The 111,735-nt window shown below is 62.4% G+C and carries 111 protein-coding genes, 3 tRNA genes and 1 pseudogene (1 of these 115 only partly in view); 67 read left to right on the forward strand and 48 right to left on the reverse strand.

Annotation, left to right across the window (positions count from 1 at the left end; translation table 11 throughout):
* Positions 1-269 precede the first annotated feature (269 nt).
* The gene (locus NKI25_RS21415) at positions 270-1,691 is read right to left on the reverse strand and encodes an MFS transporter (protein ID WP_352590483.1); all 1,422 of its coding nucleotides are present in this window, start codon (positions 1,689-1,691) and stop codon (positions 270-272) included.
* Between the two features lie 293 nt (positions 1,692-1,984).
* Here NKI25_RS21415 and guaB point away from each other — a divergent pair, with 293 nt between their 5' ends.
* The 3 genes from guaB to NKI25_RS21430 are packed head-to-tail and all read left to right on the forward strand — an operon-like array spanning position 1,985 to position 4,507.
* The gene (guaB, locus tag NKI25_RS21420; protein WP_352458563.1) at positions 1,985-3,487 is read left to right on the forward strand and encodes an IMP dehydrogenase; all 1,503 of its coding nucleotides are present in this window, start codon (positions 1,985-1,987) and stop codon (positions 3,485-3,487) included.
* Positions 3,488-3,518: 31 nt separating this feature from the next.
* On the forward strand, positions 3,519-4,058 hold the full coding sequence (locus NKI25_RS21425) for a hypothetical protein (RefSeq protein ID WP_352571507.1): 540 nt from the start codon (positions 3,519-3,521) through the stop codon (positions 4,056-4,058).
* A gap of 29 nt (positions 4,059-4,087) precedes the next feature.
* Positions 4,088-4,507 carry an MAPEG family protein gene (locus tag NKI25_RS21430; protein WP_352590486.1) on the forward strand — a complete coding sequence of 140 codons (420 nt, stop codon included), beginning with the start codon at positions 4,088-4,090 and terminating at the stop codon, positions 4,505-4,507.
* A gap of 12 nt (positions 4,508-4,519) precedes the next feature.
* On the opposite strand, the gene rnd is transcribed toward NKI25_RS21430, so the two are convergent.
* Complete coding sequence (rnd, locus tag NKI25_RS21435) at positions 4,520-5,671, reverse strand: ribonuclease D (protein ID WP_352590489.1); 1,152 nt, start codon at positions 5,669-5,671, stop codon at positions 4,520-4,522.
* A 73-nt stretch (positions 5,672-5,744) separates the two neighbouring features.
* Entirely contained in the window at positions 5,745-6,992 is a 1,248-nt protein-coding gene (locus tag NKI25_RS21440) for an MFS transporter (RefSeq protein ID WP_023674455.1), read from the reverse strand.
* Between the two features lie 391 nt (positions 6,993-7,383).
* On the opposite strand from NKI25_RS21440, the gene NKI25_RS21445 reads away from it, so the two are divergent.
* From NKI25_RS21445 to aspS, 4 genes are all read left to right on the forward strand, one after another.
* On the forward strand, positions 7,384-8,652 hold the full coding sequence (locus NKI25_RS21445; RefSeq protein ID WP_352590492.1) for an ABC transporter substrate-binding protein: 1,269 nt from the start codon (positions 7,384-7,386) through the stop codon (positions 8,650-8,652).
* Between the two features lie 68 nt (positions 8,653-8,720).
* Positions 8,721-9,593, forward strand: coding sequence for a carbohydrate ABC transporter permease (locus NKI25_RS21450; RefSeq protein ID WP_352590748.1), 873 nt, complete (start codon positions 8,721-8,723; stop codon positions 9,591-9,593).
* Positions 9,594-9,612: 19 nt separating this feature from the next.
* The gene (locus tag NKI25_RS21455; RefSeq protein ID WP_352590495.1) at positions 9,613-10,437 is read left to right on the forward strand and encodes a carbohydrate ABC transporter permease; all 825 of its coding nucleotides are present in this window, start codon (positions 9,613-9,615) and stop codon (positions 10,435-10,437) included.
* Between the two features lie 214 nt (positions 10,438-10,651).
* Positions 10,652-12,442, forward strand: a complete 1,791-nt coding sequence (gene aspS / locus NKI25_RS21460) for an aspartate--tRNA ligase (RefSeq protein WP_352999352.1) — start codon at positions 10,652-10,654, stop codon at positions 12,440-12,442.
* Positions 12,443-12,522: 80 nt separating this feature from the next.
* Here the strand turns inward: aspS and NKI25_RS21465 are convergent, their stop codons facing one another.
* Positions 12,523-13,716 carry an aq_1923 C-terminal domain gene (locus NKI25_RS21465; RefSeq protein WP_352590498.1) on the reverse strand — a complete coding sequence of 398 codons (1,194 nt, stop codon included), beginning with the start codon at positions 13,714-13,716 and terminating at the stop codon, positions 12,523-12,525.
* 371 nt (positions 13,717-14,087) lie between these two features.
* On the opposite strand from NKI25_RS21465, the gene parC reads away from it, so the two are divergent.
* Positions 14,088-16,340 (forward strand): DNA topoisomerase IV subunit A, encoded by a 2,253-nt coding sequence (parC, locus tag NKI25_RS21470; RefSeq protein WP_352590501.1) that lies wholly within the window; start codon positions 14,088-14,090, stop codon positions 16,338-16,340.
* A gap of 248 nt (positions 16,341-16,588) precedes the next feature.
* Positions 16,589-17,809 carry an AI-2E family transporter gene (locus NKI25_RS21475; RefSeq protein ID WP_352571482.1) on the forward strand — a complete coding sequence of 407 codons (1,221 nt, stop codon included), beginning with the start codon at positions 16,589-16,591 and terminating at the stop codon, positions 17,807-17,809.
* Here NKI25_RS21475 and NKI25_RS21480 read toward each other — a convergent pair.
* The 3 genes from NKI25_RS21480 to NKI25_RS21490 all read right to left on the reverse strand — a co-directional run bounded on the left by NKI25_RS21480 (position 17,797) and on the right by NKI25_RS21490 (position 20,188).
* Positions 17,797-18,693 carry a DMT family transporter gene (locus tag NKI25_RS21480; protein ID WP_352999308.1) on the reverse strand — a complete coding sequence of 299 codons (897 nt, stop codon included), beginning with the start codon at positions 18,691-18,693 and terminating at the stop codon, positions 17,797-17,799. The two genes, NKI25_RS21475 and NKI25_RS21480, sit on opposite strands and share 13 nt — an antisense overlap.
* Before the next feature lie 121 nt (positions 18,694-18,814).
* Entirely contained in the window at positions 18,815-19,579 is a 765-nt protein-coding gene (locus NKI25_RS21485) for an arginyltransferase (RefSeq protein WP_352456566.1), read from the reverse strand.
* Between the two features lie 138 nt (positions 19,580-19,717).
* On the reverse strand, positions 19,718-20,188 hold the full coding sequence (locus NKI25_RS21490) for an RDD family protein (RefSeq protein WP_023674465.1): 471 nt from the start codon (positions 20,186-20,188) through the stop codon (positions 19,718-19,720).
* Positions 20,189-20,400: 212 nt separating this feature from the next.
* Here NKI25_RS21490 and sthA point away from each other — a divergent pair, with 212 nt between their 5' ends.
* From sthA to NKI25_RS21505, 3 genes are all read left to right on the forward strand, one after another.
* A complete protein-coding gene (sthA, locus tag NKI25_RS21495) occupies positions 20,401-21,789 on the forward strand; it encodes a Si-specific NAD(P)(+) transhydrogenase (protein ID WP_352571479.1) in 1,389 nt (462 codons plus the stop codon).
* A 149-nt stretch (positions 21,790-21,938) separates the two neighbouring features.
* Complete coding sequence (locus tag NKI25_RS21500) at positions 21,939-23,147, forward strand: MFS transporter (RefSeq protein ID WP_352571478.1); 1,209 nt, start codon at positions 21,939-21,941, stop codon at positions 23,145-23,147.
* Positions 23,148-23,219: 72 nt separating this feature from the next.
* The gene (locus tag NKI25_RS21505) at positions 23,220-23,597 is read left to right on the forward strand and encodes a VOC family protein (protein ID WP_352571477.1); all 378 of its coding nucleotides are present in this window, start codon (positions 23,220-23,222) and stop codon (positions 23,595-23,597) included.
* A gap of 46 nt (positions 23,598-23,643) precedes the next feature.
* Here NKI25_RS21505 and NKI25_RS21510 read toward each other — a convergent pair whose 3' ends face one another.
* Positions 23,644-24,486, reverse strand: coding sequence for an alpha/beta hydrolase (locus tag NKI25_RS21510; RefSeq protein ID WP_352571504.1), 843 nt, complete (start codon positions 24,484-24,486; stop codon positions 23,644-23,646).
* Positions 24,487-24,514: 28 nt separating this feature from the next.
* Here NKI25_RS21510 and NKI25_RS21515 point away from each other — a divergent pair, with 28 nt between their 5' ends.
* The gene (locus tag NKI25_RS21515; RefSeq protein WP_023674470.1) at positions 24,515-25,690 is read left to right on the forward strand and encodes an OpgC family protein; all 1,176 of its coding nucleotides are present in this window, start codon (positions 24,515-24,517) and stop codon (positions 25,688-25,690) included.
* Positions 25,691-25,712: 22 nt separating this feature from the next.
* Here NKI25_RS21515 and NKI25_RS21520 read toward each other — a convergent pair whose 3' ends face one another.
* On the reverse strand, positions 25,713-26,792 hold the full coding sequence (locus NKI25_RS21520) for a LacI family DNA-binding transcriptional regulator (protein WP_352571476.1): 1,080 nt from the start codon (positions 26,790-26,792) through the stop codon (positions 25,713-25,715).
* Positions 26,793-27,163: 371 nt separating this feature from the next.
* On the opposite strand from NKI25_RS21520, the gene NKI25_RS21525 reads away from it, so the two are divergent.
* Entirely contained in the window at positions 27,164-27,307 is a 144-nt protein-coding gene (locus tag NKI25_RS21525) for a hypothetical protein (RefSeq protein WP_023674473.1), read from the forward strand.
* A 69-nt stretch (positions 27,308-27,376) separates the two neighbouring features.
* Here NKI25_RS21525 and NKI25_RS21530 read toward each other — a convergent pair whose 3' ends face one another.
* A complete protein-coding gene (locus NKI25_RS21530) occupies positions 27,377-27,748 on the reverse strand; it encodes a DUF423 domain-containing protein (RefSeq protein WP_023674474.1) in 372 nt (123 codons plus the stop codon).
* A gap of 53 nt (positions 27,749-27,801) precedes the next feature.
* Positions 27,802-29,061, reverse strand: coding sequence for a multidrug efflux MFS transporter (locus tag NKI25_RS21535; RefSeq protein WP_352571475.1), 1,260 nt, complete (start codon positions 29,059-29,061; stop codon positions 27,802-27,804).
* Between the two features lie 197 nt (positions 29,062-29,258).
* Between NKI25_RS21535 and NKI25_RS21540 the strand changes: the two genes are divergently transcribed.
* Positions 29,259-29,921, forward strand: coding sequence for a GntR family transcriptional regulator (locus NKI25_RS21540; protein WP_352999311.1), 663 nt, complete (start codon positions 29,259-29,261; stop codon positions 29,919-29,921).
* 96 nt (positions 29,922-30,017) lie between these two features.
* The gene (locus NKI25_RS21545) at positions 30,018-30,269 is read left to right on the forward strand and encodes a DUF982 domain-containing protein (RefSeq protein WP_352999313.1); all 252 of its coding nucleotides are present in this window, start codon (positions 30,018-30,020) and stop codon (positions 30,267-30,269) included.
* A 51-nt stretch (positions 30,270-30,320) separates the two neighbouring features.
* On the opposite strand, the gene NKI25_RS21550 is transcribed toward NKI25_RS21545, so the two are convergent.
* Positions 30,321-30,479, reverse strand: a complete 159-nt coding sequence (locus NKI25_RS21550) for a hypothetical protein (RefSeq protein WP_352449291.1) — start codon at positions 30,477-30,479, stop codon at positions 30,321-30,323.
* Positions 30,480-30,592: 113 nt separating this feature from the next.
* A complete protein-coding gene (locus tag NKI25_RS21555) occupies positions 30,593-31,636 on the reverse strand; it encodes an aldo/keto reductase (protein ID WP_352449292.1) in 1,044 nt (347 codons plus the stop codon).
* Between the two features lie 280 nt (positions 31,637-31,916).
* Between NKI25_RS21555 and ppk2 the strand changes: the two genes are divergently transcribed.
* Entirely contained in the window at positions 31,917-32,837 is a 921-nt protein-coding gene (ppk2, locus tag NKI25_RS21560) for a polyphosphate kinase 2 (RefSeq protein ID WP_352575879.1), read from the forward strand.
* A 49-nt stretch (positions 32,838-32,886) separates the two neighbouring features.
* On the opposite strand, the gene NKI25_RS21565 is transcribed toward ppk2, so the two are convergent.
* The 3 genes from NKI25_RS21565 to NKI25_RS21575 form a co-directional block, all read right to left on the reverse strand.
* Complete coding sequence (locus tag NKI25_RS21565) at positions 32,887-33,534, reverse strand: dihydrofolate reductase family protein (protein WP_352571472.1); 648 nt, start codon at positions 33,532-33,534, stop codon at positions 32,887-32,889.
* A gap of 400 nt (positions 33,535-33,934) precedes the next feature.
* Positions 33,935-34,966 carry a porphobilinogen synthase gene (gene hemB / locus NKI25_RS21570; protein ID WP_352571471.1) on the reverse strand — a complete coding sequence of 344 codons (1,032 nt, stop codon included), beginning with the start codon at positions 34,964-34,966 and terminating at the stop codon, positions 33,935-33,937.
* An 87-nt stretch (positions 34,967-35,053) separates the two neighbouring features.
* On the reverse strand, positions 35,054-35,878 hold the full coding sequence (locus NKI25_RS21575; protein WP_352590529.1) for a DUF8605 domain-containing protein: 825 nt from the start codon (positions 35,876-35,878) through the stop codon (positions 35,054-35,056).
* A 145-nt stretch (positions 35,879-36,023) separates the two neighbouring features.
* Here NKI25_RS21575 and NKI25_RS21580 point away from each other — a divergent pair, with 145 nt between their 5' ends.
* The 17 genes from NKI25_RS21580 (at position 36,024) to NKI25_RS21660 (ending at position 52,381) form a co-directional block, all read left to right on the forward strand.
* Positions 36,024-37,067, forward strand: coding sequence for an enoyl-CoA hydratase/isomerase family protein (locus NKI25_RS21580; protein ID WP_023674484.1), 1,044 nt, complete (start codon positions 36,024-36,026; stop codon positions 37,065-37,067).
* Positions 37,064-37,486: a DUF6163 family protein gene (locus NKI25_RS21585; RefSeq protein ID WP_023674485.1), complete on the forward strand. Its 423-nt coding sequence runs from the start codon at positions 37,064-37,066 to the stop codon at positions 37,484-37,486. The genes NKI25_RS21580 and NKI25_RS21585 overlap by 4 nt, the downstream gene beginning before the upstream one ends.
* 202 nt (positions 37,487-37,688) lie before the next feature.
* Complete coding sequence (gene ldtR / locus NKI25_RS21590; RefSeq protein WP_023674486.1) at positions 37,689-38,204, forward strand: transcriptional regulator LdtR; 516 nt, start codon at positions 37,689-37,691, stop codon at positions 38,202-38,204.
* Positions 38,205-38,533: 329 nt separating this feature from the next.
* Positions 38,534-39,787: a L,D-transpeptidase family protein gene (locus tag NKI25_RS21595; protein WP_023674488.1), complete on the forward strand. Its 1,254-nt coding sequence runs from the start codon at positions 38,534-38,536 to the stop codon at positions 39,785-39,787.
* A 125-nt stretch (positions 39,788-39,912) separates the two neighbouring features.
* Positions 39,913-41,559: a Na+/H+ antiporter gene (locus NKI25_RS21600; RefSeq protein ID WP_352999316.1), complete on the forward strand. Its 1,647-nt coding sequence runs from the start codon at positions 39,913-39,915 to the stop codon at positions 41,557-41,559.
* Positions 41,560-41,675: 116 nt separating this feature from the next.
* A complete protein-coding gene (glyA, locus tag NKI25_RS21605) occupies positions 41,676-42,989 on the forward strand; it encodes a serine hydroxymethyltransferase (RefSeq protein ID WP_352449301.1) in 1,314 nt (437 codons plus the stop codon).
* A 63-nt stretch (positions 42,990-43,052) separates the two neighbouring features.
* Complete coding sequence (locus NKI25_RS21610) at positions 43,053-43,631, forward strand: invasion associated locus B family protein (protein ID WP_036238056.1); 579 nt, start codon at positions 43,053-43,055, stop codon at positions 43,629-43,631.
* A gap of 152 nt (positions 43,632-43,783) precedes the next feature.
* A complete protein-coding gene (nrdR, locus tag NKI25_RS21615) occupies positions 43,784-44,293 on the forward strand; it encodes a transcriptional regulator NrdR (RefSeq protein ID WP_023674492.1) in 510 nt (169 codons plus the stop codon).
* A gap of 2 nt (positions 44,294-44,295) precedes the next feature.
* The gene (ribD, locus tag NKI25_RS21620; RefSeq protein ID WP_352590535.1) at positions 44,296-45,426 is read left to right on the forward strand and encodes a bifunctional diaminohydroxyphosphoribosylaminopyrimidine deaminase/5-amino-6-(5-phosphoribosylamino)uracil reductase RibD; all 1,131 of its coding nucleotides are present in this window, start codon (positions 44,296-44,298) and stop codon (positions 45,424-45,426) included.
* Positions 45,427-45,456: 30 nt separating this feature from the next.
* Positions 45,457-46,074, forward strand: a complete 618-nt coding sequence (locus NKI25_RS21625; RefSeq protein WP_352590538.1) for a riboflavin synthase — start codon at positions 45,457-45,459, stop codon at positions 46,072-46,074.
* Positions 46,075-46,204: 130 nt separating this feature from the next.
* Positions 46,205-46,699, forward strand: coding sequence for a 6,7-dimethyl-8-ribityllumazine synthase (gene ribH, locus NKI25_RS21630; RefSeq protein ID WP_352449305.1), 495 nt, complete (start codon positions 46,205-46,207; stop codon positions 46,697-46,699).
* On the forward strand, positions 46,696-47,196 hold the full coding sequence (gene nusB, locus NKI25_RS21635; RefSeq protein ID WP_352449306.1) for a transcription antitermination factor NusB: 501 nt from the start codon (positions 46,696-46,698) through the stop codon (positions 47,194-47,196). The genes ribH and nusB overlap by 4 nt, the downstream gene beginning before the upstream one ends.
* Positions 47,193-48,410: an MFS transporter gene (locus NKI25_RS21640; protein ID WP_352590543.1), complete on the forward strand. Its 1,218-nt coding sequence runs from the start codon at positions 47,193-47,195 to the stop codon at positions 48,408-48,410. Before nusB ends, NKI25_RS21640 begins: the two co-directional genes overlap by 4 nt.
* Before the next feature lie 159 nt (positions 48,411-48,569).
* Complete coding sequence (osmF, locus tag NKI25_RS21645; protein WP_352590546.1) at positions 48,570-49,481, forward strand: glycine betaine ABC transporter substrate-binding protein OsmF; 912 nt, start codon at positions 48,570-48,572, stop codon at positions 49,479-49,481.
* Positions 49,482-49,524: 43 nt separating this feature from the next.
* A complete protein-coding gene (locus NKI25_RS21650) occupies positions 49,525-50,700 on the forward strand; it encodes an ABC transporter permease (protein WP_352999318.1) in 1,176 nt (391 codons plus the stop codon).
* A complete protein-coding gene (locus NKI25_RS21655; protein WP_023674500.1) occupies positions 50,697-51,635 on the forward strand; it encodes an ABC transporter ATP-binding protein in 939 nt (312 codons plus the stop codon). Before NKI25_RS21650 ends, NKI25_RS21655 begins: the two co-directional genes overlap by 4 nt.
* Positions 51,632-52,381 carry an ABC transporter permease gene (locus NKI25_RS21660; protein WP_352746346.1) on the forward strand — a complete coding sequence of 250 codons (750 nt, stop codon included), beginning with the start codon at positions 51,632-51,634 and terminating at the stop codon, positions 52,379-52,381. Before NKI25_RS21655 ends, NKI25_RS21660 begins: the two co-directional genes overlap by 4 nt.
* Positions 52,382-52,408: 27 nt before the next feature.
* Here the strand turns inward: NKI25_RS21660 and NKI25_RS21665 are convergent, their stop codons facing one another.
* The gene (locus NKI25_RS21665) at positions 52,409-52,642 is read right to left on the reverse strand and encodes a hypothetical protein (RefSeq protein WP_023674502.1); all 234 of its coding nucleotides are present in this window, start codon (positions 52,640-52,642) and stop codon (positions 52,409-52,411) included.
* Positions 52,643-52,748: 106 nt separating this feature from the next.
* Here NKI25_RS21665 and NKI25_RS21670 point away from each other — a divergent pair.
* Both NKI25_RS21670 and NKI25_RS21675 read left to right on the forward strand, forming a co-directional pair.
* A pseudogene (locus NKI25_RS21670) lies at positions 52,749-53,214 on the forward strand (DUF2165 family protein).
* A gap of 255 nt (positions 53,215-53,469) precedes the next feature.
* On the forward strand, positions 53,470-55,611 hold the full coding sequence (locus tag NKI25_RS21675; protein WP_352590555.1) for a sodium-translocating pyrophosphatase: 2,142 nt from the start codon (positions 53,470-53,472) through the stop codon (positions 55,609-55,611).
* A gap of 124 nt (positions 55,612-55,735) precedes the next feature.
* Here NKI25_RS21675 and NKI25_RS21680 read toward each other — a convergent pair whose 3' ends face one another.
* Positions 55,736-56,269 carry an outer membrane protein assembly factor BamE gene (locus tag NKI25_RS21680; protein WP_352590558.1) on the reverse strand — a complete coding sequence of 178 codons (534 nt, stop codon included), beginning with the start codon at positions 56,267-56,269 and terminating at the stop codon, positions 55,736-55,738.
* 114 nt (positions 56,270-56,383) lie between these two features.
* On the opposite strand from NKI25_RS21680, the gene NKI25_RS21685 reads away from it, so the two are divergent.
* From NKI25_RS21685 to NKI25_RS21715, 7 genes are all read left to right on the forward strand, one after another.
* A complete protein-coding gene (locus NKI25_RS21685) occupies positions 56,384-56,923 on the forward strand; it encodes a ubiquinol-cytochrome C chaperone family protein (protein WP_352999320.1) in 540 nt (179 codons plus the stop codon).
* 40 nt (positions 56,924-56,963) lie between these two features.
* Complete coding sequence (locus NKI25_RS21690; protein WP_352999321.1) at positions 56,964-57,512, forward strand: YceD family protein; 549 nt, start codon at positions 56,964-56,966, stop codon at positions 57,510-57,512.
* Positions 57,513-57,635: 123 nt separating this feature from the next.
* Positions 57,636-58,706, forward strand: a complete 1,071-nt coding sequence (plsX, locus tag NKI25_RS21695) for a phosphate acyltransferase PlsX (protein WP_352999323.1) — start codon at positions 57,636-57,638, stop codon at positions 58,704-58,706.
* Positions 58,707-58,715: 9 nt separating this feature from the next.
* Entirely contained in the window at positions 58,716-59,687 is a 972-nt protein-coding gene (locus NKI25_RS21700; RefSeq protein ID WP_352575912.1) for a beta-ketoacyl-ACP synthase III, read from the forward strand.
* A gap of 104 nt (positions 59,688-59,791) precedes the next feature.
* Positions 59,792-60,115, forward strand: coding sequence for an integration host factor subunit alpha (locus NKI25_RS21705; RefSeq protein ID WP_023717292.1), 324 nt, complete (start codon positions 59,792-59,794; stop codon positions 60,113-60,115).
* 245 nt (positions 60,116-60,360) lie between these two features.
* A complete protein-coding gene (locus NKI25_RS21710; RefSeq protein WP_352575914.1) occupies positions 60,361-60,903 on the forward strand; it encodes a MerR family transcriptional regulator in 543 nt (180 codons plus the stop codon).
* Between the two features lie 74 nt (positions 60,904-60,977).
* A complete protein-coding gene (locus tag NKI25_RS21715) occupies positions 60,978-61,319 on the forward strand; it encodes a hypothetical protein (protein WP_023674512.1) in 342 nt (113 codons plus the stop codon).
* Positions 61,320-61,445: 126 nt separating this feature from the next.
* Here the strand turns inward: NKI25_RS21715 and NKI25_RS21720 are convergent, their stop codons facing one another.
* Complete coding sequence (locus tag NKI25_RS21720) at positions 61,446-61,637, reverse strand: hypothetical protein (RefSeq protein WP_023674514.1); 192 nt, start codon at positions 61,635-61,637, stop codon at positions 61,446-61,448.
* 317 nt (positions 61,638-61,954) lie between these two features.
* Between NKI25_RS21720 and NKI25_RS21725 the strand changes: the two genes are divergently transcribed.
* Together NKI25_RS21725 and NKI25_RS21730 are read left to right on the forward strand one after the other, a co-directional pair.
* Entirely contained in the window at positions 61,955-62,233 is a 279-nt protein-coding gene (locus NKI25_RS21725; RefSeq protein WP_023674515.1) for a helix-turn-helix domain-containing protein, read from the forward strand.
* A gap of 120 nt (positions 62,234-62,353) precedes the next feature.
* Entirely contained in the window at positions 62,354-62,812 is a 459-nt protein-coding gene (locus tag NKI25_RS21730) for a YbaK/EbsC family protein (RefSeq protein WP_352449319.1), read from the forward strand.
* Positions 62,813-62,850: 38 nt separating this feature from the next.
* On the opposite strand, the gene NKI25_RS21735 is transcribed toward NKI25_RS21730, so the two are convergent.
* From NKI25_RS21735 to NKI25_RS21765, 7 genes are all read right to left on the reverse strand, one after another.
* Entirely contained in the window at positions 62,851-63,045 is a 195-nt protein-coding gene (locus NKI25_RS21735) for a hypothetical protein (protein WP_023674517.1), read from the reverse strand.
* A 147-nt stretch (positions 63,046-63,192) separates the two neighbouring features.
* Positions 63,193-63,426: a hypothetical protein gene (locus NKI25_RS21740; protein WP_023674518.1), complete on the reverse strand. Its 234-nt coding sequence runs from the start codon at positions 63,424-63,426 to the stop codon at positions 63,193-63,195.
* 790 nt (positions 63,427-64,216) lie between these two features.
* Positions 64,217-64,293, reverse strand: a tRNA-Pro gene (locus NKI25_RS21745).
* A gap of 36 nt (positions 64,294-64,329) precedes the next feature.
* On the reverse strand, positions 64,330-65,619 hold the full coding sequence (locus NKI25_RS21750; RefSeq protein ID WP_023674622.1) for an O-antigen ligase family protein: 1,290 nt from the start codon (positions 65,617-65,619) through the stop codon (positions 64,330-64,332).
* Positions 65,616-67,151, reverse strand: a complete 1,536-nt coding sequence (locus tag NKI25_RS21755; RefSeq protein ID WP_352571457.1) for an undecaprenyl-phosphate glucose phosphotransferase — start codon at positions 67,149-67,151, stop codon at positions 65,616-65,618. Before NKI25_RS21755 ends, NKI25_RS21750 begins: the two co-directional genes overlap by 4 nt.
* A gap of 117 nt (positions 67,152-67,268) precedes the next feature.
* A complete protein-coding gene (locus NKI25_RS21760; protein WP_352999326.1) occupies positions 67,269-68,393 on the reverse strand; it encodes a glycosyltransferase family 4 protein in 1,125 nt (374 codons plus the stop codon).
* A 12-nt stretch (positions 68,394-68,405) separates the two neighbouring features.
* The gene (locus NKI25_RS21765; protein ID WP_023674625.1) at positions 68,406-68,969 is read right to left on the reverse strand and encodes a polysaccharide biosynthesis/export family protein; all 564 of its coding nucleotides are present in this window, start codon (positions 68,967-68,969) and stop codon (positions 68,406-68,408) included.
* Positions 68,970-69,224: 255 nt separating this feature from the next.
* Between NKI25_RS21765 and NKI25_RS21770 the strand changes: the two genes are divergently transcribed.
* Positions 69,225-71,474, forward strand: a complete 2,250-nt coding sequence (locus NKI25_RS21770; protein WP_352999328.1) for a GumC family protein — start codon at positions 69,225-69,227, stop codon at positions 71,472-71,474.
* Positions 71,475-71,496: 22 nt separating this feature from the next.
* Here NKI25_RS21770 and NKI25_RS21775 read toward each other — a convergent pair whose 3' ends face one another.
* Entirely contained in the window at positions 71,497-72,726 is a 1,230-nt protein-coding gene (locus NKI25_RS21775) for a GNAT family N-acetyltransferase (protein WP_352636865.1), read from the reverse strand.
* A gap of 89 nt (positions 72,727-72,815) precedes the next feature.
* Between NKI25_RS21775 and NKI25_RS21780 the strand changes: the two genes are divergently transcribed.
* Complete coding sequence (locus NKI25_RS21780) at positions 72,816-73,874, forward strand: polysaccharide deacetylase family protein (protein ID WP_352636866.1); 1,059 nt, start codon at positions 72,816-72,818, stop codon at positions 73,872-73,874.
* Here the strand turns inward: NKI25_RS21780 and NKI25_RS21785 are convergent.
* Positions 73,871-74,098 carry a DUF2842 domain-containing protein gene (locus tag NKI25_RS21785; RefSeq protein ID WP_023674629.1) on the reverse strand — a complete coding sequence of 76 codons (228 nt, stop codon included), beginning with the start codon at positions 74,096-74,098 and terminating at the stop codon, positions 73,871-73,873. The genes NKI25_RS21780 and NKI25_RS21785 overlap by 4 nt on opposite strands.
* Positions 74,099-74,249: 151 nt before the next feature.
* Here NKI25_RS21785 and NKI25_RS21790 point away from each other — a divergent pair, with 151 nt between their 5' ends.
* Complete coding sequence (locus NKI25_RS21790; protein ID WP_352636867.1) at positions 74,250-75,344, forward strand: COX15/CtaA family protein; 1,095 nt, start codon at positions 74,250-74,252, stop codon at positions 75,342-75,344.
* Here the strand turns inward: NKI25_RS21790 and NKI25_RS21795 are convergent.
* The 3 genes from NKI25_RS21795 to speB are packed head-to-tail and all read right to left on the reverse strand — an operon-like array spanning position 75,334 to position 78,137.
* Positions 75,334-76,173 carry an aminoglycoside phosphotransferase family protein gene (locus NKI25_RS21795; RefSeq protein WP_352636868.1) on the reverse strand — a complete coding sequence of 280 codons (840 nt, stop codon included), beginning with the start codon at positions 76,171-76,173 and terminating at the stop codon, positions 75,334-75,336. The two genes, NKI25_RS21790 and NKI25_RS21795, sit on opposite strands and share 11 nt — an antisense overlap.
* Positions 76,174-77,100: an N-acetyl-gamma-glutamyl-phosphate reductase gene (gene argC / locus NKI25_RS21800; protein WP_352449330.1), complete on the reverse strand. Its 927-nt coding sequence runs from the start codon at positions 77,098-77,100 to the stop codon at positions 76,174-76,176.
* A 29-nt stretch (positions 77,101-77,129) separates the two neighbouring features.
* On the reverse strand, positions 77,130-78,137 hold the full coding sequence (speB, locus tag NKI25_RS21805; protein WP_352449331.1) for an agmatinase: 1,008 nt from the start codon (positions 78,135-78,137) through the stop codon (positions 77,130-77,132).
* 305 nt (positions 78,138-78,442) lie between these two features.
* Here speB and NKI25_RS21810 point away from each other — a divergent pair, with 305 nt between their 5' ends.
* Positions 78,443-79,501, forward strand: a complete 1,059-nt coding sequence (locus NKI25_RS21810; protein WP_352590582.1) for a glycerophosphodiester phosphodiesterase family protein — start codon at positions 78,443-78,445, stop codon at positions 79,499-79,501.
* Between the two features lie 356 nt (positions 79,502-79,857).
* On the opposite strand, the gene NKI25_RS21815 is transcribed toward NKI25_RS21810, so the two are convergent.
* Positions 79,858-80,736 (reverse strand): aldo/keto reductase family oxidoreductase, encoded by an 879-nt coding sequence (locus tag NKI25_RS21815; RefSeq protein WP_352590585.1) that lies wholly within the window; start codon positions 80,734-80,736, stop codon positions 79,858-79,860.
* Positions 80,737-80,830: 94 nt separating this feature from the next.
* On the opposite strand from NKI25_RS21815, the gene NKI25_RS21820 reads away from it, so the two are divergent.
* Entirely contained in the window at positions 80,831-81,724 is an 894-nt protein-coding gene (locus NKI25_RS21820) for a LysR family transcriptional regulator (RefSeq protein WP_352590588.1), read from the forward strand.
* A 108-nt stretch (positions 81,725-81,832) separates the two neighbouring features.
* Here the strand turns inward: NKI25_RS21820 and rpsI are convergent, their stop codons facing one another.
* The 3 genes from rpsI to NKI25_RS21835 all read right to left on the reverse strand — a co-directional run bounded on the left by rpsI (position 81,833) and on the right by NKI25_RS21835 (position 83,460).
* Positions 81,833-82,315: a 30S ribosomal protein S9 gene (gene rpsI, locus NKI25_RS21825; protein ID WP_023674644.1), complete on the reverse strand. Its 483-nt coding sequence runs from the start codon at positions 82,313-82,315 to the stop codon at positions 81,833-81,835.
* 1 nt (position 82,316) lies between these two features.
* Positions 82,317-82,781, reverse strand: coding sequence for a 50S ribosomal protein L13 (gene rplM / locus NKI25_RS21830; protein WP_023674645.1), 465 nt, complete (start codon positions 82,779-82,781; stop codon positions 82,317-82,319).
* A 214-nt stretch (positions 82,782-82,995) separates the two neighbouring features.
* Positions 82,996-83,460, reverse strand: a complete 465-nt coding sequence (locus tag NKI25_RS21835; protein WP_023674646.1) for a PaaI family thioesterase — start codon at positions 83,458-83,460, stop codon at positions 82,996-82,998.
* A 151-nt stretch (positions 83,461-83,611) separates the two neighbouring features.
* On the opposite strand from NKI25_RS21835, the gene NKI25_RS21840 reads away from it, so the two are divergent.
* From NKI25_RS21840 to NKI25_RS21860, 5 genes are all read left to right on the forward strand, one after another.
* Entirely contained in the window at positions 83,612-84,433 is an 822-nt protein-coding gene (locus NKI25_RS21840) for an enoyl-CoA hydratase (RefSeq protein WP_023674647.1), read from the forward strand.
* Between the two features lie 9 nt (positions 84,434-84,442).
* Positions 84,443-84,865 carry a VOC family protein gene (locus NKI25_RS21845; RefSeq protein WP_023674648.1) on the forward strand — a complete coding sequence of 141 codons (423 nt, stop codon included), beginning with the start codon at positions 84,443-84,445 and terminating at the stop codon, positions 84,863-84,865.
* A gap of 74 nt (positions 84,866-84,939) precedes the next feature.
* Entirely contained in the window at positions 84,940-85,461 is a 522-nt protein-coding gene (locus NKI25_RS21850; RefSeq protein WP_023674649.1) for a CoA-binding protein, read from the forward strand.
* Between the two features lie 179 nt (positions 85,462-85,640).
* On the forward strand, positions 85,641-86,921 hold the full coding sequence (locus NKI25_RS21855) for an O-acetylhomoserine aminocarboxypropyltransferase (protein ID WP_023674650.1): 1,281 nt from the start codon (positions 85,641-85,643) through the stop codon (positions 86,919-86,921).
* Positions 86,922-86,926: 5 nt separating this feature from the next.
* Positions 86,927-87,277, forward strand: coding sequence for a cupin domain-containing protein (locus tag NKI25_RS21860; protein WP_352590591.1), 351 nt, complete (start codon positions 86,927-86,929; stop codon positions 87,275-87,277).
* A 25-nt stretch (positions 87,278-87,302) separates the two neighbouring features.
* On the opposite strand, the gene NKI25_RS21865 is transcribed toward NKI25_RS21860, so the two are convergent.
* Positions 87,303-88,550 (reverse strand): cytochrome P450, encoded by a 1,248-nt coding sequence (locus NKI25_RS21865; protein ID WP_352590594.1) that lies wholly within the window; start codon positions 88,548-88,550, stop codon positions 87,303-87,305.
* A 97-nt stretch (positions 88,551-88,647) separates the two neighbouring features.
* Here NKI25_RS21865 and NKI25_RS21870 point away from each other — a divergent pair, with 97 nt between their 5' ends.
* Entirely contained in the window at positions 88,648-89,751 is a 1,104-nt protein-coding gene (locus tag NKI25_RS21870; RefSeq protein ID WP_352999332.1) for an NAD(P)/FAD-dependent oxidoreductase, read from the forward strand.
* A gap of 3 nt (positions 89,752-89,754) precedes the next feature.
* On the opposite strand, the gene NKI25_RS21875 is transcribed toward NKI25_RS21870, so the two are convergent.
* A complete protein-coding gene (locus NKI25_RS21875; protein ID WP_352590600.1) occupies positions 89,755-90,345 on the reverse strand; it encodes a hypothetical protein in 591 nt (196 codons plus the stop codon).
* Between the two features lie 347 nt (positions 90,346-90,692).
* Here NKI25_RS21875 and NKI25_RS21880 point away from each other — a divergent pair, with 347 nt between their 5' ends.
* The 4 genes from NKI25_RS21880 (at position 90,693) to NKI25_RS21895 (ending at position 96,065) form a co-directional block, all read left to right on the forward strand.
* Positions 90,693-91,322, forward strand: a complete 630-nt coding sequence (locus NKI25_RS21880) for an ATP-dependent Clp protease proteolytic subunit (protein ID WP_023674655.1) — start codon at positions 90,693-90,695, stop codon at positions 91,320-91,322.
* A 304-nt stretch (positions 91,323-91,626) separates the two neighbouring features.
* Complete coding sequence (clpX, locus tag NKI25_RS21885) at positions 91,627-92,901, forward strand: ATP-dependent Clp protease ATP-binding subunit ClpX (protein WP_006332719.1); 1,275 nt, start codon at positions 91,627-91,629, stop codon at positions 92,899-92,901.
* Positions 92,902-93,184: 283 nt separating this feature from the next.
* Positions 93,185-95,596, forward strand: a complete 2,412-nt coding sequence (gene lon / locus NKI25_RS21890; RefSeq protein WP_023674656.1) for an endopeptidase La — start codon at positions 93,185-93,187, stop codon at positions 95,594-95,596.
* Between the two features lie 196 nt (positions 95,597-95,792).
* Positions 95,793-96,065 carry an HU family DNA-binding protein gene (locus tag NKI25_RS21895; protein ID WP_023674657.1) on the forward strand — a complete coding sequence of 91 codons (273 nt, stop codon included), beginning with the start codon at positions 95,793-95,795 and terminating at the stop codon, positions 96,063-96,065.
* Between the two features lie 88 nt (positions 96,066-96,153).
* Here the strand turns inward: NKI25_RS21895 and NKI25_RS21900 are convergent, their stop codons facing one another.
* On the reverse strand, positions 96,154-97,176 hold the full coding sequence (locus tag NKI25_RS21900) for an aldo/keto reductase (protein WP_352465572.1): 1,023 nt from the start codon (positions 97,174-97,176) through the stop codon (positions 96,154-96,156).
* A 183-nt stretch (positions 97,177-97,359) separates the two neighbouring features.
* Between NKI25_RS21900 and NKI25_RS21905 the strand changes: the two genes are divergently transcribed.
* Together NKI25_RS21905 and NKI25_RS21910 are read left to right on the forward strand one after the other, a co-directional pair.
* On the forward strand, positions 97,360-97,926 hold the full coding sequence (locus tag NKI25_RS21905) for an SIS domain-containing protein (protein ID WP_352465573.1): 567 nt from the start codon (positions 97,360-97,362) through the stop codon (positions 97,924-97,926).
* 5 nt (positions 97,927-97,931) lie between these two features.
* Positions 97,932-98,675, forward strand: a complete 744-nt coding sequence (locus NKI25_RS21910) for a creatininase family protein (RefSeq protein ID WP_352999334.1) — start codon at positions 97,932-97,934, stop codon at positions 98,673-98,675.
* A gap of 50 nt (positions 98,676-98,725) precedes the next feature.
* Here NKI25_RS21910 and NKI25_RS21915 read toward each other — a convergent pair whose 3' ends face one another.
* The 3 genes from NKI25_RS21915 to NKI25_RS21925 all read right to left on the reverse strand — a co-directional run bounded on the left by NKI25_RS21915 (position 98,726) and on the right by NKI25_RS21925 (position 102,571).
* Positions 98,726-99,643, reverse strand: coding sequence for a carbohydrate ABC transporter permease (locus tag NKI25_RS21915; protein WP_352571443.1), 918 nt, complete (start codon positions 99,641-99,643; stop codon positions 98,726-98,728).
* Positions 99,644-99,656: 13 nt separating this feature from the next.
* Positions 99,657-100,778 carry a carbohydrate ABC transporter permease gene (locus NKI25_RS21920; protein ID WP_031211226.1) on the reverse strand — a complete coding sequence of 374 codons (1,122 nt, stop codon included), beginning with the start codon at positions 100,776-100,778 and terminating at the stop codon, positions 99,657-99,659.
* Between the two features lie 128 nt (positions 100,779-100,906).
* On the reverse strand, positions 100,907-102,571 hold the full coding sequence (locus tag NKI25_RS21925) for an ABC transporter substrate-binding protein (protein WP_023674663.1): 1,665 nt from the start codon (positions 102,569-102,571) through the stop codon (positions 100,907-100,909).
* 293 nt (positions 102,572-102,864) lie between these two features.
* Between NKI25_RS21925 and NKI25_RS21930 the strand changes: the two genes are divergently transcribed.
* Genes NKI25_RS21930 through rbsK form a run of 3 tightly spaced genes read left to right on the forward strand, consistent with a single transcriptional unit; the run spans position 102,865 to position 105,353 of the window.
* A complete protein-coding gene (locus tag NKI25_RS21930) occupies positions 102,865-103,923 on the forward strand; it encodes an ABC transporter ATP-binding protein (protein ID WP_352456634.1) in 1,059 nt (352 codons plus the stop codon).
* A gap of 31 nt (positions 103,924-103,954) precedes the next feature.
* Positions 103,955-104,407: an RbsD/FucU family protein gene (locus NKI25_RS21935; protein ID WP_352999336.1), complete on the forward strand. Its 453-nt coding sequence runs from the start codon at positions 103,955-103,957 to the stop codon at positions 104,405-104,407.
* Between the two features lie 4 nt (positions 104,408-104,411).
* Positions 104,412-105,353, forward strand: a complete 942-nt coding sequence (rbsK, locus tag NKI25_RS21940; RefSeq protein ID WP_031211227.1) for a ribokinase — start codon at positions 104,412-104,414, stop codon at positions 105,351-105,353.
* A 92-nt stretch (positions 105,354-105,445) separates the two neighbouring features.
* Here the strand turns inward: rbsK and NKI25_RS21945 are convergent.
* Positions 105,446-105,522: transfer RNA gene (locus tag NKI25_RS21945), tRNA-Asp, on the reverse strand.
* A 217-nt stretch (positions 105,523-105,739) separates the two neighbouring features.
* Here NKI25_RS21945 and NKI25_RS21950 point away from each other — a divergent pair.
* Both NKI25_RS21950 and NKI25_RS21955 read left to right on the forward strand, forming a co-directional pair.
* Positions 105,740-105,815: transfer RNA gene (locus NKI25_RS21950), tRNA-Val, on the forward strand.
* 198 nt (positions 105,816-106,013) lie between these two features.
* Positions 106,014-106,340: a hypothetical protein gene (locus NKI25_RS21955; RefSeq protein ID WP_352999338.1), complete on the forward strand. Its 327-nt coding sequence runs from the start codon at positions 106,014-106,016 to the stop codon at positions 106,338-106,340.
* A gap of 201 nt (positions 106,341-106,541) precedes the next feature.
* On the opposite strand, the gene NKI25_RS21960 is transcribed toward NKI25_RS21955, so the two are convergent.
* The 6 genes from NKI25_RS21960 to NKI25_RS21985 all read right to left on the reverse strand — a co-directional run.
* Entirely contained in the window at positions 106,542-107,198 is a 657-nt protein-coding gene (locus NKI25_RS21960; protein WP_352857709.1) for a GNAT family N-acetyltransferase, read from the reverse strand.
* Positions 107,195-107,965, reverse strand: a complete 771-nt coding sequence (locus NKI25_RS21965) for an SDR family NAD(P)-dependent oxidoreductase (protein ID WP_352999341.1) — start codon at positions 107,963-107,965, stop codon at positions 107,195-107,197. Before NKI25_RS21965 ends, NKI25_RS21960 begins: the two co-directional genes overlap by 4 nt.
* Entirely contained in the window at positions 107,962-108,957 is a 996-nt protein-coding gene (locus NKI25_RS21970) for an ABC transporter permease (RefSeq protein WP_352999343.1), read from the reverse strand. Before NKI25_RS21970 ends, NKI25_RS21965 begins: the two co-directional genes overlap by 4 nt.
* A gap of 162 nt (positions 108,958-109,119) precedes the next feature.
* Positions 109,120-110,160, reverse strand: coding sequence for a sugar ABC transporter substrate-binding protein (locus NKI25_RS21975; RefSeq protein WP_352571438.1), 1,041 nt, complete (start codon positions 110,158-110,160; stop codon positions 109,120-109,122).
* Positions 110,161-110,199: 39 nt separating this feature from the next.
* Entirely contained in the window at positions 110,200-110,964 is a 765-nt protein-coding gene (locus NKI25_RS21980; RefSeq protein WP_352622779.1) for an ATP-binding cassette domain-containing protein, read from the reverse strand.
* Positions 110,961-111,735 carry the 3' portion of an ROK family transcriptional regulator gene (locus tag NKI25_RS21985; protein WP_352571436.1) on the reverse strand. Its footprint extends 392 nt past the window's final position, so only the last 775 of its 1,167 coding nucleotides appear in the window; its start codon lies off the right edge, out of view; its stop codon occupies positions 110,961-110,963. The genes NKI25_RS21980 and NKI25_RS21985 overlap by 4 nt, the downstream gene beginning before the upstream one ends.

Below are 111,735 nucleotides of genomic sequence, written 5' to 3' on the forward strand. Positions count from 1 at the left end.
ATCAGAAAATAGAAACCATCGACCTCAATGTCCTGGCGCGATAGCATGCAAAACTGTTCGCGATGTCCTCGCACATCTGTTCGCGATGTCCCCAGTCCAAACACCCTTGTGGGAGAAGGTGGCCTCACGAAGCGAGGTCGGATGAGGGGTGTTCCAGCTTGGCAACACGCTTGCAGTTATCATCGCCTCATTTCTTCCAACACCCCTCAACCGTCTCGGCGCTGCGCGCCTATCCACCTTCTCCCACAAGGGGAGAAGGGAAGGGGTCCTCAACTCCCCGACGGGCTCACCGGCTCCAGCGTCTTCGGCGGCGTCAGCCGGCCATGTCCAGACACGGCATTGCCGGCCTCCGGCGCCAGCCGCATGAACGACAGCGAGGCTGCCGCCGACACCGCCGCTACAATGAAGAAGGCGGTGTGGAAGTCGCTCAGCGTCAGCGGGCCGCCATGGATATTGGTCGACACTTCCAGGATGCCGCCGGCCAGTGCCACGCCGAGTGCGATCGCCAACTGCTGGAACACCGCCGTGATCGGCGTGGCCTTGCTGGTGTCGGCGGCCGAAATCTCGGCGTAGGCAAGCGCATTGATGCCGGTGAAGAACATTGAGCGGATGAAGCCCCCGGCGAGCAGCATGGCGAGGATCAGCCCGTAGGGCGTTTCCGGGGTGAAGAGGCCGTAGATGGCGATCGACCCGGCCGCGATCAGCGAGCCCGAAATCAGCACCCGGCGGAACCCGGCGAGCCGGAAGATCAGCGCGGTGACGAACTTCATGCCAATGGCGCCGATCGCCGAGACGAAGGTGATCATGCCGGACTGGAACGGCGTCAGCCCGAAGCCGATCTGGAACATCAGCGGGAGCAAAAACGGCACCGCGCCGATGCCGACGCGAAACAGCGAGCCGCCGAGCACCGAGGAGCGGAACACCTGGTTGCGGAACAGTTCCAGCGCCAGCAACGGATTCTGTGCCCGGCGCGCATGCAGGAGATAAAGCGCGCCCGAAACCAGCCCGACCGCCACGGTAATGAGGCCGGTTGCAGGTGGCAGATAGGGCAGGCTGACGACCGACAGGCCGAAGACGACGCCGGAGGCGGCCAGCCCGCTCAGTACGAAACCAATGAAATCAAGCGGCGGCGTCTCCATCGATTCCGTCTCCGGCAGGAAGCGGGTGGCGAGCCAGATGCCCAGCAGGCCGATCGGCACGTTGATCAGGAAGATCCAGTGCCAGGTGAAATAGGTGGTGATGAAGCCGCCGACCGGCGGCCCGACGAGAGGCCCGACCAGCGCCGGCACGGTCAGCCAGGACATCGCGGCGACGAGTTCGCTCTTCGGCGTGGCGCGCACCAGCACCAGGCGTCCCACAGGCGTCATCATGGCGCCGCCAATGCCTTGCAGGAAGCGCGACACCACGAAGGCCGGCAGCGAATTGGAAAACGCACAAGCGATCGAACCGACGATGAAGACGGCGATTGCGGCGCGAAACACGTTCTTGGCGCCGAAGCGGTCGGCCATCCAGCCGCTGATCGGAATGAAGATCGCCAGCGACACCAGATAGGCGGTCAGCGCCAGCTTCAACGCGATCGGGCTGGTGTGGATGTCGACGGCAATCGCCGGCAGCGATGTCGCTATCACGGTCGAATCCATGTTTTCCATGAAAAGTGCGACCGCCAGGATAAGCGGGATGATGCGGTTCACGATGGATCCGGCCTTGAAATGTGCGTCGCGATTGCTTGCCGGCCTTGGGGGCCAAACCGACAGGTAGGGCGGTTATCATGGCTGGGCCCGAATGTCGCATTAATTTGCTGTCACGTTTGTGCGACCGCAAGTCTTGCATCACCTGCGGCAAATGCAGCTTCGCCACTACACAACCATCGGCTTTTCAACGGCGACGGGACGTGTTACGAGCCAGCGCCAATCCTGAAAGGGAAGAAGACGAGTCGGCGCTGTCCATCAGGGCGAGCGCCTTTCCTGCATTCCGAGGGCTGGCCATGGCAAAAATCATCGAGACGTCCACCGGCGCATTGGCGCTGACCTTTGACGACGTGCTGCTGCAGCCGGGTCATTCCGAGGTCATGCCCGGCGAGACCGACATCCGCACCCGCATCGCTGGCGACATCGACCTCAACGTGCCGATCCTGTCGGCCGCCATGGACACGGTCACAGAGGCGCGGCTCGCCATCGCCATGGCCCAGGCCGGCGGCATCGGCGTCATCCACCGCAATTTCTCGCCGGCCGAACAGGCCGAGCAGGTACGGCAGGTGAAGAAGTTCGAGTCCGGCATGGTGGTCAACCCCGTCACCATCGGTCCCGAGGCGACGCTTGCCGATGCGCTGGGTCTGATGCGCACCTACAGCATCTCGGGCATCCCGGTGGTCGAGAACGGCGGCACCGGCGGCCACACGGTCGGCCGGCTCGTCGGCATCCTGACCAACCGCGACGTCCGCTTCGCGTCCGATCCGGCGCAAAAGGTCTATGAGCTGATGACCCGCGAGAACCTGATCACGGTCAAGGAGAACGTCGATCAGGACGAGGCCAAGCGGCTGCTCCACCAGCACCGCATCGAGAAGCTTGTTGTGGTCGATCGGGACGGCAATTGCGTCGGGCTGATCACGGTCAAGGACATCGAGAAGTCGCAGCTCAACCCGCACGCCACCAAGGATGCGCAGGGACGCTTGCGCGCCGCTGCCGCCACCAGCGTCGGCGATGACGGCTTCGAGCGGGCTGAGCGCCTCATCGACGCCGGCGTCGACCTTCTGGTGATCGACACCGCGCACGGTCATTCGCAGCGCGTTCTGGATGCGGTGACGCGGGCCAAGAAGCTGTCCAACTCGGTTCGTATCCTGGCCGGCAACGTCGCCACCGCGGAAGGCACCTTGGCGCTAATCGATGCCGGCGCCGACGCGGTCAAGGTCGGCATCGGACCAGGCTCCATCTGCACCACCCGCATCGTCGCCGGCGTCGGCGTGCCGCAGCTCTCGGCGATCATGTCGGCGGTCGAGACGGCGCAGAAATCCGGCGTTTCGGTCATCGCCGATGGCGGCATCAAATATTCGGGCGATCTCGCCAAGGCACTGGCCGCCGGCGCAAGTGCTGCGATGATCGGCTCGCTGCTGGCCGGCACGGACGAGAGCCCGGGCGAGGTCTATCTGCACCAGGGCCGCTCCTTCAAAGCCTATCGCGGCATGGGCTCGGTCGGCGCCATGGCACGCGGCTCCGCCGATCGTTACTTCCAGGCCGAGGTGCGCGACACGCTGAAACTGGTCCCGGAAGGCATCGAAGGGCAGGTGCCGTACAAAGGACCTGTGTCTGGCGTGCTGCACCAGCTTGCAGGCGGCCTGAAAGCCGCTATGGGTTATGTCGGTGGCCGCGACCTTGCCGATTTCCGCGAGCGCGCCACTTTTGTGCGGATATCCAATGCCGGACTTCGTGAAAGCCACGCCCATGACGTCACGATTACCCGCGAAAGCCCGAATTATCCTGGCGGAGCCTGATCGCCATGCGCTTTGGCGCAATCTGGCGGCAATGATCCTGCGGCTGTCGCGCCACGCGGCCGCACTCTGTACCGCCACCGTGGCGGTTTTCATCATCATGACGGCGATGGAGTTCCTCTATTTTCGCCGATTGAGCGGCGGTCTGCCGTCGCTCGACATGCGCTATACCGGTTTCACCCCGGATGAGGGCATGGCCTGGCTAACAGCCCTCGGCCGGCGCGGCAGCGAAATTATTCTCGTCTGGCATTACCTGACCTTCGACCTGCTTTTTCCGGCGCTGCTATCGCTGACGATGGTCAGCCTGATCCTGGCCACGGGCCGGCGGCTGAAGAATTTCCGTGCACTGCCTGCGCAAACCCAGTCGATATTCGCGGTTGTGCTGGTGCTGCCCTACCTGCTTACCGACTATGCTCAGAATATCGCCGTGGCTCGTCTTTTGTCCGATTTTCTGTCGGCCAATCCGGATTCACTATCCTTCGCCTCGGCGCTGATCGTCACCAAATTCGCCCTACTGGCGATACCAGTGACTGTCATTGCGGCTTTCACTCTGATGGCTCAGAAACGGCCTTGAAGGCTGGGTGACAACGACAGGGGGGCGTCTTGAACCAGACCGCGATCTTCTGGCCGATGCTGGCGCAGGTGCTGCTGGTCTATATCGTCTATATCGTAATGGGCCGGCGCCGCTATGGTGCGGTCAGGTCGGGCGAAGCCAAGACCGGCCAGTTCAAGACGCGCTCGACGGAGCCTGGGTCCAGTATCACCGTCACCGACAATCTGAGCAACCAGTTCGAACTGCAGGTGCTTTTCTACGTCTTGTGCTTGACGCTGCACGTGACCAATGGCGTCAATTATCTGACCTTGGCTCTGATGTGGATCTTTGTCGTCTCCCGCTATCTTCACGCGTCGGTCCACTTGACCAGCAATCGGCTAATCCTGCGCAGCAGGGCATTCTACCTGGGCGCGGTAGTTCTTGCACTTGGCTGGATATGGCTAGCGCTGCATCTGCTCGGCTTGGTCTGAGCAAGCTCAAGGCTACAAATCGAACACAGCGATCTTGCGCTTGTCGAACCTGATGGCGAGTTCACCGCGCACCAGCTTGAGCGCGGCCTCGCCGAAGACGGCGCGCCGCCAGCCTTGCAATGCCGGCACGTCGGCTTCCTCGCCCTCGGCAGCGATGCGGTCGATGTCGTCACTGGAGGCGAGTACCTTGGATGCGACGCCCTCCTTTTCGGCAACGATCCGCAGCAGCACCTTCAGCAACTCCGCCGCGGCGCTCGACCCCTCCGGCGGCTGGAAGCTCTTCGGCAGCTTCGGCATCTCTTCCCTGGGCAGGGCAAGGGCGCCGTTTACCGCGCCAAGCAGTGCCGTCGCCGTCGACGAGCGCTCCCAGCCCTTCGGCGTGGTACGCAGCTTGCTCAGCGCCGCAGCGTCGCGCGGCGCCTGCTGCGCCACTTCGTAGATCGCATCGTCCTTGAGCACCCGGCCGCGCGGCACGTCGCGCTCGCGCGCTTCGCGTTCGCGCCAGGCGGCCACCGCCTGCACGATCGCCAGTTCCTGCGGCTTGCGCAGCCGCATCTTGAGCCGCTTCCAGGCATCCTCGGGATGCGGATCATAGGTCTCGCGCGAGGTCAGCACGTCCATCTCCTCGTTCAGCCAGTGGGCGCGGTTTTCCCGCACCAACTCGGCGCTGAGATGCTTGTAGACCTCGATCAGGTGGGTGACGTCGGCGAGCGCGTAGTCGAGCTGCTTTTCGGACAGCGGACGGTGGCGCCAGTCGGTGAAGCGCGAGGACTTGTCGAGCCGCGCTCCGGTGATGCGCTGCACCAGCTGGTCGTAGGAGACGCTGTCGCCGAAGCCGCAGACCATTGCCGCGACCTGGGTGTCGAACACCGGATGCGGCACCAGATCGCCGAGATGCACGATGATTTCGATGTCCTGGCGCGCCGCATGGAAGACTTTGACGATCGCCTCGTTGGCCATCAGCCTGAAGAACGGTTTCAGGTCGATGTCGGGCGACAGCGGATCGATCAGCGCGGTCACCCCGGGCGCTGCCATCTGGATCAGGCACAGGATCGGCCAGAAGGTCGTTTCGCGAATGAATTCGGTATCGACGGTGACGAATTCCGCCTTTTCGAAAGCGGCAATAGCGGTCTCGAGTTCTTTCTGGGTGGTGATGACGTGCATCAAATCGCTTTTGGCAAGGGATAGGGTCTCTTTCAATTTCAGCCGCGCGCCCTTTCGTCAAGCACCAGCACCTCTATCCAGGCTTTGCGGGTTCATCGGGATCGGCATTCCGCTTCGCCAGCCGGGCAAAAACCGTCGAAGTGCGCAACAGCGCCGTAAAACGGCTGCGATGGGTGGCCGGCACGGCGGAGCGCGCCTGCATCCGGTAAAGGATGACGGCCACGAAGATTGCATAGACGGTGGCGCTGAACACGAACAGCGCGCTCGGCCCGAAAAATTGCATCACCGTCGAGGCTGCGAACGGCCCGCCGATGGCGCCGAAGGAATAAAACAGCATCAAGGCAGCGTTGATCAGCACGAACTCGCCCTTGTCGGCGCGGTCGTTGGAATGCGCCGCTGACAACGAATAGAGCGGCATGGCGAAGCAGCCGAAGATGAAGACGAGCAGGAAGTTGAGAAACGGGCTGCCGCCTGCCACGAATGCCAGCGCCAGTGCCGCCACCATCGCACAGCACGTCGTCATCAGCAGCACCGAGCGCCGGTCCCAGCGGTCGGAGAGATAGCCAAGCGGGTATTGGATGATGGCGCCGCCGAAAATACCGACGCTGACGAAGGTGACGACGTCGGCGACCGACATGCCGATTTGCTCGGCATAGACCGGCGACAGGGTGCGGAAGGCGCTGTTTGTGACGCCGACGGCGATACAGCCGAAGCAGCCGAGCGGCGAGATCCGCCAGACGCGCGCCAAATCGAGCTTGACGTCTTCCGGCGGCGTCGGATTGGAGCGGTCGCCGAGCGAAACCGGCACCAGCGAAACGGTGATCATCATCGACATGATGGCGAAGATGGCAAAGCCGCCGGCGCCAAAGATCGGGATCAGGAACTGGGCGCCCGTCACCGAGCCGATGTCGACCATCCGGTAGATGGCAAGCACCCGCGCCCGGTCGGTGTTGGTGACGCCGGAATTCAGCCAGGCTTCCATGATGGTGAACAGGCCGGCAAAGCAGAACCCGCCGGCAAAGCGCACGGCGCACCACATCACCGGATCGATGACCAGCACCAGAAGCAGCGTTCCCGCCGAGGCGATCGCCGCGAGTGCCGAAAAGGCGCGCACATGGCCGACGGACTTCATGATGCGGGTCACGGCAAGGCAGCCGAGCAGGAAGCCGGCGAAATAGAACGTGCCCATCAGGCCGATCGAGGAAGCGGGAAAACCTTCCTGCGCACCACGCAGCGCAATCAACGTGCTCTGCAGGCCGTTGCCGCCGAGCAGGATGCCGGCGGCGATCAGGAGGGGGATCAGCGGGCGGATGGAGGACATGAAGGAAAGCCTGTCGTTGATCCTTCTTGAACTATCGCCTTCGCCAATGCCAGCGGCAATTCCCGGTGGCGTTGGGGCCAGCCGGGGGCCTTAATGCATGTCGCGCAAAAGTGTGCAGCGGTTTTGCGATAACGACATGCATAAAAACAAGAACCTAAAGCGCGTCGCATGAGGCCGATCGAACGCGACACGCTTTAGGTGCATTACCGAGGGGGAACTTGCGCTACCGCGTGGCGCCGGACCCTCCGTGTTGGGAACCAAGGCGTATCTTTGTAGTTCAGTGCTGGTGGGCGAATACGCGTCTTGTGAGCCGCCGGTGTGCGGAGACGGTGTCAGGCATCGACGTCGTTTCTGCTGCCCGGCCTGAAGCTCCAAAGGGAGGTCCGCCATCATGAAATTTCATTCCGCATTTGCGGCATTTGCCGTGGCCGCAGTTCTGGCGGCCGGGCCGGCGCGGGCTGTCGACCTCGCCATGGTGTCCGGAGATACCGGCAACGGCCAGAGAATCCTTCGCGAGATCCTCGATCAATACGAGAAGAAGACCGGCAACAAGGTTAGCGTCGTTCCGCTGCCTCCCTCGGCGACGGACCAGTTTGGCCAATACCGGCTCTGGCTTGCCGCCGGAAGCAGCGACGTCGACGTCTATCAAACGGACATCATCTGGGCCCCCCAGCTTGCAAGGCAGTTCATCGACCTGACCGAAGCGACCAAGGATGTCGTTGGCGCCCATTTCCCATCGATCATCAAATCGCAGACCGTGGACGGCAAGCTCGTCGCCTTGCCGATATTCACCGACGCTCCGGCGCTCTACTACCGCAAGGATCTCCTCGACAAATACGGCGCCAGGGTCCCGGCCAGCTGGGCTGAACTTGCCGATACCGCCAAGCTTGTCATGGACAAGGAGCGCGCGGCCGGCAACAAGGACATGTGGGGTTTCGTTTTCCAGGGCAACGCCTATGAGGGGCTGACCTGCGATGCACTCGAATGGGTGAAGTCGAACGGCGGCGGCCAGATTATCGAGCCGGACGGTACGATCTCCATCAACAATCCGCAAGCAGCTGCGGCGCTGGAAATGGCGAGGAGCTGGGTGGGAACCATCTCGCCGCCCGGCGTTCTGGCCTACCAGGAAGAAGAGTCGCGCGGAGTCTGGCAGACCGGCAACGCCGTCTTCATGCGCAACTGGCCCTACGCCTACGCGCTTGGCAACAGCGAAAGCTCCCCCATCAAAGGCAAGTTCAAGGTGACCACGCTGCCGCCGGGGTCGGGTGAGGGCGCGCGCCCGGCAGCAACGCTTGGCGGCTGGAATCTCGCGGTTTCCAAATATTCGAAGAACCCGGATGCAGCGATCGAGCTGGTCAAATGGATCGCCTCGCCTCAGATGCAGAAGTACCGCGCCTTGAAGGGGGCATATCTGCCGACCATCCAGGCACTCTATGACGATGCCGAGATCGCCAGCGCCCAGCCGGTGATTCCGCGCTGGAAGGAAGTCGTCCTCAACGCGGTGCCGCGTCCCTCGGCCCAGGCCAAGACCAGGTACAATGAGGCATCGAGCGAGTTCTGGACCGCCGTCCACAACACCATGTCCGGCGAGGGCACGGCCGCCGACAACCTTGCCGATCTGGAGTTCTCCTTGACCAGGCTCAAGGGCACCGCCTGGTGACCTCGCCGCGCTCAGGCTCGCTGCTGGCGCGTCAGCGTGTGCGCTCGGCATGGCTGCTGCTTGCTCCGATGCTCATCGTGCTCGCCGCCGTTGCCGGTTGGCCGTTGATGCGCACGATCTATTTCGGCTTCACCGATGCCTCGCTCGCCGACCTCGAAGCCCGCCGCTGGGTTGGCTTCGCCAACTATTTCTCCGTCGTGCACATGCCGAGCGGCCGCGTCATCTATGACGGGCTGCTCGCCGATCCGGTCTGGTGGCGCGCCGTCTGGAACACGGTGCGCTTCGCGGTGATTTCGGTGACCTGCGAGACGGTGCTCGGCATGATCGTCGCGCTGGTGCTCAACGCCAAGTTTCGCGGCCGCGGCATCGTGCGCGCGGCGATCCTCATTCCTTGGGCGATCCCGACGATCGTCTCGGCGAAAATGTGGCTGTGGATGCTCAACGACCAGTTCGGCATCATCAACGACGTCCTGCTCAAGCTCGGCCTGATCAGCACAAAAATCGCCTGGACGGCCAGCGCCGACACGGCGATGGTCGCCGTCCTCGTTGTCGACATCTGGAAAGCGACCCCTTTCATGGCGCTTCTCATTCTCGCCGGCCTCCAGATGCTTCCGCAAGAAATCTACGAGGTCGCCAAGCTCGACGGCGTCGGCGCGTGGAGAATTTTCTGGAAGATCACCTTGCCGCTCATCCGACCGGCGTTGATGGTGGCCATGATCTTTCGCGGTCTCGACGCCCTGCGCATCTTCGATCTGATCTACGTGCTTACGCCAAACAACATACATACCAAGTCGATGTCGGTGTTTGCCCGCGAGAGCCTGTTTGAGTTCGACAAGTTTGCCTACGGTTCCGCCGCCTCGACGCTGCTCTTCCTTATCCTCGCTCTGCTGACCATGCTCGTTCTTTGGCTCGGCCGGATAAGACTGGACAAGGACTATTGATCATGTGGGACTACTGACCATGTGGATCGTCAAGCGCACGGCTTTCTACCTCCTCGTCGCCGTTATCGTCGTCGTCGCGGTGTTCCCGTTCTACTATGCCACCATCACCAGCCTGAAATCGGGAACGGCGCTCTTCCAGGTCGACTATTGGCCGAAGACGATTACCTTCAGCAACTACAGGACCGTATTCACCGAGGGGACCTTCCTGCGCAATCTCGTGAACTCGCTGTTCATCTCGAGCGCGGTTGTTGTCATTTCGCTGTTCCTCGGCGTCACCGCCGCCTATGCGCTGGCGCGCATCCGCTTCCGCGGCCGCTCGGCTCTGCTCCTCACTATCCTGTCCGTTTCGATGTTCCCGCAATTGGCGGTGCTTGCCGGTCTTTTCGAGCTGATCCGCACCTTCGGCCTCTACAATTCGCCGTTCGCGCTGATCTTGTCCTACATGATCTTCACCTTGCCGTTCACCGTCTGGGTGCTCACCGCCTTCGTTCGTGACCTGCCGATCGAGGTGGAGGAAGCGGCGATCCTCGATGGCGCCACGCCCTGGATCATCATCAGCCGCGTCTTCCTGCCGCTGATGTGGCCGGCGCTGGCGACCACCGGGCTACTCGCCTTCATCGGTGCTTGGAACGAGTTCCTGTTTGCCCTGACGTTTACCTCCAGCAACGAGCAGCGAACCGTGCCGGTCGCCATCGCCCTGCTCTCCGGCAGCTCTCAATTCGAGATCCCGTGGGGCAACATCATGGCCGCATCGGTGATCGTCACCGTGCCGCTCGTCATCCTTGTCCTGATCTTCCAGCGCAAGATCATCTCCGGCCTCACGGCGGGCGGGGTGAAGGGGTGAGTGCATAGTTGAACTGCCGGCACCGAGCAGCGAACTCAGATTGACGCCTCGAGCATAAATTGATGCCGGTGGGATAGGGCGGGAAGAACGCGAACTCGACCCAGCCGCGGCTTGCCTTGACAAATGCACCCTCCCATGTGCTTTTCGCGCAAATTTTCGAGCCGGGCTCTCACGCTTCGGCACAGCAACCAACATCCGGACTTCAGCAATGACAATGCATCGTTACCGCAGCCATACCTGTGCCCAGTTGAGGAAGGCCGACGTCGGCTCGACCGTACGCCTGTCGGGTTGGGTGCATCGCGTGCGCGACCATGGCGGCCTGCTGTTCATCGATTTGCGCGACCATTACGGCCTGACGCAGATCGTCGCCGATCCGGATTCGCCGGCCTTCAAGATTGCCGAGACCTTGCGCGGCGAATGGGTCGTCCGCGTCGACGGCGAGGTCAAGGCGCGCCTCGCCGACACCGTGAACCCTAATTTGCCGACCGGCGAGATCGAGATTTTCGCCCGCGAGATCGAGGTGCTGTCGGCGGCCAAGGAATTGCCGCTGCCGGTCTTCGGCGAGCCGGATTATCCAGAGGACATCCGCCTCAAATACCGCTTCCTCGACCTGCGCCGCGACACGCTGCACAAGAATATCGTCGCGCGGACGAAAATCATCGCCGAGATGCGCAAGCTGATGGGCGAGGTCGGCTTCACGGAATTCTCGACGCCGATCCTGACCGCCTCGTCGCCGGAAGGGGCGCGCGACTTTCTGGTGCCGTCGCGCATCCACCCCGGCACTTTCTATGCGCTGCCGCAGGCACCGCAGATATATAAGCAGCTGATCATGGTGTCCGGCTTCGACCGCTACTTCCAGATTGCGCCCTGCTTCCGCGACGAGGACCCGCGCGCCGACCGTCTGCCGGGTGAATTCTACCAGCTCGACGTGGAGATGAGCTTCGTCGAGCAGGAGGATGTGTTCAGCACCATGGAGCCGGTGATGCGGGGGGTGTTCGAGACCTTTGCCGCCGGCAAGCCGGTGACGGAGAAGTTTCCGCGCATCGCCTATGATGTCGCCATGCGCAAATACGGCACCGACAAGCCGGACCTGCGCAACCCGATCGAGATGCAGGCCGTCTCGGATCATTTTCGCGACTCTGGCTTCAAGGTATTTGCCAACATCCTTGCCAACGATCCGAAGGCCGAGGTCTGGGCCATTCCGGCCAAGACCGGCGGGTCTCGCGCCTTCTGCGACCGCATGAACTCATGGGCGCAAGGCGAGGGCCAGCCCGGCCTCGGCTACATCTTCTGGCGCAAGGAGGGCGAGAAGCTTGAAGGCGCCGGGCCGCTGGCCAAGAACATCGGCGAGGAGCGCACCGACGCGATCCGACAACAACTCGGCCTTGCCGATGGCGATGCCGCCTTCTTCGTCGCCGGCGATCCGAAGAAATTCGTCTCCTTCGCGGGAGCGGCGCGCACCCGCGCCGGCGAGGAGCTCAATCTTGTCGACCGCGACCGCTTCGAATTGTGCTGGATCGTCGACTTCCCGTTCTTCGAATGGAACGAGGACGAGAAGAAGATCGATTTCGCGCACAATCCTTTCTCGATGCCGCAAGGTGGCATCGATGCGCTTAACGGCGAGGATCTGCTCGGCATCAAGGCGTTCCAGTACGACATGGTCTGCAATGGCTTCGAGATCGCCTCCGGCGGCATCCGCAACCATCTGCCCGAAACCATGGTCAAGGCGTTCGAAACCGTCGGGCTGGACCGCGCAACGGTCGAGGAACGCTTCGGTGGCCTTTACCGTGCTTTCCAGTATGGCGCGCCGCCGCATGGCGGCATGGCGGCCGGCATCGACCGTGTCGTCATGCTTCTGGTCGGCGCCAGGAACCTGCGCGAAGTGACCATGTTCCCGATGAACCAGCAGGCCTACGACCTGTTGATGAACGCGCCGTCGGAAGCCAGCCCGCAGCAGCTTCGCGAATTGTCGCTGCGCGTCGTGGCGACGAAGAAAGAGGTTTAGAAAACGCTCCGAACCGGTGCTGTTGATTCATAAAAAAGCCCGGCATCGCTGCCGGGCTTTTTGCTTGAAGCCTGTCTCGATCAGTCTTCGTTTGCTGTAACCGTCACGCCAAGCGTTTTCGGCAGGTCGAGCGGGTTGGACATGGCGCCCGCCATGATCAGCGCGAACGGCACCGCTGCCGGCGGCTCGGCCGAGACCTCGATGCTTTGCGGGTCGTCGAGGAATTTGTTGACCGCGGCCGAAACCTGCGCGGTCAGTTCCGGATTGTTGAGCTGCGCCATGCCGAAGGGCACGATCGCCTTGGCCTGGTTGGCGATGTCCTTGCCGGACATGCCTTGCTGCTTGCCGGCATAATCGAGCACCTTTTTGGTCAGCGAATCGTCGTCGAAGCGGATCGAGGCGCTGTTGAACGAAAGCTGCTGCAGCAGCCCGAGCATGGCCATGCCTTGCGCCGAATTGTCCGCGCCTTCGGGCTGCGCTGCCATCTTCTTCTGCATCTCCTGCAGTGATTTGATGACGTCCAGCGTGTAGCCGCCGAGATCGAAGGTCATGCCGAGCGTGCCGGCATTGTCGACCGATATTTCGTATTTCGACAAGTCCATCCTGCCGTCGGTAGGCTGCCAGGTGCCTTCCATCTCAAGATTGCCTGATATGTTCTGGTAGCCGAGCGCGTTGATGACTTCCTTGGACTTCGGATCTTCGACCAGGGTCAGGTCGGCAGCGAATTTTTCCGTAGTGCCGGAAAACGCCATGGCCTTGCCGTCGGCCGGCGGCGTGATTGCGATGGCAAGCCCGTCCATCGAGAAAGCAGTTTTGTCAGCCACTTTGACTGTCATGTTGTCGAGCTCGGCCGATTTGTACATCATCAGCGAGCCCAGCGGACCGGTTGCGCCTTCGGCCGGAACCGTCATGTCGTGGATGACGAAGGGGCTGAGATTGAGCGTGACGCCATCTTCGCTGTGTTCGAACGGCGACGTCGATACGGTCGCGATTTGATAGCCGCCATTGGCTTCGGTCACACCTTCGAGCTTGACGTCGCCGATCTTGAGCGCCTCCTTTTCGGCCGCCGGTTTGACCGCTACGCCTTGCAGAACCATGCTGGAGGTGTCGCCGGTTACTCCGGTCCAGGAGAGGTCGACACCCTGCGCGGCGAGGGCAGCCTTCAGCCGGTCGGCGACCGCGGTATCCTGCGCGAACGCCGCATTCAGCGGCAGCGTCAGCAAAAAGGTCGAAAAAGCCAGTCTTTTAATAAGTGTCGAGTGTCTGATCGTCATCGAGAGCTCCCCTGAGAGTGTCCTGAAATTCTTTTCAAATCGTCGCGTCGTCACCATTCGGTGACGAACTGGACCGGAAAAAGGCGGGCCCCGGCACAATGGTCGAAAATCGCGGCCAAAGGCAAACCCGATCCATCAGCCTTGCGATAGAAGCAGGATGTAACGGGTTGATGTTGGCCGGCGTCGTGACGCTTCCAATTCCTGTTGCATAATGGATGTCGCGCAAAAGTGTGCAGCGGGTTTTGCGATAACGGCATGTATCAAAACAAGGACCTAAAGCGTCGCATGGGGCCGGTCGAATGCGACTCGCTTTAGGAGGATGCATACCGGTGCCTCTTGCCGCGAATCACCCGCTCGGCTAGTGCCAGCCCATGGGAAAAAGGCTTTTGCCGCCCGAGAGTGGCGGCGGCGACAATATCGAGCCGGTCGATCTGAAGAAGGCGCTGGAAGAGCGCTATCTCGCCTACGCGCTGTCGACCATCATGCACCGGGCACTGCCGGACGTGCGCGACGGGCTGAAGCCGGTGCATCGTCGCATCATGCATGCCATGCGTCTGTTGCGGCTCAACCCCGACCAGGGCTTTGCCAAATGCGCCCGCATCGTCGGCGAGGTGATGGGCAAATTCCATCCGCATGGTGACCAGTCGATCTACGACGCGTTGGTGCGGTTGGCGCAGGATTTTTCGATGCGCTACCCGCTGGTCGACGGGCAGGGCAATTTCGGCAATATCGACGGCGATAACGCCGCCGCCATGCGCTACACCGAAGCGCGCATGACCGAAGTGTCGACGCTGCTGCTGGAAGGCATCACCGAGGACGCCGTCGATTTCCGCCCGACCTACAACGAGGAAGACGAGGAGCCGGCCGTGCTGCCCGGCGCCTTCCCTAACCTGCTCGCCAACGGCTCGTCCGGCATCGCCGTCGGCATGGCGACCTCGATCCCGCCGCACAATGCGGCCGAGCTCTGCGACGCCGCGCTTCACCTGATTGATCGTCCGGATGCGCCCGTCACCAAGCTGATGGATTTCGTGCAAGGTCCGGATTTCCCGACCGGCGGCATCATCGTCGACAGCCGAGCCTCGATCCTCGAAGCCTACGAAACGGGTCGCGGCGGCTTTCGTGTCAGGGCGAAATGGAGCCAGGAGGACCAGGGCAGGGGCACCTGGAACATAGTCGTCACCGAAATCCCTTACGGCGTCCAGAAGGCCAGGCTGATCGAAAAGATCGCCGAGCTCTTGATGGCACGCAAGCTGCCGCTGCTCGAGGATATCCGCGACGAGAGCGCCGAGGACATCCGCGTCGTGCTGGTGCCGAAAAGCCGCTCGGTCGATCCCGGCATCATGATGGAATCGCTGTTCAAGCTGACCGAGCTCGAAAGCCGCTTTCCGCTCAACATGAACGTGTTGTCGCGCGGCAAGGTGCCGAACGTGCTGTCGCTGAAAGGTGTGCTCAAGGAATGGCTGGAGCACCGCCGCGACGTCCTGATCCGCCGCTCCAAGCACCGCCTCGGCGAGATCGAAAGGCGGCTGGAGATCCTCGCCGGCTATTTGATCGCCTACCTCAACATCGACGAGGTGATCAGGATCATCCGCGAGGAGGACGAGCCCAAGCAGGTGATGATGGCCCGCTGGTCACTCACCGACACCCAGGCTGAAGCCATCCTCAACATGCGGCTGAGGGCGCTGCGCAAGCTCGAGGAATTCGAAATTCGCGAGGAATTCAATGGCCTGACCGGCGAGAAGAAGCAGATCGAGGCACTGCTTGCGTCCGACGCCAAGCAGTGGGCGACGATCAAGTGGGAAGTCGCCAATGTTCGCCAGAAATACGGGCCCGAGACCGACATCGGCAAGCGCCGCACCGAGTTCGCCGACGCACCCGAGCATGACCTGACCGATATCGCCCACGCCATGATCGAGCGCGAGCCGGTCACCGTGGTCGTTTCAGAAAAGGGCTGGCTGAGGGCCATGAAAGGTCATCTGACCGACCATTCGGCCCTGACCTTCAAGGAAGGCGACAGCCTCAAGCTCGCCTTCCACGCCCAGACGACCGACAAGGTGCTGGTCTCCACCACCGGCGGCAAGTTCTACACGATCGGCGCCGACCGGCTGCCTGGTGGGCGTGGCCACGGCGAGCCGATCCGCATCATCGTCGACATGGACAACGACCAGGATATCGTCACCGCCTTCGTCCATGATCCCAAGCGCAAGCTGCTGCTGGTGTCGCATGACGGCAACGGTTTCATCGTGCCGGAAGAAGAAGTCGTCGCCAACACCCGCAAGGGCAAGCAGGTGATGAACGTCAAGGCGCCCGACGAAGCCCAGCGCTGCATAAGCGTCGCCGGCGACCATCTCGCCATTGTCGGCGAGAATCGCAAGATGCTGGTATTCCCGCTGGCCGAGATCCCGGAGATGGGGCGCGGCAAGGGCGTGCGCCTGCAGAAATACAAAGATGGCGGCGTCCTCGACCTCAAGACCTTCACGCTCGCAAGCGGCCTGTCCTGGCAGGATTCGGCAGACCGCACCTTCACCAAATCGCGTGACGAGCTTGCCGAATGGATTGGCGCCCGCGCCTCGGCCGGCCGCATGGTGCCGAAGGGTTTCCCGAGGACTGGCAAGTTCGGGTGAAGCGGTAATCTCCCCCCTTGAGGGGGAGATGGCCGGCAGGCCAGAGGGGGTCCCCGCGCATGAAGCGCCAGCCTCCTTTGTTCGTGGTAAGGTCGCGTCAGGACGTCCCGACCCCTCTGTCGCCTTCGGCGACATCTCCCCCTCAAGGGGGGAGATTAGCAGCTCCACCCAAACATTTGGGATGTCGTCACGATTGCTGCACTATATCAGGGCATAAGCGATACGATGGGCCAGGGAGAGGTAGCCGCTTGAAGGAAGTCAGGATCCAGAAGCCGGAGCGGCAGCAGCGTCTGTTTGGCCTGTCGATGCCGCTCAGGGCCGCTGTCATTCCGCCGCTGTCGGCGGCGCGCTGGCTCCTGGTGCTGATCGTTGCCGCCGGCGTTTATTTCTTCCACGGCTTCCTGTTCCCGGTTCTTGCCGCCCTGGTTATCGCCTTCGCCAGCTGGCCGCTCTATCGGCGGCTGCTCGCCGGCGTCGGCGGCAACCGCACCATCGCTGCGACGCTTGCGATCTTGTTCATCCTGACTTTCCTGGTGGTGCCGATCGCGCTTGCCGGCACCTACGCCATCAATGAGGTGCGCGAGTGGGTCAACTGGGCGATAGAGACCAACCGCTACGGTGCGCCGACGCCGCACTGGATCGCCACCATGCCCGTGGTGGGCGAATGGCTCAATGAACAATGGACGGTCAACGTTGGCCACCCCGGCGGTATCGGCGAACTGATCCAGCTGATCAGTGGCGCCAATATCGGCAGCATCTATCGCGGCGTGCTTGCCGCCGGCGGCAGCGCCTTCGGCCTTTTGCTGACGCTGCTATTCATGATGATCGCGCTGTTCTTCGCCTATCGCGACGGCGAGCATTTCGCCGGACAGGTCGATCGCCTCGGCGAACGCATCCTGCCGGCCAGATGGGAACGGATCTCACGCGTGGTGCCTGCGACAATCTCCTCGACGGTGACCGGCATGACCGTTATCGCCATCGGCGAAGGGCTGGTGCTGGGTATCGCTTACTGGTTGGCCGGCGTGCCGTCGCCGGTGACGCTCGGCGCGCTGACCGGCATCATGGCGCTGATCCCCGGCGGCGCACCGCTGTCCTTCACGCTGGTGTCGATCTATCTCGCGGCCAGCGGCTCGCCGATGGCCGGGCTGGCACTGTTCATCTGGGGCGCGGTCGAACTCTTCATCGTCGACAAGACATTGCGCCCGAAGCTGGTCGGCGGGCCGATAAAGCTGCCCTTCCTGCCAACCTTTTTCGGCCTGATTGGCGGCGTCAAGACAATGGGCTTTCTCGGCCTGTTCATCGGCCCGGTGCTGATGGCCCTGCTGGTCGCAATCTGGCGCGAATGGCTGCGCGAAGTGGAACTGACCGATGAGCTCGCTGCCGCCGAACCGGCGGAGCACGATGACGCACCGCCGCAGATCGAAATTGTCGCCGGACGCGCCGCCGCGAAAAAGAATCAGGCCGGGTGACTGACGGCGAACGTGGCGCGGCGCTTGCGCCCTTCGTGCAACTGCCAGAGCGAATGGCCGATCAAGGTCATGATGAGGATCGCGCCGCCGATCAGGCTGTTGCGCGACGGTGTTTCGGCGAAGATCATCCACACCCAGACCGGCGCCAGCACGGTTTCAAGCAGGTAGAACATCGCCACCTCCGGCCCGGAGATGTATTTCGGGCCGTTGGCGAGGCAGAAGAACGAGATCGGCATGATGACGGCGCCGTTGAAGATGATCCACCACGGTGCGTTGACATGAAAACCCACCTTGGAAACCATCACGGCGCCGACGGCCAGCGGCAGGACCACTCCGATCAGCGCCGTGAAACCCATATCCTTGCCGCTGGCGCGCGAGATGGTGATGGCCGCGGCGATCATGAAAGCCGAGCATAGCGCCATCAGGTCGCCGAAGAGATGTCCGGTTCCAACGGAATCGCCGACAATGATCGTCACGCCGACGATCATCAGTGCCAGCGCTGCAAGCGTCAGGGGCCGTGGCCTCTCCTTCAGGAACAGCCATGACAAAAGGGCCGCGAACATGGTTGTGAACGCCAGGATGAAAACGAGGTTGGCTGTCGAGGTATTGTAGACACCGGTGATGAAGGCGATCGAGCCGAGCCCGTAGAGGCCGGCAACGATGAGCCCTGACCAGCCCGGCACAAGCTGCGGTGCCTTTGCGCTCAGCGAGCGCCAGGCGGCCCAGATGATAAGCGTGGCGACGAAGGTCGTGCCGGTGCGCAACAGCAGGATCGTCCACGCCTCGCCGTCGGCGAGCCGGATCAGCGGAATGTCGACGGTCAGCGTCAGCCCGCCGATGGCGGTGATCAGAAGGCCTCTCTGGTGGTCGTTGTGGGAAGACATGCGGCAATTCTCGCGTAGGCTTGGAGGCGCAAAATTGACCGCCCGGTTTTCCAGCCGATCGGCCGGAAGCCCAGCGGCATCCTCCTCGAAACAATTTAAGAGTGAATACCGAAAGCGAAGATCAGCGCGAAACCGCTTCGTGATTGTAGCGTTCCCAGCCTTTCGGGCCGAGATGCTCCTGCGGCTGGAAGCGCATCTTATAATTCATCTTGCGCGAGCCGTTGACCCAGTAACCCAGGTAGACATGGGGCAGGCCCATCGCCCTGGCGCGGGCGATGTGGTCGAGGATCATGAAGGTGCCGAGCGAACGGTCCTCGAAGTCCGGGTTGAAGTAGGAATAGACCATCGACAGGCCATCGGCCATCTTGTCTGTGAGCGCCACGGCGATCAGCTCGCCCTGGCCCTTGCCGGTGATGAAGCTGTCAGGTCCGCGGCGACGGTATTCGATGACCTTGGTGTCGACATGGGTATCCTCGACCATCATGGCGTAGTCGAGCACGGTCATGTCGGACATGCCGCCACGGCGGTGGCGGGCGTCGAGATAGCTGCGGAACAGCGAATACTGTTCGGTGGAGGGTTCTGCGTCGTGCATGGCGCCGACCAGATCCGAATTATGCTGTATGACCCGTTTCAAGTTGCGGCTGGCGGTGAATTCCTGCGCCAGGATGCGCACCGACACACAGGCGCGGCAGGTCTCGCAGGCCGGCCTGTAGGCGATGTTCTGCGACCGCCTGAAACCGCCCTGCGTCAACAGATCGTTCATCTCGGGGGCCTTGTCGCCGACCAGGTGTGTGAACACCTTGCGCTCGAACTGGCCCTCGAGATAGGGACATGGCGAGGGCGCGGTCAGAAAGAACTGCGGCGACTGGGTCGGGTGCTGCGTCATCGAGCCTTGGAAACACTCCTGCGAATCGCTCTACCTTTGGCGCGGACGCCGAAAAATTCAACAGGATTGTGAAAGCCTGGTTGATTGGACGTCTTCACATTTGTGCGCAAAGGCTGCGGCCGCGCTTCAAAAGTCTGCTCAGCGGCCGCTGCGGCTGACGACGGTGCCGAGCAGCAGGTCGTGCAGCGTGCGCTTGCGGTCGGAAAACAGGCTCACCAGCAGGACCAGCGGCGAAAGGATGACATTGCCGGCCCAAAACAGCACCGAATGCACGACGGCGGTCAGCCCGTCGATGCGGCTGCCGTCGAGCCGGTCGAGCCGGATGCCCATCATCTTCATGCCGGTGGTGGCCTGGTCTTTACTGCCGAGCGTGTTCCAGATGTAGAGGATGGCGACGGCCGGCACGAGAATGGAAAACAGCATCCAGCCGAGGCCGAGCGTCAACAGCCCGAACAGGAACACCAGGATCGCGAATGGAATGGTGAGCAGCGCGACGATGAAATAATCGATGACAAAGGCGAGAATGCGCCGCGTGCGCACGCCCTCATAGGCGCGGACATCTTCGAGCCTGCTGGTAATGATTTCGCCGTCGAGAACGCGAGCGTTCATGTCATTTCCTCGTAATCGAACCCGGGTTAATGCACGGGGCCGCTTCTTGGTGAAATGGTGAAGGTTCGCGGCGGAATCAAGATCGAGCCTTTCGCCGCCGTGTAGATGGTGACGGAGTGCCTGGGGCCGTCTGACTTGTTGAATTCACGGCGCGGATAGCGTTAGTTTGCTGCGGCGCAACAAAGCGCGCCGAGCCGAGGGGACGGGGCGACATGGACTACGACATGCTGGTCATCGGCAGCGGCCCATCCGGGCGCCGCGCCGCGGTGCAGTCGGCCAAGCTCGGCAAGTCGGTGCTGGTGGTCGACAGAGGCCGGCGTCTCGGCGGCGTGTCGGTGCATACCGGCACCATACCGTCGAAGACGTTGCGCGAGACGGTGCTCAACCTCTCCGGCTGGCGTGAGCGCGGCTTTTATGGACGCGGCTACCGCGTCAAGCAGGACATTTCGGTCGGCGATCTGGTCGAGCGCCTGCACAAGACGCTCGACCATGAGGTCGAGGTGCTGCAGCATCAGTTCATGCGCAACACGGTCAAGAGCGCGCGCGCCGCGGCAAAATTCCTCGGCGCCAACAAGGTCAGCCTGACCACCGACACCGGCGACTACAGCGAGGCTGGCTTCTCCCATGCGCTGATCGCGGTCGGCACCCGGCCGCACCGGCCGCACGACGTGCCGTTCGACAAAACACGGATTTTCGACAGTGATGAGATGCTGGAGCTCGATCGCCTGCCGCGCACGCTGACGGTGATCGGCGCCGGTGTTATCGGTGTCGAGTATGCGACGATCTTTTCGGCGCTCGACGTGCCGGTGACGCTGGTCGAGCCGCGCAATACGATGTTGGATTTTGTCGACCGCGAGATCGTCGACGACTTCATCCATCAGATGCGCGACCGCGGCATGACCATCCGATTGGGCAGTGCCGTCAAGGAGATCGCCTCCAAACCCGACTATGCCGAGGTGACGCTGGCCGACGGCCGCACCATACGGTCCGAGATCGTGCTTTACGCCGCAGGGCGTACCGGCAATGTCGGCAGCCTGGGCTTGGAAACGGTCGGCATCGAGTCCGATTCCAGAGGCCGCATCAAGGTCGATCCGCAGACCTTCCAGACCAGCGCGTCCAACATCTATGCCGCCGGCGATGTTATCGGCTTTCCGAGCCTGGCCTCGACCTCGATGGAGCAGGGCAGGGTGGCCGCCTGCCATGCCTTCGGCGTGCCCTTGCCGCCGCCGCCCGAAACCTTTCCCTATGGCATCTACGCCGTGCCGGAAATCTCCACGGTCGGGCAATCCGAGGAGCAGGTGCGTGAGAGTGGTGCCGCCTACGAGGTCGGCGTGGCGCGGTTCCGCGAGACATCGCGCGGCCACATCATGGGCGTCAACACCGGCTTCCTGAAGCTTCTGTTCTCGATCGAAACACGCCGTCTGCTCGGCGCCCATATTGTCGGCGAGGGCGCGACCGAACTCATCCACATTGGCCAGGCGGTCATCAATCTCGGCGGCACCGTCGACTTCTTCGTCAACAACACCTTCAACTATCCGACGCTGGCCGAAGCCTACAAGATCGCCGGGCTGGACGCCTGGAACCGAATGGGGCGAGGGTAGACCATGATCCCGAATCGAAGGACCGCGTGGGCATCGGTTTTGCTGCGCGGACCTTCGGGATGGGGGCAGGACACTCAGCAGTGGCGCATTGCAACCGACATGGTGGCCGTTGCGTTTCAGCCAAACGGATTGCCGAACAGGGCAAAGCAATGACTGGGGCAGCGCCAAGGAAAACCTTCGCCTGGATTTCCCGAAACACGGTGCTTCTGGCGCTGGCGAGCCTGTTTGCCGACATTTCGACAGAGATGCTTTATCCGATCCTGCCGATCTTCCTAACCCAGACTCTGCACGCAAGCGGGAGCGTCGTCGGTCTGGTCGACGGAATCGCCCAGGCGACGCAGAACATCGTGCAAGGTTTTTCGGGCTGGCTCTCGGACAGGCTTCAGAAGCGGAAACCGATAGCCCTCATTGGCTATTTTCTGGCCTCTATCGCCAAACCGCTGATCGGCGTGGCCACGGTGTGGCCGATGGTCCTGGGCGCGCGGTTTGTGGATCGGCTCGGTGCAGGTTTCCGGTCCGCTCCGCGCGACGCGCTCCTTGCTTCGTCCGTGGCCGACGAGCACCGAGGCAAAGCATTCGGCCTAGAAGGCATTGGCGACAATCTGGGAGCGTTTCTGGGACCACTGCTCGCGGTGCTGCTTCTCATCGCCCTCAAAGTCGATATCCGCTGGATCTTCTATCTCGCGCTCATTCCCGGTCTCCTCGCCTTCCTCATGGTGGTGTTGGTGCACGAGCAGCCACTGGCCGTAGCCGCAAAGGCCAAGATCGACATCAATCTGCGGCAGTTTCCCAAAGCCTATTGGACCTATCTCTTGGTGACAGCTCTCTTCGGCATCGGCAATTCGAGCAATGCGTTTCTGATTCTGCAAACACAGGATATCGGTGCCTCTTTGGAGGCAACCATTCTTATCTATGCAGGCTTCAATCTCGTTGCGGCGCTGATTTCCTACCCGGCCGGCTTTCTATCGGATCGCTTCGGCCGCAAGGGCGTGTTACTGTCGTCCTTCGTCATCTTCCTGATCGCCTATCTCGGCTTCGTCTTGACCCGGAACATCTATCTGATCGGGCTGCTTTTTGCCTTCTACGGGTTCTATCAAGGCATCTTCCGCTCAGTCGGCAAGGCATTCGCCTCGGACTTCGTGCCGCAAGAGCTGCGTGCCAGCGGCATCGGCTGGTACAGCACCACGGTCGGCCTGCTGGAACTCGCGGCAAGCGTTGTCGCCGGACAGCTCTGGGATCGTGTAAGCCATGAGGCGGTGTTCATCTACGGCGCTGTCTTCGCCGTGGTCGGCAGTGCTGGTCTGCTTGCCCTGATCCCCTGGCGAACCGACGGTCATAGTGTGTCGGCGGCGTCGTAGTGCTGCCGGGGCGTTGCCGATGATGAGCAGCCTTTAATAAAACGTTCTACTCAAACTGAAAGGTCCCCGGTCATGACGCCCGTCAGTGTTCGCTATATTGTCGACGATGTCGCCGCTTCCATCGATTTCTACGTGAAGCATCTGGGCTTTGCCATTGAACGGGATGCGCGGCCGGCTTTCTGCTCGGTCACGCGCGGCGATCTGCGGCTTCTGCTGAGCGGGCCGGAGAGCTCGGGCGCACGGGCGATGCCGGATGGCCGCCGGCCGGTGCCGGGAGGGTGGAACCGCATCGTGCTGGTGGTGCCGGATCTGAAGCAAGAGGTTGCGCGCCTGAAGGGCGCCGGGCTCGCCTTCCGCAACGATATCATCAACGGCGTCGGCGGCTCGCAGACCCTGCTCGAAGACCCGTCCGGCAATGCGATCGAGCTATTCCAGCCCGCCGCACACTGACATTCGATGGTCGGGCCCGCGTTGTGCGTGCGCTCAATCCGCTCGTTCAGCGGTTGCCTGACCCCGCCAGCCACTGCCTGACGATTTCAGCATCCGCGTCGCCGATTTCATGGCCGGAGGCAATGGTGTGGGTCTCGACCTTGGCGCCATGCGAGCTCAGTAGAGCGGCCAACACGGGGGCGAAAGGCGCGTAGGTCAGGTCGGCGGCGCCGGCGACGATCAGAGCCCGCGCCTTCGACAGGTCGGCCGGCGGCACCTCGTCGAGCACCGGCATGGGGCGCAGCAATGCAGCGCGCTCGATGAGGCCCGGATGCAGCGGCATGACGCTTGAAACCAGATTGGCGCCGTTCGAATAGCCGAGAAAGGTCGCGCGGCGGAGATCGAGGCTGTGGCGCTTCGCGACGCCGGCGACGAAGCTTGCAAACGCATCTGCCTCCGCGCGGATACTTGCCTGCTCGAATCGCGTCGGGGTGATTCGCGTGAACCAGCGGAAACCGTCCTCCTGAGGGATGCGGCCACGGACCGTAACCAGCGCCGCATGCGGCGCGATTTGCCGACCAAGCGGCAGCAAGGTCGTCTCGTCGACACCCGATCCATGCAACAGGAACAGCCAGTCACCGGGTAAATTGGCGGATCGATGGAGCCGGTAGAAAAAGCCTGAATTCTCCTGCAAAATACCGTCTTCGAGGCTTTGCTCGGCCATAGTCACATCCTTTTGATTCCGCGTTACTTTCGTTAATTTGCCGGCTTCAAAACGGAATATTTTCAAGCTCCGCGAAAGTTGATTGAACCGGGCGCATTTCAGTCCGTTTCTTTGCCGATATAATCCCCGCGGGGGATCGAAGCAGTGTGCGCCGGGTGGTCGCCCGAGGGATCGCATGCCGGGCATGAACAACCAGCTTTAAGGCCTTTTATCGATGACCATGCCAGTTTCGCCGGAACGCGATACGCGTATTGATGTGTTCCGGGCTCTCGCCCTCCTGACCATATTCGTCGACCACGTGCCTGGCACCGTTTTCGAAACCCTGACCTACAAGAATTTCGGGTTTTCGGATGCGGCCGAGGCCTTCGTGCTGATCTCCGGCATGTCCGTCGCTCTCGCCTACGGCACTAAGTTCCAGCCGGGAAACCGGCTGATTGCAACACTGAAAATGTGGCGCCGCGCCGGTGTGCTCTATGTCACCCACATCGTCACGACGATGGTGGTCATGGCTATCTTCTGCGCGGCGGCGGTGTTTGCGAAACGGCCGGATCTTCTGACGCTGATCAACATCGAGCCGCTCGTCAGGAACCCGCCACAAGTCCTGGTCGGCATCGTCACGCTCGGCCATCAGCTCGGTTACAACAACATACTGCCGGTCTATGCGGCGCTGCTGTTGATGGCTCCGGTCTTCCTGCTGTTCATCAGCTACCGGCCACTGGCGGCGCTCGCAGTATCCGCAGCCCTTTGGCTGATTGCCGGAATCTACCAGATCGCGCCGCCGAACTACCCGGAGCCCGGCTTCTGGTTCCTCAATCCGCTGTCATGGCAATTGCTGTTCAATATCGGCATGGCCAGCGTGTTGCATGTGCGGCGCGGCGGCACCATCCCTGTCAATCGCTGGCTGGTCGGCGCGGCCGCCGCCTATGTGCTGACGGCGCTCGTCTGGGTGCACAGCCCGCTGTGGGGGCATGTGTCGTGGCTCGACCTGCCGGTGGTGCTGACCGGTTTCGACAAGACGTTCCTGTCGTTGCCGCGGCTGCTGCACATCCTGGCGATGAGCTACCTAGTCGTCGCCTTGCCTTTCGTCTCGAACCTGTTCCGCACCGGCCGCGACAATCCGCTCGCCATATTGGGCAAACGCTCGCTGCCGGTTTTCATTGCCGGCACGGTGATTGCCATGGCGGCGCAGGTGATGAAGCTGGTCAACCCGGGCGGCTTTGCCTATGACAGTCTGCTGCTCGCCGCCGGCATCGCCATGCAGTTCGCGCTCGCCTTCTATCTGGAATGGCTGTCCGCTATCGGCTGGTCCGGCAAGGGCAAGCCGGTCCGCAACGAGGCGCCGCCGGTCCGTCCATCCTTTGGCATCGGTCCGATGGCGGCCAATCGATAAGATTTGGAGCCGATCTGCCCAGTCAACCTGTGCCTGGCGGCGGCCGGGACGACGCCCTGACGACAAGTTCGACGCCGAGCGTTTCTCGCCGCACCGTGCCGTCGAAGTCGAGGATTCTTCGCGCTGCCCGGCGGCCGATCTCGGCGATCGGCTGGGCGATGGTGGTGAGCGGAGGCTCGCAAATTGCGGCTTCAGGCACGCCGTCGAAGCCGACGACGGAAACATCGCGAGGAACCGCGATGCCCCGCGCGCTGAGCCATTCCAATGCTTCCATCGCGACCCGGTCCGACATCGCCAGGATGGCGGTCGGCGGTTCCGCCGAGGCGAAGAGGGTTTCGAGGCCGGCCTTTGTGCTGGCCTCATCGTTTTCAGTCTCGTAGACCGGCACCTTGGCGGTATCGACGCCGAACCGGGAAAGCTCTTCGAGATAGCCGAGGAGGCGGTCACGGGTTCCTGTATAGACTGCGGTCCGGACCTGCTCGGGCGAGACAAGTCCGGTGCTGTCGTCGGCGAAGGCCAGCGACAGCACGGCGAAGCGGCGATGTCCAAGTTCCGCCAGATGGCGCGCCGCGAGCCGGCCGCCGGCAACATTGTCGACGCCGATCGCGGAGACCGTGGCGTCCTGCGAGCCGAGCTCGAGCGCGACGAAGGGGAGCTTGCGTTCGCGCGTCAGCTCGACGAGGCGCGGACCGCCCTCGATGCAGAACAGGATGAAGCCGTCGACCAGGGCGCTCTGGATATTCCAGGCAAGTTTTTCCTCGTTGCCGGCCGACACGAGGGCTATTCCCGCGCCGGTGGCGTCGCATGCCTCCGAGATGCCGGCCATCATCACGCGCGCAAAGGGGTCGTCGAAGAAATAGGACAGCGGCTCGGTTGTGGCGACGCCGATCGCATTGACCTTGCCGGCGCGCAGCAGGCGGCCCTTTGGATCGGGGCCGGCGTAGCCCAGCGCCTCGGCCGCCGCCTTGACGCGCTCGCGGACTTCCTCACGCACGATTTCGGGACGGCTGAAGACATTGGAGGCGGTGCCGTGTGATACGCCCGCGGCTTTGGCGATGTCCGCCAGCCGGATGGGCCTCCTGCCTTCGGTGAGTGATGCCATTTGTTTGTCTCCGGGACTCCGGTCCAACAGTATCGCCGACTACCTAACACCTTCGTTGGATCGATTCAAATTTTTGCTTGACATTTGTGGTGCGATGCGTATTCTTTGAATCGATCCAAGAGCGTTTTTCGTCCCCAGATTGGATCGATACAAGAGGAGAGCGCCATGCACCCCGTCAATTATCTGTTCGAGGACATTTACCGGAACGACTGGAGCATCCGTTCGAGCGCGGAGGCCCGGAAGCGGCGAGACAGGACCGGTCCGTGGATTCGCGACCTGGGTTTCCTCGTAGGACGCAAGCGGAGCTGATCGGTGGCCTATTTTTGTGCCCGCTGATTGGATCGATTCAAAAAACTAGAGGAGATTAAGCCATGCACCCGATCAAGCATCTGTTCGAAGACATCTATCGCAATTATTGGGGCATCTCGCCGGCCACCGAACGGCCGGAGCGGCGGCGTGTAGTCAAGACGACCAACAGCGATGGCCAAGTCCGGCCCGAACGTCCGCGAGACTGAGCTGGCAAGACAGAGCTCGTGGATCGAGGGCGGCTGGCGAAGGAGCAGCGGCCGCCATTGGTTGCCGCATCAATGGCGGCGCGGGCGCACCAGCGCCGAGGCGGCCATCATCAGCCAGCCGCCGATGAGCAACGTGCCGCCGATCGGCGCCGACATCGGGAACAGCCGCGAGCCAAGGAAGTCGCGGGCCAAAAGATCTCCCGAGAATAGCAGAAGCCCGACGAGAAGGATGAGGCTTCCGGTTCGCAGGATGCTATTGCCACCGAGCAGCCCGACGGTAAGGAAGACCGGCGCATGCAAGAGCAGGAAGGATGCGGCCGTACCGACGAAAGCGCCGCCGAGATGTGCCGCCGCCGCCGAAAGCGCCACGCCGGTTGCGCCGCATAGGCCGCCGGCAAGAACCAGAATGCGGCCGCCTGCCGCGTGTTCATCCGTGCTCATTTCCACGCCTCCGTGATTCCTGGCGACCGCCTGAGATAGTGCCGCGAACCGTGTCAGGATTTGCCGGCTTCCGCCAGCATGTCGCGTTCGCGGCGCGACTGGACCAGCCAGTTATAGGCCGCTCCGCCCGCCATCAGAATGGATGTGCCGAGAAACACCGAGCGCATACCGAAATGGCCGCCGGCGAAGCCGCCGAGCAACGGTCCGGCGACCTGCCCGACATATTGCGCCGAGATCGACAAGCCCAGTACGTTGCCGCCGACCCCGTCGGGCACATTGTGGCGGATGACGCTGGTGATGCAGGGCAAAAGACCGCCAAGCGCCAGGCCCATCAGGAAACGCAGGCCGACGAGTTGCCAGCCCTGGGTAACGAAGGCCTGCGGGATCAGCAGCAGCGCCGAGACGGCGAGTGCGGCAACGATGACGTTCCAGTGGCCGATACGGTCGGCGAGCTTGCCGAGCCGCGACGCCGACAGGATGGCGCCGAGCGCTGCCGCGGACATGACGATGCCGGAGACCAGCGTGACCTGGCTCTGATCTTCGATGAGCTGCTGGACATAGACGGTGATGATCGGCTCGATCGACATGGTGGCGAAACTCAACAGCATGCCGGTCGCCAGCATGGCGACGACGCGGCGCTTGTCGGGAATCTGCGACCAGCCGTCTTTCACTTTTTCTTCTGACGCGGCCTTGGCGGCAACCGGGCGAGGGGCCTCCTTGATCAGCAAGGTGGTTGCCAGAAAAGCCAGGAAAATGACGCCGCCGGCGAGCAGGAATGTGGCGCGGATGCCAATCAGCGGCGGCAGCGCGCCGCCAAGCAGCGGACCGACCAGGGCACCGGCCGTGATTCCGGCCGACAGCACGCCCAGCGCCCAGCCGGAGCGATCCTTCGGCGTCTGCATGGCAACCAGGATGGTCGAGCCCGAAGAATAGCCGCCGGCAAAGCCGATCAGTAGGCGCAAGAGCACCAATTGCCAGACGGTCTGCACCATGCCGGTCAGCGACATACACAGCGCCATGCCGAAACTGGCTCGCACCAGCATCAGTTTGCGGCCGTAGCGGTCGCCTAGCCGCCCCCACAGGGGCGCGACCAGCGCGGCAGCAAGGAAGGTGGCGCCGTAGGCGATGCCCGACCACTGCACGATCGCCGCATGGCCCTCGGCGCCCAGCTGCTCGACGTAAAGCGGCAGGAAGGGCAACAGCAGCGTCATCGCTACAAGCGTGCTGAACGAGCCGGCAAAACACACGGCGAGATTGCGGCGCCAGTGGACGTTGTGCGTGCCTTGCATGGCGAGGGCGGCGTCTTGCGGCATGTCATGTCCTGTCCGGCCAGCTTGCATGAAACTTGCTACGGATACCAAGTTGGGATACCAAACTGGTATCTGTCATGAACGCAAGCCCCGTCGCTGTCAATGCGGGCCTCTCAAACATGATCGACAAAGGCCGGCGTGATCGGCCAACGCCGGCCAGTGACCCGATTGCCGGAACAAATGACCTGAACGGAACGCCAATGTCGCAGATGCAGAACGTCGAAAAGCAGCTTCGCGAGATGATCCTCGGGCTCGAGATCGGTCCCGGCGAGCGGCTGACGGAGCGCTGGGTCGAAAGCCGCTTCGGTGCATCGCGCACGCCGGTCAGGGCGGCATTGCTGCGGCTCGAGACTGAAGGCCTGATCTGCCGCGACGGCCGCGGCTGGACGGTCTCGCCCATCAATCTTGCTGAACTCGAGCAGATCGCCGTCTATCGCGAGGCGGTCGAGGTCGCGGCACTCAGACTAACTTGCACCTTGCGGGACAGAAGTGCCGTCGAAATCATCGAGGCGATGCTCGATTCTTGCGACGACAAGACGCCGCGCGAGGAATGGCATCGCGTCGGCAGGGATTTTCATATCGAGTTGGCGCGTCTATCCGGCAACGAGTTCCTGTTCAGAGCGGTTCGCGACGTGATGACACGCCTGTCGCGCGCCCGCTGGCTCGAGGTTCGCGACGAGGCAGCGCTCGGCCGTGCCTGGGCCGAACACCATGCCATTCTGTCGGCGGTGCGGGCCGGCGATGCCGATAGCGCCGCCCGCCTGCTTTCGGCCCATATCATCGGCAGCCGCGACCGGCTGGTGACCTCGCTGCGCAACGACCGGCGCGGCCTGCGCGCCCGGGGATTTGCCGTCGTCGCTTGAGTGAGGATCGGCTGCCATTGATCACGAAAAGAGCAGATGAGCGAAGAATGCTACTTTCGGTCTCGCTTCGCAAATGCCGATGGCGTAAGAGCAGCGATGGAAAACAACCGATTTGACACACCCGTGACCGGCGCGGCGGGAAGCAATCAGCTCTTGCGTACGGCCCGCGAGGCTTCCGACTACCTCCTCAACAATTGGCCCGGCAAGCGCAGCCCCAAGCACCGCGAAGCGTTGCAAGCCTGTCATGATGCGCTGGCCGGCGACAAGCCGGCCATGAACGCAAGACGGGCCTTTATTGCCGCCGCGCGTGAAGTGAACGTCTTCGTCAGCGACAAGGCGCCCGCCTGAGGCATAGCGGGATTTGACCGAGGCCCGGACCGCCTGACAGGCCGGGCGTCATCACTCGGTCGTTTCGGTTTTGGTTTGGGACTCGCTCTCGCCCTCGGGCTTCGATCGCTCCTTGGCTGCGACCTTGGCAGCCTGCTTTTCCGCCTTCTTGGCAGCCTTCTGCCGGTCGCGTTCCTTGCGTTCCTGACCGTAGTTCGGTGCTCGTGCCATATCGTTTCCTTTCATTGTGCTTGGCCTTTGCCTAGGAGCATTGGACCGCAAACACAACACCGCAAGGCACGATCGGGCTCCATATCTCGGCGCAGTCCGGAGAGCCCGGCTTTTCAGGCGCCGTCGCGGTCGAGGACGAGATCGGCCGGCCCGAACCGGTCCTTTGCCGTGAATTGCTGGTGCCAGTAGGGATAGAGCACGGGCGGCCTGCTGACCACGTCGAGCCGTGTGCGCTCCTCATCGGCAAGCACAAGGCTTGCAGCGGCGATATTGTCTTTGAAATGCGCTTCGGTTCGTCCGCCGATCACCAGCGAACTGACAGCGGGCCGGCCGAGTAGCCAGGCAAGCGCCACTTGCGCTGCCGACACACCGTGGTTCTTGCCGATATCGATCAGCACGTCGACGATCCGCCACAGCCGGTCCTCGTCGCGGATCGGCGGTTCCGACCAGCCGCTGAGCTGGCGGGCGGTCGGCTGGTCACGGTGGTATTTGCCGGACAGCAACCCGCCGGCAAGCGGGCTCCAGACCAGCACGCCGAGCCCTTGGTCGACCGAGATCGGCAACAATTCGTACTCGGCCTCGCGCGCTTCCAGCGTGTAATGGATCTGCTGGGTGACGAAGCGTGGCTGGTGATGACGGTCGCTGATCCCCAGCCCCTTCATAACTTGCCAGCCGGAATAATTGGAGCAGCCGACATAACGGACCTTACCCTGCGCGACCAGCGTGTCGAGCGCGGCGATGGTTTCCTCAAGCGGTGTCAGGCCATCCCACTCGTGCAGGAAATAGATGTCGATGACATCGGTCCTGAGGCGCTTCAGGCTCCTCTCGCATTCGCGGATCAGATGGTAGCGCGACAGGCCTTCATCATTGGGGCCTTTGCCGATCCGCATGCGCGCCTTGGAGGCGATCAACACGTCGCCCTTGCGCTTGCCGCCGAGCGCCTCGCCGATGATCTCTTCCGACACCCCGTTCGAATAGACGTTGGCGGTGTCGATGACATTGACGCCGGCATCGATGCAAAGGTCGATCATCCGACGCGCCTCGTCGAGGTCGGTCTTGCCAACCGCCGAAAACGCGCCGCCGCCGCCGAATGTCATGGTGCCCATGGTCAGGGTCGAAACCTTCAGCCCGGAACGGCCGAGAGTGCGGTATTCCATGTCGTATCCTCACGATTTATCGGGAAAGGGCGTTGCAAACGACAGCCCCTCAGTGAACCGGGCATTTGTAGGATAATTCGTTCCGCTTGTCGCCCGCCCCGCAGGGCAAGCTCGATCACATCTTGCGGATTGAACGCACAGCCGGCGCAGTAGTGGCTGCAATAAAACCGTCATTGCCGGCCTATACTAACATCGGTCCAGCGCTTCGATTTCCGGCCGCCGGGCCGGGCGGCAGAGCGCCTGACAGCGGCCGGCAAGGCCTGTAAGCGGAGCAGCGCAAATGACCGAGATAAAACAGAATTCCCCGGCCAGGGACTGGCTGGAAGCGGAACTCGCCGACACGCTCGACGAAGATTATGAGCTGGAAATCTCGGAGCCGGCGCTGTCGATGGAGATCGCCAAGATCTACAAGAATGCGCATCCGCCATCGATCGACCGCCTGCAGTATTTTCGCAATCTCATCACGCTGCAATCCGAATTGATCAAGCTACAATCCTGGGTCGCCTATCACAAGAAGAAGCTCGTCGTGGTCTTCGAGGGCCGCGACTCGGCGGGCAAGGGTGGTGTTATCAAGCGCATCACCCAGAGGCTTAATCCGCGCATCTGCCGCGTCGCAGCACTTCCGGCGCCGACCGAGCGCGAGAAGTCGCAATGGTATTTCCAGCGCTACGTTCCGCATCTGCCGGCCGGCGGCGAGATCGTGCTGTTCGACCGCTCCTGGTACAACCGCTCGGGCGTCGAGCGGGTAATGGGCTTTGCCCAGCCGGATCAGGTCGAGGAGTTCTTCCGCGACGTTCCGGATTTCGAACGCATGCTGGTCCGCTCAGGCATTACGCTTGTCAAATACTGGTTTTCGATCACTGACGAGGAGCAGCAGATGCGCTTTTTGATGCGCATCCATGACCCGATGAAGCAATGGAAACTGTCGCCGATGGACCTCCAGTCGCGCGTGCGCTGGGAGCAGTACACCAAGGCCAAGGAAGAAACGTTCGCCCGCACCAATATCCCGGAAGCCCCGTGGTTCATCGTCGAGGGCAACGACAAGAAGCGGGCACGGCTGAACTGCATCGACCATCTCCTCAAGCAGATGCCCTATGAGGAGGTGCCGCACGAAGAGATCACACTGCCGGAGCGCGTCTTCAATCCCGAATACGAGCGCCAGGTACTGCCGCGCGAACTGTATGTGCCGGAGAAGTACTGACTAAAGCGGCGAGGAAGGCGGCGCCTCCATGGCGGCGCCCTGCAACAAGCTAGGTGCGCTCGATGATGACATGCGTGGCCTTCGGCGTCGCGACCTGCTCGCTGCAGCGATAGCCGAGCTTGGGCATGTCGATGCCGGCAAAAAGGCTCTCGCCGGCGCCTAGCAGGACCGGTGAGATCGCCAGATGCATTTCGTCGATGAGCTTTTCCTTGAGATATTGCCGGATCGTAGAAACGCCACCGCCCAGCCGTACATCCTTGCCGTCAACCACTGCTTTCGCCTTCTCCAGCGCTGAGTGGATGCCGTCGGTCACGAAATAGAAGGTCGTGCCGCCCTCCATGACAATGGGATCACGTGGATGGTGCGTGAGCACGAAGACCGGCACATGGTAGGGCGGGTTGTCACCCCACCAGCCTTTCCAGCTGTCATCCGGCCATTCGCCGCGGATCGGCCCAAACATGTTGCGGCCCAGGATCCACGCGCCGATATTTTTGAAGCTGCGCGCGGCGAACGCCTCGTCAGTGTCCGTGGTCCCGCCATCCTTGCCGAGGACCATCTTGCGGAAGGTGCGGGTGCCGAACATCCATTCGTGCAGGGCTTCCCCGCCAACACCCAGCGGGTTCTTCAGGTCTTGGTCGGGACCGGCGCCGAAGCCGTCGATCGACAAGGTGAAAGCGCTGACGCGAAGTTTGGACATGAGAGCCTCCTCGATAACCAATTGTGAGATGCAAGCAGTTATCGGGGTAGCTTAACTGATTGCATTTTGCAAGCGGTATTTTGAATCGCCGGCGGGGCAATCGCTTCCAAATCATGTTGGAATAACTAATCTCAATGTCGGCGCTGCCCGTCATCCGCCTGCCGGCAGCTTCTCCCTGTATAGTGACGGGGAGAAGGGGCTGGCCGCAACGTCGATATTTTTGCAACGCTGGAGATTGGTGAAATCTTTTACGAACGCGTCTTTCTCCCTGCCACTTTACGGCGAGAAATGCCCGGCAGGGCAACGAGGGGCAGCGTAAACTTGAAGCGATGTCCTGCGGCGTTCCATGTCGCGCTTTGGACGAACGAACACTACTCGATGTAGACGCTACAAAGGCGCATCACCCCTTGAGCATCGCCGCCACTTCGGGCGCAAAGTAGGTGAGAATCCCGTCGCAGCCGGCGCGCTTGAAGGCGAGCAGCGATTCCAGCATCGCCTTTTCGCCATCGATCCAGCCATTGGCGGCGGCGGCCTTGATCATCGAATATTCGCCCGAGACCTGATAGGCGAAGGTCGGCATCTGCAACTCGTCCTTGAGCCGCCGGATGATGTCGAGATAGGGCAGGCCGGGCTTGACCATCAGCATGTCGGCGCCCTCGGCGAGATCCTGCTCGGCCTCGCGCACCGCTTCGTCGGAATTGGCGTGGTCGATGTAATAGGTCTTCTTGTCGCCCTTGAGCAGGCCGGCGGTGCCGACCGCCTCACGATAGGGGCCGTAAAAGGCGGATGCGAACTTGGTCGCATAGGACATGATCGCCACATCCTGAAATCCATTGGCGTCGAGCGCATCGCGGATGGCACCGATCCGGCCGTCCATCATGTCCGAGGGGGCAATGATGTCGGCCCCCGCCGCCGCCTGGATGACTGCCGCCGCCGTCACCTGCTCCACCGTTTCATCATTGACGATAATGCCCTCGCGCAAGATGCCGTCATGGCCATGCGAGGTGAAAGGGTCAAGCGCGGCGTCGGTGATGATGCCGATCTCCGGCACCGCGTGCTTGATGGCGCGGGTGGCACGGTTGATGATGTTTTCCGGATCGAGGATATGCGAACCGGTCTGATCGCGCAGGCCGAGCTCGACATTGGGGAAAGTGGCGATCGCCGGAATGCCAAGTTTGGCCGCTCGCTCAGCCTCCTTGACGGCGAGGTCGAGCGACAGGCGGAACACGCCGGGCATGGCGGCAATCGGTTCGCGCACTTGTCTGCCGTCGACGACGAAGATCGGCCAGATCAGATCGTCGACCGACAGCCGGTTCTCCTGGACAAGGCGGCGCGACCAATCGGCCTTGCGCATGCGCCGCAGCCGCCGGCTGCCGGTGATCTCGTCGACGCTGCGCGCGCCGGCAGGCTTTGCAGGGGTGAATTTGTTCATCGCAAAAACTCCGGATCGGGCGGCTTTTACCACGAGCTTTCGCTGCTGACCAATGCGACACGATTGTGCCAGCGGTCCTGTCGGGCGCTATTCTGGTTGCCCATTGCCCGATAGGATCTGCGCAGCACCCCGCATGGCGACGCGGAATGCCTCGTCGAAGCTGACGCCGCGCACTTGCCAATTGTAGCTCTTGCCATTCAAGGCAAGCCGCCAGTCGGCTATCCAGCCCAGTTCCTTGTCGCTCCAGACGATACTGCCGGCGAGCGCCTGGTCGGCTCCGGCCTTCCTGGCAAGCTGGTCCAGCGTCGTGATATCGGCATGGCGCAGGGCCTGGTCGTTAAGCTTTGAGGCCGATAGCAGCGACGCTTCGGGAAACACAATCCGCATGACCAGCGGACCGGTGGCGTTGACGAACGATTCGCGCATCGCCGCCCCGCGCTCATCGTCGGCGGTCAGCACGAACTGCCTTGTGCCTTGCTCCGCCGCCAGGAAAATTACCAGGCGTGGCCGCTCGCCAAGCCATGGTTTGCTGCCGAGCGTGGCAAGCACCGGATCGATAACGTCAGGCCTGTACAGACAAGTGAGATCGTGCGGCCGGTCATGGGTGCCCTGTTCGTCATGGACCGGAATGCCTTCGAGACGGTCGCGATAGCGGAATTCGGCAACGAAGCTGCCGGCCTTGTCGCGCGGCGCCGCCATCTCAGTTCTCTTCGGCAGCCGCTGATCGCCGGACACACGAACCAGCACCGCATCGAGGCAGGCCTTGAAACCGATCTGCCTGTTGACCTCGCCCTGGCCGGTGACGATGGTCTGCGATTGATAGAGCTCGTCGACGGTTCCGGCCGATACGGGAGGAGCGTTCGCAGCGATCAGGCCGACCACCACAACAGCAAGGCGCGGCAACCAAGGCATGGTTCAACCTTCCGGTTCAAAGCGCCAGCATTAGCACTGGGTGACGCCGACGACCATGCAGCGGATTGGGCGCCGCCATTGACGCGGCCATGCGCCACGCTTTAGCACTTCACTCCCGGCGGGCGCGGGGAGGGATTCTCTGGCGATGGATTTTGGCGGAGGCGACGAGATTCGCTTCGAAAGATTGGGCAGGGCCGGCGTCGTCACGCTGACGCGGCCGCAGGCGCTCAATGCCGTAACCCACCGCATGGTCAAGGCGCTGGACAAGGCGCTGCGCAGTTGGGAGCGCGACGACGGCGTCGACGTTGTCGTCGTCAAGGCCGAGGGCAGGGCATTTTCGGCGGGCGGCGACATCCTCCACATCTACGAAGCCGGCCGCGCAGGAAGGCCTCCGGTCGATTTCTTCGCCGATGAATACCGGCTGAATGCCCGCATCGCCCGCTTCAAGAAACCCTATGTCGCGGTGATCGACGGCATCGTCATGGGCGGCGGCGTAGGTATCTCCTTCCATGGCTCGCAGCGAGTGCTGACCGAGAACGCCCAGTTTGCCATGCCCGAGGTCGGCATCGGCTTTTTCCCGGATGTCGGCGCCAGCCATCTGTTGCCGGATCTCGGCGGCAGCTTCGGCATGTATCTGGCGCTGACCGGCAACCGCATCCGCTATGGCGATGCTTTGTGGTCGGGCCTCGCCACCCATACGATCAAGGCGGAGGGCCAGGCCGGCTTCCTCGACCGTCTGGCGGAAAGCGGCGACCCGGAATCGGTGCTGCGCGGCTGCTTCGTCCCGGCCAGGCGCGAGACCGACAGGCCGACGCTGGAAGCCATCGCCCGGCATTTCGCGCAGCCGTCGCTGGCCGATATCGTCGCTAGCCTGGAGCGGGCAGCCGCTGCCGACGAGTTCGCGGCAAAGACGCTGGCCACCATCCGCACACGTTCACCGACCAGCTTGCATGTTGCATGGCGCCAGATCAGCGCCGGGCAGACGTTGTCGATGGACGAGTGCATGAAAATGGAGTTCCGTATCCTCAACCGCATGCTTGCCGGGCACGACTTCTATGAAGGTATCCGCGCCGCCATCATCGATAAAGGCTCGACGCCGCAATGGCGGCCGGCAGGCATCGATGACGTCAGCGCCGCCAACGTCGACGCCTATTTCGCACCGCTCGGCGAACGGGAATTGAAGCTGTGAGCGAGGTCGCCTCGAGACGCGTGGTGCTGCAGCCCTCGACGATCGAGGTCATCTTCGCCTGGTTCCAGCGCGTCATCGCCGGCTACTGTCTGCTGTTCGGCATCTTGTACTGGATCCGGCTGATCGGCTTTTACCCCGGCCCGTTGTGGCGCTTCGACCTGATGCCGGTGCACTGGCAGGTGGCGGCGGTGGTGCTGGCGGTGTTTTTTCCGTTCGCTGCCGCCGGCCTCTGGATGCTGGCGTCCTGGGGGCCGGTGATCTGGTTCATCTGCGCGGTGACCGAGTGCGTCATGTATGCCGGCTTCCCCGAGCTGTTCGGCCACCGGCCGCTGATCGTCGCCTCGCACCTTGCGGTGGCGCTGCTCTACATAGTGTTCCGCGTGGTGATCTGGATCCAGAAGCGGCAACCCCGGCGATAGCAATTCCGGCCAGGATCGTTGGCTAAATCTTTAGGTTAATTATCCTTGCTCGGGTGACCGTCCGTTAAGCCTCTTTCGAAACCCCTTACCGGTAAGCTCTTGTTAGCCTTGGCGTTTAAGTCGAATTTTATGAGTATTCGATAGTGTCGCGATCAAGGTGAAGAACAAAAAATCACCGGGCGACAAACGAGAGGCAAAGACAATGATCAATTCGCGTCCGGCGGCGAAGACCGCCAACGTATCCGATGACCGCCGCGAGGCGATCCGTTCGCTGTACATGGAATCGCTGCAGCTGGTCGAGCGGCTGCATCGCCGTCTGCTTGACGTGATCAAGGACGAATTCGACCGCAACGGTCGCTCCGACATCAACGCCATCCAGGCGCTGCTCCTGTTCAACATCGGCAATTCGGAGCTGACCGCCGGCGAACTGCGCTCGCGCGGCTATTATCTCGGCTCGAATGTCTCCTACAATCTGAAGAAGCTGGTCGATCTCGGCTTCATCAACCACCAGCGCTCGCGCATCGACCGCCGTTCGGTGCGGGTTTCGCTGACGCCGAAGGGCAATGAGGTGGCGGAAGTCGTCGCCGGCCTCTACGAGCGCCATGTCGGTTCGATCGAGCAGGTTGGCGGCATCAACACGGAAGAGTTCAAGCAGATGAACCGCGCCCTGCAGCGCCTGGATCGGTTCTGGAACGATACCATCGCCTACCGTATGTAATCGCATCTAGATCTGAAGCTGGACTACGGAAGTGCTGCCGCGGAGTGGACCAAAGGCCGGTGCCGAAAAGCACCGGTCTTGCCGTTTCGTCAGGCCGGCCGATCCAAATTCGAGCAACAGCCACGTTGCCGCCATATTCCAATGGAACCGAAGATGCGGGTGATGCTGGGGCCAAAGCCGTGCATTTGTCCTGTGCTCAAGTCACTTCCCATGTGGTTTTACACCGAAGTGATGCGGGCCATGGTTGGCTAATTGTTAAGAAGCCAACTCTAGAGTGCGGGCGAGACCGCCCGGTGGGTTGAATTGTAGCAAGAATGTCTGGAACGTCCATGAGAACCAGCCGCCGTTTCTTCCTTTCAGGAGCCTCCGCGCTCGCAGCCGCAATGGTCGCCGGCCGCGCCAGTGCGCAGGATGTGATCGGGGATATCCTGAAATCCTCGGCGCGCGGCAATTGGGACGACCAATTCGATGCGCGTGCCAGCGAAGGCGGCAAGGTTGCCTCGACGCTGCCGATCTTCAGCCTGCAGACGGTGTCCTTCACCGAGCAGGCGATCATGCAGTATCAGAATATCGTCGCGCAAGGCGGCTGGGAGCAGGTTCCAGACACGAAGAAGCTGCAGCTTGGCGTCGAGGATCCCGATGTGGTGCCGCTACGCAGGCGCTTGATGATATCGGGCGATCTGGCGCAGAGCGCCGGGCTCTCGGAAGCGTTCGATTCTTACGTCGACTCGGCGCTCAAGCGCTTCCAGTTGCGTCACGGCTTGCCGGCCGACGGAACCACGGGCAAATATACTTTCGCGGCAATGAACGTGTCGGCGCCGGTTCGGCTTGGTCAGCTGCAGACCAATCTGCAACGGCTGCGTGAGCGGGCCGGCACGCTTGGCAACCGCTATGTGCTGGTCGACATCCCGGCGGCGCAGATCGAGGCTGTCGAGAACGACCGCGTTGTGCTGCGCCACACCGCAATCGTCGGCAAGATCGATCGCCAGACGCCGATCGTCAATTCCAAGATCAACGAAATCATCGTCAATCCGTACTGGAACGCGCCGGTCTCGATCGTGCGCAAGGACATCATTCCGCTGATGCGGAAGGACCCCAACTATCTCAAGGACAGCCATATCCGCCTGTTTGCGCCGGACGGCAGCGAGGTCGACCCAATGACGGTCGACTGGTCAACCGACGATGCCGCCAAATACCGCTTCCGCCAGGATCCCGGTTCCGGCAACGCGATGGCCTCGGTCAAGATCAATTTCCCCAGCCCGGACGGCGTCTACATGCACGACACGCCGCAGCAGAGCCTGTTCGGCAAGCTGATGCGCTTCGATTCCTCTGGCTGCGTGCGGGTTCAGAACGTGCGCGACCTCGTCACCTGGATTCTGCGCGACACACCGGGCTGGGATCGCCAGCATTTCGAGGCGGCGATCAAGACCGGGGAGAACACGCCGGTGCAGGTCACCAATCCGGTGCCGGTTTATTTTCTCTACGTCTCGGCCTGGTCGACAGGGCCGGGCGTGGTCCAGTTCCGTGACGACATTTACGGCCTCGACGGAGCCAACGAGCTGCAGATCACATCCGCGCTCTAAGCAGCTGAGTTCATTTGCAAAAGGCCGCCGGAAGGCGGCCTTTTTCGTTGCCGAGTCTTTCGCGGAAAGCTTTGCTGGGCCGATTGCCGGAAAAAGGACGCGGCGCTGTAGTCGGAAATCGCATCATGCATGTCGCAATGTTCGTTCTGGTCGTGCTCATCTTCGTCGCCGTTTCGGGCGCGCTGGTCCGGCTGGTGCGGGTGCCGCTGCCGGTACTGCAGATCGCCATCGGCGCGGCACTGGCCTGGCCGGTGCGCGGAATGCATGTCGAGATCGATCCCGAGCTGTTTCTGCTGGTGTTCATCCCGCCGCTGCTGTTCAGCGACGCCTATGGCGCGCCCAAGCGCGAACTGATCGCGCTGCGCGGGCCGATCCTCGACCTCGCCATCGGGCTGGTCTTCTTCACCATTGTCGGCTTCGGCTACGCCTTGCACTGGCTTGTCCCGAGCATCCCGCTTGTCGTCGCTTTCGCGCTTGCTGCGGTGCTGTCGCCCACCGATGCGGTGGCCGTCTCCTCGATCGTCGACAAGAGCCTGGTCCCGGCCCGGCTGATGCACATCCTGGAGGGCGAGGCGCTGCTCAACGATGCGTCGGGCCTCGTGATGTTCCGCTTTGCGGTGGCAGCTGCCTTGACCGGCAGCTTCTCCTTCGTCGCGGCGTCCGTGACTTTCCTCTATGCCGTCGCTGCCGGCATCCTGGCCGGCGTGGCTGCCTTGTTCGTCGCTGCCAAGGTGCTGCAATTGCTGAACCGTATCGGCGGCGTGCCGGCCGAGGCGCAGGTGCTGGTCATGGTCCTGCTGCCGTTCATCGCCTATCTCGGCGCCGAGAATGTCAGCGCCTCGGGCATTCTGGCGGCGGTCACGGCCGGAGTGCTCACCGGCGGCTCCGGGATTTTCCGCTTTCTCGGCGTCTCGGCGCGCATACAGACCGTATCGCTGTGGACGACGCTATCCTTCGTCTTCAACGGCGCGCTGTTCATCCTGCTCGGGTTGCAGCTTCCCGAAATCATCGGCAACGTGCCGCCTGAGCTCGGCAGCCGCTATCCGGTCATCCAGCCAATCGCCACGGTGGTCGCGCTGACACTATGCCTGATCGGGCTGCGCTTCCTGTGGATCTGGGTCGGCGACATCGCGACGCGCCTCTCGGCGCGATTACGCGAGCAGAAGGCCGAGCCGTTCGGACTGCGCGTCCGGATCGCCGGCTCTGTTGCAGGCGTGCGCGGCGCCATCACGCTGGCCGGCATCCTGTCGCTGCCGCTCACCATGCCGAATGGTTCGCCCTTTCCGGCGCGCGACGTGGTGATCTTCCTCGCCGCAGGCGTCATCATCTGCTCATTGCTCATTGCCAGCCTTGCCTTGCCCAAGGTGGCACGGGGGCTGGTCGAGCCGGGCGAGGATCCTGGCGCTGCCGAGGAGCGTCTTGCGCGCGTGGGCGCGGCCAAGGCCGCCATCGCCCGCATCGAGAGCATGGCCGGCGCGACCGACGGCGATGAAGGGGATATACCCGGCGCCCGGCTTGCCGCCGCCGACAGCATCGTCGCTGGCTACCGTCGCCGCATCGCTGCCTCCGACGAGGCCGACGAGGCGCGCGCCGAGGCCCGCGAGGCCGGACGGCTGGAGCTCGAATTGAGGCTGGCGGGCATTGAGGCCGAACGCGCAGCGGTTCGCGCAATGTTTCGCAGCGGCCAGATTAACGACCATACGATGCAGGCGCTGTTCACCGAGATCACGCTCACCGAGGCCCTGCTGAAGGGCCGGCAGGCAAGGAAATAGAGGCTGCCAGTCTCTCTGGCGCAATCCGGCCAGCAAATTTTGCGCTGCAAACGTGGCGGGCCGAAAGCAACTGTGTTAATGGCGCGACAGACCCCGAACCTTGAGGATTTCAACCCATGGCAACAGCAGCGGCAGTGTCGAACAAATTCGAATCCTTTTTCGAAACCACGCTTGCCGATGCCGACCCCGAGATTTTCGGCGCAATCCGCAACGAACTCGGCCGCCAGCGCCACGAGATCGAGCTGATTGCCTCGGAAAATATCGTCTCGCGTGCCGTGCTCGAGGCACAGGGGTCGATCATGACCAACAAATATGCCGAGGGCTATCCGGGCAAGCGCTACTATGGCGGCTGCCAATTCGTCGATGTCGCCGAGGAACTGGCCATCGAACGCGCGAAAAAGCTGTTCGGCTGCAACTTCGCCAACGTCCAGCCGAATTCCGGCAGCCAGATGAACCAGGCGGTGTTCCTGGCGTTGCTGCAGCCCGGCGACACCTTCATGGGCCTCGACCTCAATTCCGGCGGACACCTGACACATGGCTCGCCGGTCAATATGAGCGGCAAATGGTTCAAGGTCGTCTCCTATGGCGTGCGCCGGGACGATCATCTGCTCGACATGGATGCGATCGAGAAGACCGCCCATGAGACCAGGCCGAAATTGATCCTGGCCGGCGGCACAGCCTATTCACGTGTCTGGGACTGGAAGCGTTTTCGCGAGATCGCCGATTCGATCGGTGCCTATCTGATGGTCGACATGGCTCACATCGCCGGCCTGGTCGCCGGCGGCATGCATCCGTCGCCGCTGCCGCATGCCCATGTGGTCACCACCACGACGCACAAATCGCTGCGCGGGCCGCGCGGCGGCATGATCCTTTGCAATGACGAGGATATTGCCAAGAAGATGAATTCCGCCGTCTTCCCCGGCCTGCAGGGTGGACCGCTGATGCATGTGATCGCCGCAAAGGCGGTGGCTCTGGGCGAGGCGCTGAAGCCGAGCTTCAAGATCTATGCGGAGAGCGTCGTCGCCAATGCCAAGGCGCTGGCCTCCAGTCTGCAGGAAACCGGTCTCGACATCGTCTCCGGCGGCACCGACAACCATCTGATGTTGGTCGACCTGCGTCCCAAGAACGCCACCGGCAAGCGCGCCGAGGCTGCCCTTGGCCGCGCCAACATCACCTGCAACAAGAACGGCATCCCCTTCGATCCGGAAAAGCCTTTCGTGACATCGGGCGTTCGGCTCGGCACGCCGGCCGGCACCACGCGCGGCTTCGGTCAGGCCGAGTTCCGCGAGATCGGCAAGCTGATCGCCGAAGTGCTGGATGGGCTGAAGGTCGCCAATTCCGACGAGGGCAATGCGGCCGTCGAGGCGACCGTGAAGGCCAAGGTGGCGGCATTGACCGATCGTTTTCCGCTTTACCCGTATCTTGGTTGACCGACGCGGAGTGTCGCCCGTGACAACTCCGGTGCGACAGCAAGGCAACTGCGGAGAAGCTTAATGATGCAAACTTTCCGTTTCGCCGGCTTTGGTGCCTTGCTGGCATCGGCTATTCTGCAGCTGTCCGGCCGCGCCTTGGCGCAGACCGAGCCAACCCCGGCAACACCCAAGACAGAGACCTTCGGCAGGTGGTCCACCACGATGGACGAGGTCAACACCGGTGAGGATGTGCGCAAGACCTGCGCCGCGTCGACGGTCTTTTTCGACGCAAACGGCACCAGCGGCACCCTTACACTGGCCATCTCGAACGGCGACGTGTTGCCACCCGATGGTTATCCGAGCCTCATCATCGCCGTGAGAAACAGTGACTTGCCCAAGGGCGATAACATCCCGGTGGTGTTCCGGGACGTCAACGACAAGATCAAGGCCGGTTTTCGTCTTATCGCCGACGGACAGTGGATGATAGACAACAAGTCCGAGACCACGCTCGCGGTACTGCGCGCCATGCGCCGCACCAGCGCCCTCGATGTCAGCTTCGCCGACAAGCCGGTCGCGACCATATCGATGGACGGCTTCACCAAGGCCTATCGCTATCTCGGCACGTCTTGCGGCTTCCCGACCGGCGACGTCGCGCCCTGATTGGCGGACCGCTGTCAACTGATTGCCGCTCTCGCAATTTTCCTCGCGCCTCGCTATCTCTGAGACGCGATCGGTCATCGGCCATACTTTGCCACGGCGGCAAAAACCTCTAAGCCTTTCGCTCCACGAGAATCGCGAACCGAAGGCTCTCCATGCGCTGCCCTTATTGCCAGTCCGAAGATACGCAGGTGAAGGATTCTCGCCCCGCCGAAGACGGCGCGGCGATCCGCAGGCGGCGCGTCTGCCCGGATTGCGGCGGCCGCTTCACCACTTTCGAGCGGGTACAACTGCGCGATCTCGTCGTGGTGAAGAAGTCTGGACGCAAGGTGCCGTTCGACCGCGACAAGTTGCTGCGCTCTGTCGAGATCGCGGTACGCAAGCGCAATGTCGACCCGGAACGTATCGATCGGGCGGTGACCGGCATCGTGCGCCAGCTCGAAAGCTCGGGCGAGACCGAGGTGGCCTCGGGGGAAGTCGGCCGGCTGGTCATGGAAGCACTTAAGTCGCTCGATGATGTCGCCTATGTGCGCTTTGCCTCCGTCTACCGCAATTTCCGCGAGGCCAAGGATTTCCACGACGTGTTGGGCGAACTCAAAGGCGACGAGCTCAAAACCGACGAGCCCAGGGGCGAAGAGCTGAAGAGCGAAGAGGACGCCAGCTGAGCATGGCAGGGTCCGAACGCAGCACGGCTGAGCAAGAGGTCCTCGATCGCCGCTATATGGCGGCAGCCCTCAGGCTGTCGCGCAAGAATGCCGGGCGGACCTCGACCAACCCTTCCGTCGGCACGCTGATCGTGCGCGATGACGGCGACGGGCCGATGATCGTCGGCAGCGGCGTCACCGCCGTCGGCGGCCGGCCGCATGCCGAGACCGAGGCTTTGGCAGAGGCCGGCGAACTGGCGCGCGGCGCCACCGCCTATGTAACGCTGGAGCCCTGCGCCCATCACGGCCGCACGCCGCCTTGCGCCAATGCGCTGGTCAGTGCCGGCGTGGCGCGTGTGGTCGGCGCTGCCAGCGATCCGGACCCGCGTGTTTCCGGCAAGGGCTATGCAATCTTGCGTGCCGCCGGCGTCGAAGTGGTGGAAAAAGTGTTGGCGGCCGAGGCCGCGGAGCAGATGGCCGGCTATTTAATTCGATCTCTGAAAAAACGCCCGGAAGTGATCCTGAAACTTGCGCTTTCGAGCGACAACAAGATCGGCGTGAAAGGCGAGGGACAGGTCTCCATCACCGGCGATATTGCGCGGCGCGAAGTCTATCTGATGCGCGCCGAAGCCGATGGCATATTGATCGGCATCGGCACGGCACTGGAGGACGATCCGGCGCTGACGGTTCGGCTTCCGGGACTGGAGAGCCGTTCGCCGGCGCGCATCGTACTCGACCGTCAGATCAGGCTACCCGAGACTTCGAAACTGGTCGCCGGCGTCAACCGTGTGCCGCTCTATGTCGCTGCCTGCGCCGAGGCCGATCCGCACCGGCGCGCCGCGCTCGAACGCACCGGCGTGCGCTTTATCGGCACTGAGACGTATGAAGGCGATATTGCGTTGCCGGAACTGCTCGAGGATCTGGCGGCGCTCGGCATGGCCAGCGTGCTGGTCGAGGGCGGCGCCGAGGTGGCCAAGGCGTTCCTTGAGGAAGGCCTAGTCGACCGCATCGTGCTGTTTCAGGGGCCGGATGCGATCGGCGGGGACGGCATTGCATCGCCGGTCGATGCCAACAATATCCCGCCGGGATTTCGCAAATTGCGCAACATGCGTTTCGGCGAAGATACATATGCGGAATGGATAAGAGACATCTAGGACCGAACTGATGTTCACGGGGCCAAACTAATGTTCACTGGAATCGTCACCGATGTCGGCACCGTCGCTGCCGTGATGCCGCTCAGGGAAGGCGTCGGTTTGCGTATCGACACCGCTTACGATCCGCAGACCATTGCCATCGGCGCCTCGATTTCCTGCGGCGGCGTCTGCCTGACGGTGACGGGATTGCCGGAAGACGGCGCCAACGCACGCTGGTTCGAGGTCGAGGCCTGGGAAGAAGCACTCAGGCTGACGACCGCGATGGGCTGGAAATCCGGCACGCGCATCAACCTGGAGCGGGCGCTGAAGATCGGCGACGAGCTTGGCGGCCATATCGTTTCAGGCCATGTCGACGGCATGGCCGAGATCGTGGGGCGCAAGGAGGAAGGCGACGCCGTTCGCTTCACCCTGGATGCACCGCGCGACCTGGCAAAATTCATCGCGCCCAAGGGTTCCGTCGCACTCGACGGCACTTCGCTCACCGTCAACAAGGTCGAAGGCAGCCGCTTCGACGTGCTGTTGATCCACCACTCGCTGACGGTCACCACCTGGGGCGAACGCCAGGTCGGCGATCGCGTCAATCTCGAGATCGACACCATGGCCCGCTACGCGGCGCGACTGGTGGAGGCGGCTAAAGAGGGGCTTTGAGGCGCTCGTCCATAAAGCCCATTCCCTGATGCGACCGCCGCCGAGTTGGCCTTGAAAGTTCCTTCGGCAATCTTCCGCTTGCGATCAAACCGGCTTCGGCCTAAGTCACCGGCGATCCCCGGAGACATCTATGGCAGGCACATCCCAACACGGCAAAGCGTTCATCCGTCCGAAGAAGAAGGCCCACCTTCTTGTCATCGAGGCGCGCTTTCACGACGACCTTGCCGACGCGTTGCTCGAAGGCGCGACAAAGGCCCTCGAGGAAGCGGGCGCGACATACGATGTCGTCACTGTTCCGGGCTCGCTCGAAATCCCGGCGGTGATTTCCTTCGCGCTCGACGGTGCCTCCGAAGGCGGGACGAACTATGACGGCTTCGTCGCCCTCGGCACGGTGGTCCGCGGCGACACCTATCATTTCGATATCGTCGCCAATGAATCCAGCCGTGCCCTGATGGACCTGTCCGTGCAGGATGCAGTCTGCATCGGCAACGGCATCCTGACCACCGAAAACGACGAACAGGCATGGACGCGAGCAAGACGTTCGGAAGGCGACAAGGGCGGCTTTGCGGCGCGTGCGGCGCTGACCATGATCGCTCTAAAGGAACAGCTGGGAGAGCGAACGTGAGCGAACCCGCTTCGCCCGGCCAGCCTGCGGTTCGCCATGCCAACAAGCGCGGTGCTGCCCGTCTGGCCGCCGTGCAGGCGCTCTACCAGATGGACGTCGCCGGCAGCGGTGTGTTTGAGATCACCGCCGAATACGAGGCGTTCAGGCTCGGCAAGGAAGTCGATGGCGCGCTCTATCGCGAAGCCGATGCGCAATGGTTTCGCGCCATTCTTGCCGGCGTTGTCGAGCACCAGAAGACCATCGATCCAGTCATCCGACAGGCGCTGACCGAGGACTGGCCTCTGTCGAGGCTCGATTCGACGTTGCGCGCCATATTGCGCGCCGGCGTCTACGAGCTGATGCAGCGCGAGGACGTGCCGGTGGCGGTCATCGTCTCCGAATATGTCGACATCGCCAAGGCATTTTACGAAGAAGACGAGCCGAAACTGGTCAATGCGGTGCTTGATCGCGTGTCGCGCCGGGTGCGTGGCGAGGGCCGGGGCAAGGACGCCTCATGACTGCTGTCGTCGCCGTTGAGGCGGGCAAGGAAGCGCGTCGCACCGCCTTCATCCTCGCAGCCTCGCAGGCGATCATCGGCTCGGCCGCACCCATCGCCATTTCCATGGGCGGATTGGCCGGGCAGTACCTGCTCGACGCTGACAAGTCGCTGGCAACCGCGCCGATCACCGGCTTCAATGTCGGCGTGGCGCTCGGTTCCCTGCCGGCCGCGGCGATCATCCGCCGGCTCGGCCAGCGCGACGGCTTCATGACCGGCACGGGGGTGACAGCGCTTGGCGGCCTGATCGCCACGTTGGCGCTGTTTCATGACAGCTTCTGGCTGTTCGCTTTCGGCTTGGCCGTGATCGGCATCGGGGGCGCCTTCGTCCAGCAATTCCGCTTTGCCGCCGCCGACAATGCTCCGCCTGAATTCAAGGCGCGTGCCATCTCCTTCGTGCTGGCCGGCGGCATCGTCACCGCCATACTCGGGCCGCAGATCGTCATCTTCACCGGCGATCTATTCTCGCCGGTGAAGTTTGCCGGCTCGTTTGCGTCCATCCTGGTGCTGGCGGCGGTCGGCGCCGCCATTCTCTCTTTGTTGCGTATCCCAGCCAAGGCAACCGAGAAGGTGGAAATTTCCGACAGCGACGCCCGGCCGCTCTCGGAAATCGTCACCAGGCCACGCTTCGTCGCGGCGTTGTTTTGCGCCATCGGCAGCTACGCACTGATGAGCTTCGTGATGACCGGCGCGCCTCTGGCCATGGTCGGCTGCGGCCTTTCGACCGACGACGCCACGCTCGGCATTTCCTGGCACGTCATGGCGATGTTCGCGCCGAGCTTCTTCACGGGGTCGCTGATCTATCGCTTCGGCGCTGAGCGGATCGTGGCCATCGGCCTGGTGCTGCTGATTGGCTGCGCCATAGTGGCGCTGTCAGGGTTGGCACTGTGGCAGTTCTGGACGGCGCTGATCCTGCTCGGCCTTGGCTGGAACTTCAGCTTCATCGGTGCCACCGCCATGGTGGCCGACAGCTACCAGTCATCCGAAAAAGGCAAGGTCCAGGGGTTCCACGATTTCGTCCTGTTCGGCTCCGTCGCCTTCGCCTCGCTGATGTCGGGGGCAGTCTACAATGCCTGGGGCTGGGAGATGTTGAACTGGATGATTTTCCCGGTCGTCGTGCTGTGCTTCGTGGCACTGGGCGTGTTGAAGATGACGGGCTTGCGCGCGGCCAACTGACGTCACCCTGTCGGGACGTCGCGGCAGCGGATTCACTCACATCCGAACAAAATTATTGCGCCCATCCCCCCTCTTATGAAACCGTGTACCCCGACGGGGCATCGAAGCCATGCTCATATGCGGCAGCCGTATTCCGGTTCACAGCAAGGGATTTGTGAGATGTTTTCAATCAAGATTCTGGCCGGCGCTGTACTGGCGCTCGGAATTGCGTTGGCCTCGGCGAGTGCCCAGGTGGTGGTGTCGTCGAAGATCGACACCGAGGGCGGTGTGCTCGGCAATATCATCCAGCTGGTGCTGAACGCCAATAATATCCAGACTACCGACCGTATCCAGCTCGGCGGCACGCCCGTGGTACGCAAGGCGATTACAGCCGGCGAGATCGACATCTATCCGGAATACACCGGCAACGCCGCCTTCTTCTTCGAGAAGGCCGACGATCCGGTGTGGAAAGACGCCGCCAAGGCCTATGAGACTGCCAAGAAGCTCGACTACGACTCCAACAAGATCGTCTGGCTGTCACCGTCACCGGCCAACAACACCTGGGCGATCGCCCTGCGCAAGGAGGTCGCCGATACCAATAAGCTCGTCACCCTTTCCGACTTCGGCAAATATGTCTCGGGCGCCGGCAAGGTGGTGCTGGCGGCCTCCGCCGAGTTCGTCAATTCGGCGGCCGCGCTGCCCGCTTTCCAGAAGACCTATGGCTTCACGCTAAAGCCGGACCAGTTGATCACGCTGTCGGGCGGCGACACGGCGGCGACCATTGCCGCTGCGGCCAACCAGACCAACGGCGCCAACGCCGCCATGGTCTACGGCACCGACGGCGGCATCGCGCCCTCCGGCCTCGTCGTGCTTGAAGACGACAAGGGTGTGCAGCCGGTCTACCAGCCGGCGCCGATCATCCGCGAGGCGGTGCTGAAGGAGCATCCCGAGATCGAGACACTGCTGAAGCCGGTGTTCGCCAAGCTCGACCTTGTCACGCTGCAGGAGTTGAATGGCCGCGTGCAGGTTGGCGGCGAGCCGGTCAAGGGCGTCGCTGAGGACTTTTTGAAAAAGAACGGCTTCCTCAAGTAAGGCGATTCCGGCGCGCCGCTTTCGAGGTGCGCCGGATCGGCCGATGGGCGAGGGCGTGCGCATCCGGTTCGACAAGCTCGGCGTGGTCATCGCGGCGATATCGGCCTATGCGGCTTTTGCGGCACCATTCGCCACCTTCCGCGCCAATCGCATTGTACCCGGCGAGGCGCGCTCGATCCTCGAATCTTTGCCTGCGACGGTCGGTCCGCTGTTGATGGCGATTGTTGTCGCAGCGGCGCTCATTGCGCTGCTGAAAACGCCGCTTGTTCTGCGCCTCGCCGCCAGTGTGGTTGCGCTTGCAGCGCTGGCGCTGCTGATCGGCGTCGCCGGCAGTTTCCTGACACCTGCCGGCAACACCTTCGCCCGTATCTCGCCGGCTTCGGGCTTTTGGCTGCTTATCTTCGCCTTCACGCTTCTGCTCGCCGACGTGCTTACGCGGCTGAACCTGTCGCCGCAGGCACGGATCGGCGTGCTTGTTGTCGCCGCCGCGGCGATCGGCCTGCTGCTCGTCTCGGGAAGCTGGAACAGCCTGTCGATCCTCAAGGAATATTTCAATCGCTCCGATAGTTTTTGGGCGGAAGGCTCCAAGCATGTGACGCTGGCGCTGGGTTCGCTGGCGGCAGCGGTGATCATCGGCCTGCCGCTCGGCATCCTCTGCCATCGCGTCGAGAAATTGCGGGCCGGCGTGCTCAACGTGCTGAATATCATCCAGACCATTCCTTCGATCGCGCTGTTCGGCCTCTTGATCGCACCGCTCGGCTGGGTCGCTTCGCATGTGCCGGGTGCTGCCGCGCTCGGCATTCGCGGCATCGGCACGGCGCCGGCTTTCGTCGCTTTGTTCCTCTATTCGCTGCTGCCGGTGGTGGCCAACACCGTGGTCGGCCTCGCCGGTGTGCCGCGTGCCGCCAACGACGCAGCGCGGGGCATGGGCATGACCGATCGCCAGCGGCTGTTCGGCGTCGAGTTTCCGCTGGCTTTCCCGGTGATCCTCACCGGCATCCGCATCGTGCTGGTGCAGAATATCGGCCTCGCCACGATTGCCGCGTTGATCGGCGGCGGCGGCTTTGGCGTGTTCGTATTCCAGGGGGTCGGCCAGACGGCGATGGACCTGGTGCTGCTCGGTGCTGTTCCCACGGTGGTGCTGGCCTTCGCCGCTGCCATCATCCTCGATGCAGTGATCGAAATGAGCGCCAGCAAGCGCAGGGTTGAAACGGCATGATCGAGATCGAAGGCATTACCAAGCGCTACGGCGAGACGACAGTCGTCGACGACGTGTCGATAGTAATCGAGCCGCGCAGCATCGCCGTCATCGTCGGCACCTCCGGCTCCGGCAAGACGACGCTGCTTCGCATGATCAACCGGCTGGTCGAGCCGACATCGGGCGTGATCAAGCTCGACGGCGTCGACAACCGCTCGGTCCCGGATTATGAGCTGCGTCGCAGCATCGGCTATGCCATCCAGGGCCACGGCCTGTTTCCGCATCGCACGGTGGCGCAGAACATCGCCACTGTGCCGGTATTGCTCGGCTGGGGCGCCAACCGCATCAAGGCCCGCGTCGACGAGCTGATGACGCTATACCAGCTCGACCCGCAAGCCTACGGGCCACGCTATCCGCATGAGCTTTCCGGCGGCCAGCAGCAGCGCGTCGGCGTCGCCCGGGCGCTTGCCGCGGAACCCAACGTGCTGTTGATGGATGAGCCGTTCGGCGCGCTCGACCCGATCATCCGCAACAAGGCGCAGGAGGATCTGCTGGCGATCCAGAAACGCTTCGGCACCACCATCATCCTCGTCACCCATGACATGGAAGAGGCCGTTCACATGGGCGACAAGATCGCGGTGATGGATGGCGGCAAAGTAGTGCAATATGCCGCGCCGGCCGAGATACTGGCGAAACCGGCCAGCGCGTTTGTCGAGACCCTGGTTGGCGCCAGTGAAAAACCGTTCCGGCTGTTGTCGCTTGGCCGGGTGCGCGACGCGGTGGAAAAAGGCACGGCCGAAGGCGAGGCGATCCCCGGTGACGCCAGCCAACGCGACGCGTTGGCCGAACTCCTGTGGTCGGGCCGCCCGGCACTTCCGGTGAAAGATTCTGACGGCAAATCGCTTGGCCGCGTCACTGTGGACGGGCTGGTTAAGCGTGCGGCGAGGCCGGCATGAAAGCCTGGCTTCCGTCGCTGCTCAGGCTGGCCTTGGTGGTAGTGCTTATTGCCTTCGTCACCAATCCCGGCTGGTTCGAACCGCTGCTGAAGCCGCTGACAGAGAACAACGCGCCGGTAATCTACAATCAGGGCAGCCTTTTGACGTTGACGCTGCTGCATCTGCGGACCGTGCTGATCGCGACGGTTGCCGCGACGATCGTTGCGGTCGCGCTCGCCATTCTGGTCACCAGGCCAGCCGGCGCCGAATTCCTGCCGCTGTCGCGCAGCCTGGTCAATATCGGCCAAACGTTTCCGCCGGTGGCGGTGCTGGCGCTTGCCGTGCCGGCCGTCGGCTTCGGCGAAAAGCCGACGCTGATTGCGCTGTTTCTCTACGGACTGCTGCCGATCTTTGAGAATGCGCTGACCGGCCTGACGACGCTGCCGGCCAACGTAGTCGAGGCGGCGCGTGGCGCCGGCATGACCGGCTGGCAAAGACTGGTCAAGGTCGAGCTGCCGCTCAGCGCGCCGATCATTCTCGGTGGTATCCGGCTGTCGGTGGTGATCAGCCTTGCCACCGCGACCATCGGCTCGACGGTAGCGGCGAGGACACTGGGCGAGGTGATCATCGCAGGCCTGCTGTCGAACAACCTCGCCTTCATCCTGCAGGGTGGCCTGATCGTCGCCGCCCTTGCCGTGCTGATCTATGACGGGCTGTCGGCGGTCGAGCGCTATACCGCCCGGCGCATGGGACGCGAGCCCGAGTAGCGTCTCGGGGCGAAGTTCGCTCTTTTTTCAGTGGCCGGTCGACCGCGTCGGATGATCGAGCGTCAGTTCCAGCGTTGTGCCCGTCTCGCCGGTGATCCAGCGGCGGCGGATGATGGCGAAATCGTGCTGTGTGTCGGCTCTAACCACAGAGACCAAGTCGCCCACCGCGCAATCACTGTCGAGATCGAGGGCTTCGACAGTCTCGGCAATGTCTTGCTTGCCGGCATAATGTCTCGCAATGGCTGTGAGCACGATGATCACTGGCCCACCCGTTGCGCGATCTTCGGGACTCGGCGATTGATGAGTGTGATGCCCCGATCTTTCAGCAGGAGTTCTTGCCATGACCGCGCGTTTCTCCAAGATCGTCATGTGTTTGTGTCTGGCGGCTTTCGCCTGCCTCGTCGCCTTCGGCAACATCACCGATTACGGCTCAAACTTCGCCTTTGTCCAGCATGTGCTGAGCATGGACACGACCTTTCCCGGCAATGCACTGATGTACCGCTCGATCACCAACCCGTCGCTGTGGACGGCTGGCTACTGGCTGATCATCATTGGCGAGGCGCTGACCTGCCTGCTTTACCGCCTGGCAACTCTGGCAGGCGCGCAACGCCAGCGGACAGGCTTTCAACGATGCCAAGAAGTTCGCCATCATTGCCGCCACAATGGGCTTCCTCGTTTGGTATTTCGGCTTGACGGTCGTTGGCGGCGAGTGGTTCGCCATGTGGCAGTCTTCGATTTGGAATGTTCAGGAGGCGGCGTTCAAATTCTACATGACCATGCTGGTGGTGCTGGTCTTCGTCGTCCAGCCGGACGGCGACCCGCGTAAAGCCTGACCGCCGTTCGTCGATTTCAACCGATCTAACCGGATGGCACTGTCGACAGGCGCACACTGCCGTCCAGCCTTTTGGACGAAACCCGGGATCTTTTGGGCGAAAGCCGGACAGGAACGGAACAATATCTTGACGTTCCGAGCCCTGTTTCGCATAAGCCGCTGCGAAGGGACGGATTCCGGTTGCGGAAAATTCGTCCCCTGTCTCAACGGCCCGGGGAGGGGTTCTTTTGGGCCACCAATCGAGGAAAATTCGGCAATGACCATACTTTCAGCTGTCATCGCCTGCGGTCTGCTTTCAGTCCTTTACGCCATCTGGGCGACACGTTCGGTCCTCGCGGCCGATCAGGGCAATGCACGCATGCAGGAAATTTCCGCGGCCATCCGCGAAGGCGCGCAGGCCTATCTGGCGCGCCAGTACACCACTATCGCCATCGTCGGCGTCGTGGTCCTGCTGCTCGCCTGGTGGCTGCTTTCGATCACCGCCGCCATCGGCTTCCTGATCGGCGCCGTTCTATCGGGCGCCGCTGGCTTCATCGGCATGCACGTCTCGGTGCGCGCCAATGTGCGCACCGCGCAGGCGGCTTCCAACAGCCTCGCTGCCGGCCTCGAGATCGCCTTCAAGTCGGGCGCCATCACTGGCATGCTGGTTGCTGGCCTGGCCCTGCTCGGCGTCTCGATCTACTACCTGATCCTGACCCAGTTCATGGGTCTGCAGCCCGACGATCGCGTCGTCATCGACTCGCTTGTTTCGCTCGGCTTCGGCGCCTCGCTGATCTCGATCTTCGCCCGTCTCGGCGGCGGCATCTTCACCAAGGGCGCCGACGTCGGCGGCGATCTCGTCGGCAAGGTTGAAGCCGGCATTCCCGAGGACGATCCACGCAATCCGGCCACCATTGCCGACAATGTCGGCGACAATGTCGGCGATTGCGCCGGCATGGCCGCCGACCTGTTCGAGACCTATGCGGTGACCGTGGTCGCCACCATGGTCCTTGCCGCCATCTTCTTCGGTGGCACCGCCGTGCTCGGCGCGGCCATGCTCTATCCGCTGGCCATCTGCGGGGCCTGCATTCTCACCTCGATCGTCGGCACCTTCTTCGTCAAGCTCGGTTCCAGCGGCTCGATCATGGGCGCGCTCTACAAGGGCCTGATCGTCACCGGCCTGCTGTCAGTCGTCGGCCTTGCCGTCGCCACTTCGGCATGCGTCGGCTGGGGTGAGATCGGCACCGTCGCCGGCATGGCCATCACCGGCACCAACCTGTTCATCTGCGGCCTGGTCGGCCTTGTGGTGACCGGGCTCATCGTGGTGATCACCGAATATTATACCGGCACCAACAAGCGTCCGGTGAACTCCATCGCCCAGGCCTCGGTCACCGGTCACGGCACCAACGTCATCCAGGGCCTCGCGGTCTCGCTGGAAGCGACGGCGTTGCCGGCGATCGTCATCGTCGGCGGCATCATCTCGACATACCAGCTCGCCGGCCTCTACGGCACAGCGATCGCGGTGACGACGATGCTTGGCCTCGCCGGCATGATCGTCGCGCTCGATGCCTTCGGCCCGGTCACCGACAATGCCGGCGGCATTGCCGAAATGGCCGGCCTGCCCAAGGAAGTGCGCCAGTCCACAGACGCGCTCGACGCTGTCGGCAACACCACCAAGGCGGTAACCAAGGGCTACGCCATCGGTTCGGCCGGCCTCGGCGCGCTGGTGCTGTTCGCGGCCTACTCTAACGACCTGAAGTTCTTTGCCGCCAATGGCGACAAATACCCGTACTTCCAGGGCATGGGCGACGTCTCCTTCGACCTCTCCAATCCTTACGTCGTCGCCGGCCTGATCTTCGGTGGCCTGATCCCGTATCTGTTCGGCGGCATCGCCATGACCGCCGTCGGCCGCGCCGCGGGTGCTATCGTCCAAGAGGTGCGCAAGCAGTTCCGCGAGGATCCGGGCATCATGGCCGGCACCTCGAAGCCGAACTATGCGCGCGCCGTCGACCTTCTGACCAAGGCAGCGATCCGGGAGATGATCGTTCCGTCATTGCTGCCGGTGCTGGCGCCGCTGGTGGTCTATTTCGGCGTCCTCCTGATCTCCGGTTCGAAGGCATCCGCCTTTGCCGCGCTCGGCGCCTCGCTGCTCGGCGTCATCGTCAACGGCCTGTTCGTTGCCATCTCGATGACTTCCGGCGGCGGCGCCTGGGACAACGCCAAGAAATCGTTCGAAGATGGTTTCGTCGACAAGGACGGCCTCAAGCACCTCAAGGGCTCCGAAGCGCACAAGGCTTCGGTGACCGGCGACACGGTCGGCGATCCCTACAAGGATACTGCCGGCCCAGCGGTCAACCCGGCGATCAAGATCACCAACATCGTCGCGCTGCTGTTGCTGGCCGTTCTCGCGCACGGCTAAGCTCGGTCGCTATGGCCTTAAGACAAAAACCCGCGGGATCGCTCCCGCGGGTTTTTCATTGCCTGAGATATGCCGCTTACAGGGAAGCGAAAGGAACGGAAGGAAGCCGACACCCTCGGGTGGATCAGGTGCCGCCGAGCGTGCTGCCGCCGCTGGCGCCGGGAACACCAGGCGCCAGTTTGCTGGCGCCACTGATGATCTGGCTGAGGAAGTTCTGGTCCTTGCCGCCGGTCGGCGTGGTGCGCGAGATGAAGTCGAACACCTTGCCCTCCTTCAAGCCGTAATTGGCGATCTGGGTGACGCGCCCGTCATCGCCAAAATAGACCGCCAGCACATGTTGGTCGACCAGCCGCGGCTTGTCGAAGGCGACATAGCGCTTGCGCGTCTGAGAAATGTAATAAAAGGCCTCGTTATCGAAGGTCGCCTTCGTCGAGGGAGTGCCGAGCGCCAGCAGCACCTGTTCGCGGCTTGAGCCGACCGGCACCAGGTCGATCGCCTGCTGGTCGATGACGTAGCCTTGCGTCAGCGTCTCGCTCGGATTGAGATCGCCGATCATCTTGGACGAATTGCAGGCGGAAAGCGCCGCAGCGATCACCAGCAGCGAAACCGCACCGCCGGGCCTGGGCAGGAAAGTCGACTTGAATTTCAGCGCGCGCAACTACAACTCCATAAGCTGGCCGCAACTTGCGCTGGGCCGCAAAACCGGTAAACCAGCTTGCTTGCCGATGCAACAAGGCCACTTCAACAAACGGTCCCGGGAGACCACCCTCAAATGTTCCAGCGCCTCTTTGGCCACGAACGACATGCCAACCGCGCCATCACCGAGGCGCTTTACGCACAAATCGTGGCGGCGGCGCGGCAAACGGTGTTTTATTCCGCCTGGGACGTGCCGGACACGCCGCTCGGCCGCTTCGAGATGCTGTCGTTGCACATGTTCCTGTTCCAGCACCGGGTGCGCGGCGAGGGCGGTGCTGCGGCAGAGGTTGCGCAGGTGCTGATCGACGAGTTCTTCATGGATGTCGAACATTCGTTGCGTGAATTGGGCATTGGCGACGTCGGCGTGCCGAAGCGAATGCGGAAACTGGCGAAGATGTTCTATGGCCGTACCGCCGCCTATGATGATGCGCTGCAACGAAATGACCATGATGAACTCGCCGCCGCCCTTGCCCGCAATGTCAGGCCGGATGCCGGCGCCTGGCCGCAAGCGTCGCAATTGGCACTCTATGCCGCCGATGCATCAAGGCAACTCGCGGAACAGCCGACCGAATCGATCGTTTCCGGAACGGTGGCATTTCCCGTGGCCAACGCTTGAGCGACGGCAGGCCGATGAAGGCGGCGAAGTGGAGGCGAAGATGAAACACCCTGATACCCACAGCCCAGTGTCATTCCTGGCAAATGTCGCCCGGCTGCCGCAAAAGGGGCTGCCGGTGGTGATCGATGCCGACGCTGGGCAGCGCACCCTGCTGGCCGTCGAGCACGAGCTGCTTTCGGTCGAGGACTATCGCGCCGAACTCCTGGTCGAGCCCTGGAAGCGCAACGGGGTGAAAGTCAGCGGCCATGTCGAGGCCGATATAACGCAAGCCTGCATCGTCACCCTCGACCCGGTCGAGGCACATATCGATGAGCCGGTCGAAGCGCTGTTCCTGCCGGAGCAATCCAAGCTCGGGCGGCAAGGTTTCGACGGCAGCGATGAGATCCTGCTCGACGCCGAAGGCCCGGACAGCCCGGAAACCTTTTCCGGCGATGCGATCGACGTCGGGGCGCTTGCCGAGCAGTTCTTTGGCTTGGCGATCGATCCATATCCGCGCAAGCCGGGTGTATCGCTGGAGACCGCCGGCGATGCCGAGCCTGTGGAGAATGAATTCCAGCAAAAGCTCAGATCACTGTTGGGAAAATCCTGATAGCTGACCCAATTTGAGAAAAGTTGGTTGTGCGGCAGCCCAAAACCGTTATTTTCGCCGAACCTTCGCGAGCCCCGCACCTTGGCAAGCCCGCTGGCCAAGCAACCGTGAGATGAACACCGCGTGATCAGGATTTCCATCGATGCCATGGGCGGCGATCACGGGCCAAGCGTGGTCATCCCGGCGCTCATGACTGTCGCCACCCGCCGTCCGGATATACGCTTCGTCATTTATGGGCGCGAAGAAGTGGTACGGCCCGAACTCGCCAAATTCCCCAAGCTGGCGGAAGTGAGCGAGTTCATCCACTGCGAGATCGCAGTGCGGATGGACGACAAGCCGAGCCAGGCGCTGCGCCATGGCCGCTGGAAGTCATCGATGTGGAAGGCCGTCGAGGCGGTCAAGGCAGGCACTGCCGACGCCTGCATCTCGGCCGGCAATACCGGCGCGCTGATGGCAATGTCCAGATTCTGCCTTCGCACCATGGCGACCATCGATCGCCCGGCAATCGCGGCGCTCTGGCCGACATTGCGCGGCGAGAGCGTGGTGCTGGACGTCGGCGCCACCATTGGCGCGGATGCGCATCAACTGGTTGATTTTGCCATTTTGGGCACCGGCATGGCGCGCTCGGTTTTCGGCATCGAACGGCCGAGCGTCGGCCTGCTCAATGTCGGCGTCGAGGAGATCAAGGGCCAGGAAGACGTCAAGGAGGCGGGTCGTATGTTGCGCGAGGCCAACATGGCCTCGATGAACTACCATGGCTTTGTCGAGGGTGACGACATCGGCAAGGGCAGTGTCGACGTCGTCGTTACCGAAGGATTTGCCGGCAACATCGCGCTGAAGACGGCGGAAGGCACCGTCAGGCAGATCGCCGGCTATCTACGCGCGGCGATGAACCGGACGCTGATGGCCAGGATCGGCTATATCTTCGCCAAGACCGCCTTCGATCGCCTGCGCGAGAAGATGGATGTCGGCCGCTCCAATGGCGGCGTCTTCCTCGGATTGAACGGCATCGTGGTGAAGAGCCATGGCGGGGCTGATTCGGATGGCTTCGCGGCGGCGATCGAGCTTGGCTACGACATGGTGCGCAACAATCTGCTTGACCGCATCGAAGCCGATCTCGACCTGTTCCATGCCCGCAATCCGAATGCCCAGACAATCCGGAAATCCGACGTCGTCATCGACGCAAAGGAATAGGAAAGAGCATTGATCAGATCCGTCGTGCGCGGCACGGGCGCCGCGCTGCCCCGCCGCATTATGAAGAATGCCGATTTCGAAGGCATGGTCGAGACGTCGGACGAGTGGATCGTCCAGCGCACCGGCATTCGCCAGCGCCACATTGCGGCCGACGACGAGACGACGGCCTCGCTGGGCGAGGCGGCAGCGCGCGCGGCCCTCGACAGCGCCGGCCTGACGGCTGACGACATCGACGTGATCGTGCTGGCGACCTCGACGCCCAACAACACCTTTCCCGCGACCGCGGTCGAGATCCAGAACCGGCTCGGCATGCACCACGGTTTTGCCTTCGACCTGCAGGCGGTCTGCTCCGGCTTCGTCTATGCAGTGACGACCGCGGACCTCTATATCCGCGGCGGCTTGGCCAGACGGGTACTGGTGATTGGCTCGGAAACATTTTCGCGTATTCTCGACTGGAACGACCGCTCGACCTGCGTTTTGTTCGGCGACGGCGCCGGCGCGATGGTGCTGGAAGCAGGCACGGGGGCAGGCGGCATCGCCGACCGAGGCGTTCTGGCGGCCAGCCTGCGCTCCGACGGCATCCACAAGGACAAGCTTTTTGTCGACGGTGGGCCGTCGACCACCGGAACGGTCGGGCACCTCAGGATGGAAGGCCGCGAAGTGTTCAAGCATGCGGTCGGCATGATCACCGACGTCATCGAGGCGACGTTCGCACAGGTCGGCATTTGCGCCGCCGATCTCGACTGGTTCGTGCCGCATCAAGCCAATAAACGAATTATTGACGCTTCGGCCAAAAAGCTCGGGATAGAGCAGCGGAAGGTGGTGGTGACCGTCGATTTGCACGGTAATACCTCGGCGGCTTCCGTGCCGCTGGCACTGTCCGCAGCCGTCGCCGATGGTCGCATCAAAAAGGGTGACCTGGTACTGCTCGAGGCGATGGGCGGCGGCTTCACCTGGGGTGCCGTCCTGCTCCGCTGGTAAGTGCCGAACTATCGGGTTCGGGTCCTTGACCTTGACGGATCAATTACTTAGGTTCTGCCGTTGCTTGTATCGATTTATGTTTTTGAGCTGATGGGACGGTTCGTATGGGGGGAAAGACACTTACGCGCGCCGACCTCGCCGAAGCCGTTTACCGCAAGGTTGGGCTGTCACGTACTGAATCGGCCGAGCTTGTCGAGGCGGTGCTGAATGAGATCTGCGAGGCGATCGTTCGCGGCGAGACGGTGAAGCTGTCGTCCTTCGCGACCTTCCACGTCCGCTCCAAGAACGAGCGCATCGGGCGCAATCCCAAGACCGGTGAGGAAGTGCCGATCCTGCCGCGCCGGGTGATGACCTTCAAGTCGTCGAACGTGCTGAAGAACCGTATCCTGCGCTCCCATCAAAACAGCAAAGCCAAGGGCAGCAAGTAGCCGTCCAATCCCCCTTTGCCAAGAATCATGCTCCAGGCTTCGGTTGAAAAGCGAACCCTGCTTTTGCGCCGGGCTTGAATATTGTTTCATAAACCGCTGAAATAAGATGCGATTCGGTAGGCCGGATCGGTATTTGGGTGTGATCCGTTCCGCCGGGGCGGAAAGCTGCTCTCTTTGTTAAGCGTGATGTCGCCCGAACCCGGTTCCCGCCTTTCGCGATCATGCTCTAGCGTGAGGATTCGTCCATGGACAAGAGCCCTGATGCTTTCCGCACCATCAGCGAGGTCGCGGAGGATCTGGATTTGCCGCAGCACGTGCTGCGCTTCTGGGAGACGCGTTTCAACCAGATCAAGCCGATGAAGCGCGGCGGCGGCCGCCGCTACTACCGTCCGCAGGACGTCGAACTGATCAAGGGTATTCGTCATATGCTCTACGACCAGGGCTATACGATCAAGGGCGTGCAGAAGCTGTTGCGCGAGAACGGCAACCAGTTTCTGATCGCCGTCGGCAGTGGCGACATGGCGGCGGTCGAGGCGATCTCGCAGCGCCGGCAGGCCGACACGGTACCGCTGACGCAAGCGGCGCAGCCGCGCGGCACGGACGACGAAATGCTGGTTGGCCAGCCGAGGGTGAAACCCAGCCGTCGTTTTTTCGGTATAGGCAAGACCGACGAGGAAGGTCCGGTTCCGCCGGACACGTCAAAACTTTCCCGTGACAATCGCGCATTGCTGCAGGAGGCGCTGTTCGACCTGCTGGAATGCAAGCGCCTGCTCGATCAGGTTCGCTAGAGCCCGCCGGGCTGACCGGAACGGTCTTCAGGGTCATGCGTTAGGCTTCCTTCTACAGATGAAGGAAGCACGTCATGGCATCGCTTTCGAGCATCTCCGACACCGATCTGGACAAACAGGTCGCGGCCCTGACCAGGGAACTGGCCACCTTGAAGAAAGCCGTGTTAAAGCGGGGCGGCGCCTTTTACGAAGACGGGCGCGATACCGCGTCGGATTATTATTCGGATATCACTGAGCGCCTCGGCGACGCCTTGCCGGCAATCAGAAGGCAAGGCCGGGCGATCGAGAAGACCGCCCGAGATCACCCGGCGACGGCGGCCGCTGTCGGGCTGGTTCTGGTCGGGCTCGTCGCCAGTCTGTTCCTCGGCGGCCGGCAGCAACAAGCACCGCGAGCGCGTTCAAGATCGGCACGTTGAGATAAGCAAATGGCGGTGGTCAGCGGACCGCCGCCATTTTTCGCCGACACGGAAAGCCCGGCAAGCGCGCCGCCCTTGATCAAGCACCAGAACGCCTGATTGCGGGTTGTTCGCCCGAGGGTGTTTTCAGTACTTCTTCGCGACAACCTTCTTGTGATGGTGGCGGTAGTGGTGGACGCGGTGATGGTAGTGATGGCGGTGATGCTTCTTGACGGTGGTGTGCATCGTCGTTGCATTCGCGCTGCTTGCGCCGATGATCGGCATCGAGAGGGCAAGTGCGATTGCAAGTCCAAGGGCGGAGAGAAGAGGCTTCTTCATGACATCGTTTCCTTTTTGCGCAGGCGGAATTTGAGCGTCACTGATTCAGGTCGGTGACTCGAGCGCTGCGGTTGGGACTATCGCCTTGCAGTTTTTCGGCAGTTTTTCCGGCCTGTAGAATTTTGTTTCCGAACTGTGTCTGCTGACGAACCGGCCAGATGTCGGCGCGCCGGCATCCGCCATTCATTCCGGCGTCGGTTCACGATGCCGTGACGCTATCTTTGATGCTTGGCAAATCACCGGCGAGCGGGCATTCTCCCGATCGTCTCAGGCAACAACATGATTTGATCTAACTCTTTCATCCCACGGAGTTGCCAATGCCCCAAATAGCAAAACGCGAACCTTACTCCGAACTGGCGGCGAGCGCGGTTACGCCTGAACGCAGTGCCGTCCGAACCGCCCGGGAAGCCCGTGGATACAGCATCGAAGAGCTGTCCCTGGCGTGCGGGCTGGCAGCCTATGAGATTGCCGACATTGAAAGCGGCAAGGATGCCGATCCCTCGAAACGTCGGCGTATTGCCTCCGCGCTTCAACTTCCGGAAAGCGCTCTGTTTGACGAAGCCGTGTTGCCTGCCAAAAGGCGATCCGTGTCGTAGCGACGTGTCATGCTTTTATTCCACGAGCTCGCCATGGGTCGCCCTGGCGGGCTTCGTTTTTTACGGCCACGTAGTGGACTTGCCGGCCGCCACGGCGACGCCAGACGGAAATTGCCGGAGATGAGCCTCGAATCCGTTCGCGCCTTTTTCGCCGCACACGCGCCCGACATTGATGTCATCGTCACGGAGGCAAGCTCGGCGACGGTGCCTTTGGCCGCCGAAGCGCATGGCGTAGCGCCGGCGCAGATTGCCAAGACGATCTGCTTGCGCGCCGGCGACCAGACGATGCTGATCGTGGCCAGCGGGATCTCCAGGCTGGACAATCGCAAATTCAAGGACCGGTTTGGTGGTAAGGCGCGAATGCTGGACGCCGAGCAGGTGCTCGCCGCGACCGATCATCCCGTCGGTGGGGTGTGCCCGTTCGGCCTACCGGCGCCGCTCCCGGTCTACTGCGACATCTCGCTGCGCGCCTTTGACGAGGTCGTCCCGGCGGCAGGCGCGACGAATGCCGCCGTACGGCTCAGCCCGCAACGCCTGGCCGAACTCGTCGACGCCGAGTGGGTGGATGTGTGCCAGTAGCCATTTATCCGGGTCGTGGGATCCGCTGAGCGTTACCGCTACTCGGTCTTCTGTGGCTCTTCTTTTTTGATCGTCTGAGCGTCCGTGACAGTCGACATATCGGCCTTCTCGACGCTTGCTGTCTTCGTCTGCGTGTCGACCGATGCCTGGACCTTGGAATGCGCGGGGCAATCCGCAGAGGCAGCTGATATGGACATGGTCAGTGCCGCGGCTATTGCGAGGAATGTCTTCATGATCATTCTCCTCTTTCGTTCGATGGGTAAAGTTAGCCCGTCTGGCACCGACCGCAAAATCACATTTGTTCACACGCGCTCCTGCGCACACGGAAGCCGACGCTGGGCCAGTAATTCAAATGGTTGCGCGGATAGCCGCTTGCCGTATCAAAGCCCACTGGCTCCGGCCGGACGATTTTTGGCGTTAAAGATCTCGCCGCTCAGAGCCAGTCTCAAATCTTCGGCGCTGAGCTGACCACTTTCAAATAAATCCATCACCCTGCGGCCGAGCAGTTCTCTGCCTGGATCTCCATCAGCGAGGCCTAGTTCACGGCATCGGGCATCGAGTGCCTTGGTCAACATGGTCAGATCGGCAGGACAGGCAACCCCTTGAAGCGACATTGCATCTCTCCCGGACAGGGCGAAAGCGCGTGGCATCTTCGAAGCGTCCGCTCGCCCTTACAACTGCGGACGACGGCAATTCAACTACAGCCAACCTTTTTCGAACTCAACATTCAAACGTACCAAAACGCCGCGCGCTCCAATGGGAGGATCCTGCTACAATACGGTATGGCCGTCCGAATAGCGGTTGTCCTCGCGCTTCTTTTCGCCTTCGCCTACGGTTTCGCAAAACTCGCGGAACATTATGGCAGCGTTGGCGACAGGCCCTCTCCGTGTGAAGAATTGCCCTATCCTGATTGTCCTGACCAAAAAGCTCCTCCCCGGGAAGAAACTGAGCCTTGAGCGCGCGCCTGTTCAGGCCAGGCCAGCCGTCGGGATTGAATTAGTTCTTTCCAACCGACGGTTGGTGGACGCATTGCAGCTGATGCGCCTAGGGTTCACTACGATCCGCGCGCACCGGGCATGCCCAACCCCCGAGTCACCCCTGCCTGATGCAAGGCGCCTGATCGAGTCCCGCCGTTCTGGCATGTGCGGCGGGACCTTTTCTTGTTGAAGCTGGAATACGGGCTCACGATAAAGGTTGGCGTACGCAGCAAAGCTTACCTAGCCGTTACCGCGCGGTTTCTCGGTGGGCTTCTGGCTAGACGCCAGCCTCCGTGCCTCGCGCACGAGTGATGCGTGATCGGTTCCCTCGATGAGATCACGCCTGCGTATGTTGCGCTGGCTGCAGTGCGGCTATTGTCTGTACAGCCAGTTTTGGGGGAAAACTGGCTAAGCCTTTGGATTTTAATGGTCGGAGTGGCCGGATTCGAACCGACGACCCCTTGACCCCCAGTCAAGTGCGCTACCGGGCTGCGCTACACTCCGGACCGGTCGCGATGTATCGTGATAGACCGGGTCCGGTCAACCGAATTCGGTTGCTGTCCTGCCTGAAGCAACCGCGACGGGGATTGCCGGTCGCTGCGCCGCCCGCAGTTGCCACTGGTGGCGGTATTCGAGCGCGATGGCACCCCAGATCAAGCCAAGCAGCAGGTAGACATGGCGCCAGTGGTCGATGTCGATGAAGGTGCCGAGCCCGATATTGCCGATGAAGGCGACGTAGGCGCATAGAAGATAAGGCTGCCACGGCCGGTCGCGCAGCAGAATGCGGAAGCCGGCGGCGATCGTCCAGCACGTCAGCGTCAGGAACGACACGAAGCCGAGCCAGCCGTAATCCATCAGCATCTTCAGCCAGATGTCGTGCGTGTCCTCGCCGAACATCTTGCCGAAGACGAGCGGGCCGATGCCGAACGGATGCTCCAGTGCCATCTGAAAGCCGATCGTATAGCGGGCGAAGCGGCCGAGCCGGGCGGTGTCGTAGCTTTGTTCGAGCTGTGCGCGGTTCGAGAACATCTCGGCGACGCCTGGCAGTTGCAGGATGACGATCATTGCGATGACCAGCAGTCCGACGGCGGCGATGGTCATGACGACGACGCGCAGCTTGAACTTGCCGCTGGCGCTCTGCAGGAACAAGGCACCGGTCAGCAGGATCGCCGAAACGGCGAACATGCCCCAGGCGCCGCGCGAAAAGGAAAAAAAGATGCCGGCGGTGATTATCAGCAACGGCATCGCCAATAGCGGCATGCGTGCAACCGAGCCGGTAAGCAGCAGGTAGAGCAGGTAGATGCCGGGCAGCACCAGGAACGGACCGAACACGTTCGGGTCCTGGAAGGCGCCGGCGGCACGGTCGTATTTGGTGAAGATCTCCGCTCCTGGAAAGGCATGGAAATAGCCGGCTATGCCGACCAGCGAAGTCAGCACTGCCGACACCACATAGGCGACGAAGATCACCCGGTAGAGACTGGGCCGGACGGCCGTTACCGAAGCGAAAAAAACCGCGGTTAAGGCCAGGAACAGCGAGACGGCGAGATAGAGCGGCGTGCCGGCGAGGTCCGACATCTGCGTCATCGAGATCATACCGCCGATGTTCATGATAACCAGCAGCACCAGAAGTGGCACCGCCGCGCGCTGTATACGCATGCCGAACAAGGGCCACACCACGATCAGCCCGATCATGTAGAGATCGTACGGCGCGGGCTCGGCAATGACGAAACCGGACAGGAAAACGCCGAGGAAAACCGCCCCCGACGCAATCAGTGCAATCAGCTTGGCGTTGACCGCCGCAGCCGGCAATTCATAGGCCGTCGCGATCAATACGCGTTTTCCGTATTGAGCAGGCGGATCGGCGTCAGGAACAGGATTCTGAGGTCGAACAAGAGCGACCAGTTCTCGATGTAATAGAGGTCGTATTCCGTCCGCATGCGAATCTTCTCGTTGGTGTCCATCTCGCCGCGCCAGCCATTGATCTGCGCCCAGCCGGTCACACCGGGTTTGACCTTGTGGCGGGCGAAATAGCCGTCGACCACTTCATTGTAGAGGAGGTTGTGCGACTGCGCGGCAATGGCGTGCGGGCGCGGCCCGACCAGCGACAGCGAACCGAACAGCGAATTGAAGAACTGCGGCAGTTCGTCGATCGAGGTCTTGCGGATGAAGCGGCCGACGCGGGTGACGCGCGGATCGTTCTTGGTCACGGTCTGCTTCGCCGTCGGGTCCGCCTTGTCGGTATACATCGAACGGAACTTGTAGACGTCGATAATCTCGTTGTTGAAGCCGTGCCGCTTCTGATGGAACAGCACCGGCCCCTTGCTGTCGAGTTTGATCGCGATTGCGGTCGCCAGCATCACCGGCGAGAACACGATGATGCCGATGATCGAAAAGACAATGTCGAAGGCGCGCTTGGCGACCGAATCCCAGTCGTTGATCGGCTTGTCGAAGATATCGAGCATCGGCACCGAGCCGATGTAGGAATAGGCGCGCGGCCTGAACTGCAGCGCGTTCGAATGCGCCGATAGCCGGATGTCGACCGGCAGCACCCACAGCTTCTTCAATAACTGCAGCACGCGCGATTCGGCGGTCAGCGGCAGCGATACGATCAGCATGTCGATGCGCGCGATGCGGGCAAATTCGATGAGTTCGGAAATTGTACCGAGCTTGGGATAACCGGCGACAACCGGCGGCGACCGCTTGTCGCCGCGGTCGTCGAAGATGCCGCAGATGCGGATGTCGTTGTAGGGCTGCCTTTCGACCGAGCGGATCAGTACCTCCGCCGCCTTGCCGCCACCGACGATGACGGCGCGGCGCTCCATCCGCCCGTCGCGCGCCCAGCGCCGGATCAGCTTCGACATCACCAGCCGGAGACCCAGGATCAGCACGAAGCCAATAACGAACCACGTGCCGAAGAGCAGGCGCGAATAGTCTTCCGACATTTTCATGGTGAAGGCGGTGAGCGCCATCAAGGCGAAGGTTCCAGCCCAGACCAGCAGGAGGCGGCCGAAATTGGCGATCGGCCGCATCAGCGCGACAATCTGGTAGCAGTCGGTGACGTCGAACAGAACGACCGCGAGGAACGAGGTGGCGGCGATCGTCAGCGAGTATTGCCAGGCAAGATAGTTGAAAAAGCCGACATAATAGAAATAGACGGCAAGACCTGACACCAGCAGCAGCGCGAATTCCACCATGCGCAGGACGCCGCTCACCATGATCGGCGACATCGTATCGCGCCGGTATTGCGAGGCGACCTGGCGGGCAACATCGTTCATGCCGCCGGCCGTATTGTTCTCGGCAGGGGCGTCGAATTTGCGCACCGCGTCTAGCGAAAAACGGCGCGCGGGGTCGATTTCGTTCATGGGGCGTCCGCAGGTTTCCCTCAGGTGAATAGCAAAAGAGAGCTAAGAAACCCTTGAAACAACACATGGCTTTGGAGACGCTTTCACTAGGAGCAGCCCGGTGGAAAACCCGTTGCTCTATTTTTTGAGCGCGGCGAAATAAGCCTTTTCGATTTCGGCGGCCATTACATCGGCGCCGAAGCGTGCCTTGAGGTCGGCGAGGCCGGGCATCAGGCCTTTGTAGGTGTCGAGATCGGCCAATGCGGCGCTTATCTTGTCGCCAAGTTCGCGCGGGTCGGGCCGGATCAGGGCAGGCGAGCCGGTGTCGAAGATTTCCGGTATGCCGCCGACCGCCGTCGCGATGATCGGCTTGCCGGCGGCGAGCGCTTCCAGAACTATATAGGGCATGGCTTCCGCGCGCGAGGGAACGACGACCAGTTCGGCTTGCGTGAAGGCGAGCCTGGCCGGCATCGGCGCCAGGAAACCGACGTCGAGGCCGAGCTGATTTACCTGGGCGCGATAGCGCGGCAGGTCGTCGCCGTCGCCGACCATCAGCGCTTTCAATGGGCGGCCGAGCCGTGTCGCGGCTAGCCCCAGCGCATCGATGAAGATGTCCGGGCCTTTGAGGTCTCGCATCATGCCGATATAGAGGAGGTCAACCGCATTGTGCTCGGTCCGCACCGGCTCGAACTCGGCGGCCCGCAGGCCGTTGTGGACGAGAGCGTTCGGAATGGGCGGTTCGCCGACCTTCCTGCGATAAGTCCGCCGCTCATAATCGGAAACAAACAGCAGGCAATCGGTGAAGCGAGCCATGAAGCGCTCGAGCGCGAAGAACAGCTTCCCCATGGCGGTGGTCTCGTCATAGTGAAGCGAGCCGCCATGCGGCGAATAAAGGCGGGCTACGCGAGACCTGGATACCCGCAACAATGAGCCGAACAGACGGGCATAGGCGCCACCTTTGGCGCCATGCCCGTGCAGCACGTCCGGCCGCAATTCTTTTATGATCCTATAGGTGCACCGGGCCGAGGCGAGATCGCCTGGCCCGACATGCCGCTGCATCGGGGTGCGGTGAATGCCGAGCGCCAGGCTGCCTTTCATCTGTTCGAACAGCCGTTCCTCGAAATCGCCGCCCGTCGTCGAATCGCAGACGATGCCGACGGCATGGCCGGCGGCGACCTGAGCCTCGGTCAGGTCGCGCACATGCCGGAAGATGCCTCCGACCGGTGAGCGAAAGCAGTGGACGATCCTGAGTGTGTCCGCCACTTTGTCAGCACATCAAAACAGGCGTTCGCGAACATAGACTGTATCGCCGGGCAATAGCGGGTCGGAGGTCACCACGCGTCCGGTTATCACCTTGCCGTTGATGTCGCGGGTAATGTCGACGCTTTCCTGGTTGGCGCGTGGCGTGAACCCGCCGGCGATGGCGACGGCTTTCTGCACGGTCAGGCCTGGAACGTAGGAATACTGCCCCGCCGCACCCACTTCACCCATGACGAAGATCGGCCGGTAGCGATCGATTTCGACCGAAACATCGGGATCCCGCAAATAACCCTGGCGCAGTTTCTCGGCGATCTCGCTTTCAAGCTGTTGGGCGGTGTGGCCGCGCGCCGGCACGTTGCCGACGAGCGGCAGCGAGAGATAGCCGGACTGGTCGACGCTGTAGGTATTGGTCAGTCCTTCCTGCTCGAACACGGTTACGCGGACGCGGTCGCCGGCGCCGAGGCGATAGGGCTGGTCGAGAACTTCATGGAATGCGGCCGGCGTCGGCCGGTAGCTGGAGCAGCCCGAAAGCATCGATACGGCAAGCAGCGCGCGGAAAAGGGGAGCAGTGCTTTTCATGAGCGGACACGTACCTTTGAATAGCCGGCGACTCTGCGGCAAACCTTAACGATCGAGCTCGGTTATCATCCTGTTAGGGTTAATGGCCGGTAAAGGCGCGCGGCCGATGCGGGCCGGATCGACAAATGCAGATGGTTTTCAGCCTCTTGTTTGCGGCTTGTTAGTAGAGCCTAACAGGTTCTTACCGCGATATTAACGGCTGAGTTACCATAGTTGTTTACGGTGCATGCTGACTCAGTACCGGAGCAGGGATGCATGTCCGTTCAATCCGCGGCCGCAGATGTCGACGTCGATCTCAGGCAGCTTTTCGCCAGCCTGGCGCGAAACTGGTTGCGCATCCTTGTCGTCGCACTGGTTGTAACCGGCCTGGCCTTTGCGCTCGCCTGGCTTGCAACGCCCGAATACAAGGCGGCAGCCAAGCTGGAGATCGGGCCTCGAGAATCGGAGTTCACGCGGCCAGCCGGGGCCAACGGCAACGAGCGGTCGATTCCCGACGAAGAGGCTGTGGCCACCGAGGTCCAGATCATCTCGTCCCCCGACATCCTCAAGCAGGTGGCGGCGAAGCTCAACCTGGCGAAATTGCCCGAATTCGACGAGGCGCTGAAGATGTCGGCGCTGAGCCGCGCCCTTGTCCTTGTTGGCTTGAAAAGCGATCCGTTCGAGATTCCGCTGGAAGAGCGCGTGCTGGACGCAATGCATGAGAAGCTCAACGTCTATGGCGTTGAAAAAACCCGCGCGATCGCAATCGAGTTCTCGTCAGAGGATCCAAAGCTTGCCGCCGCGATCCCGAACGCCATTGCAAACGCCTATATCGCCTCCAAGGGCAATGCCAAGCTCGAATCGAATTCCGCCGCCACCGACTTTCTGGCGCCGGAAATCGCGGATCTGCAGAACCGGGTGAAGGAGGCGGAAGCCAAGGTTGCCGCATTCCGTGCGCAGTCCGATCTTTTGATGGGCGGCAACAATTCGGTGCTTGCCACCCAGCAGCTGTCCGAATTGTCGAGCGAACTGTCACGCGTGCGCGCCAATCGCGCTTCGGCGGAAGCGACCGCTGACAGCGTGCGCAGGGCGTTGCGCAATGGCGGCTCGCTGGATGCCGTTCCGGAGGTGTTGTCTTCCGAACTGATCCAGCGCCTGCGCGAGCGGCAAGTCGAACTCAAGAACAACATCGCCGACCTTTCCACCACCTTGCTCGACAACCATCCGCGCATCCGCGCGCTGAAGTCGCAGCTCGCGGATCTCGACCGCCAGATCCGCAACGAAGCGGAAAAGATCATGAAAGGTCTGATGGCGCAGGCCGAGACGGCGAAGGCGCGAGAGGCTCAACTCGTGGCAGACGTCAACACGCTGAAGGCGGCGTCCGCCCGCGCCGGCGAAGAGCAGGTGGAACTCGATGCGCTACAGCGTGATGCCGCGACCAAGCGTCAGCAGCTCGATCTCTATTCATCCAGCTATCTCCAGGCGGCCGCACGCAAGGATCGCAACTATCTGCCCGTCGACGCTCGCGTATTTTCGGAGGCCCAGGTGCCGGCCGAACCTTATTTCCCCAAGATTGGTCCGATTGTCAGTGCGGCCTTTGTCGGCTCGTTGCTCATCATGGCGATCGTCACGCTGCTGCAGGAACTGTTTTCCGGCCGCGCCATGCGTCCGGCCGCCGGTGCCCATTTCGAGCGCATCGAGCAGGTTGCGATGCCGGCTGTCCAGGCCGAACGCGTGATGGCCGAGCCCGACCCGTCGGTTGGCCGGTCCGAACCGGCAGTCGTCGAGATCGATGAGGCCGACGACGACAATATCATTGAAAGCAAAGTGGGGCCGGAACCCGTCGCGGTGGCGGAAGCGGCTGCCGAGAAAATCGAACCGGAGTACTCTGAAATGGCCGCTGGAGACATTGAACCGGCACGTTCTATCCTCGGCGAGGTCGACATCGACAAGGCCGCGGAAAAACTGATCGCCACCGGTGCCGCCCGCGCCATATTCGTGTCGCCAGAAGGCGACGAGGCGGCCGCCTCGGCGGTGTTGGTGGCGCGCGCAGTCTCCGACGCCGGGCTACGCGTGCTGCTGCTTGATCTCACCGCTTCGGGTGCCGCCTCGCGGCCGATGCTGGACAGCGGGCTGTTTCCGGGCATCACCGATCTGCTCGCCTCGCAAGCGCAGTTCAGCGATGTGATCCACCCCGATCTCTATTCGGACTGCCACGTTATTCCCGTCGGCACAGCCGATCCGGTCCGCGCCATGCGCGCCGCCGACCGGCTGCCGATCATCATGCAGTCGCTGACCACCGCCTATGATTTGGTCGTGGTCGAATGCGGACCGGCCGACGCGCAAGGCATCAGCCGCCTGGTGGGCGAGGGGACCGAGGTCTTGCTCTCCATGCTTGAGCCGGACGACGAGGTGACGCAGGCCGCGGTCGCGCTCATCGAGAGTGGCTATCCCGACCTGACGCTGGTCACGCCCATCGGCCATGTGGCGCCGGGCCCAATGCCGGGACGGCGCTCGGCCGCCTGAGGCAGTTTCTCTCAAATCGAAATCAGCTGTCGTCTTCGCCTGCGGCCGGTGCTGTCCGCCCCACGGCTTTGCGGCGCAGCAGCTTGGTCAGCTTCCAGACCATTGGGCTGTGCTTGATGAATGCCTTCAGGCTTGCGCCGTGCCTGAGCGCAAGCGCCAGCGCACGACCTTTCAGCGTCAGCGGAACCAGCACCTCGAAATGCTGCGTTTCGACATCGCACCACAATCGCTTGTAGGGTTCGTCGCCGACCGAGAAATCATAGATTTCGAAACCCGCCTCGCAGGCTTCCTGGATGTTCTCGAAGAACAGGAAGTCGCCCGGGCTGGTGTGTGCGAGGTCGTCCTCGGCGATCGCCCCGAATTCGCAGATCAGCCGCTTGCCCGAGCGGCTCGATCCGGTGACTGCACGAAGTTTGCCGGCGACTTCCAGCCCATGCAGGACGAAGGACGGATCTTCCTCTTGAAGCGCGTCGGCAAACAGCGAGCGGAAAAAAGCGCGCACCTCCGCCTCACCGAAAACATTGGCGATGCCCATCTTGCGGAAGCGGAATTCCTTCATCTCGAAAAAGGCATCGAGCAGCATGTGCACTTCGTCCGCAGTCCTCGCCTCGATGCGACGATAGCTGCCAACGGCCTCGAACTTGCGCGCCTGCGAGCGATGCTTCTTGCGCCTGCGCTTGCCGCTCACGCGGGTGAGCAGTGCGTCAAATCCTCCCACAAGACCGGCGGCCAGCGACAGATTGGGGCTCGAAAAATGCGGCAAGGCGGAGAGCGGGTTGGCAACGCCGTCGAGATCGGGCAGCAGCCGCTCCAGCGCAACAAGATCGATGTCGCGCCGCGCCTTGGCAATCGCAGCCAGCATCGAGCGGATCGCCGCGCTATCGGCATTCGCCAGCCATTGCGGGTCGGCGGCGGCAAAATTGCCGTTTGCATGGCGGCCGCCCATGAACCGGGCGACGCGGAACGCTCCACTACAAGTGACCTCCAGCGCCAGTGAGAAAACCGGCCTGTCCTCGGCGCGCAGCGTCGCAACGACAACGTCGGCGCCGGTATGTGCGGCCCAGTTCAGGATCCAGCCTGCGCTTTGCGCAGGGGCAAAAAGCGCCGAACGGCAGAATTCTGCGTACGCCGCCAACGCCACACTATCGGCGACCGAGGTTGACAGGCCGGCTTTGCCGGCCGGCAAGGCACACGGCGACGCCTCGCTGCTTGCCAGCCGATTGCCGTCAAATGACGCGGTGGCGTCAACCATACCTCAATCCTTAGGGCGTATTCGTCGCGATTGGGGGTCCGCGCAGGCGCATTCCATGCTTGATGAGCTTAGGCGCAAAAGGTGAATGAATGATCGACGGGGGCGAGGCAATCCGCAAACTGGCGCTCAATCTCGCCCGCTATTCCGGTCTCGCTCCGCTGGCCAAGCCGTTTATCGGCGGTCTCGGCGCTATCCTGATGCTGCATCGGGTAACCGCGACACCGGAAAAGCCGAACGGCGTCAACCGCCACTTGAACATCGCGCCTGGGTTTCTCGACACCGTGATCGCCGACTTGAAGGCGAACGGCTACAGTTTCGTCACGCTTGACGAGGCGATCGAGCGCATCAAGGCTGGTGACAAGGACGGCCAGTTTGCGACGATCACCGCCGACGACGCCTATCGAGACAACATGACCGAGGCGCTGCCGGTGCTGGAGAAACACGGCGCGCCGATCACCATCTACGTCGCGCCGGGACTGATCGACGGCGCCGCCGATTTGTGGTGGGACGTGGTCGAGGACATCGTCAATGCGCGCGATCGCCTGACGCTGACGACGCCGGATGGCCCGGTGACAATCGACTGCTCGAGTCCGGGAAAAAAGGTCCAGGCCAATGCGCGCCTGCACGCTCATCTGACGCTGAAGGTGCGCGAGCAGGACCAGCGTGCGGTGTTGCGGGATCTGGCGCGCTCGAACGGCATCGAGTTGGGTGGTCCGCGCCCGAGCACGCTGATGAACTGGGACGAGATCCGCACCATGGCCGAGCACCCGCTGGTGACGATCGGCGCACATAGCGTCAATCACTGCAATCTGAAGCGGCTTTCCGAGAGCGATGCGCGACATGAGATCGGCGACGTCAAGCGCATATTGCAGGCCAAACTCGGCGAGGAGCCGCGCCATTTCGCCTATCCCTACGGTTATGCCAGTGCCGTCGGCCGCCGCGAAGTAGGCCTAGTCCGCGATGCCGGCTATGCCTCGGCGGTGACAACCCGCCACGGCATACTCCGCGCCGAGCATGCCGGCTTCCTGCACGCCCTACCGCGCATTTCGGTCAATGGCCGCTATCAGAGCGTCGCCCACATCCGAACAATGTTGTCGGGCGTGACGACGCCGCTGGCCAATGCCGGCAAGACGGTGGTGACGATCTAACTGTTGCCTCGCCCCTTCGGCCGCGGCTCCAGGATCAGCCATTTGATGATGCCCATCGCCGGCAGCACCCACAAAAGCCCGCTGAGCAGGAAGAAGATGAAGTGCGCCAGCGGCCCGGACTGCGACAATTGGGCGACCGCCACGATCGAGGCGACCAGCGCATAGACTATGACCAGCACTACCAGCAGGAAGCTTCCGATCAGCTTTTTCAGGCGAATGGGCATGGCGCGATCTCGTTGATCGCTATCGCTTAGGCCGAACAGCCAATACGCGCAACCCGCCAGAAACGGCGCGACGGCGTGCCGCGCTGTCCGGTCTTGCAAGCCGGGCTGCGATGGTTCACCAATCCGCGACTTCAACTGCCGGGACAAATCCATGGCTGCTGCCATATCCGATGCCGCGCCTTTCGCCGCCCGCGATCGCGACCTTCGCAACCGCGCGCTGGTACGCGGTTGGCTCTATGTCGTGCTCCTGGTGCTGTTTGCGCTGGTACTGGTCGGCGGCGCTACAAGGCTCACCAATTCCGGCCTGTCGATCACCGAATGGCAGCCGATACACGGCGTCATCCCGCCGCTCAATGATGCCGAGTGGCAGGAGGAGTTCCTGCGCTACCAGCAAATTCCGCAATATGCCGAACTCAACAACGGCATGAGCATCGAGGCGTTCAAATCGATCTTCTGGTGGGAATGGGTGCACCGCATCCTGGCGCGTAGTGTCGGCGTGGTCTTCGCCCTGCCGCTGCTGTTCTTCTGGGCGACGCGCCGCATCGAGCGGGGCCTCGGCACGAAATTGTCGGGTATCCTCCTTCTCGGCGCCCTGCAGGGCGCGATAGGCTGGTGGATGGTGGCGTCCGGGTTGGTTGACCGGGTTTCGGTCAGCCAATATCGGCTGGCGACGCATCTGACGCTGGCGGCGCTGATCTTCACGGCGACCATGGTGGTCGCGCGTGGGCTGGCGCCGCACTCGGAACCTGCCGCCGACCGCTCGACGCAACGTCTGGCCGGCTTCCTGGTGCTGCTGGCGCTGGTCCAGATCTATCTCGGCGGGCTGGTCGCAGGGCTCGACGCCGGCTTGAGCTACAACACCTGGCCGCTGATGGACGGCAAGCTGGTCCCTGGCGACCTGCTGCTGCTCGAGCCGGCATGGCGCAATTTCTTCGAAAATCCGAAGACGGTGCAATTCGTCCACCGGGTCGGCGCCTACACGATCTTCGCGGTCGCGCTCTGGCACATGATCTCGACACGCCGGCGCCTGCCGGGCACGACGCATGCCCGACGCGCGACGCTTCTGTTCCTGATTGTCGTGGTGCAGGCATCGATCGGCATCGGCACACTATTGATGCATGTGCCGCTGCACATGGCCCTGACGCATCAGGCATTCGCGCTGTTCCTGCTCGGCTTCGCCGCCGCGCATTGGCGCGGCACCAAGGGCGCTTATCCGCTGCCTCATGAGATTGCTCTCAGAGGCTGAGCCGCACCCGCCGGATTGCTGTGGCAATCGCCAGCTCGCGGTTTTCGTCGACCGCATTGCGATCCTCATGATGCCATGCAGCCGACAGGCAGCCATAGGCGATGGCGTGGTCCAGTATCGCGGGCGGCGACTGGCCGAGCGTTGCGGAAAAGACATGCGCCATATGCGCGATCCGCCGCGGATCGAGGCAAAGATCGTCCCGGTCAAGTGGGTTGTAGAACATGTTGGCGGCGTCGAAGCCGGGGTCGCCGAGAACGCCCTTCGGGTCGATCGCCAGCCAGCCGCGCGGACCGTGCATGATGTTGTCATGATGCAGGTCGCCGTGCAGCGGCCGCACGTCGTGCGGATTGGACAGCAGCCGTTCCGCGATTTCGGCTGCTTCGACATACAGGCTCCTTTCGCCGGCGGCGCGATCGGCCCTCGCTTTTTTGAATAGGCTGGAAAACCGGGTCCGCAACGGCTGAAGGTCCGGCGGGGCAGGGTGCTTCGACGGCGAGACCAGTCTTGCCATCACCCCCGCCGCGATCGCGGTGGCGGCATTGTCGCCGTGTTCGGCAAGATGGTGTGACAGCATCCTGTCGCCAGCGTATTCGAGCAGCATGCGGTGGCCGTCGCTGCCGAGCAGCCGCACCACGCCTTCGCCGCGTCGCCAGGCGAGGAAATGCTCGCCACGCAACTCGTCCTCGACATCGTCGAAAGGCTTTAGATCCTTGACGATTGCCGGCGAGCCGTCCTCGCGCGCAACCTTCCAGATGCGGCTGCTGAACGTGTCGGCGGTGAGTTCGGGCGCGCCGACCTTCCAGCGCTTTGGAAATGCCGGCACATCCATTCAGAGGCCGAGCATCAGATCCATGTTCTGCACGGCAGCGCCCGAGGCGCCCTTGCCGAGATTGTCATAGACCGCAAGCAGCAGCGCCTGCGCTCGATCGTCATTGGCGAAGACGTAGAGCTTCATCCGGTTGGTGCCATTATAGATCTCCGGATCGATGTCAGGCATGCGTTCCTGATGCAGATACGGCGCCACCTCGACCACGCCGCCATCGATGGAAGCGAAATGATCGGCGATCGCCGCGTGAAGCTCGGCGCCGGTCGGCACATGGTCGAGGCCGCCGAGTTGCAGCGGCACCACCGTGATCATGCCTTGCGCGAAATTGCCGACCGCCGGCTGCATGATCGGATCGTGCGAAAGCTTGGCATAGGTCCTGAGCTCAGGCACGTGCTTGTGCTGCAGCGTCAGCCCGTAAGGCAGGAATTCCGGCGCATCCTCGCCCTTGCCGACATAATCCTCGATCATCGGCCGGCCGCCGCCGGAATAGCCGGAAATGCCGTTGACGGTGACCGGAAAATCGGCCGGCAGCAGCCCCGCCGCAACCAGCGGCCGCAGCGTCGCGATCGGTCCTTGTGGCCAGCAGCCCGGATTGGCGACGCGCTTCGCCGAAGCGATCTTTTTCGCCTGGTCCTTGTCCATTTCGGCGAAACCATATTCCCACCCATCGGCGACGCGATGTGCCGTCGAGGCGTCGATCACTTTGGTGGTGTCATTGGCGATCAGCGAAACGCTTTCCTTGGCGGCTGCATCCGGCAGACAGAGGATCGCGACATCCGCAGCATTGAGGAACTCGGCGCGCGCTGCCGTTTCCTTGCGGCGCTCGGTCGGGATGGAGATGATTTCCAGGTCGCCACGCTCGGCAAGCAGCGCCCTTATCTGCAGACCGGTGGTGCCGTGCTCGCCGTCGATGAAGATTTTCGGTTTCATTGCTTGCCAAAATTCCTGTTATCTCAAAGCTATATGCCGCTTGCCTGATTCAATCCGGCAACGCCGTGATTGCCCTGGTTCATTTCTTCGAGTCGGGCCTTTCGTTCCGCCAACAGCCCGAGATAGTGCATGGCCACCATCGACCCGGCAATCGCCGTTATATCGGCGTGATCATAGGCTGGCGCAACCTCGACGACGTCGGCGCCGACGATATCGAGCTGGTTGATCTGGCGCAGCACCGACAGGATCTTTGCCGAAGACGGGCCTCCCGCGACCGGCGTTCCGGTGCCGGGCGCAAAAGCCGGGTCCAGGCAATCGATGTCGAAAGTGACGTAGGTCTTCTTGCCGCCCGTACGGTCGACGATGGCATAGGCGATGTCGGACGCACGCATTTCCTCCACTTCATGGCCATACAGGATCTTGATACCGAACGTGTCGGGCGCATGGGTGCGGATGCCGATCTGGATCGACCGGTCGGGGTCGATGATGCCCTCCTTGACTGCACGGCCGACGAAGGAGCCGTGATCGATGCGCTTGCCGTCGTCGGGCCAGGTGTCCTGGTGTGCGTCGAACTGCACCAGAGCCAGCGGGCCATGGATGGCGGCATGCGCCTTCAGCAGCGGCCAGGTGACGAAGTGATCGCCACCGAGTGACAGCAGAAAGGCGCCGGATTTCAGGATCTTCGCCGCTTCGCGTTCGATCGTGGCAGGCGTCTTCTGGTGATTGCCGCTGTCGAGCAGGCAGTCGCCATAATCGACCACGGCAAGCTGTTCGAACAGATCGCGCGAAAACGGATATTGCGGATCGTTGTCGAGGATGGCCGAGGCGCGGCGGATCGCCTGCGGTCCGAAACGGGCGCCCGGCCGATTGGTGACCGCAGCGTCGAAGGGAATGCCCCACACCACCGCATCGGCGTCCTTCACGTCCTTCGAATATTTGCGCCGCATGAACGACAGGGCGCCGGCATAGGTCGGCTCGAACGACGCACCCGTCCTGGAGCGGGTGGTGAAGGCATGATCGATGGTCCTTGGCGGCATGAAGCGATCTCCTGTGCGTCGACGCGCAACCTTATTGGACATAATTCTCAGAATTGCGACCCCTGCGGAGGATCATGGCCATTCGATCCGGTCACAAATCCTTGCTCGCCAGGCGAACCCGGCATGGCTCGCCAGGAGATTGCCTGGCAAGCAACCGAAAGTAGCCGCCGACGACTGCCTCGGCCGGCGCTGACCTGATTTTCCGGCATTTTGCAAGCCGGCTTCGTTCACCTGCCTGTCACGGGCATCGCTTAACCGGGGTGCGATCCCGGTACGGAGCGATTCTCGTGCGAACGACTTGTCTCATGCGAACGATTTGGCTGAGCCTTCTGCTTTCCGCGGCGCTGGCGCTCTCCCTTGGCCAGGCATCGGCAGGCGAAACGCGCGCCAGGCAGATTCTCGACCGCTTCGAGCACGCCAACCAATGGCGCGACCATGTGCTAGTGGCCGCGCACCGCGCCGGCGGCATGCAATCCGGCAAGACGCTCTATCCCGAAAATTCGATCGCCGCCGTCGAGGCGTCGATCGCAACGGGCGCCGAAATCGTCGAGGTCGATATCAGGCGCTCGAAGGACGGACAGTTCGTCGTCATGCATGACAGTTGGCTCGACCGCACGACGAATTGCAAAGGTGAGGTCGACAAGCACACATTGGCCGAACTCAAGACTTGCCGGTTGGTGATCGAAGGCACCGGCGCCGTTACGGGCGAGACGGTCTCGACGTTGCGCGAGATGTTGATGACGACCAGGGACAGGATCCTCATCAATCTCGACAACAAGCTCGATACCGAAAGCCTCGTCGGCATGGTCGCGGTTGCGCGCGACCTCGGCATGGTCGAACAGGTGATCGTCAAGGAGAACCTGTGGAATGCGGAGCGGATTGCCAGTGTCAAGGCCGCCATGGACGCGATCGGCAGCGGCTTCCAGTTCATGCCCATTATCGCCGATGACGCGGTTCGCGACGCCATGTTTGCCGAGAAAGTGAGCCGGGCCTTCCCGATGCGCGCGGTCGAGATGATCAACTGGCGCACGGGATCAGAGACACTGACCGAGACCGGCGGCCCGCTGTTCAGCCCGCGCATGCGCGCGCTGGCGGTGAGGGGCGACTGGCACATCTGGGCCGACACCTATGCCATCGTCAACAAGCCGGGCGGCTTCCTCGCCGGCGGCCGCGGCGACGAGCTGGCGGTCGCGGCCAGCCTGCCGCGCGAGACCTACGGCTTCTGGGTCGAGCGCGGCGCCACCATCATCCAGACCGACGAACCGAAGGCCGCCATCGGTTGGCTGGCGGCGAACGGTTTTCGCGTGCCCTATGCCGGTGAGAAGCGCCCGGCCGAGCCGGCCAACACGGCCAGCATCAACTAGACCGGCGCGGCGAGAATTGGATCTCCCTCTTGTGGTGACGATGCCCGGCAGGGCAGAAGAGCGCTGTCCCGCCGACCCCAGGCCGGCAGCGCCAAACTTTCGAAGGAACCCAGAAACAGAAAACCCGCCTCCGTGGGCGGGTCGTTGGAGCCAATTAGCACCATACCCAGATTAGTAGCATAGTTGCCGGCACAAAGCAAGAACAAAATGTGGCGTAGTGGCAGAAAAATGCGACGATCCTTCAGCGTCTCGGCTGTCCCGCCTGCTAGGTCGCGCGCCTTCGCTGTCCTACCGGCAATCTCCCCCGCAAGGGAACCCATTTTGGGGGAGATTGGCTCATCACTGCCTTCGGTAATCTACTCGCAGGCCGCCATTGCCACACCATCCAGCTCCTTGATGACATCGTCCGACAGTTCGAGGTCGGCAGCGGCGAGGTTCTCCCTGAGATGCGCGACGGAAGACGTGCCGGGAATCAGAAGAATGTTGGGCGCGCGGCGAAGCAGCCAGGCGAGCGCGACCTGCATGGGCGTGGCGCCGAGGCGTGCGGCGACCTTGGACAAGGTCGACGACTGCAACGGGTTGAAGCCGCCAAGCGGGAAGAACGGCACATAGGCAATGCCGTCGCGGGCCAGATCGTCGATCGAGGCATCGTCGCCCCGATGCGCCAGATTGTACTGGTTCTGCACGCAGACGATCCTGCAAATCCTGCGGCCTTCGGCGATCTGTGCAGCGGTGACGTTGCTCAGCCCGATGTGGCGCACGAGGCCCTGTCGCTGGAGCTCGGCAAGCGTCGCAAGCGGCGCCTCGATCGACCCTTCGGCGGGGCCATGCGCATCGAACATGACCCGCAGGTTGACCACCTCCAGCGCGTCGAGCCCAAGATTGCGCAGATTGTCGTGCACCGCCTGTGTCAGCTCTTCTGCCGAGAAGGCCGGCAGCCACGATCCGCCCTGGCCGCGCCGGGCACCGATCTTGGTGACAATAACGAGGTCGTCGGGATAGGGTGCGAGCGCTTCGCGGATCAACAGGTTGGTCACGTGCGGGCCATAGAAGTCGCTGGTGTCGATGTGGTTGACGCCTTGTGCAACGGCTTCGCGCAGTACGGCCAATGCCGCGTCGTGGTCCTTTGGTGGGCCGAAGACGCCTGGCCCTGCGAGCTGCATGGCGCCGTAGCCGAGCCGTCTCACCTTGCGGTCGCCGAGGATGAATGTGCCGGACTGGTCGACGCTGGACATGGTCTTTCTCCTTCAGGGATGGTGCAGAGATAGACGCTGTCCGATCTCATGATAATTGGGTACAATTCGCACGGGCTGTGCGGAATGACGAACAATGCAGATTGATCTCGCGGATCTGAACGCCTTCGTGGCCGTAGCGCGCGCCAAAGGCTTTCGCGGTGCGGCACGCGCCAGCGGCGGCAGTGCGTCCGGCTTGAGCGAGGCGGTGCGGCGCCTGGAGACGCAGCTCGGTGTCAGGCTGCTCAACCGGACGACCCGCAGCGTTGTCCTGACGGAAGCCGGCGAAGGCCTGCTGGCGCGGCTCGGTCCTGCCTTGACCGAGGTGGAGTCGGCCCTCGACGTAGTGAACGGCTTTCGCGACAGGCCGGCAGGTACGTTGCGCCTCAATGTGCCGGTCAGCGCGGTGCGGCTGGTGCTGCCCAGCATCGTCCCGCGGTTCCTTGCCGCCTATCCAGGCATCCGGTTGGAGGTGATCTCGGAGGAGAGCTTCGTCGATGTGCTGGCGGCGGGGTGCGACGCCGGCATTCGCTATGAGGAGCGGCTGGAGCAGGACATGATCGCTGTGCCGATCGGACCGCGCGTGCAGCGCTTCGCCACCGCCGCCAGCCCGGCCTACCTGGATCGTCATGGCCGGCCGCAACACCCGCGCGACCTGCTCGGCCACGCCTGTCTGCGCGGCCGCTTTGCCAGCCGTGCGATGCCGCCGTGGGAATTCGAGCGCGACGGCGAGGTGGTGCGGGTCGACCCGACGGGGCCGCTTGTCGTGACCCTGGGCGGGGCGACTGACCTCAAAGTCGATGCAGCCATCGCCGGCACCGGCATCATCAGCCTGTTCGAGGATTGGCTACGCCCTCACTTCGAGAGCGGGGCGCTCGAACCGCTGCTTGAACCCTGGTGGCAGAGCTTCTCCGGGCCGTTCCTTTACTATCCCGGCCGGCGCCTCGTGCCGGCGCCGTTGCGGGCGTTCATTGACTTTATCAAGGCCTGAAGTCTGCCACCATGCGTGCGAGCCGCGCCCGATGGGGTGATTGGTGCCTCTTTTTGTGGAAAAGGCCGCCCGGAGGCGGCCTTTCGAAAACGTGTAATTGCGCAGCGCTTAACGCTTGGAGAACTGGAAGCTCCGGCGGGCCTTTGCCTTGCCGTACTTCTTGCGCTCGACGACGCGGCTGTCGCGGGTCAGGAAGCCACCCTTCTTGAGCACGGCGCGCAGCGCCGGCTCGTAATAGGTCAGCGCCTTGGAGATGCCGTGGCGCACGGCACCCGCCTGGCCGGAAAGGCCGCCGCCGATGACGGTGGCAACGATGTCGTACTGGCCGGCGCGATTGGCGGCGATGATCGGCTGGTTGAGGATCATCTGCAGCACCGGGCGCGCGAAATATTCGGCGAACACCTTGTCGTTGACGACGATCTTGCCGGAGCCGGGCTTCACCCAGACGCGGGCGATGGCGTTCTTGCGCTTGCCGGTGGCGTAGGCGCGGCCCGACTTATCGAGTTTCTGGACGTGGACGGGTGCGGCCGGCTGGGTGTTGGTATTGCCGGTGGCAGCTCCGAGTTCTGCGAGCGAGGAAAGCTCAGCCATCTTACGAAACCTTCTTGTTCTTGGCGTTCAGCTTGGCCACGTCGAGGACGACGGGCTGCTGGGCGACATGCGGATGTTCCGTGCCTGCATAGACGCGGAGGTTCTTCATCTGGCGACGGCCGAGCGGGCCACGCGGGATCATGCGTTCGACGGCCTTCTCGACGACACGTTCGGGGAAACGACCCTCGAGCAGCTGGCGCGCGGTGCGCTCCTTGACGCCGCCGGGGTGGCCGGTGTGCCAGTAATAGACCTTGTCGGTGAACTTCTTGCCGGTGAACACCACCTTGTCGGCATTGATGACGATGACGTTGTCGCCGTCGTCGACGTGCGGGGTGAAGGTGGGCTTGTGTTTGCCGCGAAGATGATTGGCGATGACAGTGGCGAGACGGCCGACGACGAGACCCTCGGCGTCGATCAGCACCCACTTCTTCACCACATCCGCAGGCTTCTGCGAAAAGGTTGCCATGGATTGTTGCTTTCGGTTCGGACCTTCAAAAGAAGGCGTTTCTTGTTGCTTGGATTGGCGAAAGGCGCTTGCCCGCCGCCAATAACAAAACGGCGGCCTTTGCGGGCCGCTGTTCCGTGAGGGCTTATAGGAGAGGACGGCGACTGCGTCAAGGCGCGTGAAATGTCGGCAAGCTATCAAAATCCAGCAAAAACAATGCCTTGGGTGAAAGGTATTATTTTACCACACCATCAATCCGCTTTGGCGGGATCGAATAGGTGCCCGTTGCGTGCGCTACTGTGTGTCCCTCCGGGCCGGCGACGATGTCGATATCGAACACCATCAGGCTCTTGCCGAGCTTGAGGATGCGGCAATGGCCGTCGATCGGCCCGGCCTCGGCCTTGCGGACGAAATTGATGTTGAGACTGGTGGTGACCGAAAGCGCATCCGGTCCGGCATGCGAGAGCACGCAGACATAGCCGCCTATGTCGGCCAGCGTGAACAGCGCCGAACCCGACACGGTGCCGCCGGGACGCAAATGGCGCTCGTCGGCATTGAGTCGCACGACACAGCCGCCTGGAAACACCTCCAACGCCTCATAGAAGGTGAACTGGTCGTTGAGTTGCGGGAAAACGGTCGCCATCAGCGCGTTGACATCAGCAGCCGTCAGCACCGGCTTGAGGTTGCTTTGGGCAGGCATGTCGGTCCCTCGTTTGCGCCTGCCTGTATGAGCGTAGCGTGCTGTTTCTGGCAACAGCCATTCATTATGGCAGAAGCGGGGTGTTGGACGAAGCGAGACCGGCATACTAGATTAGTCGATCACCGATCCGGAATCGCGGAGGAATGACCCCATGGCCGAAATCGTTGCCATCAAACCTGCCGTTGCCGAAGGGCCGGTCGTCTCCAGGCTGGACAAGGGCGTGCTGCGCCTGACGCTTGCCAATCCGCCGGCCAATGCTCTTTCGCTTGCAGTGATGGCGGCGCTGATGGCGGAACTCGACCGCGCCAAGGCCGACAAATCCGTCCGCGTCATCGTGCTCGGGGCGGTCGGCAAGGTGTTCTGCGCCGGACACGACCTCAAGGAGTTGAGCGCGCACCGCGCCGATGCCGATCGCGGCAGGGGCTTCTTCGAAAAGACGTTTTCCGCCTGCGCTTCACTGATGCAGGCGATCGTTCGCCATCCTAAGCCGGTGATCGCCGAAGTCGACGGCCTGGCGACGGCGGCCGGCTTGCAGCTGGTTGCCAGCTGCGATCTCGCCATCGCCTCGCACGAGGCGACCTTCTGCACGCCTGGCGTCAATATCGGACTGTTCTGCTCGACGCCGATGGTGGCGCTGTCGCGCAACGTCTCGCGCAAGCACGCCATGGAAATGCTTTTGACCGGCGAGACGATCGATGCGGCAACCGCCAAGGAATTCGGTCTCATCAACCGCGTCGTGCCGCGCGAATATCTGAATCAGATTGTCACCAAATACGCGCAGACCATTGCGTCCAAATCGTCCTTGGTCGTCAAGATCGGCAAGGAAGCCTTCTATGAGCAGGCGGAAATGGGGCTGGCCGAGGCCTATGATTACACCGGGCGCGTCATGGTCGAGAACATGCTGGCGCGCGACGCGGAAGAGGGCATTGGCGCCTTCATCGGCAAGCGCAAGCCGGAATGGCCGGAGGAATAGGAGGCGGATATGGAACCGCGCATCTCCATCATCACCATAGCTACCGACGATCTCGACCGCGCGGTGCGCTTCTACGAGGGCATGGGGCTGACCCGTCATGCCGGGATCACCGAGGGCGTTGCCTTCTTCCAGACGGGCGGCGCCATTCTCGGCCTGTTCCCGCGGCAAAGCGCCGAAGAGGATTCAGGCGTGACCTTCGGCAAAGCGCCGTCGGCGGTCTACCTTGCCTACAACACCCGCTCCGACGCCGAGGTCGATGCAGTGCTGGCGATGGCCGAGAGGGCCGGCGGCCGTATCGTCAAGCCGGCTGGCCGCGCATTCTGGGGCGGTTGGTACGGCTATTTCGCCGATGCCGACGGGCACATCTGGGAAGTGGCGCACAATCCGGCTTTTCCGATCGCGGAAGACGGATCGATTTCGCTGCCCGGCTGACGGCTTTCCCTGGCCCATTGCAAGCCACTGACGCGGCTGTTGGCACCTCACTCCGAAGCGCTGTATGACGAGACATGAACCACGACGCCTACGACAACGCCTATATCGCCGGCATCCTCAATTCGGTGAAGACCATCGCCATGGTCGGCGCGTCGGCCAATGACGTGCGGCCGAGCTATTTCGTGCTGAAATATCTTCTCGGCAAAGGGTTTTCGGTGTTCCCGATCAATCCCGGCCAGGCCGGCAAGGCGATTCTAGGCCAGATGACCTATGCCAGACTCGCCGACGTTCCAGGATCTGTCGACATGGTCGACGTGTTTCGCGCTTCCGCTGTCGTGCCCGGCATTGTCGACGAGGTGCTGCGGCTCGATCCGCTGCCGAAGGTCATCTGGATGCAGCTTGGCATACGCCATGACGAGGCGGCCGCGCGCGCCGAAGTCGCCGGCATCAAGGTGGTGATGAACCGTTGCCCCAAGATCGAATATGGCAAGCTGTCCGGCGAGATCGGCTGGACCGGCGTCAATTCCGGCGTTTTGTCGTCGAAGAAGCCCCTGATGCGGCCGGGATTCCAGAGCTTCGGCGTTCGCCAGAAGTAGGTAGTGAATAGTGAATGGTGAATAGAAGGATTTTTCTGGAAGGCGGGCAAGGCGGCATATGAGCCGCTTGCAATCAGGGTGGGGCTGGCCGACTTTGCCATTCACCATTCACCATTCACCATTCACCATTCACCATTCACCATTCACCATTCACCATTCACTATTGAGGGAGGTTTTCGATGGCCCGCACGCCCGGTTTCAACACGCTCGCCGTCCATGCCGGCGCCAAGCCGGATCCGGCGACCGGCGCCCGAGCGACGCCGATCTACCAGACGACCTCCTTCGTCTTCGACGATGCCGACCATGCCGCCTCGCTGTTCGGGCTGAAGGCGTTCGGCAACATCTACACCCGCATCATGAATCCGACTCAGGCAGTGCTGGAAGAGCGCATCGCGGCACTCGAAGGCGGCACGGCAGGCCTTGCGGTCGCCTCCGGCCATGCCGCGCAGGTGCTGGTCTTCCACAATCTGATGCAGCCCGGCGACAATTTCGTTTCAGCGACAAAGCTTTACGGCGGCTCGATCAACCAATTCGGCCACGCCTTCAAGAATTTCGGTTGGCAGGTGCGCTGGGCCGACACCAATGACATCTCGACCTTCGAGAGCCAAATCGACGACAGGACCAAGGCAATCTTCATCGAGAGCCTGGCCAATCCGGGCGGCGTCTTCGTCGATATCGAGAAGATCGGCGACATTGCCCGCAAGCACGGCCTGCCGCTGATCGTCGACAACACGCTGGCCTCGCCTTATCTGCTGCGGCCGATCGAGCATGGCGCCGACATCGTCGTGCATTCGCTGACCAAGTTCATCGGCGGCCACGGCAACTCGATCGGCGGCGCCATCGTCGACGGCGGCACCTTCGACTGGTCGAAGTCGGGCAAATATCCGATGCTGTCGGAGCCGCGCCCCGAATATGGCGGCCTCGTCCTGCACGAAACCTTCGGCAATTTCGCTTTCGCCATTGCCGCCCGAGTGCTCGGGCTGCGCGATATCGGCGCGGCGATTTCGCCGTTCAACGCATTCCTTATCCTGACCGGTCTGGAAACCTTGCCGCTCAGGATGCAGCGCCACTGCGACAATGCGGCGGCGGTCGCCGGATGGCTTTCCAACCATCCCAAGGTTGCCTGGGTGTCCTATCCCGGCCTGCCCAGCGACAAGAACAACGCGTTGCAGAAGAAGTACTCGCCGCTTGGCGCCGGCGCGGTGTTCACATTCGGGCTGAAGGGCGGCTATGCGGCGGGCATCAAGTTCGTCGAGGCGCTCGAATTGTTTTCGCACCTGGCCAATGTCGGCGACACCAAGTCGCTGGTCATCCACCCGGCATCGACCACGCATCGCCAGCTTTCCGACGAGCAGAAGATCAACGCCGGGGCAGGGCCGGACACGGTCAGGCTTTCGGTCGGCATCGAGGACGTCAACGACATCGTCGCCGATCTGGAACAGGCTCTCGCCAAGGTTTGATCGCCATGACCACGCCGAAATTTCTTTCCGTCGGCGTCGACACCGTCGAACCGGAACTTGGCGCACCAGCGCCGGATCGCCTGATGTCGGGCGATCCGAAATTCCGCACCTGGAATGTCGAGGAACAGGACGGCGGCCTCTATGCCGGCGTCTGGGAAGCGACGCCAGGCAAATGGCGCATCGAATATGATGAGTGGGAGTTCTGCCACATCCTGTCAGGGGTTTCGGTGATCGCCGAAGACGGCGGCGATGCGCGCACCGTCAGGGCAGGCGACAGTTTCGTGCTGAGGCCGGGCTTTAAGGGCAGCTGGGAAGTGTTTGAAACGACGCGCAAGGAGTATGTGATCAAGCTTTGATCTCGCATCGCGCCGGACCGAATGCTCAGAAGTGTACGGCGAGCGTTTCCAGGCCATGGAAATGATAGGTGTCGCGGAAGCGCGGCTGTTCGGCAAGATGCAACTGCGGCAGGCGTTCGAACAAGGTTTTCAGCGACACCTGCAGTTCGAGCCGGGCGAGCGGCGCGCCGATGCAGAAATGGATGCCGGCGCCGAACGATACGTTCTTCTGGTCGGCACGGTCCGGCCTGAAGGCGAGGGGCTCGGCAAACGCAGTAGGGTCGCGATTGGCCATGCCGAGCAGCAGCCCGATCGTCTCGCCCGGCTGGACGATGATCCCCGGCCCGGCCTCGACCTCCTGATAGGCGTAGCGCGTGAACATGTGCAGCGGCGCGTCGAAGCGCAGGCACTCTTCGACCGTCGCGGCTGTTGCTTCCGGTGAGGCGAAGAAGCGGCGCGGGTCGCCGCCTTGCGCAAGGATCGAGCGCACCGCAACGCCGGTCTGGTGGACAGTTGCTTCATGGCCGGCATTGAGCAAAAGGATGGCCGAGGATACCAGCTCGTCCTCCGACAGTTTCTGGCCGTCCTCCTGTGCCGCAATCAGCAGCGACAGAAGATCCTCGCCCGGCCTCTTTCGCCGCTCGGCGACGTAGCCGCGCAAAAAATTCGAAAAGTCACGCGTGGCGCGATTGGCCGTGTCCTCCGTCTCGCGGGTGCGGCCATGCATGTACATGGCGACCATCCGATGCGACCAGTCGAGCAGCTGCGGCCCCATGTCGACCGGCACGCCGAGCATTTCCGCAATGATGGTGATCGGCAAGGGAGCTGCGAATGCCGGCAGCAGGTCGATTCCTCCTGGGTCGAAACGGTCGATCAGTTCGTTGGCCAGCGCCTCGACACGTGGCCTGAGCCGCTCGACCTGGCGCGAGACGAAGGCGCGGTTGACCAGCGTTCTGAGCCGTGTGTGGACAGGTGGCTCCAGCTCCAGCATCGAATTGGCCTCGATGCCGTCGAACGCGCTGAGGTGCGTGCGGTCCTGACCGATGCCCCGGCTGTCCGGAATGCCGGCCGGGTTCTGCCGGCCGAAGCGGCGATCGCGCAGCAGACGGTTGACGTCGTCGAAGCCGCCAAAGCACCAGAAACCAAATTCTTCCCAGAAGATGGCGTTCGATGCACCGTGCAGGAAGGCGTAGGCTTCGTAAGGGTCCTGGAAAAAAGCCGGCTCGTGCGGATCGAGCCGTAGTCGGCGGGTGGCTGGATCAAAGGCAAGGTAGGGCGGCTTCAATTCGGTCATGCCAGATCATTAGCGCGGCTTGCCTGTCTGGTGCCAGACCGTATGTTGGCCCTCCCGTGAGGTGAGCCGCCGAAGCGGTTGCGGAAGGACGATTTTCATGAATGTGATCGTGGTCGGTGCAGGCATTGCCGGGCTTTCCACGGCGTGGTCGCTGGTCAAGGCCGGGCACCTCGTCTCGATCGTCGAGCAGGGACCGATCCCCAATCCGCTCGCCGCCTCCGGCGACCATCATCGCATCATCCGCCGCGCCTACCGGGCCGGAACGGGCTACGGCCGGCTGATCACCGAAGCCTACGAAGCATGGGACGAGATGTGGGCCGATCTCGGTGAAACCCATCTCGATCCGCGCGGCTTCATCTGCATTTCGCGCCAGCCGGGAGACGAGGCCGAGGAATACCGAGAAGGCATGGAAGCCGGGAACTACCCGTTCGAATTGTTCGAGCCGGATGCCGCGGTCGAACGCTGGCCGTTCCTAGAACCTGGTTCATTCCGCTATGCGTATTTTTCGCCGGACGGCGGCGCGCTGCACTGCCGCAAGATCGCTGCCGGCCTCGCCAGGTGGCTGCGCGCGAACGGCGCCAATGTCTATGAAAACAGCAAGGTGGTCGAGATCGACGCCGAGGCCGGGCATGTCGTGCTGGCGGGCGGCGAAACCATGCAGGCCGAACGGATCGTCGTCGCTGCCGGCGCCTGGGTGCTAAAACTGTTCCCGGAGCTGGATGGCGAGCTGAAAACCTGGCGCACCGCGCTCGCCTATGTCGAACCGCCGGCGGACCTGAAAGCGGTCTGGCAGGCAGCACCGGTCGTCCTCAACATCGGCGGCACTGTCGACGGCTACGCCATCCCGCCCTCGGGCGGGGCCGGCATGAAATTCGGCTCCGGCCTGCACAGGGTGCCGACCAGCGATGCCGACTGGAACCGCCAGCCGGTGCCGGGCGAGGGCGAGGCGATCCGCAACCTGTTTTCGCCGCCGATTGCCCGCATCGACGAGTATAAGGTCACCGACATGGTCACCTGCGCCTATACATTCACCGCCGACGAGAAGTTTTTGGCCCACCGGAAAGGCAGATGCCTGGTCGTATCGGCCTGCTCCGGCCACGGCTACAAGTTCGGCGCGGCGGTCGGCAGAAGGGTTGCGGCCTGCGTCGGCAATGGCGATGTCGACGGCCTGAAGAAATGGCTCAGGGCCGAGGCGGCCTGAGCGCTAATACTGGCAATGCCTCGGAATATGCACGCGCCGCCAGCTCGACGAGCCCTCCCTGACCACCACGCGGCGAGCCACTGTCTGATAGGACGCCGGAATGTCGATGATGCGCCGTTGCTCCGGCCGCACGAGAACCTCTTCGGCGACGCTCTCGTATTCGGCGGGGAGGACAACGCGCCGCCGGCGTTCCGGCTCAACCACGACGATCTCGGCCACGCGTTCATAGCGCGCCTTGTGCCTGACCTTGCACAGCACCTTGCGGCCATCGATGATGCGCCATTCCCAGGAATAGCCGCCGTCATCGACCCTCACGGACCGGTAGATGGTGCGGGTGATGGCGGGCACGATCTCGTAGCTGACGCGCGCCGGCGCGATCTGCACCACGCGCTCACGCGTCCCGTAGATTGGCGCTTCATACTGCACCTGCTGGCCGGCTGGGCTGACGAGCACCTCCTCGTAGACGGTGTCGTAGACGGCCGGCCGATTGACCTGCTCGTAGCATTCGACCGCGCGTCCGCCGGCAGCCGTTTCGGACGCCATGCCGAGAACGCTGATGCCGGCAAGGGCCAAGGAAGCAACTTTCTTGATCATCGCACTCCCCCTGTTTGAACTGCGTGAAGCGAGTTCAACGTTGAATTGTAGGGTAAGCCGTGGCCGGAAAAAGCGGTTTCACCACTTTTCGTTAAGCGATGCGGTTAAGAAACTGCTAAACAACGGCCAAGCATGAGCGCCCCTTCCCACGGCAGGAGAGGGGCTGCCGGCACGGCGACAGGCGAAACTGGTTTGGAAACCTTGATTCGACTTAACCGGATGGCTAGGAGAGGCGGCCTTGCGCTAGGGTGAGCCGGCATCCTATTTACACAATAACGATCCAGAACCGATTCTGCCCGATTGCAAATCTCCGGCGCCGGAATCCCATCCTCAAAAAGGGATAGTCCATGAAGAACCCCGTCGAAACCTACATGAACCTCGTTCCGATGGTGGTCGAACAGACCAATCGCGGCGAGCGGGCCTACGACATTTTCTCGCGGCTCCTCAAGGAGCGCATCATTTTCATCACCGGCCCGGTCGAGGACGGCATGGCGACGCTGGTCTGCGCGCAGCTGCTGTTCCTCGAGGCGGAGAATCCGAAGAAGGAAATCAACCTCTATATCAACTCGCCCGGCGGCGTCGTCACCTCCGGCATGGCGATCTATGACACCATGCAGTTCATCAAGCCTGCCGTGTCGACGCTCTGCATCGGTCAGGCCGCCTCGATGGGCTCGCTGCTCTTGACGGCGGGCCACAAGGACATGCGCTTTGCCACGCCGAACGCCCGCATCATGGTCCACCAGCCTTCCGGCGGCTTCCAGGGCCAGGCTTCCGACATCGAGCGCCATGCCCAGGACATCATCAAGCTGAAGCGTCGCCTCAACGAGGTTTACGTCAAGCACACCGGCAAGAGCTACGATGAGATTGAAAAAACGCTCGACCGTGACCATTTCATGACTGCCGACGAGGCCAGGGATTTCGGCCTCATCGACAAGGTCATTTCGTCACGTGAGCCGGTCGAAGGTATTGCCTTATAGGCCCGCGGTGGCCCTGCGGTGGCAATGAGTGGCGGGATCACGCGCTTTTGGCGCAGCTTGCGGCATTTCGGCCACAATTGGCTGTTCCCTCGACGGGTGCAATTGCCTACGTTAAGGCTATGTTGATTTTCGACGGCTTAGCTTTGCGTGGGGTTGTTCGAATCATTGCCCCGTTTTCCGATTTGTGTTTCGTACGGAATGCGTTGCGGGAGCCGGGGCACTGGCGGCAGCGGATTCCCGCGATAGATTGAATATGCGCCCTTTCAACCAGACCATCGGCGGGCGGCCATGAAAGGACAGGAAAATGAGCAAGGTCGGCAACAACAGCGGTGATTCCAAGAACACGCTTTATTGCTCGTTTTGCGGCAAAAGCCAGCACGAAGTGCGCAAGCTGATCGCCGGGCCGACGGTGTTCATCTGCGACGAATGCGTCGAACTGTGCATGGACATCATCCGCGAGGAGAACAAGACCTCGATGGTGAAGTCGCGAGAGGGCGTGCCGACCCCACAGGAAATCCTCAAGGTTCTCGACGACTACGTCATCGGCCAGCCTTACGCCAAGCGCGTGCTGTCGGTGGCCGTCCACAACCACTACAAGCGCCTCGCCCATGCCGGCAAGAACAACGACGTCGAACTCGCGAAGTCTAACATCCTGCTGATCGGCCCGACCGGCTGCGGCAAGACGTTGCTGGCGCAGACGCTGGCCCGCATCATCGACGTCCCCTTCACCATGGCCGACGCGACGACGCTGACCGAGGCCGGCTATGTCGGCGAGGACGTCGAGAACATCATCCTGAAGCTGTTGCAGTCGGCCGACTACAATGTCGAGCGCGCCCAGCGCGGCATCGTCTATATCGACGAGATCGACAAGATCTCGCGCAAGTCGGACAATCCCTCGATCACCCGCGACGTCTCGGGCGAGGGCGTGCAGCAGGCACTTTTGAAGATCATGGAAGGCACTGTCGCCTCCGTGCCGCCGCAGGGCGGCAGGAAGCATCCGCAGCAGGAATTCCTGCAGGTCGACACCGCCAACATCCTGTTCATCTGCGGTGGCGCTTTCGCCGGCCTGGACAAGATCATCTCGGATCGCGGCAGGAAGACCTCGATCGGTTTCGGCGCCATCGTCGCTTCGCCCGAGGATCGCCGCACCGGCGATGTTTTCCGCCTGGTCGAGCCTGAGGATCTCTTGAAGTTCGGCCTCATTCCCGAGTTCGTCGGCCGTCTGCCTGTCCTGGCGACGCTGGAGGATCTCGACGAGCCGGCACTGATCCAGATCCTGACCGAGCCGAAGAACGCGCTGGTCAAGCAGTATCAGCGGCTGTTCGAGATGGAGAATGTCGACCTGACCTTCCACGAGAACGCGCTCTCGGCGATCGCCAAGCGCGCCATCGAGCGCAAGACCGGCGCGCGCGGCCTGCGTTCGATCATGGAAGCGATCCTGCTCGACACCATGTTCGAGCTGCCGGCGCTGGAAGGCGTGCGCGAAGTGGTTATTTCGGAAGAGGTGGTGTCAGGCAACGCCCGGCCGCTCTACATCTATTCCGAGCAGAAGGAAAAGAAGGGCAACGTCAGCGCCTGACGTGAGCCGGCAATGGATTTTTTTTCCGAAACGGCGCCGCAGGGCGCCGTTTTGCTGTCGCAGACCGCGTACGGCGCCGCGTAATGGCTGCGGATTGGAGGGACGGACCGTGTTGACCCTTGATCTTTACCCCCCGTGCCTCCAACTAATGGCAGAAGGCCGTGGTGCCGAATTCTGTGCTGTAAAACTCCCGTCACAAACGGTGGTAGGCGGAACGATCCCCGGTCGTTAATATGAGATTCGCGGTTGGCCGATTGGCGGCCGCGACATGAAAGGTTGGACAATGGCCAAATTATCCAAGGCTCCCAGCGACGGCGTCTTCGCAGTCCTCCCACTGCGCGACATCGTGGTGTTCCCGCACATGATCGTTCCGCTCTTCGTCGGGCGTGAAAAGTCGATCAAGGCGCTGGAAGAAGTGATGGGTCAGGAAAAGCAGATCCTGCTTGCGACCCAGATGAATGCCGCCGACGACGATCCGGAGCCCGATGCCATCTTTGACATCGGCACGCTCGCCAATGTGCTGCAATTGCTGAAACTGCCGGACGGCACCGTGAAGGTGCTGGTCGAAGGCGCCTCGCGCGCGAAAATCGTCGCGTTCACCGACCGTCCCGACTTCCATGAAGCCCGTGCTGCGGCGCTGGTCGAACCGGAGGAGGAAGAGGTCGAGGTCGAGGCGCTGGCCCGTTCCGTCGTCACCGACTTCGAGAACTACGTCAAGCTGAACAAGAAGATCTCGCCCGAAGTGGTGGGTGCCGCCAGCCAGATCGACGACTATTCCAAGCTCGCCGACACGGTCGCTTCGCATCTTGCCATCAAGATCCCCGAGAAGCAGGAGATGCTCGCCACGCTTTCCGTCAAGGAACGGCTGGAGAAGGCGATGGGCTTCATGGAAGCCGAAATCTCGGTGCTGCAGGTCGAGAAGCGCATCCGCTCGCGCGTCAAGCGCCAGATGGAGAAGACGCAGCGCGAATACTACCTCAACGAGCAGATGAAGGCGATCCAGAAGGAGCTCGGCGAGGGCGAGGACGGCCGCGACGAGGCCGCCGAGATCGAGGCGCGCATCAAGAAGACCAAGCTCTCCAAGGAGGCCCGCGAAAAAGCGGAAGCCGAACTGAAGAAGCTGCGGACGATGTCGCCGATGTCGGCTGAATCGACCGTCGTGCGCAACTATCTCGACTGGCTGCTGTCGATCCCGTGGGGCAGGAACTCCAAGGTCAAGCAGGATCTGGCCTTTGCCCAAAACGTGCTCGATACCGACCATTTCGGCCTCGACAAGGTCAAGGACCGCATCGTCGAATACCTCGCCGTGCAGAGCCGTCAGAAGAAGCTGAAGGGGCCGATCCTGTGCCTCGTCGGACCTCCCGGCGTCGGCAAGACCTCGCTCGGCAAGTCGATCGCCAAGGCGACCGGCCGTGAGTTCATCCGCATGGCGCTGGGCGGCGTGCGCGACGAGGCCGAGATCCGCGGTCACCGCCGCACCTATATCGGCTCGATGCCCGGCAAGGTCATCCAGTCGATGAAGAAGGCGAAGAAATCCAACCCGCTCTTCCTGCTCGACGAGATCGACAAGATGGGCCAGGATTTCCGCGGTGATCCGTCATCGGCTTTGCTCGAGGTGCTCGATCCCGAGCAGAATTCGACGTTCATGGACCATTACCTCGAGGTCGAATACGACCTGTCGAGCGTGATGTTCGTAACGACGGCGAACACGCTGAACATCCCTGCGCCCTTGATGGACCGCATGGAGATCATCCGTATCGCCGGCTACACCGAGGACGAGAAGATCGAGATCGCCAAGCGTCACCTGATGCCCAAGGTGATCCGCGACCACGCGTTGCAGCCGAAGGAATTCTCCGTCGGCGAGGACGCGATCCGCGGCATCATCCAGACCTACACCCGTGAAGCGGGCGTCAGGAGCCTGGAGCGCGAGCTGATGAAGCTCGGGCGCAAGGCGGTGACCGAGATCCTGAAGACGAAGAAGAAGACGATCAACATCACGGCGGACAATCTTGCCGATTATCTTGGTGTTCCGCGCTTCCGCTTCGGCCAGGTCGAGAGCGACGATCAGGTCGGCGTGGTCACCGGGCTCGCCTGGACGGAAGTCGGCGGCGAGCTGTTGACGGTGGAAGGTGTCATGATGCCCGGCAAGGGCCGCATGACCGTGACCGGCAATCTGCGCGACGTTATGAAGGAATCGATTTCGGCGGCGGCGTCCTACGTCCGCTCGCGGGCCATCGATTTCGGCGTCGAGCCGCCGCTGTTCGACAAGCGCGATATCCACGTCCACGTGCCGGAAGGCGCAACGCCCAAGGACGGACCGTCGGCTGGCGTGGCGATGGCGACGGCGATCGTCTCGGTGCTGACCGGAATCCCGGTCAAGGCCGATGTGGCGATGACCGGCGAGATCACGCTGCGCGGCAGGGTGCTGCCGATCGGCGGCCTCAAGGAGAAGCTGCTTGCCGCACTTCGCGGCGGCATCAAGAAGGTGCTGATCCCGGAAGAGAACGCCAAGGATCTGGCGGAGATTCCGGAGAACGTGAAGAGCGGCATGGAGATCATTCCGGTCTCACGGGTTGGCGAAGTGTTGCGCCATGCGCTGGTGCGCATGCCGGAACCGATCCAGTGGGTTGAACCCGTCAATGCGCCGGCCGTGGTCGATGTCGGGGACGAAGCTGGTAAATCGCTGGCGCATTAGCTCTTGCTAAAGTTGCAATGCACAAAGAGAGAGCCGGGCCTTGAGCCCGGCTTTTTCATGTGAAGAACCCCGGATTTCCGGGCTTTTTTCGACTTTCCCGGCGCTTTTCGACTTGGTTGCCGGAGCGCTTCTTTCTAAAGTCCGTTTCCTGCCGGATGAGTCGAGTGTTCCGGTTTTCTCATGGAAGGGAATTTTTATGAACAAGAACGAACTGGTGTCCGCTGTCGCCGATGCCGCGAGTATTTCGAAGGGTGACGCGCAGTCGGCGGTTGATGCGGTGTTTTCCGTCATCACCGGCGAACTGAAAAAGGGCGGCGATGTCCGGCTTGTCGGCTTCGGAAATTTCACCGTGTCACAACGCGCCGCGTCGACCGGCCGCAATCCGCAGACCGGTGCGGAAGTGAAGATCCCGGCGCGCACCGTGCCGAAGTTCTCGGCCGGCAAGGGCCTCAAGGACGCGGTCAACTAAGCGCCTCCTTAAGTCTTTCAGAGAAAAGAAAAGCCGCTATATCCGGTTTTTCTTTTCTGTGCCCGCAGCGTCGTTGGAAAAGGCGGCGCTATGCCGTCGGCGCGTCAGTGCGCATCAAGCCTTCCTTCTTGAGATCGGCCCACAGCGCCGATGGCGGTTTCGCGTCGAGCAGCGAGCGATTGCTTTCGACTTCGCCCGGCCGCTGGCCGCCGGGGATTACCGAGACGACCGAAGGATGCAGCAGCGGGAACTGCAGCGCCGCCTCGATCAGGCGCACGCCGTGGCGCTTGCAGACGGCCTCGATGCGGGTGACGCGGTCGATGATGTCCTGCGGCGCCTCCGAATAGTTGTAGTAGGCGCCGGGCTTCGGCCCGGTTGCCAGGATGCCGGAATTGTACGGCCCGCCGAGAACGATGCCGATGCCGCGTTGCTGGCATAGCGGCAGGAAAGACTGCAGCGCTTCCTGCTCCAGCAGCGTGTAACGCCCGGCAAGCAGGAACAGATCGAAATCGCCGCGCTCGGCCAGCGTCTGGGCAACCGGCCACTCGTTGATGCCGCCGCCGAACGCCTTGATCACGCCCTGGTCGCGCAATGCTAGCAATCCGTAATAGCCGGAGCTCATGAATTCCTGGATGCGCTGGTCCGAGGCTTCCTTGCTGCCATGGGTGAAGATGTCGACATCATGCACGAAGAGGATGTCGATGCGGTCGACGCCGAGTCGTTCCAGCGAGGCTTCGAAGGAGCGCATGACGCCGTCATAGCTGTAATCGTAGACCTCGCGGCGCGATGGGGTGTCGAAGAATTTGCCGATGCCGGTGCGCTGTTCCGGCGGGCAGGCGCGCATGATGCGCCCGACTTTGCTGGACAGCACGTAGTCGTCGCGCTTCTTCGAACGCAGGAACGGATTGAGTCGCGTTTCGGCTAGGCCCAGCCCATAGAGCGGCGCGGTATCGTAGTAGCGGCAGCCGACCCGCCATGCCGCCTCCAGCGTAGCATTGGCATCCTCGTCGGAGACGGCGCGGTAGAGATTGCCGAGCGGCGCAGTGCCGAAGCCGAGCTCGGTGAAGGTGATGCCGCCATTACCGATGCGGTCGAAATGCCGTGTCTTCATATGCTGTCGTTTCCTCATTTGGATTTGCCGTGACACTATCACGGCTGTAGCGCATCAAAAGCACTGCGTGTCGTTGGACACCGATTTTCGCGGTGATAGCATGAGTGAAAACAAGCTGTTCGGGGCAGAGGTGACTAAGATATTCAAATGGTTCTCCGGCACCTGCAAGCTGGTGCAAATGTTATGACGGACGCCGGCGAAAACCTGTTTGGGATTGCGCTGAACGAGCTTGGCACCGTGCTGGAGCGTATCGACGCAAGCCGCATCGACGCCGCTTGCGCCATCCTGGCTGGCGCGAAAAAGATCGTCACCTATGGCTGCGGCCGCGAGGCGCTGCAGGTCCAGGGTTTTGCCATGCGGCTCTACCATCTCGGTCTGCCGGTGTCGGTCGTCGGCGACATGACCACGCCGCCGCTGGGCGAGGCCGATGTCTTCCTCGCAAGTTCCGGCCCGGGTGAGACGTCGACCGTGCTGACCTTGATGCAGGTCGCGCGCGAGGCCGGTACCACAGTCCTGCTGCTCACCGCGCAAGCCGACAGCACTGCCGCGAAGCTGGCCGATTTCGCACTGCTTATCCCGGCTCAGACCATGGCCGACGACCAGGGTCCCGAAAAGACATCCGTCCTGCCGATGGGCTCGGTTTTCGAAGGCGCGCTGTTCGTCCTCTTCGAAGTGATGGTGCTGAAGCTCAGGGATCTGACCGGCGTCTCGCCGGAAGCGATGCGCGCCCGCCACACCAATATGGAGTAGGTGTCATGCGCTACGAATTGATGCTGCCGCATCAGATACGCAAGGTGATCGCCGAAAACTGGCCGGTCGTGTTGCCGCTCGGTGTGCTTGAATATCACGGCGAGCACATGGCCGTCGGCATGGACACGCTGGCGGTGGTCAAGAGCCTGGAACTGTTCGAAAAAGAAGCCGAAATCGTCATTCTGCCGCCCTTCCATTACGGCGCGGCGAGCTATGCTGTTGCAGCACCGGAGGGCAGTGGTTCGCTGCAGGTCGGCGGCAATGTGCTGGCGCCATTTGCGGAAGAACTGTTCTATAGCCTGCTGCGCGTCGGCTTCCGCAACATCCACGCCATCATTCACCACCAGACCGAAAATTTTGCCGCCGGCATGCCAACCGATCTCGCCTTCAAGGCCGCCGGCCGGCAGGCGATCTTCCGCTTCCTGGAGAAAGAACGTGGCGAAGGCTGGTGGGGCTCTCCGGCGATGGCCGACTATTATGCCGAGCACGCCGAGGGCAGCAATTTCTTCAACTGGGTGCAGGTGCATCCGCTGATGCCGGCTTCAATGCACAGCCGGTACCCGTTCGACCATGCCGGCACCGGCGAGACGTCACTGATGCTGGCGCTGTGCCCGGAAGCGGTCGATGCCGGCCGCGTCGCCGACAACACCGGCTGGTACACGGCAAGTGCGCCCGAAGCCTCGGCGGAATTGGGGCAAAAAGGGGTTGCCATGATCCTCGAGCATTTGCGGGCAACACTTTCGGGTTAGCGCACTTTTCCCTTCTCCCACAACAAGGGGAGAAGGGAGAACCGGCGCAGTTATTTCACCGCGCCCGCTGTCATGCCCATGATCAGGTAACGCTCGAGCGCGATGCCGATGACGGCGAGCGGTGTGATGGCGGCGGTGGCAAGCGCTGCCATCGACCACCAGTTGATGCCTTGTGAGCCGGTCTGGCTGGCCACCATGACAGGAATGGTCTTTGCGTCGGTCGAGGTCAAAAGCGCGGCGAAGAAATACTCGTTCCAGCACAGCACCATCGCCAGGATGAAGGCGGCGACCATGCCCGGCAGCGCGATCGGCATGACGATGCGCAAGAAGGCGCCCCAGATCGACAGGCCGTCGACGAGTGCTGCCTCCTCCAGCTCCACCGGAATGGAGTTGAACTGGTCGCGCATGATCCAGATGACGATCGGCAGCACCATCAGCGTGTAGAGCAGGATCAGCCCGACGCGCGTGTCGAGCAGGCCGACCTCCCGGTAAAGCACGAGGAAGGGCAGGGCCAAAACCACCGGCGGCAGGATCAGCTGTGACAGGAAGAAGAAGGAAATATCCTCGTTCCTGAACCAGGCGAACTTGTAACGATAGCGGGTCAGCCCGTAGGCGGCGAGGCTGCCGATGACGATGGCGAGGCTCGACGCACCGACCGAAGTGATGACCGAATTCATGAAGCGCTTGATAAACTCGTCGCGAACCGTCGACGTCCGAAAGATCGAGTCCGGCGACAGACCGAGCGAACGCCAGCCCTTCCAGTCGGGTTTGAAATCGAGAAACGGGATCAGATGGCCCTGGGTGACGTCGACCGCGGTCTTGAACGAAGTGGTTATCGTCCAATAGATCGGGAACAGGCAGATGAAAGCCCAGAAGATGAGCGCGCCATAGATGAAGACGCGGTTGGCGACGAAGCTCGCCGGCGAGCGGATTTCGGAAGCGGCATAGTCGGTGGTCTGAACGCTCATCTTGCCAGCCCGATCAGTTGACGTTGCGCACGAAGCGGCTGGCGAATTTCAGCAGCCAGGTCACGAACACGATGATGATGATCAAATAGGCCATCGCCAGCATCGTGCCGTAGCCGACGTTCGAGCGGTCGCGATATTCGCGGTAGATGAAACTGGACACCGAATCGGTCGCGCCGCCGGGGCCGCCGGAGGTGACGGTGATGATGATATCGGCGAGCTTCAGCTTGAAGATGATGCGCAGGATGACCGCCGTCACCGACACCGGCAGCATCAGCGGGAAGGTGACCTGCCAGAAGGTCTGCCAGGCAGTGGCGCCATCGACACGCGCTGCCTCGAGCACCTCGCGCGACATCGCCTGCAGGCCGGCGAGCAGCATGATCATCATGAACGGGATGAACGTCCACGCGTCGAGCACCATGATCGAGATGCGGGCGGTGATCGGGTTGGAGAAGAAGGCGGGGTTTTCCCAGCCGAGATGCCGCGCTAGTGTCGCGGCCGGCCCGAAGCGGTATTCCATCAGCGACTTGCCGATCATCCACGACACCGCCACCGGCGACAGCATCAGCGGCATGAGAAACACGACGCGGAAGAATTTTCGCGCCCGGATCTGCGCGTTGAGCAGCAGCGCCAGGCCGAAGGCGATGACATATTCGACGAACACCGCCAGCACGTAGAGCACCATGTTGAACAGCGCGTTGCGATAATAGGCGTCGTTCAGCATCTGCCAGAAATTGTCGAGCCCGTTGAACTGCCGTCCGCTGAAGGAACTGAGGTTCCAGTCGGTCAGCGCGATATAGAAGCCGAACAGCGTCGGGAAGATCACCATGGCAATGGTAAACAGCAGCGCCGGCAGCAGGAACAGCGCGCGCTGGCCGTCCTCGCCGCGCGTCAGTACCTGGCCGATGCCGAGCGCGACACCCCACAGCACGTAGGCGTAGACCACCGGCCGCCAGGTCTCGAAGCCGATAGTGTCGACCTCGCTCTTGTAGAGGATTTGCAGTGCGATCACCGCCAGAAGGCCGAGCGTCGCAGCAGCCATCAGAGCCCAGCCAAGCCGTTTGCGGCTCCGCGGTATCAGGTCGGATGGCACGGCGCCTGCCGGCCATTCACTTGTCGACAAAGTCTGGTCAGCCAGGGTCCGGTCAGCCACGCGTTCTTGCCCGTTCACAGGAGGCTCGATGACCGGCCGAGCCGGTCGAGGCCAAGTCGGTCAAGGTGAGGTCCGGCGGCTGTGCGCCGCCGAACCAGTTTCACTATCTCAGCCTACATGCCGAGCGAGGCCTTGTAGAGCTTGACCTGTTTGTCGCGGCCGATCTGGTCGGTCAGCTTCTCCCAGGCGGCTGCGATGGCGTCGGCGCCTTCCTGCGCCTTCATCTTGCCGGCAAAGGTGTTGGCCAAAATGTCCTCGGCGGCGCTGTAGTACTGGAAGATGCCGGGGATGCGCGGCTCGATCGCCGCGTTCGGATGGTTGTAGCTGTCGGCTTCCGACTTCAGATACGAGGTGATGAACGCCTCGTCGTAGCCCGCCGCCACCCATTCCGGAATGTTGAAATGCGAGTTGCGATAGGGCTGGAAACCCGACGGATAGGCCGCGCACCAGAGCGACAGGTCCTTGCCGCCGAGATGGGCAGCGGCAGACCATGCCGCCTTCTTCTTCTTTTCGTCGCTGTCGACGCGGGCCATGACATAAACGCCCCAGCCGAGATAGGCGCAGTTCGGTGCATGGTTCGGGCCGCTGGCGAGCTTGTCCCACTGGCCGGTCTTGGAGTTGTAGACATCGTCCGAGCCCGGCAGGATCGAGAAGCCGGTGATGTCGCCGACGACCGAGGAATCGTTGGTCTTGACGTTCGAACCGACGTCGCCCCACCAGGTAACCATCGAACCGGTGCCTGCCAAGAATTGCTGGAAGGCGGTGGTGTTCGGGTCGGCGTTGATCTGGTCGGCAGGTTCGGAGGGCAGGGCATCGATGACGTCCTGGATCGCCCGCACCCATGCCGGATTGTTGACGCGCGGCTTCATCGTGTCGGCATCGAACAGCCAGGCCTTGTCGTCGGGATGCTTGGCGTAGGCGCTGGCGCGGCTGCCGAGGAAATAAAAGCCGAAACCGCCCCAGGGCTTGGGCGCATCGAGATAGCCAAAGACATCCTGGCCCTTCACCTGCTTGCCCTTGAGGAATTTCGTCACCGCCTGCACCTGCTGCCAGGTCTTCGGCACGCCCCATTCGCCTTCTCCGCCGCCGTCCTTCCAGGCCTTGGCGAGGTCGGCATCGGCAAACACGTCGGTGCGGTAGTTGAAGTTATGCGCGTCGCCGTCAACGGTCACGCGATATTGCTTGCCGTCCCATGTGCCCACCGGCGGCTGCAGATAGGCCACGACATCCTTCATGTCGATCTGGTCCTTGACCCAGTCCGGCATCTCGGAGGTGAGACCCTTGCCGCAGACGTCGCCTTCGAACGGTGCCCCCATTTCGATGATGTCGAAATCGACGGTGCCGGTCGCGATCGACTGCTGCAGGCGGGCGTTGTAGTCAGCCTGCGCCAGGTCGATCCAGTTGATCTTGGCGCCGGTATAGGTCTCCCACGGCTTCAGGAAGCCGCGAAACAGCACATTGTGCAGGTTCTGGTTGTTGAGGCCCATGAAGGTGAGTTCGACACCGGCGAATTCGCCTTCCTTGACATTGGCCTTGGTGGCGCCAAGGCAAAGCTCGCCGACCTGCTGGAAGTCGGCATCGGTCGGCTGACCCTTGCCGACACCCGGGATCTGCAGGATCTGCGCACGCAGGTCGTCGGCGGCCGCAGCCGTGCGCGTCAGCGCACCAAGTCCGGCGCTTGAGGCCGCCGCGAGGGCGGCCATGCTGGCCGCTCCCTTCAGCACGTCGCGGCGGGTGGCCCCGGCGCGGACAAGTTGGTTATAAAGGCTGACTTTCATTTCGTTCCTCCCAGAAGGTCAATTGTGAATTGGTTCAGATGGTGGAGCGCCGATTATGTTCCCCAACGACAGCGACTCCCGTAAATAGCGGCCCGAATTCTCCCTCCCGCGACGCTTGGCATTCAGTGCCGGACAAGCGTACCGGTGCGCCCGGAACAGGGTCATAAGCCGGACACTGTCACTATTCGCACAACGAAGTGCGGTGTCAACGTGAATGGGTTTTTTATCTATAAGAGACTGACTTGCCCTCGCCGTTTGCGTTGTTTAGCTTCACGGCAACTGAAGGGGGAATGATGGCTCAAGTCGCGATCCGCAATGTGGCCAAGGCGTTCGGAACCGTCAAGGTTCTGCACGATGTCAGCGTCGACATCGCCGACGGGCAGTTCGTGGTGCTGGTCGGGCCTTCCGGCTGCGGCAAGTCCACGCTGCTGAGGATGGTGGCCGGGCTGGAAACGGTCTCCGGCGGCACCATCGCCATCGGCGAGCGCGTCGTCAACCATCTGCCGCCGGCCAAGCGCGACATCGCCATGGTGTTCCAGAACTACGCGCTCTATCCGCACAAGACGGTCGAGCAGAACATGGCCTTTGCTCTCAAGCTGCGCAAAACCGACCCGGCGGTGGTCACTGAGCGGGTCAAGCGCGCCGCCGACATCCTCGACCTCAATCCCTACCTCAAGCGCTATCCGCGCCAGCTCTCTGGCGGCCAGCGCCAGCGCGTCGCCATGGGCCGCGCCATCGTGCGCAACCCGCAGGTGTTCCTCTTCGACGAGCCGCTCTCCAATCTCGACGCCAAGCTGCGTGTCCAGATGCGCACCGAGATCAAGGAACTGCACCAGCGGCTGAAGACCACCACCATCTACGTCACCCACGACCAGATCGAGGCCATGACCATGGCCGACAAGATCGTGGTGATGCGCGACGGTCGCATCGAACAGGTCGGCGCGCCGCTGGAATTATTCGACCGGCCGGCCAACCTGTTCGTCGCCGGCTTCATCGGCTCGCCCTCGATGAACCTGCTCAAGGGCGTCGTGCGCAAGGGCGACAAGCCCGTCGTCGAGATCGCCGGGACGCCGTTCCCGATTGCGGCAACCAGTGCCGTCGAGGATGGCCGTAATGTCGTCTACGGCGTGCGGCCCGAGCATCTCGAAATCCATCCCGATGGTGTTCCGGCGAAGATTTCGGTGGTCGAGCCGACCGGTTCCGAGACTTTGGTGTTCCTGCGCTTCGGCGAGGGCGAGATGGTGGCGCTGTTCCGTGAGCGCCACGACTTCAAGCCGGGCGACACACTGCACCTGAAACCGCGGCTCGACCAGGTGCATCTCTTCGACGCAGAGACCGGCAAGCGTCTCTGATTTCGCCCCAGCAAACTTCGCGAGGAATACCATGCTCAAAGGAATCGATCCGCTGCTCAATGCCGATGTGCTGCAGGCGCTGCGGGCGATGGGCCACGGTGACGATCTGATTATCGCCGACACCAATTTCCCGTCCGATTCGGTGGCGCGCCAGACCGTGCTTGGCCGGCTGCTGCGCATCGATGCGTCGGCGGCCGACGTGGTCAAGGCGGTACTGTCGCTCTATCCGCTGGACACCTTCGTCGACGACGCGGTCGCGCGCATGGAGATCGTCGGCAAGCCGGACGACATTCCCGCCGTGCAGCAGGAAGTGCAAAAAGAGATCGATGCCGCCGAGGGCAAGGCCTGGCCAATGATCTCGGTCGAGCGCTACGCCTTCTACGAACGCGCCAAGAAGGCCTATTGCGTCATCCAGACCGGCGAGCGCCGCTTCTATGGCTGTTTTGCGTTCCGCAAGGGCGTCGTGCCACCGGATGCGGAGTAGCGGCATGCCGGCGAAACCGATCGTCATGAAGCCGGTTGTCATATTGGGCGTCTTCGTCGCCGATACGGCCTACCGCGCCGCCCGCCAGCCGCGCATGGGCGAGACGATCCTGGGCACGTCCTTCACGCTCGGCCCCGGCGGCAAGGGCTCGAACCAGGCGGTGGCAGCCGGCCGGCTCGGCGCCGATATCACCTTCCTTACCCGCCTCGGCGTCGATCCCTTTGCCGATATGGCGAGACAGACCTGGTCGCACGCCGGCGTGAAGAGCGCCGTCATCGACACGCCGGAAAGCTACACCGGTGCCGCCTATATCTTCATCGAGGAGACGAGCGGCAACAACGCGATCATCGTCAGCCCTGGTGCGGCGATGCTGATCTCGCCCGCCGATATCGAGGCAAATGCCGGCCTGATCCGCGCGGCCGGCGTTTTCGTCACCCAGCTCGAACAGCCGATCGAGGCGGCGCTGGGGGCGCTGGAGATCGCGCGCGGGGCAGGGGTGACCACCATCCTCAACCCGGCGCCGGCGGCCAGGCTTCCGGACCGTATCTACACGCTTTGCGACTATGTCACGCCGAACGAGACTGAGGCCGAGGAACTGACCGGCATCAAGGTATCCTCCATCGACGATGCCCGCCGTGCCGCCGACAGCCTGCTCGAGAAGGGCGTGGGCGCTGTAATCGTGACGCTCGGCGAAAAGGGCGCGCTGCTGCACACGGCCGACCGTTCCGAGCATGTCGCAGCGGTCGCCGCCGGCCCGGTCATCGAGACCACGGGTGCGGGCGACGCCTTCAATGGCGGCCTGGCTGCGGCGCTGTCGAGGGGGATGGAACCCCTGCAGGCGGTGCGCTTCGCTTGCGCCGTCGCAGGCATTTCGGTGACGCGCCCGGGCACCGCGCCGTCCATGCCGACGCTGCAGGAGGTCGAGGCGCTGCTCGCCGAGGGGTGAGACCGTATGGATTACATCATGAACGAAGACGGTTTTTGACAAATCAACGTCGACATTTCTCCGACACCAGGGGCCGTGGCCCGAAGGAGAAATGGCGCGAGTGACGGGGCTCGAACCCGCGACCTCCGGCGTGACAGGCCGGCACTCTAACCAACTGAGCTACACCCGCGCATGGACGAGCACGTGTCAGCCGTGTTCGTCGTTGGGGCGGTGGATAAGGGGTAAGCCACCGGGTGTCAAGCGGACCCGGACAGCATAACGGCAAACAGGAGAAGGTTTTTTGACAAGCCGAACTTTGTTGCCGAAACCGGCTCCCGGCCAAGCCACTCGCCGCTCATTTGGCCTTGCGAAGCCGGTCTTAACTGCTTAAAGGTCCGGCCCGGGGCGGGCGATTAGCTCAGTTGGTAGAGCGCTTCGTTTACACCGAAGATGTCGGCGGTTCGAGCCCGTCATCGCCCACCATTTTCCTCGATGTGTTCAGTTTGGGCTACACCGCTCAAGCTGATCGCCCAGGGGAGACGCATCCGACCACTGTGCTACTCGGACTTTGGTCTGATTCAAACTGTCTTTCCGCAGGGACTTAAGTCTGATCTGCTTGCCTCTCATGAGGGAAACGATTGCCGAAAGCTACAACTTACAGTATCTCAATTGCGTATGGGCATGGGCGGGAGCAAAAATATTCCTGGATGGCTTGCGAGTCATCTTCCGGACGATCCCGTGATCGCAGGAGATCTCGCGGATAAGATATCGAAGGAAGCTGAAAAAAACCGGCTTCCAGGCGAACGGGTTGTGAAGACTACCCGTAACGAAGAAGACACCTTCAAGAAAGAACAAGTCGAAGCTTATCCCGACGCCGCGGTTGCAGGAGTCTTTGCCAGCGGTTCATTCCTCGCCCTGTTGGTATTAGCCATTTATCTGCTTTATGTGCTCTCGATTGTGGCCGGGGGAACGGTCGCGGATGTTCCCCTGCCGCCCATACTGAACTAGTAGACGCTCCGCCAACACTCGAATTAACCCCGCACCGTGTTGATGCTGGTGACTTTCGTGTCTGCGGTGGAGCACGCGACGAAGGTTTCGTTCCCGCGGCAAAGGTGTTCACGCGGGGCAACTGGCTGCTGCAGAACGGCAGCATTGTACTTCCATAGGCCTCCCGGTTCTTTGCAACTTGTGCGATTGGCTTGTCGCAGATCAGCCTGCAATCGCCGGAGCGTGAGCAATCCGTTTCGCCACATAAACACAACGCTTCGATGAATCAGCGTCCTGCACCACCTCAAATCCAATCGCCTTGTAGAACCTTAGCGCACCATCGTTCTCCGGCATGACTTCGAGGTGGATGCCGGTCGAGCCGCTCGCGGCAAGCCCCTGCTCGAGGAAGGCCATCGCGCGCCGGCCGATGCCTTTCCCGCGCGCTTGCGGCAACAGGTCGATATGGCCATGCGACGGATAGGCGGTCAGCGCAGGCGGAACAGCGAAATCGGGATGATGGACCCGATGCCGCGCCCAGTCGCTGCCGCGCCAGCGAGAGCTGTCGGGTCCCGGGTCTGCCACGCGCCGCTGAAGGTCGGGATACCAGTCTGATGCCAGGCTGGCATTGAAAGCGCCCGTATCGGCCGCGCCAAGCAGGTAGCCGGCCGCACCTGCGGGACTATCGATAATGAAGGCCAGCTCGGGTTCGAGCACCTGGTAGGGAATGGTGTAGAGGAGGCCGAGCAGGTCCGGGTCGTCCTCGCGGCCGCTGGCGTCCTTGCCGGCATCGCCGGTCTTGAGACAGATCATCGCAAGCGCTGCATGATCGGCGGTGGTCGCCCGGCGCAGGAAGAAACCGCCGCCGAAATCGAGGATCATGGCGGCAGCAGCCGGAAATCCTTGCCCTCGGGCAAAAGCTGCCCGCCGTCGACGATGATGGTCGTGCCGGTGATGTAGCTGGCATCGTCAGAGGCCAGGAACAGGAAGGCATTGGCCACATCGCGAGGGCTGCCGAGACGGCCGAGCGGGATGGCGTCTTCCATGTTCTTGATGAAGGCCGCACCGCGATGCTGCTCTATGCCTTCGGTGAGGATATTGCCGGGCTCGACGCCGTTCACGGTGATGCCGTACCCCGAGAATTCGAGAGCCGCCGAACGGATGAGGCCGTTGATGCCGGCCTTGGTCGCCGAATAGTGGCCGTGGCCGGGGCTGGTGACGTGCGGGCCGGTGATCGAGGAGGTGAACAGCATGCGGCCAAAATGCTGTGCCTTCATTGGCACAAGTGCGGCGCGTGCGGCGATGAAGCTGCCGCGCAAGTTTACCGCCATGACCCGGTCCCAGTCGTCGGGACTGGTGTTTTCCAGCAATTGCCAGGGATAGATCCCGGCATTCTGAACCATGATGTCGAGCCGGCCGTGACGGTCGAGCGCCAGTGCAACAGCAGCCTCGGCATCAGCCATCTGCGAGATGTCGGTGCGAATGAAGGCGACACCGAGCTCGTCCGCAGTCGCTTGCCCGGCCTCGGCCTCGGTATCGGCCAGGACAAGCGTCGCGCCCTCTTCGGCAAAACGCTGTGCGATGCCCTTGCCGATCCCGCGCGCACTTCCAACGATCAGCGCGACCTTATCTTCCAGACGGCCGGTCATGCGAGCCTCTGGCGGATGGTTTGCTTGAACGCATCGAGGAGCACGGCGGCGAGCACCAGCAGGCCGTGGATCACCTGGGTGAAGTTGGCCGGCAGGCCCATCAAATTGATCGCCGTGTTGATGGCCGAGAGCAGCAGCACGCCGGCATAGACGCCGGGCAAGGTGCCGACGCCGCCCTTCAGGCTGACGCCGCCGATGACGACCGCGGCGAAGGCATTGAACAACAGGCCGACCCCGAGATTAGCTGTCGCGCCGGAGGTGCGGATCGCCAGCAGCCAGCCGGCAAGGCCGGCGATGGCGCCGGCGAGAACGAAGGCTATGACCAGGTTGCGGTTGACGCGGATGCCGGCGCGAAAGGTCGCCGTCTCGTTGCCGCCGATCATGACCAGGTGCCGGCCGAAGGGCGTCTTGGCCATGATCAGCGAGAACACCACGAAGCACGCAATGGCGATCCAGGCAGTCAGCGGCAGGCCGCCCAGACGCTGGATGCCGAACCAGCGGATTGCCGGCGCAAGGTCCTGCGCCGAGCGGCCGCCGGAGATAACCAGCACCAGGCCGCGCACCCAGATGTAAGATGCCAGGGTGATGATGAAGGCGCTCATCTTGACCCTGACCACTAGGTAGCCATTGAAGGCGCCGATGAGGCCGCCGACGGCAAGCGCGATGAGCAGCGAAACCGGAACCATCAGCCATTGCGGCTGCAACTGGATGCCAAGGCCGATGCCGGACGAGCAGAACAGGATGCCGACCGCCATGGCGCTGAGCGCCGCCACCGATTCGACCGACAGGTCCATGTGGCCGGCGATGATGACCAGCGCCAGGCCGATCGACATCACGCCGAGCACGCTCGACGCCTCGATGATGTTGGCGAAGATACCGAGTTGGAAGTAGTTCGGGATAAGGATGGAAAAGACCACCAGCACGAAGACCAGCATGAACCAGACAAGATTGTCGAGGATGAGCTCGAGGGTTTGGCGCGTGCGGGGGTTCATCTCAGGATCCGGTTGGCGCCGACCCCGAAAAACCACTCGGTTTTCGGACTATCAGGCGTGGTTGAAAATTGCTGCAGCATTCCCGCGCGCGTCCGTTTGAACGCACCCGGGCTGCAGGGCTGGGCTCCGGGCCGGCATGGCCCGGAGCTTCTGGCGAGTTCGCTATTCGACCGGCTTTATGGTTTCGGTCGGCGGCTTCATGTTGCCCCAGAACGCCGGGTTATCGACATTTTCCTTGGTGATCGCAGCGCCGGGGATCTTGATGTTCGGTCCCCACGCTTCCTTGGTCAGGGTTGATTTCAGGCCAAGCACATCATATTCGCCTGGCTTGATCTCCTGCTTGTTGACCACCTTGTCCATGAACATCGCGACCGCCGCAGCCTGGGCGTAGAGCGGCTGCTCGACCTCGACATTGAGCCAGCCCTTGCGGATCAGGTCGAGGCCGACCGGAGCACCGTTCGAGCTCATCAGCATGACGTCGCCCGGTTTCTTGCCGGCGGCCTCGAGCGAGGCGACGGCAGCGACCGAAAGATGCGCGGCATGGCTGAAGATCAGGTCGATGTCGGGGTTGGCGAGCAGCTGGTCGTTCACGATGGTCCCGGCCGCATCCGCCGCCCATTGCATGGCCGGCAGCGAGATGATCTTGACGTCCGGGAACGCCTTCATCTTCTCCTCGAAACCCTTCTGGATATCGAGCGTGTAGGGGTCGCCCGGATCGCCGAGCACCTGCAGGATCTTGCCCTTCACCGAGCCGTTTTTCGCGGTCAGGAGCTTTTGCGCCTGATCGGCGGCGACGTAGCCGATCTCGACGGTTCCGGCCACCGAGGTGAAGTCGGACGGGGTCGAGGTGATCTGGCGGTCGAACTCGACGACCGGGATGCCGGCGGCGCGGGCGGCCTCGATCGACGGTTTCAGCGCATTGAAATCGACGGCGGCAAGAATGATCGCCGACGGCTTCAGCGCGATGACGTCGTTCATCTGCGATTGCTGAGCGTCGGTCTTGTTGTCGGCGTTCAGCGTCTTCATCTCGTAGCCGACCTGCTTCAGGAACAATTCCAGCGCGCTCACCGAGCCGGTCTGGAACTCATCGAGCAATGTCGGCACCATGTAGTAGACGGTGCCCTTGGACTGGGCGAATGCCGGCGTGAGCGTGGCAAAGGCCAGTGCCAGGATACCGAAGACGGAAAGAAGTATTTTCTTCATGTCGTTCGCTCCTCTTGCGCCGGACCCCTCATTTGTCCCTCAGCTCGCCGGTCCGGCACCGGCGAGCGTCTCTCCGGTGATCATGTTGATCACCGCGTCGGGACTTGTTTTGTTGCGTGCGACGTCGCCCGCCACGACGCCTTGCCGGATCACCACGATCCGGTCGGCGACCTGGAAGGCCTGTTGCATGATATGGGTGATGATGACGACACCGATCCCCTGGCTCGCCACCTGGCGGATCATGTCGAGGCCGCGCCGCGTCTGTTGGACGCCAAGCGCTGCGAACGGCTCGTCGAGAAGCACCAGCTTGCCGCCAAAATGCACGAACCGGTTGAGCTCGATGGCCTGCCGCTGACCGCCGGAGAGGTGCTCGACATTGGTGCGAAGCGAGGGAATGCGGGTGCCGGCGCTGGCCAGCGCCTTTTGCACCACCTGCTCCATGGCGCGCTCGTCGAGCACCGGAATGCCGAGAACCTTCCTGGTGATCTCGCGGCCCATGAAGAAATTGGCGACCACGTCGACATTGGTGCAAAGCGACAGGTCCTGGTAGACCGTCTCGATCCCCGCGGCCTTGGCCTCGGCGGGGGATTTGGCGAGGAATTCCTTGCCTTCGAACAGCATGCGGCCGGAGGTCGGCTCCAGGCCGCCGGCAATGATCTTGACCAGCGTCGATTTGCCGGCGCCGTTGTCGCCCAGAAGCGCCACCACTTCGCCCTTGTCGATCGAAAAGCTGATGCCTTTCAGCGCTTCGATGGCGCCGTAATTCTTGGCTACGTTGTCGAGCACCAGCAGCGGTTCGCTCATGCTGCGATCCCCTTGTTATGCAAGAGATCTCGTCCGCGTTCGCGCTCGGCGGTGAAGATCTGGCCGAAGCGTGGCGAAAGCACTCCTGAGACGGCAAGCGCGGCGGCGCCGCGCAACACTGCATGCTGGCCGCCGCGCGCGACGCGGACGCGGGGGGTCGCGCGGTCGCTTCGCGCCGAGACCGAATTGGGCAGGTGCGCGGCCGCGCCGGCAAGCCTTTCGAGCAGGTCGGTGGAGGCAAGCCCGCCGAGGATGATGGTTTCGGGATCGAACAGGTTTTCGATGATGGTGACGGCGTTGCGGAAGATCGGCGCAATTTCGCTCACCCACTCGGCGTCGGCGATGTTGCGGCGCCGCAGCGCCTCGAGCGAGAGATACCGTTCGAGGCAGCCGCGATTGCCGCACGGGCAGGGCTCGCCGCCCGGCACCGCGGGAATGTGGCCGATTTCACCGGCGTTTCCCCAGGCGCCGCGCAATGCCGCCCCGTCATGCACCATGACGCCGCCGAGACCGACGCCGAAATAAAGATAGTAATACTCGGAATATGCCGTTCCGAGGCCGTAGAGGCGCTCGCCGATAGCAGCCGCCGCCATATCGGTTTCGAAAAAGGCCGGCAGTCCGGTCGAGGCGGCCAGCCGCTCGCGCAGCGCCACATCCTTCCAGCCGGTCATGGTGGTCGGCCCGACAAAGCTCATGGACTCCACGCCGAACGGTCCGGGCAGCGCCATGCCGATGCCGAGAACGCGGCCACCGGGCCGCAATGCCGTCAAT

This window comes from Mesorhizobium sp. M0808 (assembly GCF_040320025.1).
GTDB lineage: Bacteria > Pseudomonadota > Alphaproteobacteria > Rhizobiales > Rhizobiaceae > Mesorhizobium.

Bases quoted from the DNA above. Each gene is read 5' to 3' on its own strand.
- argC (WP_352449330.1), bottom strand. From the start codon at position 77,100: ATGAAACCGAAAATCTTCATCGACGGCGAGCACGGCACCACCGGTCTG.
- NKI25_RS21440 (WP_023674455.1), bottom strand. From the start codon at position 6,992: ATGTCCTCCATCCGCCCGCTGATCCCCCTCCTGATCGCCGCCGGCATC.
- rnd (WP_352590489.1), bottom strand. From the start codon at position 5,671: ATGCACGTCATCACCACCCAGAAAGAACTCGAGACCGCTATTGCCGCT.
- NKI25_RS21565 (WP_352571472.1), bottom strand. From the start codon at position 33,534: ATGTCCAAACTTCGCGTCAGCGCTTTCACCTTGTCGATCGACGGCTTC.
- lon (WP_023674656.1), top strand. From the start codon at position 93,185: ATGGCCAAATTATCCAAGGCTCCCAGCGACGGCGTCTTCGCAGTCCTC.
- NKI25_RS21860 (WP_352590591.1), top strand. From the start codon at position 86,927: ATGACCACGCCGAAATTTCTTTCCGTCGGCGTCGACACCGTCGAACCG.
- NKI25_RS21970 (WP_352999343.1), bottom strand. From the start codon at position 108,957: ATGAACCCCCGCACGCGCCAAACCCTCGAGCTCATCCTCGACAATCTT.
- NKI25_RS21840 (WP_023674647.1), top strand. From the start codon at position 83,612: ATGGCCGAAATCGTTGCCATCAAACCTGCCGTTGCCGAAGGGCCGGTC.
- NKI25_RS21505 (WP_352571477.1), top strand. From the start codon at position 23,220: ATGACGCCCGTCAGTGTTCGCTATATTGTCGACGATGTCGCCGCTTCC.
- NKI25_RS21530 (WP_023674474.1), bottom strand. From the start codon at position 27,748: ATGAGCACGGATGAACACGCGGCAGGCGGCCGCATTCTGGTTCTTGCC.
- NKI25_RS21690 (WP_352999321.1), top strand. From the start codon at position 56,964: ATGAAACACCCTGATACCCACAGCCCAGTGTCATTCCTGGCAAATGTC.
- NKI25_RS21820 (WP_352590588.1), top strand. From the start codon at position 80,831: ATGCAGATTGATCTCGCGGATCTGAACGCCTTCGTGGCCGTAGCGCGC.
- NKI25_RS21965 (WP_352999341.1), bottom strand. From the start codon at position 107,965: ATGACCGGCCGTCTGGAAGATAAGGTCGCGCTGATCGTTGGAAGTGCG.
- aspS (WP_352999352.1), top strand. From the start codon at position 10,652: ATGCATCGTTACCGCAGCCATACCTGTGCCCAGTTGAGGAAGGCCGAC.
- NKI25_RS21625 (WP_352590538.1), top strand. From the start codon at position 45,457: ATGTTCACTGGAATCGTCACCGATGTCGGCACCGTCGCTGCCGTGATG.
- NKI25_RS21675 (WP_352590555.1), top strand. From the start codon at position 53,470: ATGACCATACTTTCAGCTGTCATCGCCTGCGGTCTGCTTTCAGTCCTT.
- NKI25_RS21735 (WP_023674517.1), bottom strand. From the start codon at position 63,045: ATGAAGACATTCCTCGCAATAGCCGCGGCACTGACCATGTCCATATCA.
- NKI25_RS21490 (WP_023674465.1), bottom strand. From the start codon at position 20,188: ATGAACGCTCGCGTTCTCGACGGCGAAATCATTACCAGCAGGCTCGAA.
- NKI25_RS21500 (WP_352571478.1), top strand. From the start codon at position 21,939: ATGACTGGGGCAGCGCCAAGGAAAACCTTCGCCTGGATTTCCCGAAAC.
- NKI25_RS21785 (WP_023674629.1), bottom strand. From the start codon at position 74,098: ATGCCCATTCGCCTGAAAAAGCTGATCGGAAGCTTCCTGCTGGTAGTG.
- NKI25_RS21775 (WP_352636865.1), bottom strand. From the start codon at position 72,726: ATGGTTGACGCCACCGCGTCATTTGACGGCAATCGGCTGGCAAGCAGC.
- guaB (WP_352458563.1), top strand. From the start codon at position 1,985: ATGGCAAAAATCATCGAGACGTCCACCGGCGCATTGGCGCTGACCTTT.
- NKI25_RS21510 (WP_352571504.1), bottom strand. From the start codon at position 24,486: ATGCCCGGCATGCGATCCCTCGGGCGACCACCCGGCGCACACTGCTTC.
- ppk2 (WP_352575879.1), top strand. From the start codon at position 31,917: ATGACCGAGATAAAACAGAATTCCCCGGCCAGGGACTGGCTGGAAGCG.
- NKI25_RS21450 (WP_352590748.1), top strand. From the start codon at position 8,721: ATGCTCATCGTGCTCGCCGCCGTTGCCGGTTGGCCGTTGATGCGCACG.
- NKI25_RS21650 (WP_352999318.1), top strand. From the start codon at position 49,525: ATGGGCGAGGGCGTGCGCATCCGGTTCGACAAGCTCGGCGTGGTCATC.
- ribH (WP_352449305.1), top strand. From the start codon at position 46,205: ATGGCAGGCACATCCCAACACGGCAAAGCGTTCATCCGTCCGAAGAAG.
- NKI25_RS21765 (WP_023674625.1), bottom strand. From the start codon at position 68,969: ATGAAAAGCACTGCTCCCCTTTTCCGCGCGCTGCTTGCCGTATCGATG.
- NKI25_RS21550 (WP_352449291.1), bottom strand. From the start codon at position 30,479: ATGGCACGAGCACCGAACTACGGTCAGGAACGCAAGGAACGCGACCGG.
- ribD (WP_352590535.1), top strand. From the start codon at position 44,296: ATGGCAGGGTCCGAACGCAGCACGGCTGAGCAAGAGGTCCTCGATCGC.
- NKI25_RS21850 (WP_023674649.1), top strand. From the start codon at position 84,940: ATGAACCACGACGCCTACGACAACGCCTATATCGCCGGCATCCTCAAT.
- NKI25_RS21810 (WP_352590582.1), top strand. From the start codon at position 78,443: ATGCGAACGATTTGGCTGAGCCTTCTGCTTTCCGCGGCGCTGGCGCTC.
- NKI25_RS21600 (WP_352999316.1), top strand. From the start codon at position 39,913: ATGCATGTCGCAATGTTCGTTCTGGTCGTGCTCATCTTCGTCGCCGTT.
- NKI25_RS21855 (WP_023674650.1), top strand. From the start codon at position 85,641: ATGGCCCGCACGCCCGGTTTCAACACGCTCGCCGTCCATGCCGGCGCC.
- NKI25_RS21880 (WP_023674655.1), top strand. From the start codon at position 90,693: ATGAAGAACCCCGTCGAAACCTACATGAACCTCGTTCCGATGGTGGTC.
- ldtR (WP_023674486.1), top strand. From the start codon at position 37,689: ATGATCAATTCGCGTCCGGCGGCGAAGACCGCCAACGTATCCGATGAC.
- NKI25_RS21540 (WP_352999311.1), top strand. From the start codon at position 29,259: ATGTCGCAGATGCAGAACGTCGAAAAGCAGCTTCGCGAGATGATCCTC.
- NKI25_RS21515 (WP_023674470.1), top strand. From the start codon at position 24,515: ATGACCATGCCAGTTTCGCCGGAACGCGATACGCGTATTGATGTGTTC.
- speB (WP_352449331.1), bottom strand. From the start codon at position 78,137: ATGCCGCCAAGGACCATCGATCATGCCTTCACCACCCGCTCCAGGACG.
- NKI25_RS21725 (WP_023674515.1), top strand. From the start codon at position 61,955: ATGCCCCAAATAGCAAAACGCGAACCTTACTCCGAACTGGCGGCGAGC.
- clpX (WP_006332719.1), top strand. From the start codon at position 91,627: ATGAGCAAGGTCGGCAACAACAGCGGTGATTCCAAGAACACGCTTTAT.
- NKI25_RS21595 (WP_023674488.1), top strand. From the start codon at position 38,534: ATGAGAACCAGCCGCCGTTTCTTCCTTTCAGGAGCCTCCGCGCTCGCA.
- rpsI (WP_023674644.1), bottom strand. From the start codon at position 82,315: ATGGCTGAGCTTTCCTCGCTCGCAGAACTCGGAGCTGCCACCGGCAAT.
- NKI25_RS21685 (WP_352999320.1), top strand. From the start codon at position 56,384: ATGTTCCAGCGCCTCTTTGGCCACGAACGACATGCCAACCGCGCCATC.
- NKI25_RS21610 (WP_036238056.1), top strand. From the start codon at position 43,053: ATGATGCAAACTTTCCGTTTCGCCGGCTTTGGTGCCTTGCTGGCATCG.
- NKI25_RS21870 (WP_352999332.1), top strand. From the start codon at position 88,648: ATGAATGTGATCGTGGTCGGTGCAGGCATTGCCGGGCTTTCCACGGCG.
- NKI25_RS21975 (WP_352571438.1), bottom strand. From the start codon at position 110,160: ATGAAGAAAATACTTCTTTCCGTCTTCGGTATCCTGGCACTGGCCTTT.
- rbsK (WP_031211227.1), top strand. From the start codon at position 104,412: ATGCCGGCGAAACCGATCGTCATGAAGCCGGTTGTCATATTGGGCGTC.
- NKI25_RS21875 (WP_352590600.1), bottom strand. From the start codon at position 90,345: ATGATCAAGAAAGTTGCTTCCTTGGCCCTTGCCGGCATCAGCGTTCTC.
- NKI25_RS21715 (WP_023674512.1), top strand. From the start codon at position 60,978: ATGGCATCGCTTTCGAGCATCTCCGACACCGATCTGGACAAACAGGTC.
- NKI25_RS21835 (WP_023674646.1), bottom strand. From the start codon at position 83,460: ATGCCTGCCCAAAGCAACCTCAAGCCGGTGCTGACGGCTGCTGATGTC.
- sthA (WP_352571479.1), top strand. From the start codon at position 20,401: ATGGACTACGACATGCTGGTCATCGGCAGCGGCCCATCCGGGCGCCGC.
- NKI25_RS21710 (WP_352575914.1), top strand. From the start codon at position 60,361: ATGGACAAGAGCCCTGATGCTTTCCGCACCATCAGCGAGGTCGCGGAG.
- NKI25_RS21425 (WP_352571507.1), top strand. From the start codon at position 3,519: ATGATCCTGCGGCTGTCGCGCCACGCGGCCGCACTCTGTACCGCCACC.
- NKI25_RS21555 (WP_352449292.1), bottom strand. From the start codon at position 31,636: ATGGAATACCGCACTCTCGGCCGTTCCGGGCTGAAGGTTTCGACCCTG.
- NKI25_RS21480 (WP_352999308.1), bottom strand. From the start codon at position 18,693: ATGTCTTCCCACAACGACCACCAGAGAGGCCTTCTGATCACCGCCATC.
- NKI25_RS21755 (WP_352571457.1), bottom strand. From the start codon at position 67,151: ATGAACGAAATCGACCCCGCGCGCCGTTTTTCGCTAGACGCGGTGCGC.
- NKI25_RS21900 (WP_352465572.1), bottom strand. From the start codon at position 97,176: ATGAAGACACGGCATTTCGACCGCATCGGTAATGGCGGCATCACCTTC.
- NKI25_RS21865 (WP_352590594.1), bottom strand. From the start codon at position 88,550: ATGACCGAATTGAAGCCGCCCTACCTTGCCTTTGATCCAGCCACCCGC.
- NKI25_RS21520 (WP_352571476.1), bottom strand. From the start codon at position 26,792: ATGGCATCACTCACCGAAGGCAGGAGGCCCATCCGGCTGGCGGACATC.
- NKI25_RS21640 (WP_352590543.1), top strand. From the start codon at position 47,193: ATGACTGCTGTCGTCGCCGTTGAGGCGGGCAAGGAAGCGCGTCGCACC.
- hemB (WP_352571471.1), bottom strand. From the start codon at position 34,966: ATGAACAAATTCACCCCTGCAAAGCCTGCCGGCGCGCGCAGCGTCGAC.
- NKI25_RS21705 (WP_023717292.1), top strand. From the start codon at position 59,792: ATGGGGGGAAAGACACTTACGCGCGCCGACCTCGCCGAAGCCGTTTAC.
- NKI25_RS21535 (WP_352571475.1), bottom strand. From the start codon at position 29,061: ATGCCGCAAGACGCCGCCCTCGCCATGCAAGGCACGCACAACGTCCAC.
- NKI25_RS21795 (WP_352636868.1), bottom strand. From the start codon at position 76,173: ATGGATGTGCCGGCATTTCCAAAGCGCTGGAAGGTCGGCGCGCCCGAA.
- NKI25_RS21455 (WP_352590495.1), top strand. From the start codon at position 9,613: ATGTGGATCGTCAAGCGCACGGCTTTCTACCTCCTCGTCGCCGTTATC.
- NKI25_RS21525 (WP_023674473.1), top strand. From the start codon at position 27,164: ATGCACCCGATCAAGCATCTGTTCGAAGACATCTATCGCAATTATTGG.
- glyA (WP_352449301.1), top strand. From the start codon at position 41,676: ATGGCAACAGCAGCGGCAGTGTCGAACAAATTCGAATCCTTTTTCGAA.
- NKI25_RS21790 (WP_352636867.1), top strand. From the start codon at position 74,250: ATGGCTGCTGCCATATCCGATGCCGCGCCTTTCGCCGCCCGCGATCGC.
- NKI25_RS21845 (WP_023674648.1), top strand. From the start codon at position 84,443: ATGGAACCGCGCATCTCCATCATCACCATAGCTACCGACGATCTCGAC.
- NKI25_RS21980 (WP_352622779.1), bottom strand. From the start codon at position 110,964: ATGAGCGAACCGCTGCTGGTGCTCGACAACGTAGCCAAGAATTACGGC.
- NKI25_RS21935 (WP_352999336.1), top strand. From the start codon at position 103,955: ATGCTCAAAGGAATCGATCCGCTGCTCAATGCCGATGTGCTGCAGGCG.
- NKI25_RS21465 (WP_352590498.1), bottom strand. From the start codon at position 13,716: ATGACGATCAGACACTCGACACTTATTAAAAGACTGGCTTTTTCGACC.
- NKI25_RS21660 (WP_352746346.1), top strand. From the start codon at position 51,632: ATGAAAGCCTGGCTTCCGTCGCTGCTCAGGCTGGCCTTGGTGGTAGTG.
- NKI25_RS21960 (WP_352857709.1), bottom strand. From the start codon at position 107,198: ATGATCCTCGATTTCGGCGGCGGTTTCTTCCTGCGCCGGGCGACCACC.
- nrdR (WP_023674492.1), top strand. From the start codon at position 43,784: ATGCGCTGCCCTTATTGCCAGTCCGAAGATACGCAGGTGAAGGATTCT.
- NKI25_RS21740 (WP_023674518.1), bottom strand. From the start codon at position 63,426: ATGTCGCTTCAAGGGGTTGCCTGTCCTGCCGATCTGACCATGTTGACC.
- NKI25_RS21730 (WP_352449319.1), top strand. From the start codon at position 62,354: ATGAGCCTCGAATCCGTTCGCGCCTTTTTCGCCGCACACGCGCCCGAC.
- NKI25_RS21720 (WP_023674514.1), bottom strand. From the start codon at position 61,637: ATGAAGAAGCCTCTTCTCTCCGCCCTTGGACTTGCAATCGCACTTGCC.
- NKI25_RS21580 (WP_023674484.1), top strand. From the start codon at position 36,024: ATGGATTTTGGCGGAGGCGACGAGATTCGCTTCGAAAGATTGGGCAGG.
- NKI25_RS21925 (WP_023674663.1), bottom strand. From the start codon at position 102,571: ATGAAAGTCAGCCTTTATAACCAACTTGTCCGCGCCGGGGCCACCCGC.
- NKI25_RS21895 (WP_023674657.1), top strand. From the start codon at position 95,793: ATGAACAAGAACGAACTGGTGTCCGCTGTCGCCGATGCCGCGAGTATT.
- osmF (WP_352590546.1), top strand. From the start codon at position 48,570: ATGTTTTCAATCAAGATTCTGGCCGGCGCTGTACTGGCGCTCGGAATT.
- NKI25_RS21655 (WP_023674500.1), top strand. From the start codon at position 50,697: ATGATCGAGATCGAAGGCATTACCAAGCGCTACGGCGAGACGACAGTC.
- NKI25_RS21815 (WP_352590585.1), bottom strand. From the start codon at position 80,736: ATGTCCAGCGTCGACCAGTCCGGCACATTCATCCTCGGCGACCGCAAG.
- NKI25_RS21445 (WP_352590492.1), top strand. From the start codon at position 7,384: ATGAAATTTCATTCCGCATTTGCGGCATTTGCCGTGGCCGCAGTTCTG.
- NKI25_RS21485 (WP_352456566.1), bottom strand. From the start codon at position 19,579: ATGACGCAGCACCCGACCCAGTCGCCGCAGTTCTTTCTGACCGCGCCC.
- rplM (WP_023674645.1), bottom strand. From the start codon at position 82,781: ATGGCAACCTTTTCGCAGAAGCCTGCGGATGTGGTGAAGAAGTGGGTG.
- NKI25_RS21770 (WP_352999328.1), top strand. From the start codon at position 69,225: ATGTCCGTTCAATCCGCGGCCGCAGATGTCGACGTCGATCTCAGGCAG.
- NKI25_RS21575 (WP_352590529.1), bottom strand. From the start codon at position 35,878: ATGCCTTGGTTGCCGCGCCTTGCTGTTGTGGTGGTCGGCCTGATCGCT.
- NKI25_RS21930 (WP_352456634.1), top strand. From the start codon at position 102,865: ATGGCTCAAGTCGCGATCCGCAATGTGGCCAAGGCGTTCGGAACCGTC.
- NKI25_RS21910 (WP_352999334.1), top strand. From the start codon at position 97,932: ATGCGCTACGAATTGATGCTGCCGCATCAGATACGCAAGGTGATCGCC.
- NKI25_RS21955 (WP_352999338.1), top strand. From the start codon at position 106,014: ATGGGCGGGAGCAAAAATATTCCTGGATGGCTTGCGAGTCATCTTCCG.
- NKI25_RS21545 (WP_352999313.1), top strand. From the start codon at position 30,018: ATGGAAAACAACCGATTTGACACACCCGTGACCGGCGCGGCGGGAAGC.
- NKI25_RS21905 (WP_352465573.1), top strand. From the start codon at position 97,360: ATGACGGACGCCGGCGAAAACCTGTTTGGGATTGCGCTGAACGAGCTT.
- parC (WP_352590501.1), top strand. From the start codon at position 14,088: ATGGGAAAAAGGCTTTTGCCGCCCGAGAGTGGCGGCGGCGACAATATC.
- NKI25_RS21915 (WP_352571443.1), bottom strand. From the start codon at position 99,643: ATGAGCGTTCAGACCACCGACTATGCCGCTTCCGAAATCCGCTCGCCG.
- NKI25_RS21780 (WP_352636866.1), top strand. From the start codon at position 72,816: ATGATCGACGGGGGCGAGGCAATCCGCAAACTGGCGCTCAATCTCGCC.